This window comes from Thalassotalea marina (assembly GCF_014656435.1).
GTDB lineage: Bacteria > Pseudomonadota > Gammaproteobacteria > Enterobacterales > Alteromonadaceae > Thalassotalea_C > Thalassotalea_C marina.
On sequence record NZ_BNCK01000011.1, the window covers coordinates 1 to 115,343 of the forward strand.

At 39.7% G+C, this 115,343-nt stretch carries 89 protein-coding genes (1 of these 89 running past the window's edge); 35 read left to right on the forward strand and 54 right to left on the reverse strand.

Annotated features, from left to right (window positions below):
* Positions 1 to 447 precede the first annotated feature (447 nt).
* From IE199_RS19340 to IE199_RS19375, 8 genes are all read right to left on the reverse strand, one after another.
* On the reverse strand, positions 448 to 1,047 hold the full coding sequence (locus tag IE199_RS19340) for a dioxygenase family protein (protein WP_229854860.1): 600 nt from the start codon (positions 1,045 to 1,047) through the stop codon (positions 448 to 450).
* Between the two features lie 8 nt (positions 1,048 to 1,055).
* Positions 1,056 to 1,652, reverse strand: coding sequence for a cytochrome b (locus IE199_RS19345; protein ID WP_189773989.1), 597 nt, complete (start codon positions 1,650 to 1,652; stop codon positions 1,056 to 1,058).
* 89 nt (positions 1,653 to 1,741) lie between these two features.
* Complete coding sequence (locus IE199_RS19350) at positions 1,742 to 2,554, reverse strand: LytTR family DNA-binding domain-containing protein (protein ID WP_189773991.1); 813 nt, start codon at positions 2,552 to 2,554, stop codon at positions 1,742 to 1,744.
* Positions 2,555 to 2,588: 34 nt separating this feature from the next.
* Entirely contained in the window at positions 2,589 to 3,077 is a 489-nt protein-coding gene (locus IE199_RS19355; RefSeq protein ID WP_189773993.1) for a DUF7000 family protein, read from the reverse strand.
* Between the two features lie 18 nt (positions 3,078 to 3,095).
* On the reverse strand, positions 3,096 to 3,467 hold the full coding sequence (locus tag IE199_RS19360; RefSeq protein ID WP_189773995.1) for a hypothetical protein: 372 nt from the start codon (positions 3,465 to 3,467) through the stop codon (positions 3,096 to 3,098).
* A gap of 115 nt (positions 3,468 to 3,582) precedes the next feature.
* A complete protein-coding gene (locus IE199_RS19365) occupies positions 3,583 to 4,611 on the reverse strand; it encodes a hypothetical protein (RefSeq protein WP_189773997.1) in 1,029 nt (342 codons plus the stop codon).
* A 92-nt stretch (positions 4,612 to 4,703) separates the two neighbouring features.
* Entirely contained in the window at positions 4,704 to 8,273 is a 3,570-nt protein-coding gene (locus IE199_RS19370; RefSeq protein WP_189773999.1) for a M1 family aminopeptidase, read from the reverse strand.
* The gene (locus tag IE199_RS19375) at positions 8,263 to 9,171 is read right to left on the reverse strand and encodes an ABC transporter ATP-binding protein (protein ID WP_189774001.1); all 909 of its coding nucleotides are present in this window, start codon (positions 9,169 to 9,171) and stop codon (positions 8,263 to 8,265) included. Before IE199_RS19375 ends, IE199_RS19370 begins: the two co-directional genes overlap by 11 nt.
* A gap of 88 nt (positions 9,172 to 9,259) precedes the next feature.
* On the opposite strand from IE199_RS19375, the gene IE199_RS19380 reads away from it, so the two are divergent.
* Both IE199_RS19380 and IE199_RS19385 read left to right on the forward strand, forming a co-directional pair.
* Positions 9,260 to 10,078, forward strand: coding sequence for a sensor histidine kinase (locus IE199_RS19380; RefSeq protein ID WP_189774003.1), 819 nt, complete (start codon positions 9,260 to 9,262; stop codon positions 10,076 to 10,078).
* Between the two features lie 13 nt (positions 10,079 to 10,091).
* Positions 10,092 to 10,796: a LytR/AlgR family response regulator transcription factor gene (locus IE199_RS19385; protein ID WP_189774005.1), complete on the forward strand. Its 705-nt coding sequence runs from the start codon at positions 10,092 to 10,094 to the stop codon at positions 10,794 to 10,796.
* A 14-nt stretch (positions 10,797 to 10,810) separates the two neighbouring features.
* Here IE199_RS19385 and IE199_RS19390 read toward each other — a convergent pair whose 3' ends face one another.
* From IE199_RS19390 to hutH, 3 genes are all read right to left on the reverse strand, one after another.
* Entirely contained in the window at positions 10,811 to 11,398 is a 588-nt protein-coding gene (locus IE199_RS19390; RefSeq protein ID WP_189774007.1) for an acyloxyacyl hydrolase, read from the reverse strand.
* A 249-nt stretch (positions 11,399 to 11,647) separates the two neighbouring features.
* Positions 11,648 to 13,648 (reverse strand): urocanate hydratase, encoded by a 2,001-nt coding sequence (gene hutU, locus IE199_RS19395; RefSeq protein ID WP_189774009.1) that lies wholly within the window; start codon positions 13,646 to 13,648, stop codon positions 11,648 to 11,650.
* A 15-nt stretch (positions 13,649 to 13,663) separates the two neighbouring features.
* Complete coding sequence (hutH, locus tag IE199_RS19400) at positions 13,664 to 15,172, reverse strand: histidine ammonia-lyase (protein WP_189774012.1); 1,509 nt, start codon at positions 15,170 to 15,172, stop codon at positions 13,664 to 13,666.
* 119 nt (positions 15,173 to 15,291) lie between these two features.
* On the opposite strand from hutH, the gene IE199_RS19405 reads away from it, so the two are divergent.
* Positions 15,292 to 16,185: a LysR family transcriptional regulator gene (locus IE199_RS19405; RefSeq protein ID WP_189774219.1), complete on the forward strand. Its 894-nt coding sequence runs from the start codon at positions 15,292 to 15,294 to the stop codon at positions 16,183 to 16,185.
* A 113-nt stretch (positions 16,186 to 16,298) separates the two neighbouring features.
* Here the strand turns inward: IE199_RS19405 and IE199_RS19410 are convergent, their stop codons facing one another.
* The 5 genes from IE199_RS19410 to IE199_RS19430 all read right to left on the reverse strand — a co-directional run bounded on the left by IE199_RS19410 (position 16,299) and on the right by IE199_RS19430 (position 21,155).
* The gene (locus IE199_RS19410) at positions 16,299 to 17,006 is read right to left on the reverse strand and encodes a VC0807 family protein (protein WP_189774013.1); all 708 of its coding nucleotides are present in this window, start codon (positions 17,004 to 17,006) and stop codon (positions 16,299 to 16,301) included.
* A 73-nt stretch (positions 17,007 to 17,079) separates the two neighbouring features.
* Complete coding sequence (locus IE199_RS19415; protein WP_189774016.1) at positions 17,080 to 18,699, reverse strand: diacylglycerol kinase family protein; 1,620 nt, start codon at positions 18,697 to 18,699, stop codon at positions 17,080 to 17,082.
* Positions 18,700 to 18,748: 49 nt separating this feature from the next.
* Positions 18,749 to 19,180: a hemerythrin domain-containing protein gene (locus IE199_RS19420; RefSeq protein WP_189774017.1), complete on the reverse strand. Its 432-nt coding sequence runs from the start codon at positions 19,178 to 19,180 to the stop codon at positions 18,749 to 18,751.
* A 227-nt stretch (positions 19,181 to 19,407) separates the two neighbouring features.
* The gene (locus IE199_RS19425; protein ID WP_189774221.1) at positions 19,408 to 19,593 is read right to left on the reverse strand and encodes a DUF1328 domain-containing protein; all 186 of its coding nucleotides are present in this window, start codon (positions 19,591 to 19,593) and stop codon (positions 19,408 to 19,410) included.
* Positions 19,594 to 19,811: 218 nt separating this feature from the next.
* Positions 19,812 to 21,155: a sigma-54 interaction domain-containing protein gene (locus IE199_RS19430; protein WP_189774019.1), complete on the reverse strand. Its 1,344-nt coding sequence runs from the start codon at positions 21,153 to 21,155 to the stop codon at positions 19,812 to 19,814.
* A gap of 177 nt (positions 21,156 to 21,332) precedes the next feature.
* Between IE199_RS19430 and IE199_RS19435 the strand changes: the two genes are divergently transcribed.
* The 8 genes from IE199_RS19435 to IE199_RS19470 all read left to right on the forward strand — a co-directional run bounded on the left by IE199_RS19435 (position 21,333) and on the right by IE199_RS19470 (position 31,225).
* On the forward strand, positions 21,333 to 21,803 hold the full coding sequence (locus tag IE199_RS19435; RefSeq protein WP_189774021.1) for a hypothetical protein: 471 nt from the start codon (positions 21,333 to 21,335) through the stop codon (positions 21,801 to 21,803).
* Positions 21,800 to 23,119, forward strand: a complete 1,320-nt coding sequence (gdhA, locus tag IE199_RS19440) for an NADP-specific glutamate dehydrogenase (RefSeq protein WP_189774023.1) — start codon at positions 21,800 to 21,802, stop codon at positions 23,117 to 23,119. The genes IE199_RS19435 and gdhA overlap by 4 nt, the downstream gene beginning before the upstream one ends.
* A 45-nt stretch (positions 23,120 to 23,164) precedes the next feature.
* Positions 23,165 to 24,577 (forward strand): Na+/H+ antiporter NhaA, encoded by a 1,413-nt coding sequence (nhaA, locus tag IE199_RS19445; protein ID WP_189774024.1) that lies wholly within the window; start codon positions 23,165 to 23,167, stop codon positions 24,575 to 24,577.
* 306 nt (positions 24,578 to 24,883) lie between these two features.
* Positions 24,884 to 25,048 carry a hypothetical protein gene (locus tag IE199_RS19450; protein ID WP_189774026.1) on the forward strand — a complete coding sequence of 55 codons (165 nt, stop codon included), beginning with the start codon at positions 24,884 to 24,886 and terminating at the stop codon, positions 25,046 to 25,048.
* Between the two features lie 55 nt (positions 25,049 to 25,103).
* Positions 25,104 to 26,603 carry a sodium/proline symporter PutP gene (putP, locus tag IE199_RS19455; RefSeq protein WP_189774028.1) on the forward strand — a complete coding sequence of 500 codons (1,500 nt, stop codon included), beginning with the start codon at positions 25,104 to 25,106 and terminating at the stop codon, positions 26,601 to 26,603.
* A 23-nt stretch (positions 26,604 to 26,626) separates the two neighbouring features.
* A complete protein-coding gene (gene proB, locus IE199_RS19460) occupies positions 26,627 to 27,730 on the forward strand; it encodes a glutamate 5-kinase (RefSeq protein WP_189774030.1) in 1,104 nt (367 codons plus the stop codon).
* Entirely contained in the window at positions 27,727 to 28,974 is a 1,248-nt protein-coding gene (locus IE199_RS19465) for a glutamate-5-semialdehyde dehydrogenase (RefSeq protein ID WP_189774032.1), read from the forward strand. The genes proB and IE199_RS19465 overlap by 4 nt, the downstream gene beginning before the upstream one ends.
* A 295-nt stretch (positions 28,975 to 29,269) precedes the next feature.
* Positions 29,270 to 31,225, forward strand: a complete 1,956-nt coding sequence (locus IE199_RS19470) for a HAMP domain-containing methyl-accepting chemotaxis protein (protein ID WP_189774040.1) — start codon at positions 29,270 to 29,272, stop codon at positions 31,223 to 31,225.
* Positions 31,226 to 31,300: 75 nt separating this feature from the next.
* Here IE199_RS19470 and asnB read toward each other — a convergent pair whose 3' ends face one another.
* From asnB to IE199_RS19490, 4 genes are all read right to left on the reverse strand, one after another.
* Complete coding sequence (gene asnB, locus IE199_RS19475; RefSeq protein ID WP_189774042.1) at positions 31,301 to 33,307, reverse strand: asparagine synthase (glutamine-hydrolyzing); 2,007 nt, start codon at positions 33,305 to 33,307, stop codon at positions 31,301 to 31,303.
* A 16-nt stretch (positions 33,308 to 33,323) separates the two neighbouring features.
* Complete coding sequence (locus tag IE199_RS19480) at positions 33,324 to 34,397, reverse strand: aspartate/ornithine carbamoyltransferase family protein (RefSeq protein WP_189774044.1); 1,074 nt, start codon at positions 34,395 to 34,397, stop codon at positions 33,324 to 33,326.
* Positions 34,398 to 34,517: 120 nt separating this feature from the next.
* Positions 34,518 to 35,930, reverse strand: coding sequence for a sodium:solute symporter family transporter (locus IE199_RS19485; protein ID WP_189774046.1), 1,413 nt, complete (start codon positions 35,928 to 35,930; stop codon positions 34,518 to 34,520).
* Positions 35,911 to 36,315, reverse strand: a complete 405-nt coding sequence (locus IE199_RS19490) for a hypothetical protein (RefSeq protein ID WP_189774048.1) — start codon at positions 36,313 to 36,315, stop codon at positions 35,911 to 35,913. The genes IE199_RS19485 and IE199_RS19490 overlap by 20 nt, the downstream gene beginning before the upstream one ends.
* A gap of 312 nt (positions 36,316 to 36,627) precedes the next feature.
* Between IE199_RS19490 and IE199_RS19495 the strand changes: the two genes are divergently transcribed.
* From IE199_RS19495 to IE199_RS19505, 3 genes are all read left to right on the forward strand, one after another.
* The gene (locus IE199_RS19495) at positions 36,628 to 37,116 is read left to right on the forward strand and encodes a MarR family winged helix-turn-helix transcriptional regulator (protein WP_189774050.1); all 489 of its coding nucleotides are present in this window, start codon (positions 36,628 to 36,630) and stop codon (positions 37,114 to 37,116) included.
* Positions 37,117 to 37,264: 148 nt separating this feature from the next.
* Positions 37,265 to 39,100 carry an ATP-binding protein gene (locus IE199_RS19500; RefSeq protein WP_189774052.1) on the forward strand — a complete coding sequence of 612 codons (1,836 nt, stop codon included), beginning with the start codon at positions 37,265 to 37,267 and terminating at the stop codon, positions 39,098 to 39,100.
* 121 nt (positions 39,101 to 39,221) lie between these two features.
* The gene (locus tag IE199_RS19505; RefSeq protein WP_189774054.1) at positions 39,222 to 40,217 is read left to right on the forward strand and encodes a GGDEF domain-containing protein; all 996 of its coding nucleotides are present in this window, start codon (positions 39,222 to 39,224) and stop codon (positions 40,215 to 40,217) included.
* Between the two features lie 259 nt (positions 40,218 to 40,476).
* Here the strand turns inward: IE199_RS19505 and IE199_RS19510 are convergent, their stop codons facing one another.
* Positions 40,477 to 42,429, reverse strand: coding sequence for a BCCT family transporter (locus tag IE199_RS19510; protein WP_189774056.1), 1,953 nt, complete (start codon positions 42,427 to 42,429; stop codon positions 40,477 to 40,479).
* Between the two features lie 219 nt (positions 42,430 to 42,648).
* On the opposite strand from IE199_RS19510, the gene IE199_RS19515 reads away from it, so the two are divergent.
* Entirely contained in the window at positions 42,649 to 45,048 is a 2,400-nt protein-coding gene (locus IE199_RS19515; RefSeq protein ID WP_189774058.1) for a TonB-dependent receptor, read from the forward strand.
* Positions 45,049 to 45,098: 50 nt separating this feature from the next.
* Positions 45,099 to 47,063, forward strand: a complete 1,965-nt coding sequence (locus tag IE199_RS19520) for a tetratricopeptide repeat-containing sulfotransferase family protein (RefSeq protein ID WP_189774060.1) — start codon at positions 45,099 to 45,101, stop codon at positions 47,061 to 47,063.
* 26 nt (positions 47,064 to 47,089) lie between these two features.
* Here IE199_RS19520 and dld read toward each other — a convergent pair whose 3' ends face one another.
* A complete protein-coding gene (gene dld, locus IE199_RS19525; protein WP_373304828.1) occupies positions 47,090 to 48,808 on the reverse strand; it encodes a D-lactate dehydrogenase in 1,719 nt (572 codons plus the stop codon).
* 309 nt (positions 48,809 to 49,117) lie between these two features.
* On the opposite strand from dld, the gene IE199_RS19530 reads away from it, so the two are divergent.
* Positions 49,118 to 51,451, forward strand: a complete 2,334-nt coding sequence (locus tag IE199_RS19530) for a methyl-accepting chemotaxis protein (protein ID WP_189774062.1) — start codon at positions 49,118 to 49,120, stop codon at positions 51,449 to 51,451.
* A 107-nt stretch (positions 51,452 to 51,558) separates the two neighbouring features.
* On the opposite strand, the gene IE199_RS19535 is transcribed toward IE199_RS19530, so the two are convergent.
* Positions 51,559 to 52,740: a helix-turn-helix domain-containing protein gene (locus tag IE199_RS19535; RefSeq protein ID WP_189774064.1), complete on the reverse strand. Its 1,182-nt coding sequence runs from the start codon at positions 52,738 to 52,740 to the stop codon at positions 51,559 to 51,561.
* 173 nt (positions 52,741 to 52,913) lie between these two features.
* Between IE199_RS19535 and IE199_RS19540 the strand changes: the two genes are divergently transcribed.
* Complete coding sequence (locus IE199_RS19540) at positions 52,914 to 53,630, forward strand: DUF2306 domain-containing protein (RefSeq protein WP_189774066.1); 717 nt, start codon at positions 52,914 to 52,916, stop codon at positions 53,628 to 53,630.
* Here the strand turns inward: IE199_RS19540 and IE199_RS19545 are convergent.
* From IE199_RS19545 to IE199_RS19575, 7 genes are all read right to left on the reverse strand, one after another.
* Positions 53,621 to 54,094: an HPP family protein gene (locus IE199_RS19545; RefSeq protein WP_189774068.1), complete on the reverse strand. Its 474-nt coding sequence runs from the start codon at positions 54,092 to 54,094 to the stop codon at positions 53,621 to 53,623. The genes IE199_RS19540 and IE199_RS19545 overlap by 10 nt on opposite strands.
* Positions 54,095 to 54,450: 356 nt before the next feature.
* Entirely contained in the window at positions 54,451 to 54,987 is a 537-nt protein-coding gene (locus tag IE199_RS19550; protein WP_189774070.1) for a TlpA family protein disulfide reductase, read from the reverse strand.
* A 12-nt stretch (positions 54,988 to 54,999) separates the two neighbouring features.
* Positions 55,000 to 55,767 (reverse strand): HvfC/BufC family peptide modification chaperone, encoded by a 768-nt coding sequence (locus tag IE199_RS19555; RefSeq protein WP_189774072.1) that lies wholly within the window; start codon positions 55,765 to 55,767, stop codon positions 55,000 to 55,002.
* On the reverse strand, positions 55,760 to 56,650 hold the full coding sequence (locus IE199_RS19560; RefSeq protein WP_189774074.1) for an MbnB/TglH/ChrH family RiPP precursor modification enzyme: 891 nt from the start codon (positions 56,648 to 56,650) through the stop codon (positions 55,760 to 55,762). The genes IE199_RS19555 and IE199_RS19560 overlap by 8 nt, the downstream gene beginning before the upstream one ends.
* Positions 56,651 to 56,672: 22 nt before the next feature.
* A complete protein-coding gene (locus tag IE199_RS19565) occupies positions 56,673 to 56,957 on the reverse strand; it encodes a BufA1 family periplasmic bufferin-type metallophore (RefSeq protein ID WP_189774076.1) in 285 nt (94 codons plus the stop codon).
* A gap of 11 nt (positions 56,958 to 56,968) precedes the next feature.
* A complete protein-coding gene (locus IE199_RS19570) occupies positions 56,969 to 57,448 on the reverse strand; it encodes a YHS domain-containing (seleno)protein (RefSeq protein ID WP_189774078.1) in 480 nt (159 codons plus the stop codon).
* Between the two features lie 254 nt (positions 57,449 to 57,702).
* Positions 57,703 to 58,530: a cupin domain-containing protein gene (locus IE199_RS19575; protein ID WP_189774080.1), complete on the reverse strand. Its 828-nt coding sequence runs from the start codon at positions 58,528 to 58,530 to the stop codon at positions 57,703 to 57,705.
* A gap of 131 nt (positions 58,531 to 58,661) precedes the next feature.
* On the opposite strand from IE199_RS19575, the gene IE199_RS19580 reads away from it, so the two are divergent.
* Positions 58,662 to 59,225: a TetR/AcrR family transcriptional regulator gene (locus IE199_RS19580; RefSeq protein ID WP_189774082.1), complete on the forward strand. Its 564-nt coding sequence runs from the start codon at positions 58,662 to 58,664 to the stop codon at positions 59,223 to 59,225.
* A gap of 355 nt (positions 59,226 to 59,580) precedes the next feature.
* Here IE199_RS19580 and IE199_RS19585 read toward each other — a convergent pair whose 3' ends face one another.
* Positions 59,581 to 60,042 carry a DoxX family protein gene (locus IE199_RS19585; RefSeq protein ID WP_189774084.1) on the reverse strand — a complete coding sequence of 154 codons (462 nt, stop codon included), beginning with the start codon at positions 60,040 to 60,042 and terminating at the stop codon, positions 59,581 to 59,583.
* A gap of 194 nt (positions 60,043 to 60,236) precedes the next feature.
* Here IE199_RS19585 and IE199_RS19590 point away from each other — a divergent pair, with 194 nt between their 5' ends.
* Positions 60,237 to 61,604, forward strand: a complete 1,368-nt coding sequence (locus tag IE199_RS19590; RefSeq protein ID WP_189774086.1) for an alkaline phosphatase PhoX — start codon at positions 60,237 to 60,239, stop codon at positions 61,602 to 61,604.
* Positions 61,605 to 61,624: 20 nt separating this feature from the next.
* Here the strand turns inward: IE199_RS19590 and IE199_RS19595 are convergent, their stop codons facing one another.
* From IE199_RS19595 to IE199_RS19610, 4 genes are all read right to left on the reverse strand, one after another.
* Positions 61,625 to 63,418: a putative bifunctional diguanylate cyclase/phosphodiesterase gene (locus IE199_RS19595; RefSeq protein WP_189774088.1), complete on the reverse strand. Its 1,794-nt coding sequence runs from the start codon at positions 63,416 to 63,418 to the stop codon at positions 61,625 to 61,627.
* A gap of 236 nt (positions 63,419 to 63,654) precedes the next feature.
* Positions 63,655 to 63,861: a hypothetical protein gene (locus IE199_RS19600; RefSeq protein ID WP_189774090.1), complete on the reverse strand. Its 207-nt coding sequence runs from the start codon at positions 63,859 to 63,861 to the stop codon at positions 63,655 to 63,657.
* Between the two features lie 174 nt (positions 63,862 to 64,035).
* The gene (locus IE199_RS19605; protein ID WP_189774092.1) at positions 64,036 to 65,523 is read right to left on the reverse strand and encodes a M20/M25/M40 family metallo-hydrolase; all 1,488 of its coding nucleotides are present in this window, start codon (positions 65,521 to 65,523) and stop codon (positions 64,036 to 64,038) included.
* Positions 65,524 to 65,671: 148 nt separating this feature from the next.
* Complete coding sequence (locus IE199_RS19610) at positions 65,672 to 70,054, reverse strand: hybrid sensor histidine kinase/response regulator transcription factor (RefSeq protein ID WP_189774094.1); 4,383 nt, start codon at positions 70,052 to 70,054, stop codon at positions 65,672 to 65,674.
* Between the two features lie 607 nt (positions 70,055 to 70,661).
* On the opposite strand from IE199_RS19610, the gene IE199_RS19615 reads away from it, so the two are divergent.
* A complete protein-coding gene (locus IE199_RS19615; protein ID WP_189774096.1) occupies positions 70,662 to 71,339 on the forward strand; it encodes a PEP-CTERM sorting domain-containing protein in 678 nt (225 codons plus the stop codon).
* Between the two features lie 336 nt (positions 71,340 to 71,675).
* Positions 71,676 to 72,383 (forward strand): hypothetical protein, encoded by a 708-nt coding sequence (locus IE199_RS19620; protein WP_189774098.1) that lies wholly within the window; start codon positions 71,676 to 71,678, stop codon positions 72,381 to 72,383.
* 100 nt (positions 72,384 to 72,483) lie between these two features.
* Here the strand turns inward: IE199_RS19620 and IE199_RS19625 are convergent, their stop codons facing one another.
* Entirely contained in the window at positions 72,484 to 73,434 is a 951-nt protein-coding gene (locus IE199_RS19625; RefSeq protein ID WP_189774100.1) for an NADP-dependent oxidoreductase, read from the reverse strand.
* Positions 73,435 to 73,592: 158 nt separating this feature from the next.
* Here IE199_RS19625 and IE199_RS19630 point away from each other — a divergent pair, with 158 nt between their 5' ends.
* The gene (locus tag IE199_RS19630) at positions 73,593 to 74,522 is read left to right on the forward strand and encodes a LysR family transcriptional regulator (RefSeq protein WP_189774102.1); all 930 of its coding nucleotides are present in this window, start codon (positions 73,593 to 73,595) and stop codon (positions 74,520 to 74,522) included.
* On the opposite strand, the gene IE199_RS19635 is transcribed toward IE199_RS19630, so the two are convergent.
* From IE199_RS19635 to IE199_RS19645, 3 genes are read right to left on the reverse strand one after another with little or no spacing between them, the layout of a single operon-like run.
* On the reverse strand, positions 74,519 to 75,088 hold the full coding sequence (locus IE199_RS19635) for a PepSY-associated TM helix domain-containing protein (protein WP_189774104.1): 570 nt from the start codon (positions 75,086 to 75,088) through the stop codon (positions 74,519 to 74,521). The two genes, IE199_RS19630 and IE199_RS19635, sit on opposite strands and share 4 nt — an antisense overlap.
* 27 nt (positions 75,089 to 75,115) lie before the next feature.
* Positions 75,116 to 75,589 carry a DUF4920 domain-containing protein gene (locus IE199_RS19640; protein WP_229854863.1) on the reverse strand — a complete coding sequence of 158 codons (474 nt, stop codon included), beginning with the start codon at positions 75,587 to 75,589 and terminating at the stop codon, positions 75,116 to 75,118.
* 9 nt (positions 75,590 to 75,598) lie between these two features.
* Complete coding sequence (locus tag IE199_RS19645; protein ID WP_189774105.1) at positions 75,599 to 75,739, reverse strand: hypothetical protein; 141 nt, start codon at positions 75,737 to 75,739, stop codon at positions 75,599 to 75,601.
* A 17-nt stretch (positions 75,740 to 75,756) separates the two neighbouring features.
* Between IE199_RS19645 and IE199_RS19650 the strand changes: the two genes are divergently transcribed.
* Positions 75,757 to 76,470, forward strand: a complete 714-nt coding sequence (locus IE199_RS19650; protein ID WP_189774107.1) for a lipoate--protein ligase family protein — start codon at positions 75,757 to 75,759, stop codon at positions 76,468 to 76,470.
* 69 nt (positions 76,471 to 76,539) lie between these two features.
* On the opposite strand, the gene IE199_RS19655 is transcribed toward IE199_RS19650, so the two are convergent.
* From IE199_RS19655 to IE199_RS19675, 5 genes are all read right to left on the reverse strand, one after another.
* Positions 76,540 to 79,092, reverse strand: coding sequence for a TonB-dependent receptor (locus tag IE199_RS19655; protein WP_189774109.1), 2,553 nt, complete (start codon positions 79,090 to 79,092; stop codon positions 76,540 to 76,542).
* A gap of 136 nt (positions 79,093 to 79,228) precedes the next feature.
* Positions 79,229 to 80,824, reverse strand: a complete 1,596-nt coding sequence (locus IE199_RS19660; RefSeq protein ID WP_189774111.1) for a glycoside hydrolase family 3 protein — start codon at positions 80,822 to 80,824, stop codon at positions 79,229 to 79,231.
* 72 nt (positions 80,825 to 80,896) lie between these two features.
* Positions 80,897 to 81,673, reverse strand: coding sequence for an ATP-binding cassette domain-containing protein (locus IE199_RS19665; RefSeq protein ID WP_189774113.1), 777 nt, complete (start codon positions 81,671 to 81,673; stop codon positions 80,897 to 80,899).
* Positions 81,666 to 82,634, reverse strand: coding sequence for an ABC transporter permease (locus tag IE199_RS19670; RefSeq protein WP_189774115.1), 969 nt, complete (start codon positions 82,632 to 82,634; stop codon positions 81,666 to 81,668). Before IE199_RS19670 ends, IE199_RS19665 begins: the two co-directional genes overlap by 8 nt.
* Before the next feature lie 14 nt (positions 82,635 to 82,648).
* Positions 82,649 to 83,773 (reverse strand): substrate-binding domain-containing protein, encoded by a 1,125-nt coding sequence (locus tag IE199_RS19675; protein WP_229854865.1) that lies wholly within the window; start codon positions 83,771 to 83,773, stop codon positions 82,649 to 82,651.
* A 170-nt stretch (positions 83,774 to 83,943) separates the two neighbouring features.
* On the opposite strand from IE199_RS19675, the gene IE199_RS19680 reads away from it, so the two are divergent.
* Positions 83,944 to 85,128: an ROK family transcriptional regulator gene (locus IE199_RS19680; RefSeq protein WP_189774117.1), complete on the forward strand. Its 1,185-nt coding sequence runs from the start codon at positions 83,944 to 83,946 to the stop codon at positions 85,126 to 85,128.
* Here IE199_RS19680 and IE199_RS19685 read toward each other — a convergent pair.
* Positions 85,125 to 87,566, reverse strand: coding sequence for a winged helix-turn-helix domain-containing protein (locus IE199_RS19685; RefSeq protein WP_189774119.1), 2,442 nt, complete (start codon positions 87,564 to 87,566; stop codon positions 85,125 to 85,127). The two genes, IE199_RS19680 and IE199_RS19685, sit on opposite strands and share 4 nt — an antisense overlap.
* Before the next feature lie 169 nt (positions 87,567 to 87,735).
* Between IE199_RS19685 and IE199_RS19690 the strand changes: the two genes are divergently transcribed.
* From IE199_RS19690 to IE199_RS19705, 4 genes are read left to right on the forward strand one after another with little or no spacing between them, the layout of a single operon-like run.
* Entirely contained in the window at positions 87,736 to 88,449 is a 714-nt protein-coding gene (locus tag IE199_RS19690; RefSeq protein WP_189774121.1) for a cytochrome c biogenesis protein CcdA, read from the forward strand.
* Positions 88,450 to 88,502: 53 nt separating this feature from the next.
* Positions 88,503 to 89,003, forward strand: a complete 501-nt coding sequence (locus tag IE199_RS19695) for a TlpA family protein disulfide reductase (protein WP_189774122.1) — start codon at positions 88,503 to 88,505, stop codon at positions 89,001 to 89,003.
* A complete protein-coding gene (locus IE199_RS19700) occupies positions 89,003 to 89,473 on the forward strand; it encodes a peroxiredoxin family protein (protein ID WP_189774129.1) in 471 nt (156 codons plus the stop codon). Before IE199_RS19695 ends, IE199_RS19700 begins: the two co-directional genes overlap by 1 nt.
* A 14-nt stretch (positions 89,474 to 89,487) precedes the next feature.
* Positions 89,488 to 89,970, forward strand: a complete 483-nt coding sequence (locus IE199_RS19705; RefSeq protein ID WP_189774136.1) for a peroxiredoxin family protein — start codon at positions 89,488 to 89,490, stop codon at positions 89,968 to 89,970.
* 96 nt (positions 89,971 to 90,066) lie between these two features.
* On the opposite strand, the gene IE199_RS19710 is transcribed toward IE199_RS19705, so the two are convergent.
* Both IE199_RS19710 and IE199_RS19715 read right to left on the reverse strand, forming a co-directional pair.
* On the reverse strand, positions 90,067 to 92,289 hold the full coding sequence (locus tag IE199_RS19710) for a two-component system response regulator (RefSeq protein ID WP_189774139.1): 2,223 nt from the start codon (positions 92,287 to 92,289) through the stop codon (positions 90,067 to 90,069).
* Complete coding sequence (locus tag IE199_RS19715; protein WP_189774140.1) at positions 92,282 to 94,126, reverse strand: ATP-binding protein; 1,845 nt, start codon at positions 94,124 to 94,126, stop codon at positions 92,282 to 92,284. Before IE199_RS19715 ends, IE199_RS19710 begins: the two co-directional genes overlap by 8 nt.
* Before the next feature lie 329 nt (positions 94,127 to 94,455).
* On the opposite strand from IE199_RS19715, the gene IE199_RS19720 reads away from it, so the two are divergent.
* From IE199_RS19720 to IE199_RS19740, 5 genes are all read left to right on the forward strand, one after another.
* The gene (locus IE199_RS19720) at positions 94,456 to 95,712 is read left to right on the forward strand and encodes an efflux RND transporter periplasmic adaptor subunit (protein WP_189774142.1); all 1,257 of its coding nucleotides are present in this window, start codon (positions 94,456 to 94,458) and stop codon (positions 95,710 to 95,712) included.
* A 37-nt stretch (positions 95,713 to 95,749) separates the two neighbouring features.
* Positions 95,750 to 96,472 carry an ABC transporter ATP-binding protein gene (locus IE199_RS19725; protein ID WP_189774144.1) on the forward strand — a complete coding sequence of 241 codons (723 nt, stop codon included), beginning with the start codon at positions 95,750 to 95,752 and terminating at the stop codon, positions 96,470 to 96,472.
* A 2-nt stretch (positions 96,473 to 96,474) separates the two neighbouring features.
* Positions 96,475 to 98,898, forward strand: coding sequence for an ABC transporter permease (locus tag IE199_RS19730; RefSeq protein WP_189774145.1), 2,424 nt, complete (start codon positions 96,475 to 96,477; stop codon positions 98,896 to 98,898).
* Between the two features lie 90 nt (positions 98,899 to 98,988).
* Positions 98,989 to 100,371, forward strand: a complete 1,383-nt coding sequence (locus tag IE199_RS19735; RefSeq protein WP_189774147.1) for a sigma-54-dependent transcriptional regulator — start codon at positions 98,989 to 98,991, stop codon at positions 100,369 to 100,371.
* Position 100,372: 1 nt separating this feature from the next.
* Positions 100,373 to 101,713, forward strand: a complete 1,341-nt coding sequence (locus IE199_RS19740; protein WP_189774149.1) for a sensor histidine kinase — start codon at positions 100,373 to 100,375, stop codon at positions 101,711 to 101,713.
* A 227-nt stretch (positions 101,714 to 101,940) separates the two neighbouring features.
* Here IE199_RS19740 and IE199_RS19745 read toward each other — a convergent pair whose 3' ends face one another.
* The 4 genes from IE199_RS19745 to IE199_RS19760 all read right to left on the reverse strand — a co-directional run bounded on the left by IE199_RS19745 (position 101,941) and on the right by IE199_RS19760 (position 111,038).
* On the reverse strand, positions 101,941 to 105,039 hold the full coding sequence (locus tag IE199_RS19745) for an efflux RND transporter permease subunit (RefSeq protein WP_189774151.1): 3,099 nt from the start codon (positions 105,037 to 105,039) through the stop codon (positions 101,941 to 101,943).
* Positions 105,040 to 105,041: 2 nt separating this feature from the next.
* Positions 105,042 to 106,151, reverse strand: coding sequence for an efflux RND transporter periplasmic adaptor subunit (locus tag IE199_RS19750; RefSeq protein WP_189774153.1), 1,110 nt, complete (start codon positions 106,149 to 106,151; stop codon positions 105,042 to 105,044).
* A gap of 42 nt (positions 106,152 to 106,193) precedes the next feature.
* A complete protein-coding gene (locus IE199_RS19755; protein WP_189774155.1) occupies positions 106,194 to 106,925 on the reverse strand; it encodes a TetR/AcrR family transcriptional regulator in 732 nt (243 codons plus the stop codon).
* A gap of 345 nt (positions 106,926 to 107,270) precedes the next feature.
* On the reverse strand, positions 107,271 to 111,038 hold the full coding sequence (locus tag IE199_RS19760) for a S8 family serine peptidase (RefSeq protein WP_189774157.1): 3,768 nt from the start codon (positions 111,036 to 111,038) through the stop codon (positions 107,271 to 107,273).
* A 460-nt stretch (positions 111,039 to 111,498) separates the two neighbouring features.
* Between IE199_RS19760 and IE199_RS19765 the strand changes: the two genes are divergently transcribed.
* Positions 111,499 to 111,834 (forward strand): DUF3718 domain-containing protein, encoded by a 336-nt coding sequence (locus IE199_RS19765; protein WP_189774159.1) that lies wholly within the window; start codon positions 111,499 to 111,501, stop codon positions 111,832 to 111,834.
* A 73-nt stretch (positions 111,835 to 111,907) separates the two neighbouring features.
* On the opposite strand, the gene IE199_RS19770 is transcribed toward IE199_RS19765, so the two are convergent.
* The 3 genes from IE199_RS19770 to astA form a co-directional block, all read right to left on the reverse strand.
* Positions 111,908 to 112,708 (reverse strand): DUF1338 domain-containing protein, encoded by an 801-nt coding sequence (locus IE199_RS19770; RefSeq protein ID WP_189774161.1) that lies wholly within the window; start codon positions 112,706 to 112,708, stop codon positions 111,908 to 111,910.
* 188 nt (positions 112,709 to 112,896) lie between these two features.
* A complete protein-coding gene (gene astD, locus IE199_RS19775; RefSeq protein ID WP_189774163.1) occupies positions 112,897 to 114,366 on the reverse strand; it encodes a succinylglutamate-semialdehyde dehydrogenase in 1,470 nt (489 codons plus the stop codon).
* 39 nt (positions 114,367 to 114,405) lie between these two features.
* Positions 114,406 to 115,343, reverse strand: partial view of an arginine N-succinyltransferase gene (astA, locus tag IE199_RS19780; RefSeq protein ID WP_189774165.1) — the 3' portion only. 79 nt of this gene lie beyond the right edge of the window; the window shows 938 of its 1,017 coding nt (coding positions 80-1,017); its start codon lies off the right edge, out of view; the stop codon is at positions 114,406 to 114,408.

Consider the following 115,343-nt stretch of genomic DNA (forward strand, 5'->3'; position numbering starts at 1 on the left):
GCTTAGCGACAATAGCGTTGTAGAAAGTTCCCATGTGAGAGTAGGACATCGCTAAGCTTCTATTCCAAAGAAAAGGCCGTCTTCACAGACGGCCTTTTTTTATGGACAAAATTTATGGAGTACTCTCACGAGAGTAGGGTTAAAAAGGTTAACAGCCAAGATGAACAATTTCATGTTGGCCCTTTTTAACCGAATGAGCTCTGCGAATTCGCGGGCCTGAGCTAAGCTTTTAATTAAAAAGAAGAGCCACTCATTGAGTGGCTTTTTTTTAACTCAATTTTAGTTGTCCTACTTTCGATTAGGGAGAAGCAGGATAGGATTGAATAAACAGTTTTATTCAATCCCTGATGAGCGCATTGAGCTCTGCGAATTTGCAGGGCTGAAACCTAGAAAAACCCGTAGTTTGCTTTACGGCGTTACGATTTAAAATTTACTCATAAACCTCGTTTAATGATAACCAGGAATATTCTCTCCTAGTATAATATCTCGTGTTACCAGCCAAACACCTGCTTTATTTTTTTTAGGTTCAGACAGCCCGCACCCTCCTCGGCATAGTGTTTTACTTTTTTTATCAGCAGATAACAGTGGATCGTCACTAAAGGTTATATCATCAATGTAATAAGTCCCTCTGTTTGGTTCAATTACATGAAAGTGGATATGTTGTGGCTCTCTACCATTAGGGTACGCAACTGGACGTATACTATTAAAGCTATAAGCACCGCTAAGATCTGTTTTCGCCCAGCCTCTTAACTTGCCATGGAAAGTATCGCTTTTTGGGTATTTGCCTGTAGCATCGGTTTGATAAGCATAAACGATAATATTTGGTGCTGGCTTTCCTTCTTGCGTAAATACGTTTCCGGTTATTTTTAATGGCTCTCCTTGCTCTTCAGTTGGTGAAATTCTGCTATCAGATTTTATTTTCTTTGGCATATTAACAAAAACATTTTCGCAGCCTTGGCAAGGTCCACCAATAACAAGTTCATTAGCATCTGCAATAGCGGTAAACGTTAATAAAGTGGATATTAGTAAACAAGTTGTACGCATCATTGGTTCCTCTATTTGATTGGTTTAAAAGTGGTCATTTTTAATAAGGTGTCATCTTTGACTACAAAATGGTGGTAAAGCGCAGCAGCAATATGCAGAGCAAGTAATGGGATAATTAACCAAGCTCCGGTTATTTGATGAATAATGTCAGCAGGCTGTGACAATGCACTTAACGTAGCGTTTACAATGTCACACAATGCTACTGGATTGTGGCGATGAAGATCATAAAAAAAATACAAGCTAATCTGGCCTTTTCCACAAATAAAATAATCTGCTTTAGACAGATAGCCGCTAAGTGGCATTATTATCATGATCAAATATAGAGTGCCATGAAGAATACGTGAGGCGTTAGCTACTTTTTGGCTTTTGCTATTAACTCGTGGTGGCTTATCAATTAAGCGCCAAAATATTCGTAATACAACTAAAACAGCTAAAGTTAAACCAACAGAAAAGTGTAGTTGAATAGCATACCAATTTTCCTTATCGGAGATAGCAAACCATTCACGAAAATAAATGGTCAAATAGCTAATTATAAAAAGAAACGCAGTTAGCCAATGAAGCCATTTTGTGACAGTGCCATATGTTGTATGTGTGTTTCTGATATTCACAAAGGATTAATTCATCTTGTACTTTTAATGGCAGTACAATTACTCGTGAATACGATGTTTTCAAGCTGGAATGATTTAAGACGATGACTTTATATGTCGACAAGATGACTTGAGTCAAATTGCTGTTTAAAAGCTTTGACGTAATTTCTACTTAACCTGACTTCCGTGCCATTTTCTAAAATCAGATCATAGTCTCCATTTAAACGAGATTTATAAGAAAGTACTTTGTCGATGTTTACGATCATAGAGCGGTGAATTCTAATAAACCTATGATCAAGTTCGCTTATTATTGATTTAAGCGTAGCTGAATATAGGTGTGTTTTCTGTGCTAATTCGACATTCACATATGGGGTAGCTGATTTGATAATAATGATATCTTCAAGCTTTATTATCTCATGGGTCCTGCCTGAATTTATGGTTAAATATTTATGAGAAGGCTCTACAGTCTTGATTGTTAACGGCGCTTGTTTTGCTTTGTTGAGTTGCCAATACTTAATTACCGCTATAAAGGCGCCATAGACCATCAGTATACTGACCAAGTCGTTGCTAAGTGTAAAAGTTAGTACTTTAATAATTCCGTAGGCTTGATCTCGAAATATGCTGGATAATATCCAAATAGATAAAGCGACTAACAACACATGTACAGAGGTGTATAAAGCAAATACCTTTATTAAATTTGGGGTGCTTGTGGAAACCTTATGATTGAATAGTTTTTTGATGCTCAGTAGCAATGGAGGAAAGTAAAACCAAACGGTTTTAAACAGCAATGATTCTTCAAAATAGAAAGATGAACTATTACGCTTGGCATGCAAATAATCTTGAAAGATAGCAATACATGCAATTGAAATAAAGAGTATCAGCAAGATTAAAATTAACCTGTTGTTGAAGTAATCTTTTGACATGTTGTACCTCTACAGATTTCCCATTACATCTGCATTAATCCAAGGACTTTAACGTATCAAAGATCTGAGATGACAAAGCCGTAAAGTTTTGGTGGATTGACGCAGATAGTTTTTCCTCTTGGTCAAAGTCAGGTTGCTCTAGTAAAGGGATTTCAATAACTGAATATTCAGGCATCACCTCACTTATCCATTTATGACCTTGCAGCTTTTGCCAATAGTTAATTTGAATCGGTTTCGTTTGACCAAGTAACCAAAGTTCAAACTGTACTTGTTGATGGTTTAACACTATCGCTAGTTTAAGTTTGCGGTGTTTCAGAAAATCATTTTGCAGGTAGAAATAAGTATAGTCGACGTAACCATGCAGAATGTTAGCAACAGAATATTCATTTTTGTATTGATTGTTAAACTCAGTTCTTAGTTTTTGCACTATACCAACTAAGCGCTGATAGGTTTGCTGAAAGTGCCCGTCTGCTAGCACTTCTTTGTATGCTGGAATTAGTTTATTTAAGCTGGAACCAGACATGTCCTTTCGCCTTTTGACTTATATATTAACCAATAAATTGATGTACATTATGCTCATACTCAGGGTTACGATACTTGCAAGACTCATCATTAATGTACGTTCCGGAATAACATGAAGAACAAGCTCTGGCATTTGTTTTAAGCTTTGGTAAGAAGGAATAAACCAAATGCTATATTGCTCAAATTGTTGAAATTTAGTCATGGCTTTGTTGAGCAATAGTTTAATGCCAGACAAATACATTAAAACAAAGGTAGAAGCGCCTAATACTTCTATTAACGCCATCAATTCCATGCCAAGCAACAGTTCTGGGCCGGCAATAACCATTACTAATAGCATGGCTAGTATTTGCCAAATGCCTTTTGATAGCAGGGCTTTAATTTTAGTGAGCATTTCAGTTCCTTTTATATGCTAGCGTACTGATAAACACAGTTATATCAAATTAGACAATTTTTAGCAGCACTCAAGTGCTGCTAAAAATTCGTGAAGCTTTTATTTTTAATAATGCCTAGCCTTTGGTTAACTTCTTTAAAGCTTTTTGTGCATTGCGTTTCATGCTTTTATCAGTGGTTAGTGTTAATAGTTCCTTATAGGCGCTAATGGCTTTAGTATTTTGTTCTGCTTTAACAAGTAACTGAGCATATTGTTGTAAGCTTTCAAGATAATCTTCATCCTTTACAGCACTTTCACTTAGTAGATGTGTGCTCGCCGCTATTCCTTTTTCGATTGCAAGCCGTTCTTCTTTACTGAACATTGTGCTGTACCAACAGGCGGCATCCCATTTAGTGTACGCTTCATATGAAGGGGCAGGTAACATGCAAGCTTGATAAAACAGCTCACCCGCTTGTGTTACTTTGTCAAAGGTCCATAGTAGTTGTGCTGCACGTTCAACTATTTCAACATTGTTTTTGTATTGTTGCGCAATATCACTGGCATATTTTATCGCTTTGCTTTCCTGTTGCGTATTTTGCAATAAATCCATGTAAGCAATATGTGCATACGGCGTGTTTCCTTTTAATAGCATTGCGACGATAGGCTGTTGTTGCTCGCTGTCGCCGCCCATCATAGAAGGCTGACCATACGCTTTTGCAGCTTCCATTTGATATCTAGCATTTGTTGGCTCTAGTTTAGCCGCTTGTGTCATCGCTTTAACGTAGTGGCTGTAAATCGACATTTTGGAAAACATATTGCTGTTTTTAGCAATGGTTTGCCATAAATTTCCCGCCCAATACTGCACCTTTGCATTGTTTGAATGTGTTTTTGTAAAGGCCTCTAACGCATCGTCTGCATCATCTTCGTCAAGTTGTACTCGTATCGCAAGTAGTAGCAACTGTTCGTCGGTGTTAAGAGGTCTATCTAAAGCATGCAGAGTTGATCTAATAGTTTGATAATCTCTTACATAATAGCGTTTTTCTAATTCTTGTTGTTTGAATGCTGGCTTGCTAATTGTCTCTGCAAATATCGGCTGTGACATCGATAATGTGATTAAACTTGCCGTTAAAAAGGCGGCCTTAACCGCATGATTAATTTTCATCATGTACTCCTAAGTGGTCAGTAATAGAAAAAGTAGGAAAAGTTAGGTGTACGTGAGCAAAACTTATTACAGCGATCCGCTCACGTACTGTCGTGCTAATTAATAGCGATAACGTTGTCTGACAGGTTTCGATCAATTGTGTGTAGTTTAGGATCTACCTGGACATGAGTCGGTTTGTTGTTAGTGAACAAAGTAACTTGAGTGTGCTCTTTGTTAAATTTCACTCTTTCAATTAACATGGCATTGTTATCGTCATAGGCTGGGTAACCGTCATATAATGCAACGTCTATGTCTTCATTGATTTTAACGGCTCTTTCTTCCCCACTTTGTAAATCTAAAGCCAGTTTTAATACGCTAATATCAACAGTCGTTTGATATTTGTTTTGCCCATCAATGGTCACTAATTTCGTTTTAGCTTGTTTCAATTCTAGGCTGTGAAATACCACTCGTTTAAACAAGTCGTCGATTTTTTCGATCTGTTGTTGACTAGCCTGCTGGTAAAAGGCGTCTAAAACATCCAAGGTTGTCGCTTTGTAAGGGTAACCCTTTTCAGTTAATAACTGCTTTAACGCTGCGTTAATTTTCTCTTCACCTAAGATATCAAGCAATGTGTACATACTATGTTGACCTTTACCGTAGAATAGGTGCGAGTCATGACCCATGCTAAACAGTGGCTGTTCTACGTCATTCATGTACGGGCGTACTTTTAAATAAAAGTCTAAAGATTGATTTACTAAGTCAAATGCAGTTGTAGCTCCATAAACATGTTTTAACATGACCAACTCAGTATATTTGGCTAATGTTTCTGTCAACATAGCAGCACCAGCAATATAGTTTGGCTCCAAATAATCGCCCCAATATTGATGAGCAAATTCATGAGAAATTCCACGTAACTGAGGATTAAACTCGTTCAAGTCTACTTGTCTGCTGTCTAGGTTAAACATTCTATTTTCCACCCCTACATACATACCAGGTTGAGAGCTACCAAATGATTGAGCCGCTGAGAAATAAGGAATTTCTACTACTGCATAATGTTCACCTTTGTAAGGGATATAATGCTTGGCAAAATAGTCCATTGATTGTGTTAAAGCGGTCAATATCATCTGGTTATCTTGATTATGCTCAGGTGCATGGTAAACCGTAAGTTCAACACCATTATGCGTTGTCGTTTCTGTATCGAACTCAGCAGAAACTACCGCAAGTTGTGCTTGAATAGGTGCAGCAGACTGGTAGTGGAAAAAATGGCGTTGTGCTTCTATCCACTGTTTTTTAAGTGTACCAACTGTCACAACAGATTGTGGTGTTGTTGTTGAAATGATGGCATCAAACATTAGTTTGTCATTGGCAACAACGTGCATACCTTGCTCTGGTATAGTGCGTGTTAGTTCGGGCAAGTTATGCTCTTTACGATGTTCAGCGTCGGTAAGCACATAACGCTGGTTAAAACCAAACTGAGGGATCACATCTTCAACTTCTATATAACTACCACCTGCAGTTACATAGTGTTCGCCATCTAATTCGGCAAACGCGTTATGTGTTGCGTTAATCGTAAACTCTAGTGAAGTTTTAGCGTTTGGTGCTAAAGGTGAAGCTAAAGTAAACAACATGGTTTGGTGAGCCTGGTCATGTGTCGTTAATACCGCATCAGTAAGCGCTACTTGATAATTCACATGGCTTTGGCGTAATACTGATACCAATACCTCATTGATTGGCTCATCAGTTTGGTTTTCAATGATATAACTACCGCTTAGTTGATAACTACGTTGCTCTGGGAATATATCCATGGCCAGTTTTACGTCAACAATTGTTGGTATCGCTTTACCTTCGAACGACTGATATTGTTTTTCGTAGTCTGCCATTAATGCAATTTGTTGCTCTTCTGTCATAAAGGTATTAAATACATTTGTTTGGTAGAAGATATAACTAGCGCTGGTGATACAAACTACAGCTAGGCTTGCTAATAGTACACGGGCTTTTTGTGTCAAACCTTCAGCCGTTACCGTATTGCCACGCTGCCAATACTTAACGGTAACAACACCTAAAATACCTGTTAATGATAACCAGTAAATGTTGTACCAGTGTGCAGCTTGTGCATGATAAATTGTGTCTGCCATGTCAGAGAACATGAAATAAGGCTGATAAGCAAATACCGTTAATGGGTGGTCAAGTAACAGGCCTTTGGCTATGCCGTTTAACACAAATACACCAACACCTAGCAACAAACCAATTGCTTTAACTTTGGCAAAGCGCTGCAAAAATAAGGTTAATAATGCGGCCAATAACATAGGTACACCGCTGTAATAAAACAATAATAAGTACTGTTGTGGCTGAATGTTGAAATAACCTTGTGATAATTGGAAAACTATCGCAGAGATAATACTCACTAAAATCAACGTGAAACCAATGGCTAGTACTGCAGCTAATTTAGCTAAATAGAAGGTGAAGTTATGAGTTGGTGTGCAATCGACTAGCGGTGCAATTTTTACCAAACGTTCATTCCAATAAAGCTCTACGGTGAAAAAGATCACCACTAACATACCAATTTTGGCTAATGGCTCTTGTAACCAACCTAAAATTAAAGCGGTTTGTGGTAGAAATGATTGGCCACCAGCAATGGGTCCTTCCAAAACACTGCTGATCAAGTTACCTAAAGTAAAAACAACAGTAGTGAACAATAGCACCAAGAATATTTTGCCTCGTGTCGCAGTAACGTATTCAATGTTAAATTTTGACCAAGCAACAGACCAGTTAATTTGGTTAAAGTTGATAAGCGGCTTAATGCTTTTATATGGCTCGACATTATTATTGTTGTCAGCGCTTTCATCAGCCTCTTTTTGAGCAGGTTTTGTTACCTTGATTTTATGTTCAGCGCGAAAGCTAAATGCTTTATACGTGAAGACAAACAAACTTAAACTAATTGCTAACCATAAAATACGGTTAAACAATAGTGAGCCAGTTAGTGATGGCATAAATGTATTGCGTTGCTCAGCACTCCAATAGGCTGATTGTTCAGCAAAAGCAATAAGGCCATAAGGTTCAAGTAACGAGGCAAAGCCATATCCTTCAGACAATACTGAAGAAGAAGCCATCAATGGTGAGTTACCTAATATTGAACCTATGATGTAAACCACGTACAGCACGATGCCTGAAACAAATACCGCAATCATATTCTTGCTTAGCATTGCGGCAGCAAATACAAAAGACGTACACAGAAATACGCTTGGTACAATGAACAGTAAATAGTTGCCTAGGTAGTAACTTAGGTTAAATGGACCAACCAATTCAGCTTCTAAGAACAAAGGTGTGATCATCATGCCAATTAGCGCTAAAAATAATACGGCACAAGTGGCAATGGCGATGCTGAAATAACGACTGGCCAAATACTTAAATTTATCTATAGGTGTAGTAAAAATAAGAGCTTCCATTTTGTATTGGCTATCGCGCAATACCGTAGCAGAAGCCAAAACACAGGTAACAAAAATGATATTTGGCGCAATAAACAGTAATGTTTGGCTGATGGCATGAGCGGAGTTTGCATAAACTAGCGCTGAACCTCGTTGCGTGGTAATTAATACCGCCATCCATACCATAGCGAAGGAAGCAGCCCAAAAACCACCTTGTTTAATTTGTTGTTTTAATTCAAAGGGCAATAACTTAAGCAACATCTTGACCTCCTTGATTAGTAGGGCCAATACCTCTGGCCTTATTCAGTGTAGAAAAATAGACGTCTTCTAAGTCTGGTGAAATAGGTTGAAAACCAATTTCTGGTTGGAATTCACTTTCCACAATCAACTGGGTTTTACCGGTAATTAATCGTTCTGATAACACGTTAAATTTAGTGCGGTAGTCTGCAACTTCTTGCTTACTGACCATTTTTGACCAAATGCGGCCATCTAGCGTATTAATTAACGCCGCTGGTTTACCGTGCAACTGAATTTGGCCGTCGATTAAAATAGCCATGTTAGGACAAAGTTGGCTAACATCTTCAACAATATGTGTTGATAAAATAACAACAATGTTTTCACTAATCTCACATAACAAATTGTGAAAGCGGTTACGCTCTTGTGGATCTAAGCCTGCGGTTGGTTCATCAACAATGATCAGTTTAGGATCGCCCAAAAGTGCTTGAGCGATGCCAAAACGCTGCCTCATTCCACCTGAATAGGTTGCAACTTCGTTATGGCGTTTGTCGTATAAGTTGGTTAAATGCAGCAGACTGTCTATTTGAGTTTTACGTTGCTCTTTGTCAACAATACCTTTTAATAAGGCCAAATGATTAAGTAATTCGTAGCAGCTCGCTTTTGGGTACACACCAAATTCTTGTGGTAGATAACCTAAACATTCACGCAGAATATTGGGGTTTTTGATGATGTCTTTATTGTCAAAGCTAATTTGTCCATGTGACGGTTGCTGTAAGGTAGCAATAGTGCGCATCAATGACGACTTTCCTGCGCCATTAGGGCCGAGTAAGCCAAACAAGCCAGGCTCTATGTCAAGTGATACTGATTTAAGGGCTTGAACTCCATTGTCGTAAGTCTTTGATAAATTTCTTATTGTTAACATGCGTCTTTCCAAGGTGCTATCTATTTATGCGTATAGTACAATCGCCAAGAATTAAATAAATAACGAAATGACGAACGACGACTAAACCATGTCGAACGACGCATTTTGCATTAAAAAGAAGAATATTTTGAACGTTTGGCTAAAAAGTATTGCGCTAATTTGTGGCTATGGCGCTAGCTTATATCTTATTTATCTGGCGACCAACCCTGAGGTGTTGATCGTATTTTTAACCGTTAGCATGATGCTGCCTCTTATCTATTTGATACAAGATAGAGCAAAACAAAAACAATATATCGACCATTTGCATCAAGAAACACTCAAAGCTGAACTGAGCTTGTTAAAAAGCCAAATTAATCCTCATTTTTTCTTTAATACCTTAAATAATTTATACGGTTTAGCGGTTGAGAAATCCGATCAAACCGAAGAAGTTATATATCGATTATCACAAATGATGCGTTTTACTATTTATGATGGCCGAAAACATACCGTTTCTGTACAAGACGAAATTGCCTATCTTGAAAACTTTATTGAATTAAATCAGTTGCGCCATCAGCATCGTTTAGATATTCAATTTACGCAAAACATTACTGATGCACAGCAACGTATCCCTCCACTGTTATTTATCAATTTGCTAGAAAATGCCTTTAAACACGGTGTTGATACGTTAACAGAAGGGCAATACATTCACTTTTGTTTTACTACTAAGCCTGAATTGATTGAATTTGTGATTGAAAATAATTTTGATAAATCGGTATTAGAAAAAAATAAAAAACAACGTACAAGCGGTGGTATAGGACTAGATAATTTAAAACGTCGACTAGTGTTACTGTTTCCTGACAAACATAAAATAACGACTGATGTTTCAAGTAATACTTATAAAACAACTGTTTCGATTGACTTAACTTAGGCGTATTAACCCGATGAAATACCTGATTATCGATGATGAGCCAGCGGCACATAAGCTTATCTCTCGATTTGCACAAAACTATCCTGAACTAAGATTAATTGGTCAGTGTTTTAATGCCATGCAGGCGCAAACTATGATGCAAGAGCATCAAATTGATTTGATATTTCTTGATATCAACATGCCGCAAATGACTGGCTTTGAATTTTTAACGGCATTAAAACAGCCGCCACAAATTGTTGTTATTTCTGCGCACCAAGAGTATGCGTTGGAAAGTTACGAATATGAGATAACTGATTATTTACTTAAACCATTTAATGCTGAACGCTTTGCCAAAGCGCTACAAAAAATAACAGATAAACATGCTTTGATAACAAGTCGGCTGCAAAGTGAGGCTAGCCCCCACGCCTTGCAAGAAAGTATCTTTATTAAAGATGATAAAAAACATCACCAAGTGGCATTAAGTGAACTACTTTATGTCAAAGCAAATGGCAATTACACCTCAGTTTACTTAAAAGATACTCAGCTACTGAGCCAAATGAAAATCTCTGACTTTGAGCAGTTATTACCAGAAGAATACTTCTCACGAGTGCATCGTTCCTACATGGTTGCCCATAATGCGTTAACGTTAATAAAAGCCAGTGAAGTTCATCTTGGCGATGTAATTGTGCCAGTAGGTCGAGTCTATAAAGAGAAAGTTGCACAATTAATTAAAAAATAAAGCTTTTCTAATGTTTAAAATGAAACTGAATATGAGGCATTAAAAAAATCCAATCCTGGATTATTGGAGTTAAGTCCGCCATTACTGTAATGCATATATCGAATTGCAAAACGTTGATTATTGTTGGCACCAAATGCGAATGATAATCCGAGCCTATCTTCAAATTGGTAATGGGAGCCAATGTTTTTGCCTGCAAATTGGGTATCCTCGACCAAGGATATGCCAATACCAAATTCCCATCTCAATGGATACTTGCCTTGAACATAATAAAAAGTTTTACTTATGACGGGGGATAGGGCAATAGCATAGTTTGCCTGATGCTGGTTGTTTTCACCGTATTCCCAAAAATTAACACTTATCTCCCAGTATATATCGAGATATTCGAAATAAGGCGCACTATCAATACGTCTTGTGAGTGGTCGATAAGCGAGGCGTAGACCTGAAATTTGATCTGAGCCAATTAATAGATCAACCGCCACAGATTGTGTTTTTAAGCTAGTTGACGCTTGAGCAGGTGAGCTAGTTAACAAGATAATTAGCGAGATTATGGTAAATCTCACTACATTTATTGCCGTTTCCACAGGTTCATTAACCTCTAACATTTGTTAATGCAGCCTCAATTTCGCTATCGGCTGACAAGTAATATTTGGCAGGTAATGTAATGGATGTCAGCTGTTGAAAAGCCACTGTTAGTATTTAAAACAAAACCAATAGTCTTAAAGCGATTATTAGTGTCTAAATTTGAAAAATCGTAAAATTATATGAGGGCTGGCAGATAGAATTTCTGTGGGTAGATATGTGGTTATGGAAAGAGATAAAGCTTCAGGAATGAAGCTTTATCTTTATATCAATTAAAACGATAATTTATTTAAAACATCGTCTTCTACCAAGTTAGCTAACGTCACTTTTAACTTAGGTGTACGTTGCATTTCACGTTTAATGGCAAAGTTGGCTTCTTCGTTACGTGCCCAGCTGCGACGAGCAATACCATTGTTAACATCAAACAATAACATGGATTTTAAACGACGCTCAGCCGCTTCGCTACCGTCAAGCAACATACCAAAGCCGCCGTTAATCACTTCACCCCAGCCTACGCCACCGCCGTTGTGGATAGAAACCCAAGTGGCGCCGCGGAAGCTGTCACCAATCACATTGTGAATAGCCATATCTGCAGTAAAGCGACTACCGTCATAAATGTTAGACGTTTCTCTAAATGGTGAATCGGTACCTGACACATCGTGGTGGTCACGACCTAGTACTACTGGGCCAATCTCGCCGGCGTTAATGGCATCGTTAAATGCTTTGGCAATTTCCATGCGACCTTGAGCATCGGCATACAGAATACGCGCTTGTGAGCCTACAACTAACTTGTTTTGCTTGGCGTCTTTGATCCAGGTAATGTTATCTTGCATCTGCTGCTGAATTTCTTCAGGTGATTCAGCCATGATCTTCTGTAACACGTCGGCAGCAATGGCATCGGTTTTATCTAAATCTTCTGGTTTACCTGAGGTACAAACCCAACGGAACGGGCCAAAACCGTAGTCAAAACACATAGGACCAAGAATGTCTTGCACGTATGACGGGTATTTAAAGTCAATACCATTTTCTGCCATTACATCTCCACCAGCGCGTGAAGCTTCTAACAAGAAGGCATTACCGTAATCGAAGAAATAGGTACCACGTGCTGTGTGTTTGTTTACCGCATTGGCGTGACGCTTTAATGTCGCTTGTACCTTTTCTTTGAAGACTTCTGGTTCTTCACGAATTAAGCGATTTGATTCTTCATAGCTGATATCAACAGGGTAGTAGCCACCAGACCAAGGGTTGTGTAATGACGTTTGATCTGAGCCTAAATGAACAAAGATTTCTTGTTCATAGAAAGTTTCCCAAACATCAACAATGTTACCAATATAGGCAATTGATACCACTTCTTCATTCGCTTGTGCACTTTTAACACGGCTAACTAACTCATCCATGTTATCAATTAATTCATCCACCCAACCTTGCGCATGGCGTTTAGTTGCCGCTTTTGGGTTAACTTCAGCACATACGGTAATACAGTTGGCAATGTTACCTGCTTTAGGTTGAGCACCACTCATGCCACCTAAACCTGCGGTAAGGAAAATTTTACCTTGTGGGCTTTCACCTTTGGCGAGGACTTTACGAAACGCGTTCATCACTGTAATGGTTGTACCGTGCACGATACCTTGTGGGCCAATGTACATAAATGAGCCAGCAGTCATTTGGCCATATTGCGTAACACCTAAGGCGTTAAACTTCTCCCAATCATCTGGTTGAGAGTAGTTAGGGATCATCATACCGTTGGTCACTACAACACGAGGTGCGTCTTCCGAAGAAGGGAATAAGCCCATAGGGTGACCTGAGTACAAGTGTAATGTTTGATCGCTTTCCATTTCACTTAAGTATTTCATCGCCAACAGGTATTGTGCCCAGTTTTGGAAAACCGCGCCATTGCCACCGTAAGTGATCAACTCTTCTGGATGTTGAGCAACCGCAGGATCTAAGTTGTTGTCAATCATCAGCATAATCGCTGCTGCTTGTTGACACTTAGCAGGGTAATCTGCAATTGAGCGCGCTTTTAATTGGTAATTAGGCTTAAAGCGGTACATGTAAATACGGCCAAAATCTTTAAGCTCCTGGGCAAATTCAGCGGCTAGCTCTTGATGCCATTCAGCTGGGAAATAACGCAGCGCATTTCGCACGGCTAGTTGCTTTTCTTCAACCGATAAAATGTCTTTGCGCTTTGGCGCGCGGTTAACGTCTTCAGGGTATGGCTGTGCTGGCGGTAACTCTGTAGGGATACCTTGTTTGATGATGTCTTGAAAAGTCATGATAAATCTCCCTGATTAAGCGTTAAGTGTTGCCGATACATTAAAAGCTTGTGATTTAACCATGTTAATAATGGCATCAATATCAGGCTTTAATAGACGATCTTCTTCAAGTTTGGCGACTTTTTCACGAATAATAGCAAAGTTCTCTTCAATAACGTCAGAGCACTTATTAGGGCGTCTAAAGTCAATCGCTTGTGCTGCGTACATTAATTCAATGGCAAAAATCTTTTCTAAGTTACCTAAGATTTGATTAAATTTACGGCTTGAAATACTGCCCATTGATACGTGATCTTCTTGACCCATCGAGGTTGGCACGCTGTCAGCTGATGGTGGGAAACACAGTGATTTATTTTCAGTAACTAACGCAGCGGTAGCATATTGTGGGATCATCATGCCAGAGTTTAAACCACCAGAAGTCGTTAATAAACGTGGTAATCCGTGCAAACCTTCTAATAATAAATAACAACGACGATCAGAAATATTACCAAGCTCAGCGGCTGCAATAGATGCGTAATCTAATACCATGGCAAGTGGTTGACCGTGGAAGCTACCACCAGAAATAGCTTCTTCTTCACTGATCACAATCGGGTTGTCAGTCACTGAATTCATTTCTGTTTCAGCAAGCTCTTTTAAGTGGTTATAGGCGTTACGTGAAGCACCATGCACTTGTGGAATACAACGCAGTGAATAAGGATCTTGTACACGATCACAGTTAGTGTGTGATGCCATGTTTTCCGAATCTTTAAAGAAACTTCTCATGCGAGCGGCTACTTCAATATTGCCTTCAAACGGGCGCGTTGCGTGTAATTCTGCTCTAAATGGAGATTGGCTACCTTGCATGCCTTCAATGCTCATCGCCCCTGCAACGTCAGCTAAATCAAGCAAATAGCGCATTTTGGTCAAGCCAGTAATAGCGTGCGATAAAATAAACTGTGTACCATTAATTAACGCTAAACCTTCTTTAGCGTGCAACTCCATTGGTGCTAGGCCGTGTTCTTTTAATGCTTGAGCCGCTGGAATTATTGTATCGCCTTGCCAGAACTCACCTTCGCCCAATAAAGGTAAAAAAAGGTGAGACAATGGTGCTAAGTCACCCGAAGCGCCCACTGAACCTTGCTCAGGTACTACTGGGATCAAATCAAGTTCGATAAACGCCAACATACGTTCAACCGTTTCTAAACGAATGCCTGAAAAGCCTTGGCTTAACGCGTGTACCTTAGTGATCAGCATTAATTTAGAAATGTCTTTTTTAATTGGCTCACCAACACCGACGGCATGTGTGATCAGTAGGTTTTTTTGTAATAAGTGTGTTTCTGCTGGCGTGATTTGTGTATCACATAAAGGACCAAAGCCCGTATTGATGCCATAGACGGCTTTGTCTGAAGCTGCCATTTTTTCCACACGTTGGCGGCTTGTATTTATTTTATTGATGGCTTCTTGGCTAAGCACTGCGTTGATGCTGCCATTAGCGATACCGTTAACAGTATCTAAATCTAGACGGTCAATACCATAATGAAACGTCATGTGAATGCTCCTAAGCAAAATGCTATTTATGACAAGCATTTTACCTTGTTCATTAAGTTTTATAGATGCATAATTATCGTAACTTATTCCGATATTATCAAACTAATGGTGGTTTACCGATGCAAGTACAAGACGTTGACTTAAAGTTATTAAGAATTTTTGTCGCTATTGTTGAATGCGGCGGTTTGTCAGCTGCCGAATCAAGGTTAAATATTGGTCGTTCAACCATTAGTTCTCACCTGTCGGATCTTGAAGTGCGTTTGGGCATTAAATTGTGTAAGCGCGGTAGAAGTGGCTTTGAATTAACTGAGCCTGGTCGTGTAACTTATCAAGCGTCTTTAGAATTATTGCAACAGTGTGAGGCATTTGCTTCAACGGTTGCTAGCTCCAAAGATGAGCTATCGGGCCGGGTAACTATTGCAGCAATTGATACTATGGTGAGCGATCCTCGATGTGGTTTAGCTGACGCAATCGCTGCATTAAAAGCCAAAGGCACCAATATTCAATTTGATATTAATGTTTGTGAAGCGCGAGAAGTTGAAACATCGGTGGTTAATGGCCGTTCGTTAGTAGGGTTAGGGGTCAGTCGTCATCAACTTAGAGGGCTTGAATATTTCCCACTGCACAACGAAACCAACTTTCTTTATTGTGGTGACAAACACCCTTTGTTTAATTGTAAAGCATCAGATGTTGCCAAGTATTTGAAACAAGCTGAAATGATCACCAGTAACTATACCCGAGATAAAGAAGTCAGAAATGATGGCTTAAACTACCAACATAGCGCCACAGCCTATCATGATGAAGGTATTGCTCATTTAATCTTATCGGGGGAGTTTATCGGGTATTTACCTGAACATTATGCCAATTACTGGGTTGAAAAAGGCCAAATGAAAGCGATTCGCCCTGACAAGTACCATTATCAAATACCCGTGATGTTAATCTCATCAAAAAACAATGCGATATCACCATTAGCTAATGCTTTAATTGAAGAAATTAAACGCTGTCACCGGTAGCATAGCCTTATGTTGTTGCCGCTTGTTTATTCATTTTAAGTTCTTGATTTGCTGATATGGAGTTTGGTGGAGATGGTTTCCATCATGAGGAAAATTCATGATGGAAGCACTATTTAACCCTCTACTAACTCAGAAAAGCTGCGACCAGTCAATTTGCCTATTTGTTTGAAGATATAAAACAAAATAGCAAACATCGCGATCATGGTAGGAATGGCTATAGCGGGATAACTAATGCCCATCATGTAACCGAGTTGCTCATTAAATTCTTCAGTTCCAGCTGGCGCGACTACTATCCATTTAGCTAATAAATAATTCATCACTGAAGAAAATACAAAGGTATAAACTAAAAATAAATTAGCACGTAAAATTACCATTTTATAGGCGTTTAATTGGCGTTTTTCTTCTAGTAATTTGTACAAACTGTCCTGCTCTAAAATACCACTCATAAACAGGAATTTCTCTAATATGGGTTTACCTAAACGGCCAGTGACAAAAACAAATGTGGCGATAAGACCTGGTATTAGGGCTTCCTTAACTGCTAGCCATTGATTGTCTAGCTCTAGTAAAGCGATGCCACCAGTTAATAGGGTGCTGATCACGCCTAAAACTGACAAATAGTTCAAAGTACGTTGTTTACTATACTCATAAATAGCATAGCCAATTGGGAAAGCTAACGCGGTGTAAAGTCCTAACTCGACGCCTAAATTTTCTGGATCTGAAAACTTTGTCAAAATGACAACAGGGATAATGACGTTAAACAATAATTCAATCAGTGAATTACTGTTCTTTTTCTTCTCTACCAAGTGAACTCCAATACTCATTCATAGGAAAAACCAGCCCTAGTATTACTCGGTTGCCTGTTAAAGACAAGCTTGCGCAGCCTGGTTGGCTGCGTTAGCTCTTTGGAACAAATGTGTTTAGTGTTTTTGGGTGGATTTCAATGACGAGTTTATCATCACTGTATAGCTCGCCATCTATAACATAATCAATAGCTTGCTTAGCACTCACTTCAATGCGTTTAGCGGCTATATATTTAAAAGCGGCTGATTTATCTTTAAGACCTAAACTCGATAACGTTAGATCTGATATCGCAAAAATTCTATCGGCTAATGACGTGTCACTGTCTAAATGACTAATGTGTAGTTTACCATCGTCTGCTTGAGGTTGAGCGCCACCTTGCGCCAGCATAGTACTAAAGGGAGCCGTATTGGCGATAACTAAGCTGTGAGTCTCAATAGTTTGTGGTTCTTCATCATCTAAAGTTAATGTTATTTGCTGCTGCGAGCCAGACACTACGGCATTAAAAAAGCCGGTTAAGTAAGCAAACTGCCCCATGGCATTTTTCTGTTCACGATGAGCGTACTCGATCATCTCTTGTTCAAAACCAATACCTAAAACCAGTAGCATTAAATGATCGTTACAGGTCGCGGTATCAATTTTTTTCACTTCGCCGTATAGCAGTGTATTACACGCAGTTTCAACAGGTGAAATTTTTGACGAAACGCCATATAGAATATGACAGAGTGCATTAGCAGTGCCTAACGGAATAATGCCCAAGGCAATATCTGTTTTAACTAACTGGGTTGCAACTTCTGTTACTGTTCCGTCTCCACCAGCGGCTAATATCGTTGTTGCACCTTGCGCTATCGCCTGTTGAGTCAAGGTTTTAGCCGACACATCTTCGCGTGTTTCTAATATCGCTAGGCGGTGTTTTTTGGTCAACTCACGAATTAAATGCTCTTTACTTTCTAACCATTTACCGCCGCCAGATACAGGGTTAGCAACTAGCCATGTAGGCTCAGCCAATTTTAACGCTTCTTTACGACGAATCGCGTGTAATACTTTGATCTGAGCTTTATTCAGCCTTGCTGTTTGTCGAATATCGTTTAACTGTTTTAACACTTGTTCAACGGTTAAATCGTTATCTTTGCTGAGTAAATAGGCCGCAACAACAAACACCGAACGGCCACGGCCAAGTGCACAATGCACAACCACAGATCTTGATTGTTGGATTTGGCAGTCAATCCAGTTAAGCGCATGACGCAGTTTACGTAATGAAGGTACTTTATGGTCAAGTGTTGGAATAGCCAAATAGTCAAACGTTTTGTCCGTCATCGCACTTTCTAAGCCTGAAAATTCTGCAGTAACGTCAACAATACAAGTGATATTTTCGCGCTCTAACTGTTCAAGATCCGAGGGGAATAAACGGCGAGAAAGAAACAAGTTATCTTGTACTTTTTGAATAGGTGGCACAGGATCATTTCTTCTAGCGATGGCGTTATAAGCTCTTGCCGATAATAAAAAAGGAATAAATGCCCAGCGAATCCAAGAGGCAATTTTACCATCGTCGTTTTTTCTAAAAATCGACGGAATATCCGCAAAATAGGCAATAGTCACTAGTAAAAATGATAAGCCAATCCAGCCAAAAAAAGCTGTTAATACAACAGTTGGTAATAGTAAGGCTAAGCCAAATGCAATAATAGCAACTAATAAATAGTATTTAGCGATAAACATAAAACGTCCTATTCAAAAAATTAAAAGCTTGGGTGGTGTTTAAACTGTATTAGTTCGCTACCTCATCTTTATATTGGTCAGCCAATTGATGTTTTTGTTTTTCTGATAGCACTTTGCCTGCCATTTTAAAGAAGCTTTGTTCCTCTTCTTCTAAGTGATGTAGCACTTTGTCTTTGAGCTTTTTGACTAAGGTTAACCAAGCGGGTGAATCAAAAGCTGTTTGGTCAATTTCGGCAATAACCTTGTCAATGGTATGGTGCTCAGCAATGCCGTGACGTGTCATATCAATTGTTTTGTCACTTTCTATCAATGGGGCATAAAAATAACGTTCTTCTGCAATAGCATGCACTGTTAACTCTTCTTTAAGTTGACGATAAAATGCCTTACGTGTATCACTGCCTGGTGACGTTTCTAATAGTGCATTAAGTAATAAACGTTGCTTTTCGTGACTGTCATTTAACACATCAAATATAGTATTCATGTAAACCTCTGTTTAGTAGATCGTTTGGTGTTACGACTTGATAATATTAGAAAATAGTAGCGTAACTACTTACCCTCAGGTTGGTATAAGAAAGAGTGCTAAATCAAAGAAAACAATAAGTTAGCAGTCTCTTATATTTCTAGGTCGATATTTTCGTCTGAATTCAAAATAACGCAGAAATCAGTAAAAATAGCACCTAGAAACGCATTGCTTATGCGAAGCTGAGGTTACTTAGGCTTTTTGACCGTTCTTGCGGCTTGTATAAAACTCAATGCGATAGCAAAAACAACCAGGGCAGCAAATACATAAAACAGAAATACTGCAATGTTAGTTGCTGTGCCTGCAATACCAGTAAAGCCCAATAGTGCTGCGATAATTGCGATCACAAGAAAAGATAAAATCCAGCGTATCATCATGACTCCTTCGCGTTTAACATTGAATAAAGGTTTAAAAGCAAAGAGTATTCCAAATAGCTTAACTAATTGATTAATAATGTATAAGTTGGTTTTTTGGTGGTATGGGGCTGAGGAACTACAGCAATATTGTGAAAATATTACATAGCCTTTGAGGAAAATATTTCAACAAGGAGGAAGTGGTTGAGGGCGCACTTAATCGCGCGCCCACGAGATGCTTACGATATTTCGTCTACATCGCTATATTTTTCAAGTTTGTTGTATAAGGTTTTAACACTAATATCTAACACTTTAGCTGTGTCACTTTTATTACCTTGTTGCTGCTCTAGGGTGTTTAATATGGCTTGTTTTTCTAGTTCAGCCAGAGGTACACCCGCAGGCACATCAACAGTATTTTGTTGTTCGTCGCCTGATGCGCCAAGTACGATGTGTTCGTTATTGATCACATCGCCAGCCAAAATATAAGCGCGTTCAATGGTGTACTTTAATTCCCTAACATTGCCAGGCCACTGGTGGTTTTGTAAGGTTGTCAGCGCATCTTCACTGATTTGCTTGCCAAGTTCTGCCTCAGCATTTTTATAGGCAAGAAAATGTTTAGCCAAACCTTGAATATCGTCACCACGGCTGCGAAGTGGTGGCACATGTAATAAAAATTGCGCCAACCTAAAGTATAGATCTTCACGAAATATACCGTCACTTACCGCTTCGGCTAAATCTCGGTTAGTTGCCGCAATAATGCGCACATCAGCATGTAATACCGTGTTGCTGCCGACAGGTGAATAGTCACCTGTTTCCAAAACGCGAAGCAGTTGAACTTGCAAGTCTTCAGGCATTTCAGTCACTTCATCTAAAAACAAAGTGCCGTTTTTCGCTTGAGTAAAGTAGCCATCTCTTGCTGAATGAGCGCCAGTAAAAGCCCCTTTTGTGTGACCAAATAAGTCACTTGAAGCCAACTCTTTGCTCAATGCGCCGCAGTTAACTGCGATAAAAGGCTGTTCTGAACGCTCGCTGGCATTGTGGATCGTATGAGCTACTAGTTCTTTACCGACACCACTTTCGCCAACAATTAATACGCTGGTATCAAACATCGCTACCTTACGCAGGTTGCGATACAGCTTTTTCATCACTTTTGATGAGCCAAACAATAAACCAAATTGGTCAAGTTCGCTGGCTTTAACCGTATGTTTTTTGCCTGAATCGCTTTGATATTCTTCCAGTAAATCTTCGATGAGCTCAGCGATATGTTCGGCATCTATGGGGGTTCTGTAGTGGAAAGCAGCACATTTTAAAACCGCTTTGTCGAGTATCGGGTTAGGTAACCCTTCACTGAGAAAAATGATATCGGTATTGGGACAGAACCTTAACGCTTCAAGTTGTTGGTAATCCATTTGGTTAAAATTATTGCCATCAATAATGGCAACTTCAGGAGAGTTACCAATATCCTCTAACCAAGTGGCAGATTGACTGTACAGTACGGAAAAGTCAGCCTCTAACGATAACTTCGCAATAATTTCTTTATAGCGAGGATCGGGTAAATGCAGTAACGCTAATGGGGTTGACATATTTAAATCGTCCTAATGATAAAGCTTGTCATATTTACAAAGGCTTCTGTAAAAAGTTCTCATGTTTACTTGGGCTAGCCAGATTAACGTCGTTGCAGAAGGCGTAGGAAGTAAGTTGCTAGATTGGCACATTATTTGGTTAAAGTCATTAGCTAGAGTAAAAAATAAGGACCAGATATGAATTATTTTGATTCAAGAAACCACACATCTGGCGATTTAGCATTATTGCAAGATGTGATTCAAATCTGCCTAGAAGAAATTGAACAGTTATTGGCATTACAGCAAGCAGCTAATACCAGTAGGGTTGTCTTTGACTTCAGTGAGGCAATTGATGTTCGTTTAGGGGTGATATCGTCATTGAATCGCTTAACGTTAAATAGCACAAATAACATCTTGGCTAAGTTTTTCGACAAAACGTCACCAGAGCCTGTTCAGGCTAGCAAGCATCAGCTGGCTGAGCTTAATCGTTTGGTGTTGGAAACAAGTCAAAACATTGAGCTTGTTGAAAACATTCAACACTTTATTAAGGACAAAAAGGTAAAGCAGCAAATAGACAATGTTTTACGTTCTTTAAAGCACTCCCAGCAAGAGATGAATAAACATGAGCAACAGCTTTGCCGTGATAAATACCAGGAGCTAACCTCATGAATTCACCTTATGTCAAAAACACAGTAAACAAGATTAAAGGCTTGTACCAACATCAATCGGAATATCTTCAAGTTGTTGATGAGTTGATTGATTACAGCGATATTGACGAAGAACTAACTCAAGCACTTGAACAAAACAATGGCTTAGAAAGGTTGTTGCAACCCGATCGCATTATTAGCTTTCAAGTAGCTTGGCTCGATGATAATAACCAAGTGCAAGTGAATCAAGGTTGGCGGGTGCAACACGCCAACCTTATTGGCCCATACAAAGGAGGCTTGAGATTTCACCCTTCGGTAAATGAATCTGTGTTGAAGTTTTTAGCATTAGAGCAAACGTTTAAAAATGCGCTTACAGGTTTACCTATTGGTGGGGCTAAGGGCGGTGCTAATTTTGATCCTAAAGGCAAATCTTCACGAGAGATTATGCGATTTTGCCAAGCATTTATGACTGAATTATATCGCCATATTGGCCCCAATACTGACGTTCCTGCCGGTGATATTAATGTTGGCACCCGGGAAATCGGTTATCTATTTGGCCAATATCGTAGGCTACAAAATCAATTTTCCGGCGCATTAACCGGTAAAGAGCTCGATTTTGGTGGTAGCCAAGTACGCGTCGAGTCAACAGGTTATGGCGTGGTCTATTTTATTGAAAATGTCTTGGAAAGATTCCAACAAAAATTATCCAACATGAGCTTGGCGATATCAGGTTGCGGTAACGTTGCACTTCATGTGGCAGAAAAGGCTATTGAGCAAGGAGCTAAAGTTGTTACTTTATCGAACAGCGACGGCTGCTTGTCTCGGGAACAAGGGCTTAGTGCAAAATTAGTTGCTCAGTTATTGCAGAGCAAAGAGCGGCCAAATCTCAAAGAAGTAGCAAAACAATTTGGGGCAAAATGGCACCAAGGAGCCAAACCGTGGCAGCAAAACGTCGATATTGCCGTACCGTGCGCAACACAAAATGAACTAAATGGCGATGATGCGAAGGTGTTACTAACCAACAAAGTTCAATATATTTTTGAAGGGGCCAATATGCCCTGTACTTCTGATGCTGTAGCGCTTTTTGAACAAAGCAATAGCATTTTTTCTCCTGCAAAAGTTGTCAATTGTGGTGGCGTCATTGCTTCTGCATTTGAGATGGGACAAAACGCCATGTTTTACCCTGAGTCATATCAAACCGTTGATGAAAAACTTAAAAAGACAATGCGGCAGATCCACACCCATTGTATGGAAAACAATGAATCAAGTTATTTAATTGGCGCAAATAGCTTTGCGCTGAAAAAGCTTATTCATGTAATGAATTTACAAGGAGTGTGAAAAGGCAATTGAGAATCATGTATTAACATTGCCTAGGAGAAAACGATGAAAATTGAAATTAAAGATAAACACCGAGAACATATGCCGCTTGAAAAGAACTTCGAGCGGGTTTTAACACCACTTCAAGATTTTATTAGCAATCAATCAACCGCGGGTTTATTGCTAATATTTGCTACGCTACTCGCTATGATCATGGCAAATACTCAGTGGGTGGAAGTATATAAAGCAATAACAAATTTTGAACTGGGGTTTATATGGGGTGATGGGCAACTTGTTCACAGTGCGGTTGAATGGGTTAACGAAGGTTTAATTGTATTGTTTTTCTTTTTATTAGGCTTAGAAATCAAATACGAAATTTTAGCAGGCGAGTTGAAAGAGCTTAAAAGTGCCATGTTAGCGATAGTCATGGCACTCGGTGGCATGGTAGTTCCAGCATTAACCTACTTGTTTGTTATGAAATTACTTGGCGGTGATGGTTGGCAAGGGTGGGGCATTGCCATGGCAACTGACACGGCCTTTGCCCTAGGTTTGCTGGTGTTGCTCGGTGCACGTGTGCCTAAATCTGTACTTATTCTTATCACTGCTTTGGCGATTGTTGACGATATGGGAGCTGTCTTAGTGATCAGCTTGTTTTATACCGACAATGTTGCTTTAGCGTATTTAGGATATGGTGCAGCCGCTTTTTCTATCATGCTGTTGGCCAACTTTTTAGGTATTCGAGTGGTTTGGTTTTATCTATTTGCAGGGCTTGTATTGTGGTGGTTTGTTTCTCATTCTGGCGTACATGCAACAACCGCGGGTATTTTGGCAGCGCTTACGGTCCCGACAAAACCTATTGCTGATACCAATTGGTTTACCACATCAATGGAAAAAGTGCTTAGCCGCTTTAAAAAATTAGATTCTGAACAAAGCACCATTTTAGAGCAGCAAAAGCAACACGAATTAGCACAAGCGGCAGAAAAAATATCGAAAACAGCAACTACGCCAGTGCAAAGGTGGCAAAGCAAATTAAACAAACCAATTAGTTTGTTAGTGTTACCCATATTTGCCTTTTTAAACGCTGGTGTAGTGTTACCGGATAACACGGCTTCAGTGAGTAATATGCCTATCTTTTGGGCTTGTCTTTTGGGCTTATTTATTGGTAAACCTGTTGGTATCTTCTTGTTTTCGTTCGTTAGTGTACGTATGGGCTGGGTTGAAAAACCTAGTGATATGCGTTGGCGAGACTTTCTGGCGCTAGGCTGCTTTGCAGGTATTGGTTTTACTATGTCGTTGTTTATTGCGAATTTGGCCTTTATCGGCGACTTTGTGCAAATAGATCAGGCGAAGCTGGGGATTATATCCGGATCTATTTTGTCGGCTGTCTTAGGGTTCACCATCTTCTTAACTAAATCAAGGCATGACAGGCATAAAGCTGAGCTGGTAAATGATGGTGCAAAACAAGAAAAGCTTAACTAGGGGGTGTTTATAGGTAGTTAGGTATAACTCTATCGTTGTGCCTAACTATTTTAAGTAACGCTAGCTAGGAATTACATATAAATAATTAGAATACTGTCTAATTATTTATGGTGTTGTAATTAAATTTACAGATATTTAAATTTTAAAAATGTGAATAAAGATTAATAAAAACAAGGTGGTAGGTGTAGCTTGTTGGCGTAATGATCATTCTTTGCGGTAGTTCTTTGGTGATAGATGTATGGTTTTTCAACTTGATAATTAGAGTAATAACAATTATAGTACGAACTAATTTGATCGGGAGGAACTATGAAAAGTCAAGAAGAAAGTGCTAGTAGCACGATGGAAAATGTAACTGATGGTGTGTGTTTTTATGCCATTATCGGTGTTTATTATATCCCTGCCTTTATCTACAATAGCTTCAAAAAAGGCGTCAACTTTCTCGACCAACAAACACTTCACTTCTCCGACTAGCACTATTCAAAAACTCTTCATCATAACCATGAATTAAGATGGGTATAGTCAATATATGTTTACTTTTAGTTATGCAACATTAGCCGTTGTATTGTATTTTTTTATGCTGGTGTTTATTGGTGTTTATGCCATGAAAACATCTACTTCAGATAATAGTGAATACTTACTTGGTGGTCGCAAGGTTAGTGCAAAAGTGACAGCGTTATCTGCTGGCGCCTCAGATATGAGTGGCTGGATGTTAATGGGGTTACCAGGCGCGGCTTTTGTTAGTGGTTTGGATAGTATCTGGCTGGCCATCGGCTTAGTATTTGGTGCCTACGTCAACTATAAGTTGGTGGCACCTAAATTAAGGGTGTTTACTGAATTAGCTGACAACGCGCTGACCATTCCCGAGTTCTTTTCAAAACGTTTTGCTAAAGAAAATGCCAAAATTAGATTAGTTTCATCTCTAATTATTATTTTGTTTTTTACGCTGTATACCGCTTCAGGTTTAGTAGCTGGTGGTAAGCTTTTCGAAAGTGCCTTTCAACTTAGCTATTACTGGGGAGTGGTTGCAACGGTAAGTATAGTGACAATCTATACGGTAATGGGCGGCTTTTTAGCGGTGAGTGTCAGCGATTTTGTTCAAGGCATTATAATGTTGATCGCACTCGTTGCTGTTCCTGTCGTGGCTTACCTTGGATTACCGACAGATATAGTGTTTGATTTTTCAGGTACAGTCGAGCAGTTTGATTGGTCAGCAGTGCAATGGATCAGCGTGGTCAGTTTATTAAGTTGGGGGTTGGGTTACTTTGGCCAACCACACATTATCGTGCGTTTTATGGCAATTAATTCCCATAAAAATTTACCAACGGCTAAAAATATTGGATTGTCTTGGATGACTATCTCAATCATCGGTGCTGTCTTTACGGGGATTGTCGGTGCTAAGTTTATGCAATCGACACATCATGCCCTCGATGATCCTGAAACCATCTTTATTTTCTTATCACAAGTATTGTTTCACCCTTTTATAGCTGGTTGGTTTTTAGCAGCAATATTAGCTGCCATTATGAGTACTATTTCTTCACAGTTGTTGGTGTCTTCGAGCTCCTTGGTAGAGGATGTTTACAAACATTATGCAAGTAAACGCCCTAGTGAAGAGCAGCTATTGAAAGTTAGTCGTGGCTGTGTACTAGTGGTTGCTATAGTCGCTTCAATTATCGCATTTGATGCAAACAGTAGTGTGTTAAGCCTGGTCTCAAATGCTTGGGCTGGCTTCGGTGCTGCATTTGGACCACTAGTGTTATTAAGTTTGTGGTGGAAGAAACTCACTCACTCGGGCGCATTAGCTGGTGTGATTGCCGGCGCGCTAACCGTACTGTTTTGGATAAGCGTTCCTGTATTTGCTGATGGCAGTGCGCTGAGTTCACAATTTTACGCGTTAATGCCTGGCTTTATTGTAAGTACATTAACAACAATATTAGTGAGCAGAGCAACGACAGCACCTGCACATCCAGCAATTAATCATTTTGAAGAAACTCATGATCTTGTATACGCAAGCTCAAACTCAAAATAGTCAATAAGTTACGGAGCATTCAAATGAATCAAGTCAATTGGCAAAGAATTGTCATCAAAGTTGGCAGTGCGCTGATCTCTCCTGAACGCAATGGTTGTAGCAGTCATTACTTATTGCCGATTGCTAGCTTTATTGTTCGATGTCGACAACGTGGCATCCAAGTGGTGTTAGTGTCATCAGGATCAGTTGCCGCAGGAGCACATTTATTTAACGACAAAACAACATCTATCTCGGTTAAAAAGGCGATGGCAGCTGCAGGTCAAACGGAAATGGTGGCAACGTGGGATAGGTTATTTGACTTTAGCTCGGCGCAAATTTTGTTAACGCATGCAGATCTAAGCGAAAGAGAGCGCTTTATAAGTGTAAGTGAAACGTTAGAAACCTTACTTAATCAGGGCATTTTACCTATCGTAAACGAAAATGACACGGTAACTACCGACAGCGTAAAAGTGGGGGATAACGACAATTTATCAGCGATGGTAGCAACAGCCAGTCATGCAGATGCGTTAATTATTTGCTCAGACATTGAGGGGTTGTACAACGCTAATCCCCATGAAAATAGTGATGCAAAATTAATTACTGAGGTTGACGCAATTACCGCTGAAATTTACCAAATGGCCGGGGGAGCAACAAGTAACGTTGGTACTGGTGGGATGAAAACAAAGATACAAGCGGCGGAAAAAGCAGTATCACATGGCGTTACCACATATATTGTTAACGGTTTTAATCAGTCTAGCTTTGATCAGTTATTACGTGGTGAAAACCCGGGCACAAAATTTTTACCCTATCAGACGCCGCTACATGAAGATACTCACTGGGTTAGGCATACTACCAAAATACTTGGTGAAATTGTGGTTAACAATGAGTTTTCATTGGCGAGTGAACAAAGCGTTAATGTCGTATCAACCGGGGACGTTATCGACGTCGTCGGAGATTTTTCGCCTGGCGATATTGTGCTATTACGCACAAGTAGCGGTAATAAGATCGCTAAAGCACGCACCAACTATAGTAGCTGTTTGTTAAGTGTTGTTGCCAAGCAAAACGACAATGTGAACTCTCAACCATTGGTGCAATCATCTAAATCAATTTTATCTGACAAGTTTTCGGCAAAAATGGAGGTATCATGATCAATACAACTGAACTTGCAAGGGCCACAGCTGAAGCTGCAAGAGTGCTAATGACATTGAGTGCTGAGCAAAAAGAACAAATTTTAATAGAAATGGCCAGTCAGTTACGTAAACAACATCCGGTGATTTTAAAGGCAAACCAACGTGACGTTCAGCAAGCAAAAGTTAGTGGTTTATCTGATGCAATGCTCGATAGACTTACGTTAACACCTGAGCGCATCAACCAGATGGCGCTAGGTATCGAAAAAATAGCAGGTTTACCTGAAGTCGTTGGTACTGAAACCTTGTTTGGCCACCGCCCTAACGGCTTAGAAATTAAGAAAAAACGTATCCCATTGGGGGTTGTATGTATGATCTATGAAGCTAGACCCAATGTAACTTCCGATGCCGCTGCTTTGTGCTTTAAATCGGGCAATGGTGTGATATTGCGTGGAGGTAAAGAGTGCCTACAATCGAGTTTGGCGATAGCTGCAGTTTTACAATCGGTATTAACCGAACATCAGCTCCCTGAAGCGTTGATTTCTGTAATACCTGATGCCGATCGAAAAATCGTCGCAGAATTGTTAACGCTAAAGCAGTATATAGACGTAGTCATCCCACGCGGTGGTGAAGGACTAGTAAACTACGTATCCGAAAATAGCCAAATTCCTGTCATCCAGCATTACAAAGGGGTATGCCACTTGTATGTAGATAAGGATGCTGATTTGCAAAAAGCGATTAACATCTTACTTAATGGCAAAACACAACGTCCAGGTGTATGTAATGCTTTAGAGGGGTTGTTAGTACACCAGGCAATAGCAGAGGAATTTTTAGCTGAATTAGAACCTCAATTGCTGAATTTAGGTGTTAAGATTCATGCTTGTGTCAAGGCTCAGCGCTATTTGTCCGATGCCAACCTATTATCTGAAGCTGAGTTTGGCCAAGAATATTTGGCCTTAGAATTAGCTATTCGTGTTGTTGAAGATGTTCATCAAGCAATTGACCATATTGATAAATTTGGTAGCAACCACACAGAAGTTATTTGTACAGAAAACCAAAGAACTGCCGAAATATTTCAACATATGGTTGACGCTTCTGTCGTTATGCTTAATGCCTCTTCACGCTTTTCTGATGGTGGCGAGTTAGGCCTAGGTGCTGAAATTGGTATTGCGACGACAAAATTACATGCCTATGGCCCCATGGGTATTGAGTCACTGACTACCGAAAAGTTTCTTGTTACTGGTGATGGCCAAGTGAGAAGTTAACTTTAAAAACAGCGTAAGCCCAAGTGCTGGAGTTTTTGTTAACTCCAGTTTTACCAAACAAATCTTATGTTGCCTCTGTTATTGGCTTTTACAGTTCGTTATCACTCATCATTCTTTTCAATAAAAAACAATTGTTTACTTTTAATAAGCCTGACGTAGATCAAGGCAGTAAAAACACATAAAAAGGTAAAATGTTAATTGTTTGCTAAATAATTAAATAAATCAGGCGGTTAAAGTTTTATCTGCTAGGCTTAATAAAGTAGCAAGCGGTATGAAATTTTATTGAGGAAAGGTTATGTTTGATAATTTAAAATTGAATGCGCAGTTAAAACTGTCATTTGGTTTAATTTTAAGTTTACTCATTATCACCTCGGTTATCGCCGTGACAGGGTTGTCCAATGTTTATAATGGATTTGTCGATTACCGAGGGTTAGCGGTAAATACAAATTTAAGCAGTCGTTTACAGGCCAATATGCTGATGATGCGTTTGGCGGTTTTAAAATACATCAATACTCAGGATGAAAAAGCGCTAGCGGATTTTGAAGATAGAGAAGCTAAAATGTCTGGTTTTTTACGAGAAGCGCAAAAAGGTATCTCTAAACCTGAACGAGCTAGGTTAGTAGATAACATTGTTGCAGAAGTTGATGATTATAAGGCGGCTTTCAAAAATGTTGTAAATCTTTATCAACAACGTAACGATGTAGTGTCAGGGCAGCTAGATCCTAACGGATTAGCGATGCGACAAGCCACCACTGATATCATTAACTCTGCTTACCAAGATGGTGACCCTGATGCGGCGTATCATGCGGCACAAGTCCAAGAACATTTATTACTCGGTCGCTTGTATGTAACAAAATTCCTAGTGACCAATAAACAAAGTGATGCCACACGAGCAATTGAAGAGCTTGACGTAAAAATGCGCCAAGGCTTAACCGATCTTGACGCTCAGGTGCAAAACCCAAATCGCCGTGCTTTATTAACCAAGATTAATCAATACCATCAAGATTATTTAACGGCGTTTAGCCGGGTACAAGGGATTATCAAACAGCGCAATGATTTAATTGAAAACACCTTAAACCGTATTGGTCCAATAGTCGCAAATCATGCCGAGGACGTTAAGTTATCAGTTGCGGCTGAACAAGACGCTCTAGGACCAAAAGTCCAAAGCTCAGCAGAAAGCACTAATACCTTGGTATTGGCAATTTCAATCATTGCTGTTGTACTGGGTGTTTTATGTTCAATCATTATGGCGAAACTGATTCGTCGGCCTATCGGTGGCGAACCACTGGAAATTGCCCACATCACAGACCAAATTGCTGCGGGAGACTTTAGCCAAAATGTCGAACTTAAGCAGGACGATAGTGGCATTTACCGCTCTGTTGTAGAGATGTCTAAAAAGTTGCAGGAGCTGATTGCAGCTCTTAGAAACAGTAGTGACATGTTAATCGATTCGGCAAATGTTAGCTCAAGTGTCGCAGCCAACAATGCTGAACGAGTGTTAAAGCAAAAACAAATGACCGACTTAGTGGTGGTCGCTGTGGAAGAAATGTCTGCCAGCATTAAAGAGATTGTTAATAATGCTGAGGAATCTGCTACTCGTGCCGAGCAAGGACTACAAGAAGCCGATAGTGGCCGCACCACAGTGCAAAGTACATTGGATTCAATTAATACTTTGGCAGCGAATTTATCAGATGCGATGACGGTAATTAATGACTTAGAAAAACAAAGTACCGAAATTGGCTCTGTGGTAGAAGTGATTCAAAGCATTTCTGAACAAACCAATTTGTTGGCGCTCAATGCCGCAATTGAAGCTGCTCGAGCAGGTGAACAAGGCAGAGGATTTGCTGTTGTTGCTGATGAAGTAAGAACGTTAGCACAGCGTACTCAACAATCAACCAGCGAAATTCAAACCATTATTCAAAACTTGCAACAAGGCACGGCTAAAACGGTAGAAGTGATGGAGTTAAGCACCAAGCAAGCTTCTGAAACGGTTGAGCGATCGTCGGTAATTGATTCTGCGTTAGCGTCTATTCAGGAAATTATTAGCGATATATCATCCATGAATAGTCATGTGGCCACTGCGGTTGATCAACAATCAAAAGTGACAGCAGAAATCAGCGAGAATATTACCTCAATTAGTGACCAGCTTGATGAAACGACCATTGCCGCCGCCGAAGCACAAGATACTAGTGCAAAAGTAAAAGCGCTGGCGCAAGAGCTAAATGACATGTCTTCACAATATAAGATTTAACGGCAAAACACGTACCACAATACGCTGACAAGCAATAAAGGCCTCTACAACATTAAGTTGTAGGGGCCTTTATCATTAAACTCGCCACCCTAAGTGATTTGCTTTGTCTCTTGCCAATTGACTGACGTCTTGAGCAACAAATAAGTGATGCAAAATCATGATACCAAGGACATGGTTTAACAAAGCGTCGTTTTGTACTTTTTCTGCGTCACTTGTTACATCACTCTCTTGTCGTTGTATCAATATTTCCAAAAAGCCAGGGTCAATTAATTGCGCAGCTTCCAAACTTACTGGTGATGCAAACTTTTCTAAGAGTGATTTAAGTTTAAGCCATTTTTTTTCATCAGTGTGGGCTGGTGGCGCCATAAAGGCGAATTTTTCACGATTGTATAGCGTTTCAGGAATAACACCTTTAACCGCTTCTCTTAATACATGTTTTTCGCGTGCACCTTTGATACGCATTTCTGGAGGAATTAACGTGGCAAATTCCGCTAGTTTGTGATCTAAAAAGGCTGGGCGTGCCTCCATTGAGTTCGCCATATCTACACGGTCACCGCCCCAAGTTAAAATTTGTCCTTCTAACATGGTTTTTATCCAAACGTATTGGGCTTTATCTAGTGGGTGTCGCCCTGCTAGATAATTATGATCAAGCTTTTCCGCTATTGCTTGGCCTGGCTCGTATTGGGCAACTTCGTCGCGTCTGGTTTGATGAATAAGCTGTTTGGCAACACCCGCACAACCAAGCCAAGGCTGCAGACAACTTGGTGTAAAACCAACTTTGTCATTGATATCTGATGATGAATATTCATCCTTTGGTAACATTGCACCCTGAAATAGCTTGTTATTCGCTTCCAGTGCTTGTTGCCAAGACTTGGCTTGTTCTGCGTCCATGCCATCCATACCATGCAAAAACATGTCTTTTCTAAAAGCAGGATAGCCAGCAAACAGCTCATCAGAGCCTTCACCTGTTAACACGACTTTATAGTTAACGTGTCTAACTTGCTGAGACATCATGAGTTTGGCGACCGCCAGCGTATTGTATATGGTGCGCTCTGTGTGCCAAATGGTGCGTTCAAAGTTGTCGTATAACAGTTCAGCGTTGAGTTCTAGTATTTCCTGCTCTGCACCAACAGACTCAGCCATTTCGGTGGCAATGGGGGTTTCGTCATAGTCTGCATTATCAAATGCGATAGTAAATGCTTTTATCGGCTCTTGTGAGGCCGCTGAGGCTAATCCAAGAATTGAACATGAATCTATCCCACCTGAAAGGTAGCAACCAACAGGTACATCAGCATTTAGCCTTAACTGTACCGCTTCCAATAAGTGTTTTCTAACGCCTGAAATATAAAAGTCATCGGAGTGTTGCACTCGCATATCAAGCTCAGGAAAGTCCATGTCCCAATATTTACGGGTTTCTATCTTAAACTGGCCGTTTGAGCGGGTGATTTTTAACAAGTGACCAGGTTCTACTTGTGAAATTCCGGTAAACGCTGTGGTACCAGGTACCATCACCTGAATCAACTGATGAAATAAGCCTTGTGTATCGATTTCTGCTTTGACCTTAGGATGAGCTAGCACCACTTTAACCTCTGAGCCAAAAACTATTTCGTCACCAGTATTGCTCCAGTAAAGAGGCTTTACGCCAAATCGATCTCTGACTAAATACAAAGCGTCTTCTTGTTCATCATATAGCGAAAAGGCAAATTCTCCTCGGAGCTGCTCAAGAGTTTTATCGATGCCATATTTTTTATATAACAAGGGAACGATCTCAGAGTCACTTTTACTACTAAAGCTACAACCTTGTGCTGTTAACTCGGCGCGAATACGTTGGAAATCATAAAATTCACCATTGTGAGCATAAATAATGGTGCCTTCTAACCAAAATGGCTGACGTCCTCTCTCTTCGTTTAAATCGATAATCGACAAGCGAGAGTGGCTCATGCCGACACCTAGGCCCGTTGGGTTACAATAACCATAATTATCGGGACCACGGTGATGTTGGATGGCCGCCATGTTAACTAAAATTTGTGAATCTATCTGAGTGCTTTGGCGTGATGTAAACACCCCTGCAATGCCACACATAATTTCCCCTGAAAAATTAAATAATATCGAGTACGCGTTGAGTTCGTCTTACTAAACAGGTAAGCAACGCTTGTCTAAGAAATACCGCCCCACGAGCTTGAGCAAAATACCAATTATGTGGTGTGTGATCTAAGCTTGCACAAAGCTCTTCCCCGCGGGCTAGCGGGTGTAAAATGATTGCGTCAGTTTTAAGTTTGGTTTTGGCATCTAACTTAAATTGGCTGCCATATTCTTGAAAGGTATCACCTTCCCATGTGATTGCATTAATGTAGATCACATCAGCATTGGCGACACTGTCAGAAAACGACTGGCTAACATTGACCGTTAAACCACTGGCAAGTAGTTGCTCTTTTTGACCCGCTGAAAAAATATTTTCTTCAGTATCATTGGCCAAAATAGTGACCGAATTAAAGGCCGTAGAAAATTTAGCAATTAGCTTTAATAAACTTCTAACCGTGCGCATTTTTGCCGGCAAGCCAATAATACAGATGTCAATCGGGTGTTCGGGAGATGCTTGGGCTAGTTCAGGACGCCATTTAAAAATGGTGTAAAGATCTGATAATGCTTGAGTTGGGTGTTCATCTAACCCATTACCTGCATTAATTATAGGAATACGTAAAGAGTCCATCATTTCCTTTACCGATGACTCATTTGACTCTCTAAGGACAACGCAATCACCATAGTTATTGAACATCTCTGCAACATCTGCAAGTGACTCGCCTTTAGCAATGCCTGTAGTTGAGCGATCTGTGATAGACATTATGTCTCCACCTAAGCGATGCCAAGCACTTTCAAAGGAAAGCCGTGTTCTGGTACTAGGCTCGTAAAAGGCGGAAATAAGTATTTGGCCGCGTAAAGAGGCGGAAAACCTATCTGGATTTGCTTCGTACTTTGCCGCTAGTCGAAATAACTGTAGCAATGTTTGTTGGTCAAATTGATCTGCAGAGTAAATATGCTGATTTGCAATTGTTTCTAAACATTCACCATCCTCCATAATAGAACGCAACAAGTTTTTGGGATGGGCATTACCATATACATCAGGCTTTTTTCGCTCAAAGCTAACGATATCGTCTAAATTAGGGTCTACCATAATGATTTCTTCATAACATCTTTAAAAAATAGAAACAGCAACACTAAAGGGGTAACACTTGATACACATAGCGCCGTGTATACGATTGTCGAAAGAAATAACTCACTGACGAACATTGTTTTACTCCTTTAGTTGTAGCCACTGAAAATGGATTGCTCTAAGGCGGATGAAATATTGGCAGATAACAAATGACACAAAACAAGAAGCTAGTGCCGCGGTATAAAAGCCAACTTGAAAGTAAAAAATGAGTCCTACTATCGTGCCCAACATCATCGCGAGGCCGGCTCCTTTATTTGAAAGCTTATTACCATATAGGCCATAAAGAATTGGCCAAATTGTTGAAGCGACAAATGCACCAGTAAAATTTAGCAAAGCGCCTAAGGTGGTTATTTGGGGCAAACTCATTAACCAAGTAAATAGGCCCAGCAAAACAATCATTAATTTGTTTACCGTTAATATTTGCTGAGTTGACGCATTTTTCATCAATAACTTTTTGTAAATGTCGTTTGATAACAAATCAGATGTTGCCGCTAACAGTGAATCCATGCTTGAGGCTAAGGCAGAAAAGATAATAATAAAAATTAATACGGCACCGGCACCGCCAAGCAGTTCACCTGCGACCAGTGGCCCTATCATATCGGGTGAAGCCGGAAAAATACCCAAAGAGTTAGATGAAAGGGCGATAAAGCCCGTCACAATAGGGATTGGAAACCAAAGCATCGCAGCCAAAATAAAAGACTTTTTTCCAACTCCTTTTTTAAAGGCAAGCGCTCTTGACCACCAAACATTGGAGTGAAAAATTTCACCAATGCCAAAAATGACATTATTAAAAAAGAACATTAATGCGGCGGGAAACAATAGATTTAATAGTTGTGGCTGTTGCTGTTCTACGTTGGCATGAACTTGTTCTAAACTAATTTGGCCCAGCGCGCTGTAAGCGATGTAACATACGCCACAGATGATAATCAGGGTTTGAACAAAGTCAGTGGCAATCACCGCGCGTAATCCACCAAGTAAGGTGTACAGCACACAAACGGTAATAATTACTGTCATGCCCGTGTGATAGCTTATTGGGCTTAAGGTCGATAATAAAATACCACCAGCCATGCCTAGGCTAACTAACCACCCAAGTGCGTAACATAACGAGATGATTAAAAAAACAGACCATGCAAACCGTCCAAAACGCATGTAGATAAAATCACCACTTGTTACCCCATGAGGTAAAATAGTTTTGATGCGCTGAGCAAGTGGAGCAAAGAGCAATAATCCTAATGCTGCCATGCTGTAACCTAACATTCCCCAAACACCAAATTGATAGGTGAGCTGCGGTGCAACTAAAGTTGTGTTGCTGGTGACCCAAGTCGCCATCGCCGTTGCTGTCGCTAAAGCAAAGCCAACATTTCGCCCTGCAAGAGCAAAATCATCTTGAGACTTAGCTTTTCTTCCAAGGTACCAACCCCAACAAACCCAGAGTACTGAAAAACCAATTAAAATAGCTAGAGTCAGTTCAAAACTAATTAGATGTGTAATCATGTTTATTGGTTTTTTTATGAAGCTTATATAGGGGTATTGTTAGTGTGCTAAATAATATGCCGCCAAGGATAAATAGTGTGAGAGCAAAACGCATAGCATGATGCTTAACGGTAAAAGTAATCGCTGTTTTTTTAATTTCTGAATTTTTCTGAAAAAAGTTTGCTTGGTAATTTCCATTCTCTAATCCTGATATCGTGACTGATTTAAGCTCTTTTACCTCTATGGTCTTTATCTGTTTGTTTGCCGTGCTTAGTGACATGTGGGTACACAGGTCTACACATTGTTCGTGTGGAACGTTTAAGGTGATAAAACCTTCTTTGACCACTTGTTCTGCAACGGCAAATTGACTCAATAATAAAAAGAGTATGCTTAAGACTTTAATCAAATTAATGTTTCATATTGTTAGAGTACGAAGGATGTTAACAATGCTTAGAGTACAAATCAAATTGTGAGGCTAAAAAGTTAATGCAATTATTTAGGAATAGTTGAGTCTTAAGTGGAAATTTTTAAAGCTTTAGCATTGTGATGTAGCGTTTGTGATATGCGCAGATATTCTACGTGGACATTAACCGCTGCAATACAATGTCAAAAAAATTAAAATGCCTAGCTAGATATCTATAAAGTAAATCCGATCAAACATGACGTTATGGCTTATTTGATGGTATTCTTGCGAAAAACTAAAGATCAGAGACGAGAAATGGAAAAATACGAAGAGCTTTTAATTTCTATTCGTAAAGTCATAAGAGCCATTGATTTACACTCAAAACAACTAAATAAATCGTCGGGATTAACAGGTCCTCAGCTACTCATCATGCAAGAAGTTGCACGAGTGAAAGGGGTAACGGCCAGTCAGGTTGCTAAACAAATTAACCTTAGTGCGGCAACGGTAACTAATATATTGGATCGCTTGGAAAACAGGGGATTGATCGAGCGCGTCAGAAGTTCAGAAGATAAGCGTCGTGTTAGTTTATTCCTATCAGATGCTGGTCGAGCTTCATTGATTGACGCACCCCAGCCGTTGCAAGAGCATTTCATTAAGAACTTTTGTGCTCTTCAAGAGTGGGAACAATCTTTACTACTATCTTCAATGCAGCGCATTGCGAGTATGATGGATGCAACAGATATTGATGCAGCGCCAGTATTAGAAATTGATCCTATGCATATGAGCACGGAAAAAACTCGTTAATTTTTATTCTTACTAAAAGTACCATCAATAAGAATGTGATGTTTTTTGACTAGAACATCACATTACTGCCATTTGTAGCTCAACCAAGCAAAATCTTAAGCCTGTGATAGACTTTAAGTAATACAAAGTTTTCGCAATTGAGGTTTTGGTGGAGCACATTCTCAAGCGAGTAAAGCAAGTTAGAACCAAGCTACTGTCTGTTGTAGTTTTGTTGGGGTTGGCTATCGTATTAACTGTGCCTTTTATCATTTCGACGTTAGAAGAAAAAAAAGCGGTAGTAGAACAACTACAAAAAATTCAACAGATTACTAGTGATATCGTCTATTATGACGAGGTCTTAACTATGTCTGCGCGTATGTATGCATACAGCCAAAAAGCATCTTGGATCGCCCGCTATAACGAATATGCAAAGAAGCTAGATGAAAAGTTATCGCTTGCACAGGCGTTTGATCCAGACATTAAAAATGCCATTCAATTAACGTCAGCAGCCAATGATAAACTAATTGGTATCGAAACCCGTTCGTTTGAACTGGCTGATAAAGGTGACATATTCACTGCGGTAGATAGTTTAACCAATCAAGAATACCAAACACTAAAAGCTGAATATGAAAAGCATGTTTTACAGTCCTTAACCGATGTAAAAACAAAAACACAAAATCGTTTAGATGAATTAGATAGTTCTAGGGTATATGTTTTAGACGCTATTTTAGTTTTTTTAGCTGTCGCATTTTTTTCTGTTTGGGTATTTCTGTTACGGTATTTTAAATATTCAGATCATACGATCGATGAACTCATGGTGTCGTTGAACAAAAAAATTGACATGTTAGATAAGTCTAAAAAACAACTAACCATAGCAAACCAAGCAAAAGATCGATTTCTCGCCAATGTTTCCCATGAAATTAGAACCCCGTTAAATAGTGTTTACGGTACGTTGCAACTGATAAAAGCCAACCCAAGCCAAGATAACATCGCCCTTGTTGATAATGCGTTGACTTCTTCTAAAGCACTGTTAGCAATTGTTAGTGATATTTTAGATGTGTCAAAAATTGAAGCTAACATGATCACGCTAGAGCATCAGTATTTTAGCGCAAAAAGAATAGCTCAAAGTGTGATCAATGAATTAAAGCTGACGATAAAAGGTCAAACAATCAACATCGAGTTGATTATTGATAACTCTTTTAACGATGGTTGGATGGGAGATCCAATTAGGATAAGGCAAATTTTAACCAACTTAACCAGTAATGCACTTAAATTTACTGATGAAGGAAAAATTTCAATTGAGTTAACTAATCAACATACGGACAAGAGAGAGTGTTTAGTCATCGTGGTAACAGATACAGGAATTGGCATGTCAGCACAGACACTTAATGTGTTATTTGAATGCTTTTCGCAAGCTGATGAATCGATGACTAGAAAACAAGAAGGTTTGGGCTTGGGAATGACCATTACCTCTCGTTTAGTTGATTTAATGAAAGGCAGTATAGACGTTCAAAGTGAACTGGCAAAGGGTACAATTTTTACGGTGACTTTACCGTTAGAAAGTGTTGAACTTCAAATGGAAGAAAATGAGCCAATTGAGGTCAACATTCCCGATTTAACAGGTAAAAAAATATTGGTGGTAGAAGATAATAGAATCAATCAAACCATCATTAAAAAAATGTTAAAAAGAACACATGCCAATGTAGATGTTGCAGAGAATGGTGTATTAGCGATTGAAAAATATACCTCTTTTGAACCAGATGTTATTTTAATGGATATTCAAATGCCTGAAATGGATGGTGTTGAAGCTTGTAAAAAAATCAGAAAACTAAACAAGGACATTCCGATACTTGCTGTGACAGCAAATGTAATACTCGAAGATGTGAAGTTTTATTTATCTAGTGGCTTTTCTGGTCATTTAGGTAAACCGATAGAAGCCGATCTTTTATACAGAGCGATAAAAAAATTGCTGTCTCATATCGATGAGCCAACAAGTATCAGCTAGTAAGAACTTTTCTTCACAACTCGTTACTATAATTTATTAGTATTATCGATAATATTTATTATACTTCGGTGCACCTTGGACTTTAAACATAGATGATATAGCTCGCATGTTAAGGATGATAATGTTCAAGCTAGTTGAAGCTTGGAACCGCTTACTTGATGGATTGATGATAAAGGATAGTCGCAAAGCTCGCCTTAAAACATCAATTGAGCCAAGTTATGAAGAAATATCCTCCACATTAAGATCCATTCCTGATTTGATGTTTGAACTGGATGAAGATGGCAGGTATTGGGACGTCAGAGTTAATCGACCTGAGCTGTTAATCGCCCCCAGTGAAAACTTAATTGGTACCACCATTAAACAATATATGCCAGCAGAGTCTGCCAATATTGTTATGCAGGCGTTGGAAGATGCAAAGAGTAATGGTTATTCACACGGCATTCACCTTTATTTGCCCACACCTCTTGGTGAACGCTGGTTTGAGGTTTCAATAGCGCGTAAAGAAATCAAGGATGCAATAAAAGCCAAACCGCGCTTTATTGTGTTATCTCGCGACATTCATGAGAGAAAGCTAGCATATCTGGCCGCTGAGCGGCTGGCGTACCGCGATCAACTTACCGATCTTCCTAACCGTTATATTTTGCAAATTGAACTTATCGATAAGTTGAGACTGCAATTTGCGAAAGGATTCCATTGTGCGCTCTTATTCATTGATTTAGACGATTTTAAATTGGTTAATGACCGACATGGTCACCATATTGGCGATCAACTTTTAAAAGCTGTAGCTAAGCGCTTGTCGAGCATAGTGCGAAAAGAAGATGTATTAATCCGTTGGGGGGGAGATGAGTTTGTTATTGTTATTCAGCAATTACCAAGCAAGCAAGAAGAGGCCGAGCAGCATGTAGCGTCCATTTGTCACCATATCGCAGAGAAAACAAGTAAACCTTATATGCTCAAGCAAAATGAGATAACTTGCCATCTAAGTATAGGGGCTAGTGTGTTTAATCATATTGGAGACGATATGGAAAGCATGATTGAGCTTGCAGACAAAGCAATGTACAAAACCAAACAAACAGATAAACAAGGCTTTTCTATATACTGCGCTGAAAATATTTAACAGCGTTGGTGTAAGTAACCTCAGCTTCACATAAGCAATGTGTTTCTAGGTGCTATTTTTACTGACTTCTGCGTTATTTTGAAGCGAAATAGCTGGCTATTCCAGCTCCAAAAAGCCTTGAATTCAGACAAAAATATCGAGCTAGAAATATAAAAGACTGCTGAGTTATTGTTTTTTTTGATTTAGCACTATTTCTTATACTAACCTGAGGTTAAGTACTTAAAAACAAGACTTCCCTAAGTATTTCACCGAATAAACACTAATCCCTGAGCAAATGCAGAAAGTGCATATGTCGTTGATATTGTTCGATAATATCATTTATTACCGCATTTTCAGTCCATCCCATGATGCAGTAATCTTGCCCACCTTCAGTTAAGTGAACCTCAGCGCGATAATAGGTATCTTCCTGATGATCTCCTTCTGCGTTAAAGTCAGGTTGCAGGTGTTGTCGTTTGTAAACAGCATAGATAAAGTCATGTTCATCACCATGAAAAACTCGAAGGGCTAAACCTGACTTTTCTTTTATTATTTCTACTTCTATGTCGTTAGCTTGGAATTGCGCTTTAACTTTTTCAAATGCCTTTTTTACTCGGTTGTTAATAAACACATCGGCATTTTGTTTATTAGGCGTTGATAATATGTTATCGAGTTTTTCTTGCCAATCATCGTTAGCTTGCACATGGGAAAGAGTGTGCTGAATTTGCAGACTTTCACGTTTTGCTGATTCAATGCCAAGTGCCTTTAACAAGCCAAACATGGCAAAAAGTAATACGATGGAAAAAGGTAGGGCGCTCGCTATGGTCATAGTTTGCAAAGCTTCTAGCCCGCCAATAAAACTGAGTACAGCCGCCACTAAACCAACACATACAGCCCAGAAAAGTCGTTGCCATACAGGTGTTTCATTTTGACCATTTGAACACAGCATGTCGATGACCATAGCACCAGAGTCACATGAAGTAACAAAGAAAATCACGATCATCAGTATGGATAAGCTAGTCAATACTTGTGACCAAGGTAAAGACTCTAGAAAAACAAATAACCCAACGGCTGAATTTTCATTAATCATATCAGCCAAACGAATAAAGCCTTGATCAACTATCTGGAAAATAGCTGAGTTGCCAAAAATAGTCATCCAAAGCAAAGTAAAGGCTGTTGGTACTATCATTACTCCTAATACGAATTCTCGAATAGTCCGTCCTTTCGAAATGCGGGCGATAAACATACCAACAAATGGTGCCCAGGCTAACCACCAGCCCCAATAAAAAATGGTCCACCCGCCAATCCAGCTTTTCTTTTCATAGGCAAATAAATTAAAAGTATTTGATACTATGTCTGATAAATAGGCACCAATATTTTGCACATAGGCTTGTAGTAAAAATACCGTTGGTCCTAATACAAAAATTAAAAGTAAGAGTAATATCGCCAATCCCATATTGATTTCAGATAATATTTTAATACCTTTATCTAGTCCTGTTGCGACAGAGATCGATGCTAGTAGCGTAATGGCAGCCATGATAAAAATCTGATTAGTTTGGCTCACGTCAATTTCAAACAGGTAGTTTAAACCTGCATTTACTTGATTTGCGCCAAGACCTAGCGATGTGGCAACGCCAAACACTGTTCCAACCACAGCAAAGATATCTACGATATGTCCTGGCCATCCATAGATTCGGTCGCCTATCACAGGGTGAAGCGCTGATCTTAAGGTGAGAGGAAGGCCTTGACGATAACAAAAGTAGGCGAGAATTAAAGCCACTATGGCGTAAATTGCCCAAGCATGAAAGCCCCAATGAAAGAAGGTGATCTTCATCGCCTCTTTAATCGCTTCAAGGGAGTTTTGCTCAGCAGTAGGCGGAGCGAGGTAATGCATTACCGGTTCGGCAACACCAAAAAACATTAAACCAATACCCATACCTGCGGCAAATAACATGGATATCCAAGTCGATAGTTTGTAATCAGGAGTGGAATGATCTGGCCCTAATTTTATCGAGCCAAAACGTGACAAACTCAAATAAATTACAAACCCTAAAATCGCTCCAACGGTTAATACATAGAACCAGCCACCGTTGGTAGTGATCGTTGATTGCAGGTTATTAAACGCAGAAGATGCTTGTGTTGGCCAAAATAGCGTAATGCTTAATAGTGCGACAATAATAATAGTTGCTGGAAAAAATACTGAAGGGTTAATTTTTGACGATTTTGTATTAATCATATCTTTATATCTCTAATGGTTAGAGTACGTCTGTTGTGTTTTTGCGTTATTTTGTATTTTATAATCATTAATATCTTATATAGTGGGTAATAGCTGCTATCTTTTATGTTAAGATCGTTTCAATTCAAACTAATTGTGGCTTTGGATATTGGTTATTGCCAATAGTCATTTTATTTAGTGTTGATAATATTAACAAATAAAAACATAAATGGGAGATCTATGTTTCAACGTAAATTAGTTGCTTGTGCTGTTTTAGCAGCATTAAGTGGCGCAATGCCTGCGGTTGCACAAACTGAAGATAGTGGATTAGAAGTTATTGAAGTGACGGCAACTAAAAGAACGCAAAATATTCAATCAACCCCTGTCGCTGTTCAAGCAATGAGTGAAAAGGATCTCAAAGATAATAACATTGGAAATTTTGACGACTTTGTTCGTTATATGCCTAATGTTACCGTTGGTGGTAGAGGCCCAGGTCAAGCGGATGTATTTATTCGCGGCATGGCGATTCAACCTATCACCGTCATGTTGTCTGGTGCTCAAGGAACTAGCCCTAATGTTGCTCTTTATTTGGATGAGCAACCTGTTACAGCACCAGGAAGAAATCTAGATGTTTATGCCACAGATTTAGAACGCATAGAGGTGTTACCTGGGCCTCAAGGTACATTGTTTGGGGCCAGTTCTCAGGCCGGAACTGTAAGGTATATTACAAAAAAACCTGATACATCTGGCTTTGAAGCAGGTTTTACTTCTGGCATTGCTTCAACCAAATCAGGTGAAATGAGCAATAATGTGGAAGCTTATGTCAATTTACCCCTCACTGACTCTTTAGCTTTTCGTGCTGCTTTATACAGTGTGAACAAAGGCGGTTACATTGATAATGTCGCTGGCGAATTTACCTTAGATCCTGCTATTAATAGTCAGGTCGCCGATAGTGTAAAGGGTTTACCCAGTGATACAACTTATACGGCAGCAAACAATACCGATCTTATTGAAAAAGACTTTAATGACAGCTTTTATAAAGGTGGTCGTTTTGGTGTCAAATATGACATCAACGCTGATTGGGAGTTATTAGTTCAACATACGCAACAAGAGTTGGGCGCAGATGGTGTATTTGATTACGACCCTGAAGTTGGCGATTTACAAGTACAACGTTATTTTCCTGATAAGCTTCGAGATGAATTTTCGCAAACCTCTTGGACAACTAAAGGCTTTATCAATGAGTTAGAAATTGTCTACACAGGGGCATTTTTAGACCGTGAAGTTGAGCAATCTATTGATTACACGGGGTACAACAATGGTGGCGGTTACATTCCTTGGTACACCTGTAGCTACGCTTCAGACGAAGTATCTCATCGTGAATGTTTAGATCCAACAAAGGGCTTTAAAGGACAGCAAGAGCAAACACGGTTAACTCAAGAGCTTCGAATTGCAACAGACGCTGATAAGGCGCTTCGTTTTATTGGTGGTGTTTTCTATGATGACTTTGATATAGAAACTCAGGATGATTATGTCTATGTAGCAACCACAGAATTAGGATTTGTGCCTAATGCACCTATATCAGGCGCAAAAAATATCAATCCGAATGCAAGACCTGCAGGTGTAGCCTTTTTTAACGATATCACTCGTACCGAAGAACAAATCGCTGTATTTGGTGAGTTATCTTATGATCTTAGTGATCAACTAACTGTTACTGCGGGTTTACGCTGGTATGAGATAGAGTCCGACTTTGCTGGTTCATCGAACTTTGCCGAAAAAGGAGTTGATGGCGACAGCGGCCGTGATTATGACGCCTCCGGTGGTCATACGGATGAACCTTTGAAGATCAATGATACTATTGCGAAATTTAATATTAGTTATCAAATGAATGATGACGTAATGTTATATGCTACGTATTCAGAAGGCTTTAGACCTGGAGGGTTTAACCGAGGTGGCGGTATTCCTTCTGCAAATCCTGACTTTCCTGATGTTCAAGTGTCATATGATACAGATGATGTCACCAACTATGAGTTTGGTTGGAAAGCGATGTTGCTAGATAACACATTAAGATTTAATGGTAACGTGTATTTTATCGAGTGGGACAATATGCAGGTGTCTCGATTTGATCCTGTAAATGTATCTATTTTAACTTTCATTGAAAATGCAGCCGACTCAGAAATTAGAGGGTTTGAAGGTGATTTTGCTTGGCAAGCAACAGATAACTTGACTTTATTTGGTGCATTTTCTTATAACGATACTGAGTTAACTTCTGTTAATGCGCAAGTGATTGAAATGGCGCCGATTGGTAGCTCATTACCATTAACACCTGAGTTCCAAGGTAACATGAGAGCGCGTTATGATTGGGAAATTGGAGACTATTATGCAAATTGGCAGTTAGCTGCTCAGTATGCTGGGAGTTCTTATAGCTCAATTGTCGCCAGTGAACGTCAGAAACAAGATAGTTACCACTTGTTAAACGCCTCTGTAGGTGTTGAAAAAGATAACTGGTCGGTGAAACTATATGTGGATAATTTAACCGATGAGCGTGCCGAGTTATTCATAAACAACCAAGATGATATTTTACGTGTGTCAACTAATAGGCCACGTACAATGGGTTTATCATTTAGTTATAGTTATTACTAGCCGTTATTTTAAACAGATAAAGTCCCGCTAAGCGGGACTTATTTTTTAATATGAGTTTACCTACCATAGAACATATACAGAAATTGGTGCAATCAGGCCAATTTCAACAAAGTGCTGATTTATGTTTGCAGCGTTTGTCAGTAAATGAAAACGAAGATCAAACCTTGTATCTTTTGGCTGTTTGTTATCGCTACGAGAAACAATTTGCTAAGGCGAAACAATATTTAGTTCGGCTGATTGAGCTGTGCCCTGATTATGGACGTGCTTTTCAAGAACTTGCACATATCTATTTCAGTGAGCAAGTGAATGAAAAGGCAGTTCAAAACTACCGGCAAGCGGTAAAATATAACCCCGCGCTGATTTCAAGTTGGCAGAGGCTCTCTCAGCTTTCGACAAATATTGAAGAAAAGCGAATTGCCAACAACAATATTGAATACTTACATTCTTTACCTAAAGCGCTATTAAGCGTGTATAGCTTCATCTATGAAGGAAAACTGGAGAAAGCTGAAAAGCTATGTCGCCACTTTTTAACGCTAGAGCCTAAACATACGGAAGCCATGCGGTTTTTAGCTAAAATTGCTGAAAAACATCAGGTGCTAGATGACGCTGAATTTTTATTGCAAACTGCTCTTAAATTGACGCCACAAAATTATTGGGTGAAGTTTGATTACATTAATGTTTTGCATCGTCGACAAAAATTTGAGTTGGCGTATTCACTTGCTCAAGAACTACATCAAGCATTACCAAATGATCATACGTCATTGCTGACTTTAGCCAATCAACAAGCCGCTATTGGCAAATATAACGAGGCAATCCTCAACTACCAACAACTAATAACCATAGACGAAAACAGTCCAACTGCTGCCTTAATGTTAGGTCATGCATATAAGACGATTGGACATCATGCTCTAGCGATTGAAAATTATTTATTAGCAATACAACGTGAACCAAGACTTTGTGATGCTTATTGGAGTCTAGCTAACTTAAAAACTTATCGTTTTAGTGATGAGTTATTAGCTCAAATGCAAAGTTTAAAATCTGATTCACAAATACCACAGAACGAGCAAGTTCAGTTGCATTTTGCTTTAGCAAAAGCGTTAGAAGATAAACAAGAATTTGAACAGTCATTTGTGCATTACCAACAAGGAAATAACTTAAAACGAGAGCAAATTAACTATCGTTCAGAAGTGATGACAAACAACTTTGCTTTGCAAAAATCGTTCTTCAGTTCAGAAGTTGCAAAACAACTCGCTAAACTTGGTTATCAAACATTGGAGCCAATTTTTATTTTGGGCCTACCTCGTACTGGCTCTACCTTGGTTGAACAAATTTTATCCTCTCATTCTCTTATCGACGGAACACTTGAGTTGCCAAATATATTGGCCTACGTGCAAGAGCTTAATGGTCGACAATATAAAGAACACAAAGCAAGGTACCCTAATATATTGTCATCAATCCCCGCAGAGAACTTTGCTCAGCTGGGGCGTCGCTACATAGATGAAACTCGTGTTTACCGAGGAAGTGGCGAGTTTTTTATAGATAAAATGCCTAACAATTTTAGGCATATTGGTTTAATAAAATCGATTTTACCTCAGGCTAAAATTATCGATACTCGTCGAGAGATCCATTCTTGTTGTTTTGCAATATACAAACAGCTATTTGCCGAGGGGCAGGAATTTAGCTATTCGTTTGACGATATTGTCTCTTACTATCGAGATTATGTTGAGTTGATGGAACATTGGAGCTCACTATATCCAGAGGATATCTATACCGTAAACTACGAAACATTAGTTAATGAACCGACACAAACAATTGATGCGTTGTTTAAGTTTTTAAACATTGACGTTGAGCAAAATTGTTATCAATTTTTTAATACTGAAAGAGCGGTGCGAACAGCAAGTGCTGAACAGGTTCGACAACCCATCAACCGCAAAGGGATGGAACAGTGGAAAAACTTTGAACCGTATTTAGATGAATTAAAAACGCTTGTAAATACAAGCAGTGAAACGATTTAGTTTCACTGCTTGGTAACTGCTTTAACTTAACAGCATGGTTTATTGGAGTCGTGCTCAGCCCAATGTTTTAATTTACTGGTTTTGCCAATGCCGGGGTTGAAACTGTTGGTTGGATCAAGTTCTTGATAAAAACTTCTTAATGCGTCTTTAGCTAAGTATTCATGGCCAACATTATGTTCGGCTGGGTATTCGGCACCACGTTGATCAAAGGTTGCTAAAATTTGGTTTTTTACTTTTTTAGCATCCACGCCTTTTTTCAAAATATAGTTTTGGTGCATCACATGACAGAACAAATGGCCATAGTAGAGTTTGACGGCAATCTGTTCGTCTAATTCTGGTGATAGCGTTTCAAACCAGTCTTTTTCATTGCGTGGAAAAGCAACATCTATGGTCATTACTGAACCAAGTTCTTTTGCCTTCATGGCATGCATGCGACCAATAGCACCACCAGCAACAAAACGATGTAAAATTGCTTTATCACCTTCTTCTTTTGTACATTCAAAAAAGTCGCCTTCGTTGGTTTTGAAAAACTCGGCCAGATATTGTTGTGCTTCATCTACACCATCGTTACTCATTTCTAATATCCAGTGATGATCAAAACGAGCCCGAAATGCTTCCATCCGCTTAGGTAAGTGGTTAGGAAATAAATAACTCATATACTGCATTATACGATCTGACATTTTGGCAGGTAAAAAGCCTAAGTTATCTGCAATGCGATCAACAGTACGCTTCATGGAAAACATTTTTGGAATGTACTTTGAGCCAAGTTTATCAATCACTAAAAATGTATCTTTACCGTATTTTTTCGATGCGTCGTAGCAATCTTTATGTAAATACTCACCAGATACCGGTAAGTTCTTGAACGTTGACAGAATATCGCGACGAATTTTGCCAAGCACCGCAGGGTCGTTGGTACCAATGTAAAAAACTTGTTGTTTTTCTGGAATAGGAAAAGTGTCAACTCTGACGGCAAACACTGCTAATTTACCAGCACAACCAGATGATTCGTATAATCTACGACCGTCATTGTTAAAACGTGAAGGCGTATTTGCGTCTACGTCGCGCACACGTTCGTGATACTCGTTGTCAGATGCACGTTTGTTTGGAAACTCTACATCATCGGCACGGTAATTTTTATTCTCTAAATTAATTAAGATTTCTTCAGGGGAATCGCCAAGTTTAATACCAAGATTGTTAACCAGAACTAATTGTCCATCAGCATCTATTTGCGCAAATAGTGAAAGCTCAGTATATGCTGGCCCACGTTGAACAAGTGCGCCACCTGAATTATTGCAAATGCCGCCAACAATTGATGCACCAATACATGAAGAACCGATAACTGAGTGGGGCTCTCTACCATAGGGGGCGAGTGTGTCTTCTAAACCAAATAATGTGCTACCCGCTAAACCGATAAATTGCTCTGCATTGTTGATCAGCTGAATATCATCAATTCGCATCGTACTTATGACGACTACTGGACGATCGTAGTTATTACCATCAGGCGTTGAACCTCCAGTTAAGCCAGTATTTGCCGCTTGCATAATGACAATAATATCGGCTTCAACACAGGTTTTAAGTGCACGCCAAATTTCCACTAATGAGCCTGGACGTATTACTGCCAAAGCGTCACCTGCTCCAAAACGAAAGCCCTTGGTATACGGCTGTTTTTTTGCTGGTTCCGTTAAAATATACTGTTTTCCTACTATGGATTCCAAAGCAGAAATAATTGAGGTAGTTGCGCTCATAGTTATCTCTAGTGGGTGTTGCTAAGCTATCTGGCTAAAAATGGAGCTAAAGTATACAGCAAGGATTAACTCAATAAAACGAGGCGTTTGATTAGAATTTATAATCAAAAGCTATATTTGGAATCTTTTTGGGATTTTAAAGCTGCAACTTCAGATCTTAACTCGTTAAATTGCTGAACCTAGTTTCAGAACAATATTTTTTATACAAAAATTCTAACAAAATGTTGAAATTGTTCTAGTATAAATAACATGGGTACTAAGCGTTGCAAGGAAAGCTTTATTATCAGTTGTTATTAAAGAGAACCTTGTATGCGATTGAAAAGCAAGATCATACTAAACGTAGGGGTCGTTGTAAGTATTGCTCTTATACTGACTTCCTCTATTCTCACCTATATTGCGTCGGTAGACGTGACACAAGCACTTCATTCACAGGTTAAGCAACGCCTCGTTGGCTTACGTGATGCTAAGCGTGAACAAATTGTCGATTATTTCGAAACGATTAATCAGCAGGCTATAGCCTTAGCGAACTCAACAATGACGGAAAATGCCACGCTTGCATTTATTGATAGTTACAATAGTTACTCGTCTCAGTCGAATTTACCTGATAAGCAAACTCAGTCGAGTGTATTGTCGAGTTATTATTTGAATGAATTCCTTGCTAAATATAAAGAAGAAAATCAAGGGACGAGTTTAAATGCTAGTAGCATCATGAATGCTTTGTCTGAAACGGGTACTGCGCTTCAGTATCGCTATATAGGCGTTAGTGAATTTGGTTTAGGTGAAAAAGATAAGCTTGTTTCGCTTAACGATGGCTCGGATTACGATAAAGTGCATCAGCTGTATCATGAAAAATATCGTAACTTTTTACAGCAGTTTGGTTTTTACGATATTTTTATTGTCAGTGATAAAGGAGACGTCGTCTATTCGGTGTTTAAAGAGCTCGATTATGCTACCTCTTTAACTTCAGGTGCTTTTGCATCTTCAGGCTTGGCAGAAGCATTTAACAAAGCGCGCTCTGGCTCAAAAGGGCAAGTGTTTATGACAGACTTTGCGCCTTATACGCCATCCTATGAAAGTGCTGCGGCATTTATTTCTGCACCTATTATTGCCAACAACCAGCGCTTGGGCGTGCTTATTTTTCAAGCGCCGGTAGATAAAATTAATGCCCTGATGACCTACCAAGGGGAGTGGGAGTCTCGCGGACTAGGTAAGTCTGGTGAAACCTATTTGGTTGGTAGCGACTTTTTAATGCGCAGCCAAAGCCGCTTTTTAATTGAAGATAAAGCAAATTACCTCAATGACTTGCGAGCGTCAGGATTATCTGAAAAAACCATTGCGGCGATTAGCGCAAAAGACTCATCTCTAGGTTTAGCTAAAGTTGATACTCCCACTGTACGCGCGGGGTTGAACGGGCAAAACGGCTTCGAACTCATAAAGGACTACCGTAACATTGAGGTTGCATCTGCGTTTGGTTCACTTGAGGTTGCTGGCAATAAATGGGCAATTATAAGTGAAATAGACGCTGAAGAAGCGTTTCAAGCGTCTGAACAATTAACGTCTTCTTTAACTGTCACTTCTGTTATATGTACATTAATTTTAGTGTCACTTGGTATCGTAACTGCTCTTTGGTTGGGTAACTTTTTATCAGGGCCTATTATCGTTTTAAATAAATCCGTAAATGAAGTAGCAGAAACCCTAGACTTAACAAAACGTATTAAAGATCGTTTAGGAAAAAGTGCTAAAGATGAGATTGGCCAAGTTTCTCGTTCTTTTAATGGCATGATGGAAATTATGCATGACACACTGACAGGGATGGATAAAGCGTCTAGCATCCTTGATAGCCAAGTTCACAAACTTAGAGAAAACTTTAATCTTGTTGAACAAAAGTCATTAGAACAAACTGATCAAACAACTCAGCTATCTGCAGCTATTGAAGAAATGTCTGCAACTTCAGATGCCGTGGCTGAATCTGCTACTTTGTCAAGTGAGGCGAGTGCAGCGGCGGTTGAACAAGTGCAGTTAGGCACAAACAACTTATCAAACAGTTTGCAGGTAACAAGGGCACTTGGTGATACTGTGCTTGAATCAACGCAAACAGTGCGAACTGTTGCTGAACATGCTGCCAATATTGTTACTGTACTCGATGTAATTCGGGGTATTGCAGATCAAACTAATTTATTAGCACTTAATGCGGCAATTGAAGCAGCGCGAGCGGGTGAACAAGGTCGGGGTTTTGCTGTTGTTGCTGATGAAGTTAGAACCTTGGCACAACGCACTCAAAATTCTACTTTAGAAATTCAAACGATTATTGAAAATCTGCAATCTGGTTCAGATGAGTCTGTTGCTGTTATGACCAGAGCAGCTGAAATGGTTGAACAAACTTTGCAAAGTGCTGAAAAAGTTAATGAAACTTTCAAGATTATTAGTGAACAAGTGGGCAGTATTGAAACACAAAATAGTCAGGTCGCATCAGCTACAATGCAGCAATCTATGGTAGGTAAACAAATGGCTGAACAAGTTGAACAGATCACCATGCTAGCGCAAGATAACAACGAGCTAGTTAATTGTGCTTCTCAATGCTGTAACGCAGTTGAAGAGGAATCATCCATGATGAACAAACTTGTCGCGCAATTTAAGCTGTGAAATTAGTGCGATAAATTGCGTAACTTTTGTTCACTGAGCCTTATCATGGCAGTTACCGATTAAACAAATTGGTAACTGTCATATGCGATGTATCTATAAGAATTAAACTAGCTGTTGAGGTGGGTTTTTCTATACTGACTTGGTGTCATTTGCGTTTCTTTTTTAAATGCGGTGTAAAATGATGACTTAGCATTAAAACCTACCTGCATCGCAATATCTAATACGGTTTCCTCTGTGTTAGTTAATAGTCGTTTTGCTGCTTCTATACGGTGATGGTTAACATAATCAAAGAAGCTTGTTGATAAGTTTTGGTTAAGTGTTTGTGATATGTAGTTTGCCGAAGTTGAAATGTGTTTGGCCAACTTGGGCAGTGATAAAGCTGCATCTAAATAGAGCTTATCTTCTTTCATGGCCTTTTCAATTTGAGATGCAATATGTTGGGCGCGAGTTTGGTCTAGTGCCGAGTGTTGGTATTTATTAGCCGTTTGAAGGTGTTGTTTGCCTTGAGTGGTTTGGTAAAGCTCTTCGAAACCGGGTTTTTGTCGCAACCCCCATTGGGCTAATATCCAAGTCATAATAAGGCCAATAATGCTAAACACGGCATCATTAACCGGTGCAGCATTGCCTAAATTACTTAAGGTAATATTTATGGTAGCTAGCAACCACAAGATTCCGATCGACAGCAATATAAAGCTCAGCCAATACAACTCTTTGGTATCTTTACTGGAAAATATCTCTTTTAAATAAAAGCGATACTGCCTTAACCGTTTGATAATTTTTACGTAGTAATAAGCGGTTTGAACTGCCCAGAACAGCACTAACATAAAAGTAGACAATACTAAGCAATATACTAGGTATTGCATTGGCGTGCTGTAGGTAGGTATGTATTGGTCAGTCCCCTGTATTAGTAAGTGATGTTTGATTTCATCGGGTAAAAACAATGTTGTCGTAGCAATACACCATCCTAACAGGGCTAAACTAAAATGCTTTAGGTGATGGCGTCTAAAAAGCCAATTTGACTTACTGGTCATACTAAGGACATAGCACCAAAAACTTGGACCAATTAAGAACATTGTTGGCAAAGTAAAAATTAAAAGGTTAACGGCAAAATAAGGAGAAACGTCAGATAAAGTTGAGCGGCTTAAAACAAAGGCGATAGATACCAAACAAGTGACAAGAGCAATGTCGCCATGGTGTTTCTCTGTTCGGCTGAGCAACAGATTGGCACTAAATAGCGCAATACTGAGGGTGACGGTATTGATAAACATTAAAAAAAATGAATTCGACATTTTGCGCTCGTCTAGGTGTAAATCGCTTCAAAAACAATGCTATATATTAAAAGTTACAAGTCCGAAAGTGTAGGGTTGTACTGTTAAAGGTATTGTTAAACACAGCCGGACGACACAGCAGTTAGTCAAAGTAACATGATGGTAAAAAATGATACCAACGAGAAACTTTGACTATGACACAAGATATTAGGCTATCAAATAAAGCACAAAAAGTAACAAGTTCATTTAACTGGCCAACCGTTTCGATATTGCTCATTATATTTGCCATTCCGGCAATACCAGCAGTCTTTATTTTAATTTTTGTTGCATTGGGTCTGGGAGAGACACCAATACAAAGTGAATTTATCAACCCTGTGTATTATCAAAAGCCAGTGGTTATTTTTACCCATGGTATATTTGGCATTCTGTTTTTTGTAAGCGCACCTTTTCAATTTTCGACTTACCTTCGCCAACGCTACAAACAATGGCATCGTATGGCAGGTTGTATCACTATTATTTCGGGAATTGGTATTGCGCTATCTGGTATCGCCATGCACCACATGTTGACACCTGACGTGAAGGGCGCGCGATATCTCTCTTTGTTAGCATTCAGTGCAATAATGTCGCTTAGCTTTATCGTCGGGTTTTATTATGCTTGGCGTAAGAGTTTTACCAATCATCAATGTTGGATGTATCGAGCCATTGCGATCTCAGCAACGCCAATATCACTGTTAGTTATTGAGATCTCATTGAATTTGTTATTTGGTCAGCTAATGGCTTATGAGTTAATACATCAATTCTTATTTGATTATGGCAGAGTATTTGTCGTGGTATTAAACCTTGTATTTATAGAGTGTTTTATAAGTAAAACTCTGTTGTCATCGCAGAACTTTGCTGCACGTTATGGGTAAGCACTTTTATTATTTAATAATTTATTGTGCAGCTTTTTGGCCGCTAAACCTGTAATCACAATGACCACAGCTCCTGTCAATACAGGGGTTAACAAATAAGACCAGGTTTGTTCTGTCATCATGATTAATAGCGGGTTTGCTCCGGCCGGTGGATGGGTTGTGTTAGTTAATAACATGGCGCTTACGGCTAGCCCTGTGGCTAAAGCGAGTGTGAAAGGGGAAACGCCAAAGGCAGAGATGATGGCTAACCCAATAAACGCAGTTAATAGATGGCCAAAAATCACGTTTTTGGGTTGTGCCAATGGGCTGTCTGGCACCCCAAATACTAATACGGCAGAGGCGCCAAGTGGCGCCATAATTAATGCAGTGCAAGAGAAAATAAATTCTCCAATCGATAGTAAACCAATAGCAAACATCGCAGCAATGCCAGCATAAATTGCCGAGTGTGCTTTTTCTAGATTCATTTTTAATCCTTAATTGTGAAACGGTGGGCGTGAACGAGTTTGCCAAAACCTTAATGTTTATTTTGGTTGGGGCAGGTTTACTCTGCAGGCCAAACTTTAATAACCAATGTGCGGCTATTTTAGTTTTTTTGTTAAAAATGTGGGCACCAGAGAGTCTACGTATTGAAACGTTTCGTCTTTTTATTGCATTGGTGTTATTAAATCCGTGTGGTTTTTAATGAAGTTAAGTAGCGAAAGTAAAAAAAGATTAGGGGCAGGCTTCGGCTAAATGAAAACACTAGGACAAAACACCTTACCGACAGGCCTTTATTACCAGCGTAACACGCCCCTAATCTAAAAAGAAAAACCAACAATACTTAACGTTTAGCGGTGGCAAGTGTGGCTAACATTTTTTCCAATCCATGTGGGAACTGGTGGCCTTGATATCGAATATGACCGTCAATGTCGATGATCACTTGCGTCGGTGTGCCAAAAACACCATAAAGTTCACTGATACGGGAGTTATCATCAAATGCTAAAGCATATGGTAAGTTATATTTTTGTTGGTACTGTTCAACATTGTTGATGTTGTCATTAATACCTACGTTGATGGCTAATATTTCAATCTGCTCAGAAAATTCTTGGTGAAAAGCTTTTAAGCGAGGGATTTCTCGTTGACAAATAGGGCACCAAGTTGCCCAGAAAAATAAATACACTGGCTTGTTTCCTCGAAAATTGGCTAAGGTAAATGTATCTCCAGATAAGGTGACCGTGGAAAAGTCAGGTGCGCTTATGTTGGTATCTACACTTTGTGTTAAGGCCTTGGAAGGTAAAGCAATGACAACAAGGGTTATGATAAATAACCTTGATAATTGCTTGATTATTTTTAACGTTAAATGGGCTTTATGGAGCATTGTTATTCCCTTTTAATTTAGTGAGATAAACGCTTTAATTAAATTTCTACTTAAGGCTTGTGTTAACCACTGGGTGAAATCAAAATCACTGACAAGCTCTAGCGCTTTTCCTATTGAAATTTGTTTTACTAACAGTGTTAACCAAGTTAATTCGCTATCTGAAATTTCAACGACCTGGGCTTTATATTGCGGTCGATAAACTAATATATTGTAGTGAGTTTGCCCTTGATCTAATTTATTGAGTAACGCCAGAGAAGATTGTTTATTGTCATGATCTGCCACTTCTTTTATCTGAATAATCGGGTAGCTGGTGGAAAACGTATGAACGCTGTCATTGATTAATATCCCGACATTATCTAGCCCCTTTTCTTGCATTAAAAAAGCCGACTCTTGTAAAAACATTTGCTGTGTTGCACGTTCTGATTGATGTATAGCCAAATCCATACGAGCTACCTCAGCAATAAAGGGATATTCTTCAATGACTTCTAATGAAGTTAAGAAGTTTGGTAAGCCAACCCCCCACTCAGCCCAATCTCCTATATGTGGAGGCTGTTTAAGTAAAAGTGAATGAGCAATTTTACCCATTAAGTCGTTGCCAACTAAAACCGCCAATGTAGGGTAAGTGATAGATAATGCTTGAGTTGCGGTTGCTTGTAAGTTTTTTCTATAGATGTATAACCCTTTGTCAAAGCGGCTGTTTGTTAATGGCTGTTCACTCAAAATTTTGGCAACAAAAGTTTCTTGGTGTTGCAACACGTTATTTGACATTAACTTATCCATAGCTAGCCTCTGTGGCTGAGTTTGTTAGTGTTGCTTTAGCTATTAGTTTCGCTTTTGTCACTTGTGCTATTAATTCTGGCCAACTAGGCAAGTTATTATCCCATTCGATGAGCGTAGGTACTGCGCCAAAACGTTTCAATGCTAGCCGATAAAGTTGCCAGCAATCCTCGCTAATCGGTTGGCTATGGTCATCAATAATAATTTCACCAGCGGCTACTGGTGTGTGTCCTGCAAGGTGAATTTCTTTTATTGCAGATGAAGGGATGTTGTTGAGCCATTGATAGGCAAACTGCCACTTGTCGCGACTATTAATATTAGCAGCCGACACTAAAATATTGTTGAGATCAACTAACAAGCCACAACCTGTTTGAAGATGTAATTGCGTAAGAAACTCAGCTTCACTCATCTCATCCTCTTTAAACACAAGGTAAGACGACAGATTTTCTACCAGTATTTGGCGCTGAAGTTCGTTTTGCACCATCTCAACATTGTTCACTAATACTTGTAGTGATTTTTCATTAAAACTTAGTGGTAATAAATCACCCATATGTATTGGTTTTGACATCCAAGTACTCCAAGCGTAACTGGCGTGATCTGAAACCAATATTGGATCTATTAATGAAATAAGATTTTTTAATTTATTAATAAAGTACCCAGGAACACCTTTTGCCGAACCTAGCCCTAGCGCCGTTGAATGCAGACTCACCTGGTAAGTGTCCCGAACGGCTTTTAGGTAGTTGATGGTTGCTCCACCTGAGGCAAAGAAGTTTTCTGAGTGAACTTCGACAAAATCGATAGGGGCAGGTGAAGCCAAAGCGTCTTGATAATGTTTATGTCTTAACCCAACACCTATGAGTGGTTCTACGTTACATTTTAGCGTCATTTTGGCTTCTACCCTTGTTTTGCTAGTGAGTTTTTTTACTAGCGTTGTACTTTGCTTTTGCTTCTTTCTTTAACATGCCACCAATCTTTTCACAGGTGCCTTTATCAACCAGCTTCCACTCTCCCGGATCGTTATCAACGGTTGATTGTCCTGCGCAAGAATGAGTACCTGCTAAATTGCCGCAATCGTTTTGGCCCGCTTTAGCGACGCCATAACATTTCTCTTTTCCAGCTGCCTCTACAGGAGTGACAACGGTTGAAGACAAAACGGCCGCTAATGCTACACTTGCTAGTAGTTGTTTATTCATTAATCACCTCGTTATTGATCTGCCAATACTTGAGCCGGAACATACTCGATACCATTCCAAGTACGATCCGCTGTTTGAATGTTGCCTGAAACATCTTCCATCCATTTTTTCTGCACGGTTTTATTTAGGTTTAGGTACAACTTACCTTGGTCGATATACCAAGCTGATGGATCGGTATCTAACTTCTGGTTTAATACAATTCCCATTGCACAATAGCCACCAAACTGTGGGGCGAACTTGGTCGGATTTGCTTTAAACTTGTCGCGATTTTCTGTAGATGAAAAGTAGTAAATCGCACCTTCATGTGTCGCGCTATACTTAGCTGAGCCTTTAGTAGGGGCTCCTTTTGTAAAGTAAGCAACAGGGTCGTAACCATGTATTGCTAAGTCGTTAGCGTTAACATTGATATTGTTGTCGACAGCAAATGCCAAGCTACTAACGGCTAACGCGCCAGCGACGCTAATTGATTTGAACAAAGTGGATAATTTCATATATTTTCTCCTTAATTAAAATTCAGTAACCACGTATCTAACAGCGGGTTACTCGACAGGAGTAAGCATAAAAGAATAGAAATTGACTCAGGTATCCAATGGTCTTGAAGTTGAAACCAAAAATCTTTAATCGATATTTAATAGAATTGATGTTAATTATTTGTGGTGAGAACAGTAAGCAATCGAGAAGGCTAAAATATAGAAGAGTAAAGGCTAAACAAAAAAAGTACACATAGGTGTTTAGCCTCTAGAATTTAAGATTTTGAACGTTGCGAATTCACCCATTCTGTTGGTGATAAACCTAACGTTTTCCTAAATACGCGCGCTAAAGCTGATCCATGTTCGTAACCCACTTCATTTGCAATTAGGTTAATTGATTTACCTTTTTGCAAAAGATCTTTGGCCATCGCAACCCTGAGATCGGTAATATAATTATTGGGCGGTTGTCCTACGGTTTCCTTAAAAAGAGCGGCAAATTTTGATCGTGAAAGCGCGGCAATTTCTGCTAAAGACTCAACGGTCCATGGCCTTTCAGGCTCTTTGTGAATAGCTTCAATCACACTTGATAACCTTGGGTGTGTCATTGCCGACAAAACCCCTTGCAAGACAACACCATTTTCAACGACATCTCGCAGCACTTGCAGTAAAAATATATCGGCGAGTTTATCTATCATCGCTTGTCGGCCTGTTTTTTTATCAAATGCTTCCCTAAACAGCCAAGCCGCAGTATTTCCAATATCATTTTTGCCAGATATCTCATAATAGATAAATTGAGGTAAAGACTTTATTAACGAGTGACTATTGGCAGAGTTAAATTTCACCACTGCACAGATAAGATTGGCCTGATCTGACTCACTGGCGATAACTCTATGCTCACTGCCGTCGGGTATAAAAATCACTGATGGCGTGTCTAAGCATACTTTATGGCCTTCGTTAGTAATGATGGTTAATTTGCCTGATTCTAGAATATGTAAATGACCACCATCACTACTGCCAATAGTTTGGATACCACACAAGTTACCTGAGTAAAATACTTCAGCACTCAGTGTTACGTGGTTAATAATTTTACTTAAATCATCCATACATTCAGTCCTCTTGAGTATCTGTACAGATCTGTACAGTAATTCAAAATTACGTTATTATCAACAAAAAACTTTCCAGTCGCCTGAGTGAACCGCTATGTTACACTCGAACAAAAATTGAAAAGGGGGTAATGTTGAGACCGTCTAAAAAGGAAGAAATACTTCAAAAGTCGCTAGATATTTTTTATCGCAACGGCTTTCATGCAACAGGTGTTGACCTCATTGTTAAAGAAACCGGTATTTCAAAAACAACCATCTATGCAAATTTCAAAAATAAAGAAGCGTTAATTGCCGCGGTATTAGAGCGAAGAGATGAAAACTTTAGCTGCTGGCTTGAGCAGCGGGTTAATCACTTAGCTCAGTCAGAACAAGATAAGATTTATTGTGTTTTTGATGCACTTGAAGAATGGTTCAATGAACCAGCTTTTAGTAGCTGTATGTTTATTAAAGCTTCGTCTGAATTTCAAGAACGAGACAATACCTTTTACATGCAATCGGTACAGCATAAGCTGAAATTAAAAGATTATTTTTTAAACTTAGTAAAACTTGCGCAATTACCAAACCCCGAACTTGTAGCAAACACTGTGGTAATGCTAAAAGAGGGGGCGATTATTTCAGCCCACCTAAGCCTTATGCCCCATCCAGCAGCTCACGCTAAAACCATGTTAAAAGAGCTTGTTTCAAATCTAAAATAAAAAGGCTGAGGCAGTGTTATGGTTCTTGTCATTACAATTCACCCACTGCACTCAGCAACACGACGAGCTAGAAATTCTATAATTAATCTTTAAGCAGTATGCTGTAATACCAATCCGGATAAAGAATTATCCACTTAGAATGGCATGAGCGGCATTAGAACAAATGAAATAAGTGAAGATATAGATGTTCTACATTAAGTTTATTTTGTGCAGTTATCATGTTGCCCATCCATTCCCAAAGGGCGAGTTTTAAAGGCTTATATGCTGTGTTATTGATTTTAACAATGGAATAACCATTCTTTGCAATCAATGCCTTGCCTCTAAGCCATTAAACTATCGCTAAGTGAGCAATCTCTTATACGGATTGGTATAATTTAATTTTAATCCAGTGATCCGCTGATAACTTTTGACCACCAAGCAGTATGATATGCAGTAAAATAACGCCCCAAATAACATGCCCGTATAACGCTGCCGGCGCTATTTCTTCTAAACTGATCACCGCAACTATGTTAATAATGCTCAGGCCTACAGCATTAACCCGTGTCGCCAACCCGATAATAAGTAATAGAGGCAGCACCAGTTCGCCAAATGTCGCCAACCAAGCAGCAAGCTCAAAATTAATTAGTGGCACGCTATATTCGTATTCAAAAAGCATTAATGTTGACTGCCAATCTCTAATTTTTGTTAGGCCAGAGGCAAAAAATACCCAAGCGACATAGGTACGACCAAAAAGATTAACGACTGGTTGAATGTAATGATCAAGTATTGCTATTAGCAATCGATACAAGTGATATTGTCTGAGTATTAATGAACGCATAAATTTGTCTCTACTGGGGTAATACCAATTGGTATAAGTTTGTGATGTGGCAATAGTAGAGTTAATGATTTAAGTGCGGGTATCAAAGCGTCTTTAGTTTTAAACCAATAGTCCAAATCCTTATTTAATCAATTTGACATCTTGATATGATAATCTTTGAAAGATTTATTATTTATATTGATAAAGGGATAAAAATGGTCAGTAGACGAAAGTTTATGGTGGGGGCAGGGACAATAGCATTTAGTGGATTGGCCGTAAGCTATCTTGGTACTAAGTTTGTTGATAAACCAATGAAAACTCACAAGGGATTTGGACCATTAGTTAGCGACAAAAATAAGCTGTTAGATTTACCAAGAGGTTTTTCATATCAAATTATTTCGTCGTTAGGCGATAAGATGTCAGACGGCTTAGATGTACCTGATAGAGCTGATGGCATGGGCTGTTTACCGCTTGGCGACAACAAGGTTGCGCTTGTACGTAATCACGAGTTGCACCCCAAACACCTTGAAGATTTATCCCCATTGCTGAAACAACACAAATCTGCACATGCGTATGATACCTATAAGAGCGGCGTCGCACTGCCTGGTGGCACATCTACGATTGTTTATGATGTTGCCAAAAACCAGGTAGAAAACCAATTTATGAGTTTAGTAGGTACCATACGAAATTGTGCTGGTGGTACCACGCCTTGGGGGACCTGGCTTACGTGTGAAGAGTCAGTTGATACGCCAGATGGCAATATAAGTAAGGAACATGGCTACATATTTGAAGTACCCGCTACAGCTCAAGGTATTGTGTCAGCAGAGCCTCTAAAAGCCATGGGGCGCTTTAATCATGAAGCTGCTGTGGTTGATCCAAGAACAGGTATTGTGTATTTAACCGAAGATCGTGGCGATAGTTTGTTTTACCGATTTATTCCCAAGGTATTTGGTAAATTGATTCACGGTGGTAGGCTTCAAGCGCTAGTGATAAAGCACAAGCCTAAATTTGATACACGCAATTGGTTGCAGACCAATATGCCATTAAACTTTTGGATGGAAACTGAATGGGTTGATATTGAAAACCCAGAGAGCCCAGAAGATGACTTGAGAATACAAGGTCATGAAAAAGGAGCTGCGTTATTCGCCCGCGGAGAGGGCATTCATTGGGGAGATAACGAACTTTATTTCTGTTGTACCAATGGTGGTTTTGAGCATTTAGGACAGATTATGCGTTATCAACCATCAACATATGAAGGACAACTGCAAGAAGCACAGCAACCGGGAAAATTACAGCTGTTTTTGGAAAGCCAAAACGCGACGCTTTTTAACTTTGGTGATAACTTAACCGTAACGCCATTTGGTCATTTGCTGGTGTGTGAAGATCAATATACTGATAAAGTGGACAATCATTTACGCGGCGTAACACCAGAAGGTGAATTGTATGCTTTTGCTAAGCTACATAGTCAAACAGAGTTGGCCGGTGCTTGTTTTTCACCAGATGGCTCAACGCTGTTTGTTAATATTTATTCGCCTACTAAAACATTAGCGATTAAAGGGCCGTGGCATATGATAGCGAGTTAGCGCTGGTAATCGGTTCGCTGCTATTTCTCTGCAAACTGAGCACTTTCAGCGCTAAGTAACTTCTCGAAATCTTCTGCTGGTAGCGGTTTAGAGAAGTAATATCCCTGATAGGCAACACAACCTTCTGAGCGCAACAAATCAAGCTGTTCACTGGTTTCCACACCTTCAGCAATCGTTTGTAAACCTAAATTGTCTGCCAACTGAATAATCGTACGAACGATCATGTGAGCTTTTTTATTATCAGTACAGTGATCGATAAAGCTTTTATCGATTTTTAACGTATGCAAGGGTAGGTTGGTCAGTTGTGATAGTGATGAATAATGAGTACCAAAATCATCTAGCGCCAATTTGTAGCCACATTGTCTAAGCTGCGACATCACATTGACATGCATTCGTTGTGAATCCATTAAAGCACTTTCTGTTTGTTCTAACTCTATCCACTGCGGCATACAATTAGCTTCCGTTATGATGTTGTTGAGCTTTTTAATAAAGCCGCTATCAGTAAGTTGCTTGGTTGATACATTAATGGCAATACTCGACATCTCTGACTGCGCTTTAAATTTGATAAAATCGGTGCAAGCTTGCTTTGCAATCCAATAACCAATTTCACAAATATCACCAGATGCCTCGGCGATAGGAATAAATTCTAATGGACTAATAAAGCCGTATTTAGGGTGTTGCCAACGAATTAATGCCTCGGCCGAAAATACTTTATTGCTATTGATACATACTTTAGGTTGATAATGTAAAACCAACTGGTTTTTTTGCACTGCAAGTTTTAAATCGGCTTCCAGCTCATGATAACGAATGGTTTTTTCTGTTAAATGCTGTTGGTAAAAGGCATAGGTATTTTTACCTTCAGCTTTTGCTTTATACATAGCCAAGTCAGATTTGATCGCCAAAGATTCACTGTCTTGTGCGTCAGTTGGAAAGATGGCAATACCAATGCTAGAGGAAATAAAATAGTGCTTATTTTCTAACTCGTATGGCTGTTCAGCCAATGAAACAATCTCTTCTGCCAAATGTTCAGCTGTACGTTTAATCTTCGTAGTAGGCGCTAACAAATAAGCAAATTCATCACCGCTTAATCTAAATAACTCAACACTTGCGTCACATAATGACTCTAATCTTCTGGCAACTTGTTTTAAGGCTTGATCGCCCATGATGTGCCCTAACTGATCGTTTATCTTTTTAAAGCCATCAAGATCGATAGAAAGTAAGGCAAATTGTTGCTCTGGTTTATCAACTAGTTGCAATTGTAAATATTCGATTGCTTCACGGTAACTTTTGCGATTTTTTAATCCAGTAAGATAATCGGTATAACTTTCTTGCCTAAACAGTAACATTTGACGTTTAGCTTGTTGATGGAAGTACGACATGGTGCAGGCAAACGCTGTCACTAGGACCATTTCGAAACTATCTTCAAATACATCAAAAAAAGGTGTTTGGCCTAAAGAGTATCCGTATGCTGTGGTAAGTCCTAGCGCAATTAATAGCGGGATAAAGGAGCCTGGAAATATCATTAAGAATAACAGCGGAATGAAGTGATATATTTCCTCTATGTCTTCTATATCCTGAATATAAAGGTGCCCAACAGAAAAAATTGCAACAAAGCCAATGAAGCTAAAACCAACGGCTAAATGTTTATTGTTTTTTAAAAAGTAAGCTAATGCTAATGATATGGAAAAAATGCAATAGAGGACTTGCGCGCCCAGTGGTTGATCGCGTATCAATAAAGCCAAGCTGCAGGCAGCCAATAAAAGTAGAAATGCAGTATGCGCTAAATTTGTTAGCCAGCGCTCTTGTTGGTACAAACTCACCATCCCCTATATTTTTTCGGTGTTACGTGTCGTTTTAAATATCAATGGTTTTGGCGCAAGCCTATTATGTTACTTGTCGCAAAAATAAAAAACTTGAGCTAGATCAATAAAAGGTATTTTAGTCGCTTTTTATCGTCGGTGAAATTGATGAAATGTGTTTTATGTGCGTTAACTCATGTTTAAGACGGTTTAAACAATTGAAGCCGTCTTAAAATAATACGAGTTTCAATTTACAAGGTTTTTTTAGGAGGGATAAACATTAACTTATACAATTTAAAACCAGTTACTGTGATCAAGATAAAGGCTACATCAAAAATAATGTAATACATGATCTCAGTTGTCCAAATGCTGTTTGTTTCGCTAGCGTAGGCACCACTCATAGCCGACGGTAAAAATGTTATTGCCAAGACACTCATTAAAAATTTGAAAATTTGCATAACAGAGCCAAGTGTTTGTTAACAGATAAAGCAAAATAGTGCTGGCAGTATATCGTCATTTTATTTAAATGCAAATAATTATCATTAACTTTGTTTTGAGGCGATAAAAAGCGCTTGTTATAAAACAAGCGCCATTTTCAAATCGACGTGTTATCAAGCGTGATTCACACTTGCCTATTTTCCTGACAACTTAGTTTTTGCATCAGCCGCCATTAGAGCAAATACCGCATAGGCTGCTGTATTTTGCTTAAGTTTGGCAGGATCAACTTTGTCTAATGTATCATCAGCCGTGTGGTGATAATCAAAATAATCTGTACCATCTTGATGAAGTGCAAAAATTGGTGCTGAAGTGGCATTTTTAAGTGGAATTAAATCAGGACCGCCATTAGCGCTATTTTTTCCTATATAAGTGACATTAAGCGGCGCTAATTGCGGTGCTGAAGTGGCATTTTTAAGTGGAATTAAATCAGGACCGCCATTAGCGCTATTTTTTCCTATATAAGTGACATTAAGCGGCGCTAATTGCTTTGCAATTTCACGAACTGCTGGCAGAGATGCGGCATTAACTCGTGATTCAAAACCATAAACAACATCGGCACCAAAGTCAGATTCTGCAGCAGCAACAATGTTACCTAAATCATTTTTATGTTTTTCAAAGTAAGCCTTAGCTCCCCAAAGGCCAAGCTCTTCGGCGGCAAATAACACCACTCGTATGCTACGCTTGGGGCGTTTTACATCAGCAATGTGTTTTGCTGCCGCCATAGTTAAGGCAACACCTGCACCGTCATCCAATGCGCCTGTGCCTAAATCCCATGAATCTAAATGGCCGCCAATTAACACATATTGCTCAGGGAACTGAGTACCAGTAAATTCGCCAATGACGTTGTAGCTAGTTCCTTGACCTAAATCTTCTGTTTGAATATTTAATGCAACTTTAACCTTATGACCAGCATCGACCAAACGAGCTAGTTGATCTGCATCTGGATTGGCTACTGCAGTTGATGGGATTTTAGTCACCCCTTCTTTATAGTGGCTGCCACCAGTATGAGCAAAACGATGATGGCTAGTACTGACCGAACGCATCATGTAAGCAATTGCACCTTTTTTAGCTGCTTCAACCGCGCCACTATTACGCGCTCGAACTGCAGGACCGTAACCATTACCATCAACGTGACGATTCATACGATAGTTAATAAAAGCAATTTTGCCTTTTAAGCTGTTTGCTGGTGCTGCAATTAATTCGTCTAAGGTTTCAAATAGAACAATTTCGCCAGTTAAGCCATCTTTAGGCGTACTAACACTATTGCCAAGCGCTGTTAAATGTAAAGGCTGTTCACTAGGTAAGATAATTTTGGCTGACTCATGGTAACGTCGCCATTCTGGAAAAGTTGCTTCTTCGATCCAAACTTTGTCAAAGCCAAGTTTTTTAAATTTATCTTGCGCCCATGCAACTGCTTTTTTGTCATTTTCAGTGCCCGGAAGTCTTGGGCCTACTTCTGTGGTCAGAGAAGATAAAAGCTGCCAACTTAAGTCACTCTCAAGTGCGGCTTCTCGCACTTGCTTCACTTGTTCAATTTGTTTTGTCGTGAACTCGTCGGCAGCCACTAAGCTACTAAATCCAAACGACAATATGCTAAAAGCCAATAAAGAACGAAACTTCATATTAATCCCTAGTTATTGTTTTGTTTGTACGTTATTAAAGCATTAATGTACATGATGTTCGATTTAATCACTATAGTTTCGAAGAATATTCGTTAAACAAGTATGTGGTTAGCCACTTTTCATTTTGCTAGTGACGAACACATCCGCGCTATTCGGCTGATTTTGTTGCTAAATCCATATTGAAAAAATCGAGTATCATATACAACTCGCTAGAATACCTTGCCTCGTTAGGTACTTTTCTGAACTGGCTGGGAGTCACTTTAAGATGTGTGGCAAACCATCGACTCATTTGACGCTCATTGTTAAAACCAACGTCTATGCAAATACGTTTGATCTGATGTTCAGTCTGGATTAGCTCAATCATTGCGTTTACGCCTCTATAGCCGTTAAGTAATGCTTTTACACTTAACTCTTGTGGCAGATATAAACGGCAATTATGCTGTACAGTGCGAATACTGCATTTTAAATAACGACCAGCAAGTTGCTCAACAGTGATATCGTAATTAGTAAAATGTTCGCATATCAACGCCTTAATCGTTTCTATGAATTGCGTTTTACGTTCTGATTCTTGGCTAACTTCTGTAGACGTATTTTTTATTTTTCGCTCTGTAGTCATTGAAGCTTTTAACGATTGTTTTACTTTTTCTTCAACGCGTCGCATTTGACTGGAAAGATTGTGTAGGTGTCGCTCTAGCATGGTTATATCACTGTTTTTATCCAAAAATATATCAGCCATAGAGTCCAATGCTGCGAGCCGCGTAGTTGTATCGCCAAAAGCGCTGCAAACGATCACAGGAATGTGTGACAGAGAATCGTCAGATTTTAACTGTCTGACTAAATCGATACCTGCTGTTTTAGTTTCCATGCTGATATCAGTAACAATAATATCTGGCTGATGTTTGTTTGCCAGTTTAAAACCTTGTACGGCGTTTTCAGCTAGAATTATCTGATATGTTTCACTCAACAAATAGTTAAGTGACTGTCTTAAATCGGCATTATCTTCCACTAACAACACTGTATACATGTCTTTGTTTTTCTCATCGCTTTTGATATGGTCGATGTTGATAGGTTCTGGCAGTTTATTAAAATACAATAACTCTGGTTGAGCTTTCGCAACTGGCAGAGCGAAAGTAAAACGGCAACCGCCCAATTTGCTCTCGGTTAAGGTGACGTTGCTTTGACAGGTATCAAGAATTGCTTTCACCAGATAAAGCCCCATGCCTCGACCTTCACAATGATTAGCATTGAAGTTTGCAGAGTTTATTCGATAACCACAGGTAAAAACTTGAGAGCGCGCACTAATTGGAATCCCTGGGCCGCTGTCATCAATTGAAAACTGCCACACATTTTCTTTTTGTATCGCACTTAAAGTAATTGTCCCGTTTTTTGGGGTATGTTCAATAGCATTGTCGAGTAAATTATCAAGTACTAAGTCGAGCGTTCCCGGTTGGCAGTGTATAGCGGCTTGTTCGGGGATGGATAAGTGAATGGTTAGTTCTCGCTCTGCTAATCGGTTTGTTCTAGTGGAGAGCACTTGATTGACTATGTCACTAACAAGTAAATCGATTGTTTTATAGTCGCACTTAATTCTAAGCTCAGCTAAATTGAGTTCTTGTCTGACACCAGCTCGTATATCTTCAAGTGAACTTATCGCCGCTTGAATACTCGTTAATATCATTTGTTGCTGAGCATCATTTCCTAGTTGCTGCGCTTTTGACACTTCCCTTAATGCAATATTGCAATGATTATTTACTGACATCAATGGGGTTTTTACTTCGTGCGCAAAGCTTTGAAATTGAAGACGAATGTGTTCATTTGTTCTGGCAAGATCTAAGGTTGCCTGGCTTACTTTTTGTTTTAGTTTCTGCTCTGTTCGATCACGCCACATATGATAAAAATAGATCATAAGAAACACTAAAAAACCGTAAAATAGATAGGCCTCTTGGCTAAGCCATGGGGCTGGGTGCACGGTAAAACTTGCTAAAGTGGTCGGCTCGCTCCAAATACCGTCTTTATTTGCCGCCTTAACTTCGAATATATATTGCCCTGGTGGTAATGCGTTGTATCTTGCTTTTCGCTCTTTTCCCGCGTTGATCCACTCATCGTCTAGACCCGTTAATTTAAATTGATAACGAATGTCTTGTTGTTCAGCGTAAAAAATACCAACAAATTCAAACGTTAAGTAATTCTCTTTATAAGAAAAATCTAGGTCGTCAATTTGTGATAGAGGTTGTTCGTGTAAAAATGCCTGCTTCAAGCTAACGATAGGTGGTATCAGATTTTTCTTTACATTTTGCGGCTGAAATATGTTGATGCCATTGATACCACCAAAATAATAGGTTCCACTGGCGCCTATATGGCCTACACCGTAATTAAATTCCCAACCCTGTACTCCATCGCTGGGAGTGTAATGACTAAATTGTGTGGTTTGAGTATCAAATTTTGCAATACCTTTGTTGCTGGTTAACCAGAGATTCTTGTCATTGTCAGCTAACAAGGAATAGAGCATGGTATCTTTTAAACCGTCTGCAAGGCCAAAATGTTTCCACTCAATGGCCTGACTAGGATTGGTATTAGCGTTAGGTGGTATTAAGCTCATCTGAAGTAAACCACCCCCACGAGTTGCTAACCAAAACGTGCGCTCGCTTGCTTGCCAAATACCATGTACCCATATATCAGTGCTTTTAACACCTGCTTTCGCTAGGTCAATAGACTGAAAATGCTGAAGCTCGGTTGTAAAACGAATTAGGCCTGTTGTGCCTGCGAGCCATAAATTTCCTTGCTGATCTTTATACAGTTTATGAATGGCGTTGTCTTTTAACGCTGGAGCATTTTCTTCTGTCCAAATAATCACAGGTTTACTTTGGTCATGATAATCTTGGTAGCCAAAAAAGCCATCACCAGCAAACCAAAAAATATTGCGTTCTTCGTCATTTAGTAAGGTGTAAGTTTTTGAATTAACCAATAGATTTTTGGGATGTGAGCTGTCTGTAATAATGTTAGCTTCAACAAAGTTGTTCTGCTTTTCATTAAATACACGTAATCCAAAATTAGTGGCTGCCCAAAGGGTGTTGTCAGGAGCTCTTGTTATGGCATGGATGTATTCTCCAATTTGACCACTGTCTTTAGGCGCGTGATGATGACGAAAGCGTTCACTTTCTTCGATGAAGTGTAAACCAAAGTCTCGTTCTTTAATGGTAAGTTTTTTTATGCCTGCGCCATCAAGCCCTATCCATAAAGTAGAAGGCGTTAGTGGATCTTCATAAATGGCTCTAATAATATTGTTATCAAAATTAGATGTATGTGTTTGCTTGGGAAGCACATGACTAAAACGCCTGTTATTGGGCGTAAGCCAGTAAAGTCCGTCGAGATCAATTTTTATTAGAATTGCACCGCTACGGGTCAGCAATAGTTTAGGTACATTGCCACCATTTAAATTTGAATGAACATCTTGGTAACTTTCTACCCGTTTTAATTTACCGCTCTTAGCGTCTTGGTTATAAATCCCACTTATAGCACTCACCCACAAAGTACCATCGGTAGACGATAAAATAGTGCCAATACGGTTATTACTTATTTGGTTGTCACTGGATAATTGCTCAGCAGATAACAGCGAATTAAAGTTTCCTTTATTGTTATCAAATTTCTGTAGCCCATTAAAGGTACCAACCCATAAGTTGTTCTGACTATCGATGTGAAGCTGAGTAACAAAATTATTTTCTTTGAACTGATCATCGTTTTTAAAAAACGTGTAATAGCTGCTAATGTGAGTATTTGGATCAAAACTAAATACTCCTTGTTTACCTGCTAGCCAAAGCTTTTGCTCAAATTCGACAATATGAAGAAAGTGATGAGTTCTCTTTGTAGTTTCATTTAGTGTGGGGGAAAATATTGAATCAAACTGTTGAGAGCTTTCATTAAAAAGGCTGAGGCCATTGTAGCCCACTAACCAAACTCTTCCTTGGCTATCTTCGAATATTTGAGAGTAGGCGGATTGAACTTCAACGCCGGTGGCAACGATATCTAAGCTATTTTCGTAAGATATATCAGCTTCGGCAATTAGTCGAAAAGACTGCTTATCGGCTGACGACAACAAAATCACATTGCCTGTCGCCCATATTCTTCCTTGGCTATCTTCAAGCAAATGACTAATACGTTGATTACTTTGTACACTAGTCGGCCATTTAAAACAATTGTGGTTATTTTGTTTAACCGCCATGCCATTTGATGTGCCAACCCAAAGGGCATTGTTGTTGTCAACTAACATCGACAAAACTTGTCGACTTGGCAATTGGCAGGATTTTTCAAGCTGATTATAAGTTGATAGTTGGTAGCCATCAAAACGGTCAACACCATTTGCTGTTCCCAACCATAAAACGCCACTGTGATCTTGAACTGCTACTCCTACAGTGTTTTGCGAAAGGGCAATATCTAATTTTTTAAGGTGAGCATGTGCCATCGCTCGGTTGTTGATTAATAGTAAAATCACCATAACAACAACTGAAAGTAAGTGAATAAATTGTTCTTTCAATATGCATTCTTTTTTGTTTTTTAACATTGAATGTCTAAGTTTTTTGATGGAGTGAAAGTTAAGTTAAGTTACAATAGTTTAACATTTTTGCTTGTTGTTGTTTTGTTTTTTTATATTGTTGTTAAATATGGTTAATTTTCGTTTGTTTGATGAAAGTTGATCAATTAATTCTGCGGTATGAATATGGCATGTTAACAAATTTGTAACCGTCAAAAAGCGCAAAACTTACTGTCAAAAAGCGCAATTAACTATAAATGATGTAAAGGTCAGATGTGTTAGTTTGTGCTTACAAATTAGGCGGGCTTAATTCTTGAACTTTGTACTGCTTGGTTAGCTGAAAAGATTTGGCTAAAACAAATATGAGCAAGGTTTTATCTAGCTATATCACATTTGGCGTTATTGCTTTTATTACTTATCAAAATACGGCATTTATCAATGCATTTCTATTGTTGCGTTTAATGACACTAAGTTGTGCGCATTTTGACGGTTGTCCAATTTTCTTTTTGATAATCTTGTTGGCGTAAACGAAGTAAAAATAAACAAGTTAAAACACTAATTAAGTATTTTAGTTAAGTTTTGTTCATAAGAAATTTTTAAGGATATGTATATGAAAAAGATCGCCCTATTAGCTGGTTGTTTAGCTTTTGGTTCTGCTAATGCTAATTTGATCACAAACGGAAACTTTGAAAACGGTTATAACGGGTTTCTATCTGAATTAACATTAGCTCAAACAGGCTCGACAGGCTTTTATCCTGAAGGCGTGTATGCGGTTACATCAGATCCAAAAAAACACCACCCAGATGCTACTAGCTATGGTGATCATACATATTTTAATGATGCTACAACAACAGGCCATATGTTAGCTGTTAATGGTTCAAGTCGAGCAAATACCATTATTTGGACGACCGGTAGCATTGCTGTTCAACAGAATTCACAATATGATTTTGGTGCTTTTTTATCTTCTTGGCATCCAGCATCTCCGGCTGAATTATTATTCAGTATCAATGGGGAAACGATTGGCAACCTAACTGCTTCAACTACAACAGGGAAGTGGGAACATTTCTTTAGTACTTGGAACTCAGGTACTAATGATTTTGCAACTATCTCTATTGTTAATAACAACACAGCACCAGCAGGTAATGATTTTGCATTAGATGACCTGTATTTTGGTGAAGCTATTTTCTCTAGAGCAACTCAAGTACCAGAACCAACAGGTTTTGCATTACTTGCTTTAGGTTTGGCTGGTGCCATGACAATGCGTCGCAGAAAAAGTGCTGTAAAATAATGTAATACCATAACTGAATGTAACAGTTCTCTTTATAGCTTACTATTTATAGTAGCTAGCCGCTTACACCTTGGTGTAAGCGGCATTTTTATTTGTATTATTTAAACTTATACCACACTAGAAAATTAACCCTGTTGCGTGTTTTGACGGTAAGTTTTGCGCGTTTTGTCGGTTGTTTAGTGAACAGCTGAAGTAAACTTTTGGCGTTAGTAAAAGCAAGCAGGCCTTTAGTGCATTGTATTAAGGGTCAAGCACATTAGCGGTTAGTAATAACCGTTAATGTGTGCCTTTACCTCATATAACAAACAAGCATTGTCAAAACACAAGGATAGGTATATGAACAAACTGCTTGGTAAGCAGGTATTAAAATATCTCATTATAGTAATTGTATGGTTACTTTCCCCAATGGTGTCGTATGCTAAAGTTGTCCATAGTGGACAGGCTATTTCGCTTCATATTCCACTAGCATCTATGTCGGGGGAAGAACAATCAATCATTTTGCCCGTTGATATTGACCAAGACGGCCAGGTCGACTTAACGCTGGCACACTATGCCACTTTTGATATTTCAAACTGTGCAAATGAAGCTACATGTTCATTAACAACTACTGGGGGAAAAAGTCGCTGGCAACTTCATGGTTTACCCAGCGGGAAAACACGCTTTTTAACAAGTAATGAAGGTGAGCTACGTCTGTTAAATCAAGGCGAAGTGATAAACGAAACTAAAGCTTTATGGAATGCCAAAAGGCACTTTTTTGATGGTCAGCAAAGAGAAGCACTCATTGGAGTGCAATTTGAGCGTAATAACAACTCGCATTATGCATGGCTATTAATTAATAAAACTGCGGTTGATTCCAATGGCACCAGGTTGGAGATAGCTGCTTATGCCTACCAGTCAGAGGCAAATAAGAGCATAGCTGCCGGTTCAATAACTGAGCCTTATTTAGTCTCTGAGCCTAGTAGTTTATTCCTGATCTTCTTATCGCTTATCGTAATATTTGTTATAAGAAAGTTGTCGGCTTTTATCGCTAATCATCAAGTGTAGATGCCTAGTTCACTTAATTGAAGAATATAGAGCACCTAATGAGGCCGGTAGAGTAAAGCTACTGGCCTTTACAATATGTAAACCGATAAAAGGTTTATCACTAATCACCATTGTTATGATGAGATACGCGCAGTAAAATCTTGCCTTTTGCACGTTTACTTTGGCTACGTTGATGTGCTTGTTTTATCTCTTCAAGTGGATAAGTAGAATCAATGACTACTTTTATTTTGCCATTATCAATTAAGTTGGCAATCGTTGTTAGGTCATTAGCGTCCGGTGTGACCCACAAACGTTGGTAAATAACTTGATGGCTAGAAGCTAATTCATCGGGTATTTCATCCAACAATGAAATAAGGTAACCACCTTTTTTCACTACATTTAGAGAGCGCTCAACTACCTGATTGCCTCCTACGGCGGCTAATACAAAATCAAGTTCTGATAGTTTCTCTGTAAAATCTTCCGTTTGATAGTCAATAAACTCATCGACACCCAGTGACTCAACAAAAGCTTGGCTGGCTTTTGATGCTGTGCCAATAACATAAGCACCTAATGCCTTAGCCATTTGCACAGCAAACATACCCACGCCGCCGCTTGCATTATGAATTAAGATACGGTCGCCTTGTTTTAACTGACCTGCCTTGGTTAATGCTTGCCAAGCGGTGGTTGCTGCAAGTGGTACCGCAGCTGATGTTATCAAGTCCAAAGATTGTGGTTTATTGGCAACCAACTCAGCATCAACTGCAATGTATTGTGCGTAGCCGCCTTGTTTTAAAATAGGCGTGTAAGCAAATACTGCTTGTCCTATTTTTAAATGTTTCACCTCTTGGCCTAATTGGGCAATCTCTCCAGCTACATCCCAGCCTAAAATCAACGGCAAGGTGTGTACATTGTGCTGCTTAAAAAAGCCTTCACGAACCATCCAATCCACTGGGTTTACTGCGCTGGCGTGAACTTTAATTAATACTTGATTGTCGGCTATCTCAGGTAACGGACGTTGGCCAATGATTAAATTGTCTTCATTACCGTATTGCTCAATATATGCTGCTTGCATGATTTAATTCCTTATTTTCGTTCTGTTTTTTAAGTTTATGTGTGTATTTTTCTATAAATAATTGATATGGTCTAATTGATGGTTGGTATGAAATATATTGTTAAAATCAATGTGTTTGTTAGGTGTTATTGAGCAAGGAACTAAGATAAAGACAAATTATGGCGTTAAGTGATTTAAATCTAATGGTCATTTTTGATGTGATTATGCAAGAACGCTCTGTCACTAAAGCGTCTCATCGATTGGCCATGACACAACCTTCAGTCTCAAATGCTATTTCTCGAATGCGACATGTATGGCAAGACCCTATTTTTGTCAAAGAAGGCAGGGGAATAAAGCCAACGCCCTTTGCTGAAAACATGTGGTTAAAAGTGCGCCAACCATTAATTGATATTCGCCACGCTGCTCAAATAACGAAGTCTGATATTCGTCAGCTTGCTCGAACGTTTCGAATTGCCAGTACCGATTGGATGACTGACTTATTCTGGTTGCCACTGCGACAACGCATTGAGCAACACGCACCCCTGGTTAATTTGCATGCGGTGCCGTATCAAGTAAACGGTGAAAAATTATTATTAAATGCAGATGTTGATATGGTGCTTGATTATTTCGAAGGGGCTAATGAACATATACATAGCAAGCTATTGTTCAATAACCATTTTGTTTGTGCGATGCGGCCTCAACACGCATTAGCGCAAAAGGCATTAACCTTAGACTATTTTTGCCAAGCACAACATTTATTAATGTCTTTATCAGGAGATGCAAAAGGTAGTGTAGATCGGTATTTGGCACAAATTGGTACAAGCCGTCGTATTGCTATGACAGTAAATCATTGCGCCAATATGGCAAAAATCCTAACCCAAACCGACCTTATTACCACCATACCCTTACCGTTAATCATGAAACAGCTTGAGCAAGGACAGCTTATTGCAAAACCTTTGCCTTTTGATTTATCACCTGCGCCGATTTCTATGACTTGGCATGTACGTCAGCAACGAGATGATGCACACAGTTGGTTGAGACAGCAAGTGCTCGATGTGGTGCAACAAGAAGTTGCACCGTTAATTGATGCTACCAGTCATTTGATTTAGCTAGCGTAATAGAAAATAAAAGCAAGGGGAGCGGCGAAACCAGCGACAACAATAATCGCTCTAGGTCCCCATACCCCTTTTTTCCCCTTGATCATAAATAGCGCTGATAACGCAAGGAAGATCAGCATAACGGCATACAGATCTGAAAAGTAGGTCCAGGCTTTTCTCGCTTCGTTTAAGTGCAAGAAGTTTAAACTGCGTAGAATGGGCCTAGGTTTGATTTGCTCTATAATCACTTGATTACTGTCAAGGTTGAGCATCAAGGTTTGCTCGTTGGTGGTAAACAGTTTTAATTGGCTCGGGGATTGCCAAAAACGCGCTTTAATTTTGCTATTAAGCTGCAAACTAATCAGTAAATCGGTTTCAAAGCTGTCTCGTTCAACCATTTGTTTCAGTGCTGGTATTGTTTGAGTGTTGTGTATCACTTGATAGTTTGGGTTCCAGTCCTCAACATGATTTAACGCAATACCCGATATGGCAAAAATTAATGTCACACCAACACAAAAATAACCAATATCTCGGTGTAAACTGCGGTTTAACTTAAACCAATTAACGTTTTTAAACATAACGACAAATAATCTAACACCTAGATATTAGTCAGCGATGGTTACGCCAACAGGGTTAAGTTGATAAACCGTGATGGCTTGGGTAACGCTATTTTCATCAAAGGTTTCATTTTGCTCTTCAGCTTGATAAGCCAAATAACGCTTGGTTTGCTCTAAATCCAATGGAATAGCCGTCAGAGGGCCTGTTGCATAGGCGGTTTTGCCCATAGTTGTCATGGGGAATACCATGTCACCGTCACGCACTTTAATGCGCAATGTTTTGTACTGTTTATCTGAGGCCAACTCCATCCAACAGCCACGCTTTTTGCAAACTTTGACTATAGTGCCCTGAACGGTAACCGATTGATCCAAATAGTTTTCTGGTGTAGATAAAATAGTAGATATTGCGGTTAGTTTTGATTTATCGGCGCCACTTCCAAAAACAGAATCAGCAAAACTAAGGTTTGAAAACATAAAAGCCGAGGTACTAATTAATGTTAACAGTAATTTTTTTTGAAACATCAGATATCCTTATTGTGAGCGCTTGGGCTGTTGGTTATCTTGTGAAATATTGTCGTCAAGTGCAAGGTATTTTATCTTTGACTTTAAGCCATTAGCCGATAAATTGCGTTGGGCGTTTTCCTCATTTCTGCTACATTGAGCGCCAAACATTTGCCATTACCTCTGCTATGAATAAACAACGCAATCGCATCGTTCGGCTAAAACAGACGTCTGTCGAACATGTCTTTGAAAAAGAAACCTTACTACTAAAACAGTTGCAGTCAGGCCAATTAGATCAATGTTTAATGTTGTGGCAAACCGATACGCCTACCTTAGTATTGCCAGCGAGCAGTAAGTGGCCAGACACAGATGAGTTGCGTAGCGAGTTAGTAAACAACGGTTGGAAGGTGATTTCTCGCCGAACAGGTGGCGCCCCTGTGCCACAAACAAAGGGCGTGATCAACCTGTCTCATATGTATGTTTGGCCCAAGGAAACGCCATATTCTATCCCTGTCGCCTATGAAAATTTATGTCAGGTGTTGTGTGGTTTTTTTGCATCATACGGTTTATCAACACAGGTGCATGCTACGCCGTATTCTTATTGTGACGGGGATTACAACATCAATATTAATCAGCAAAAAATTGTCGGCACGGCGCAACGGGTATTGTTAAAGTCAGGAGGTGATAAAGTGGTACTGGCTCAAGCCTGTATATTGATTGATGACGATTTAAATGAACTGGTTAAACCGGTGAATACGTGTTATGCGCTCAGTGGTAACGAAGAAAGAGTAAAAGCCAAGGTGCATACTTGTTTGTTTGATCATATCGATGAAAAACCTAGTATCGATAATTTATTTCAAGGGATCACTCAAGCCTTTATTGATAGTGAGTTGTATAAATAGTGAGTTGTATAAATAGCGTGATGGAAAAAGAGGCTAGGGTAAGGGAGTCTAGCCTCTTTGGTTTACCTACTAAAACTTAACACTAGCGCCTACAAAGTAGCGAGCGCCGTATTCGTCAATACTGTGATATACATCGAACTCAGGCAAAGTGGTAATTCTCGCTTCATTTAAGATATTAACCCCTTCAACACTAACATCTAAATAGTCTGTTACATGCCAAACAAACGAGGCATCTAATTGATGGTATGGTTTATTAGTGGCTAGGGCGCTGCTTTCAAAGCTTAACCACTCATCACGTGCGTTATAGGCTAATCGCGCGCTAAAGGTGTCATCTTCATAATAGGCGGCAATATTAAAGGAGTTGCGTGAAACTCTATCTAGTCGCTGCTTTTCACCCGCAGGATTCACCACGGAACTATCTGTGTAGGTGTAGTTAAACTGCGCGCCAAAGCCATTACCAAAGTCTTGTTGATATTGAAATTCAACACCAGAAACATCTGCTGTACCAACGTTTCTAAAACGAGTAACCAAACAAGATTGTGAACAGCCATCAAGCGATTCTCGTGCAGCTGTTGTATAAATGTAGTCGCTTATGTTCTTTTGAAATAGCGTCACACCAAGTAATGACGACGGATCAAAATACCACTCTAGCCCTAAATCGTATTGATCCGATTTATAAGGTTCGATATCTGGATTACCTATGGTTGCGGTTTCCATCGTAGGCACTAAACTTGCCGACATTTTCATTTGATCGTAGTCTGGACGCGCGACACTTGAACCGGCAGCAAAGCGCAATAACACGTCTTGGCTAAGGTCGGCGACAATATTTAAGCTAGGTAAAATATTGCTATAAGACTTTTTACCTGTAGCAGGTTGACCGTCAATTTCACCGGTTGATGCAACATCTGTGTCGACAAATCTAACCCCTAAATTACCTCGAAAGCCTTCGCCGCTAAAGTTAGCTTTCACATAAGCAGAGGTAATATCTTCCTCAATACTAAAGGCTTCAGTTGCCCGTGTTGCTGATTTGTTAGCATGGGCATAATCCCATATATCATTATTCATCAAGGCAAAAGCACTTAAGGTGCCTGCACGTCCTTCTTTGCCATGTAAACCAGATACATGCCCACCGTTGTAATCCGAAAGGCGTAATCCATCAGCCATTGCCTTTTGGATCAAGCCATCATCGTAGCGATCAATACGTGCTGAAAACTCTTGATCTTGAATTTTTACACCTACTTGAAGTGAGGTAAAAATGCCGTAATCTAGGTTATGTTGAAAGTCTAACTGAGCATAGTTAATTTCGTTATCACGAATGTTGTTCACAAAGCTAAACTCGTTATGGATCATCATTTGATCATGGTCCATGGCATAGTCTGGATGTGTTAAATCAAGCTCATGAGGTCCTGAAATATCAAAAGTAAAACCAGTTTTTTCACTGTTTTCTAAGTTCCCCCACCAAGTACTTGATTGCAGACCTCTAGATTTTGCCGTCGACTGGCCTATAACTGCACTAAGTGTCCAATCATCTTGTTCGTATTCTGCGGTAAGGTTAAGCACATCCATTTGCATGTGAGGTGCACGAACAATACTGTTGTTAAACAATGGCACCAAAGGTTGTTCACCACCAAAAGGTACGGTTGTGACTCGTGTGGTTACGCCTTTATCGTTGACTACTGCAGTTGATGCGTCATATTCAGAAAATAGTTGAGGAACGGCGAACATTGCAGTGTTTAAATGCTCGTTTTTCAGACTGAAATCATTGTAGTCCAATACCAAGTTCAAGCGATCAGAGGCCTGATATTGCAAGGTGACTTGGGTACTTTCACGCTTTCTTTCTTCGTCAAATAAAATTGATGCCATAGCACCCGGCGCTGTTGGTATATTGCCGGCAGAATCAGGATTGTTAAGAGGGCCTGGGGCACCAAACGAACGTAAAGTCTCACGGTAAACATTTATATTTTCAACTGAATAGGCAGCTAGAATACCAAAATTGTCATTGTCGTTTTTCCAGCTGTATAAACCCGAACCATTTGCTGACCAGTCACCGTCTGACTTACTGTATGCGCCTTCAGTTGACGCAAATACGGTGTTGGCATCTAAGTCTAGTGGACGACGAGTTTTTAGGTTAATGGTACCACCGATGGCACCTTCATTAACGTTTGATTCGACAGACTTGTATACGTCCATACCAGCCACTTGTTCAGCCGATAGCATTTCAAAGTTAAAGCTTCGGTTAAACGGTGCTAAGTCAAACCAGCCAACAGAAGCAACATTTTGGCCATTGAGTAACACCAAACTGTGTTGAGGAGCCGTACCTCGAATGGTAACGCCGTCAACCTCAGAAAAGTCGCGTGATACGGTAATGCCTGGGATACGCTGTAGAGCATCACCGATATTTTTGTCAGGGAATTTACCAATATCTTCAGCTGAAATTGAATCAACAACGGCGTCACTAAAACGCTTATTGTTTAACGCTTGTTTTAAACTGCCGCGAATACCGGTGACTTCAATGACTTCTACTTTATTCGAAGCATTTTGTTGATCGTTAGCTTGTGCTACTGGGCCAAATAGTGCCGCAGATATAGCAAGAGCAAGATAACTGGCGATTGGCTTTTTCATCTTGTTATGTTCCTTGTCGTTACCTGTTGTATTGTTATTTTTTTACTGTTTTTATTAGTAAAACAATTATACTAATTATTAATCAATCAATTTGACTAAATGTCAATCATTAATTTGTTTATTTATTAATCTTTTTTTAAATTAACTGGTTTATAAGGCTTTTTGCGCTGATTGTGCGGCTGGAATAACTGCAAATATAAGTGCTAAGTTGTGAATAATGGGCTAATTCATAGTCTGAACGACACGCCGCGACGATTAGTCTATTGCCAAGCAGATTTAATAGCTCAAGCACTCGTTGCTGTTGCTCGATTAGATCAAAACTTTCCCCCGGCAGCGGGTAATCTTCAGTAACGATAACAATCGGCTTGTCATCGCTTAGTGCACTGTGTTGACGATTAAATTGTTCAAATGGCACATGTGTATAGTTTGCCTGTTTTACGTTTAGAGCTTTGAGTATCGCATCACGCGCAGGAACTGGGTCGTTAGGTCCTATGCCTCTGTCGTTTACTAAGGATTCATAGCCTTTAGGATTTGCTGCAAAGGTAAGGTAAAACGCTTGCTCTTGAAGCGGTAACCAGTTGTTGGCATTTCTCAATATTTTTATACTCTGTTCACTCGCTTGTTGGGCGATTTGCTGACAAGTGTTTTTACTAAGCTGTGTTGGTTTGAATGGCGCAGCAAGTTTTAAGTACCGTGTACATAATACTTTGTTTAAAGCTTCGTCTATGATGGCTTCATCCAAGTCGCCTGTTTCTACTGCCAATATAACCCCGGCTAAGGTGTCTTGCTGTATTTGCTTGTATGGCGTTTGGCTATTTTCGTAATGCTCTTCGCTTAACATAATTAAATGAGCGCCTGCCTTCAAGGCTTGCACTGCCGCAGCTACTGGGTGATAGTTTTTGCGCATTGCCCACATGTTCATGCTGTCGGTAATAATTAAGCCATCAAAGCCCATTTGTTGTTTAAGCAAGCTGGTTAATATTTTTCGAGATAGCGTCGCTGGATATTGTTCATCAAGCTGCGGGTAACAGATATGACTGGTCATAATCAAGTTAACACCTGCATCGATAGCCGATTGAAAAGGTGCTAAATCTTGCTGCTTTAGTTGAGCAAGTGATTTATCAACAATAGGTAACGCCTGATGGCTGTCGGTTGCCGTATCTCCATGACCAGGGAAGTGTTTTGCACAACTCATGTTTGATGTTGTTAGAACTCCTCTTACCGCGGCGGCGACGTGATTTCCTACTTGCTCAGGCTGTTCACCAAAAGAGCGTTGACCGATAATTGGGTTATCGGGGTTGGCATTTACATCCGCACATGGCGAAAGCAAGGTATTGTAGCCAAGACGTTGCATTTGCTCAGCAAACACTTGGTACATGGATTGAGTCAGCGAAGTATCATTTGCAATGCCTAATGCCAAATTACCCGGGCCGAGGTCGGTTTCATGGGTCAAAATACCCCATGCTCCTTCTTGGTCAACCGCCAGAATCAGCGGTGCATCACATGCCCGAAGGCTTGCTTGTTGTTGCAATAATTGCGACAAGGCTAAGGCATCATTACTTGAGCTAGCGTTATCATCGGTAATGTAAAAGCCACCAATGTGATGATCACGTACCAAGGACACAGCATAGTCTTTGTCTTCTCCAGCAAACGCCAAAATAAACAACTGGCCAACTTTCTCTTTGAGCGAAAGACTATCAATTAATGCGCTTACTTTAGTGTTTATATCCATGTTTCACCTTTTTTTGGGCACGACTTCGCCACCTTGGCCAGTCGCAAGTTTTCAATTTATGGTAAATTGCTGTTAGGCGGCGCTTTGATTTACGCCAGTAATTAAACCAACGAGCTGCTCTTTTGAGACATCTTTTACCGCGACATCGGCTGCAGAAGTACCTTGGTAGAGCACAACAGCGCGATCACAAGTTTCAACCACATGTTGCATGTTGTGACTAATCAATAACACAGCAACACCTTGGCCACTAATGACATTGATAAGTTCATTTACTTGAGCACTTTGTTCTACACCCAGTGCTGCTGTTGGCTCGTCCATAATAACGATATCTGCTCCCCAGTTAACGGCTCTGGCAATAGCAACGGCTTGCCTTTGACCACCAGAAAGGTTGTGAATTTTTTCTTTGTAGCTAGGAATACGGCTATTTAGACGATTGATCGCCTTACGGCCTCTGTGCTCCATGGCTTTGGTGTCTAACCAGCCAAACCACGCCAAAATTGGGTTTTTATGACGAATTTCTCGGTTTAAAAATAGATTTTCAGTGATATTAAATTCCGGCACCATGGCCAAATCTTGAAACACGGTTTCAATACCACTAGCACGGGCATCTAAAGGTGAGTTAATGTTCACCTCTTGACCATTAACTAATATTTGCCCCGAGTCAGGCGCATGAATACCAGAAATACAACGCACTAACGTCGATTTACCGGCACCGTTATCGCCCAACAAACCAACTACTTCGCCTTTATTAATGGTAAAGGAAACATCGCGCAGCGCTTGCACGCCACCAAAAGATTTACTGATATGTTTAACTTCCAGTGCAACTTGGTCTAAAGCAGTTCTAACCATTTTTAAGCTCCTTAACACCAATGGTGACGGCGATAATTAAAATTACGCCACGGGCAATCATTTGTTCGTTGGTGGAAAAGCCAGATAAAATTAAGCCATTGTTGATCATACCCATAAGCCAAGAGCCTAAAATTGCGCCAACAATACTGGCACGGCCACCAAATAAGCTAGTACCACCAATGGCAACTGCTGCAATGACGGTGAGCAGATCAGCTTCACCTAAGGTATAGCGTGCGCCATGTAAGCGACCGGCATATAAAAGCCCAGCTAAAGCCGCAGCAACTGAAGAAATCACCAGTGCATTTAACCTTACTCTCACTACGTTAATCCCCATAGCCAGTGCCGCTTTTGGGCTACCACCAACCGCAAGTAAGTGGCGGCCAAATACCAGCTTATTCAAGGCTAAGTATGCAATGCCCGCAATAACAATGGTCCACAAGAACAACACAGGTATGCCAAAAACTTCTCCAGCACCAAAGTAAAAGGTAAAGTCGGGGTTGATAATAGGCACAGATTCCAAGTTAGAAATTTGGCGGGCTACACCTGTAATCACGCCCATGGTGCCCAAAGTGATCAGAAGTGACGACACTTGCAGACGCTCAATCAACAAACCGTTAATTAATCCAACACATACGCCCACCAAAAGTGCCCCAGCAACCGCTACTGGAATACCAAATTGCTCTAATAGGAGTGCGCCAACCAATGCTGAAAGCGCAACCACTGCACCTATAGATAAATCAATGTGTCCTACGGCAAGGGCAAAGGTTAAACCAACAGCCATAATAGTAATCGGCGCTGTTTGCCTAATAATGTTCATGAAATTATTGACACTAAGAAAGGCCGTATCATGTAAAACAATGGCAAATAAGGCCAGTACCACAAAAAATATGTAGTAGATAAAAGCTTCGCGTTTTAACGCTAAGCGTTTGAAATTAAAACGTTCTGAATGGGCAGTTAACACAACAGACTCCTTGATTAATGTGCTAAAGCGCGTGATAACGAATTAGGCAATGGCTGGTTAAAAGCTTGCTGCCAAATCGTTTTAATATTTGGTTGTGTGACTTTGTCATATGGCACTAAGGTGTAGGGGGCCGCTTGATGACCTAGAATTGACAGTGCAGCCAATTTTGCCATGGTTTCACCTATGGTAAATGGGCGGTCAGAAACTACGCCATACATGTTGCCATTGAGTGCCATATCAACCAAGTTACTGACACCTAGATCATGGCTGATCACCTTAATATCGCGTCTACCTTGTGCTCTTAGTGCTTCAATAACACCTTCGGCTGGCGTATCCCAAGAGACATAGATAGCTTTTAAATTCGGGTGTTGTAGTAATATAGCTGCCGCAATGTTCGACGTTTCGTGTTCATTCACAAAGCCTTTTTCAGCAGCAATGCGAATATTCGGGTAATTGGATAAATGCTGACGAAAGGCACGGTCACGGTTGTTGGTGATAAAATAGCTAGCATCGTGATAAATAACGGCAATATCACCTTGCTCTTTTGTCGCTTGTGCCATTAAGTCTGCCGCAGCTTTTCCCATACCAAACATGTCGTCAGTGACTATGCCGACGTAATCTTTACCCTGAACAAAGTCGGGAATCGGGTTGCTAAGCAATACTAGCTTGCTGCCCTGATCAACGAGTTTTTGATAGCTAGATTTTGCACTGACACCATCGATGGCAAGCGACAGGATAAAGTCTGGCTTAAGCGCACTGACATTTTCAATGTCGGCTACTTGTTTAGCAGGATCTAATTGTGCATCTGTAACTGCAACAACCTCTACACCTAACTTGTTAAATGCTTCTTTTGCCCCTGAAGATACAGCATTTACCCATGGACTAGAGCCATGCCACACCAGTGCTGCGGTGAGTTTTTTACCTTTAATTTTTTCAACCTGCTCGGCGCTCAGCGCGACGGTTGATGAAGGCACAGCGCCGTCTAGCGCTTGAACTGAGCTCGCAACACTTGCAAATGACATGGTTGAAATGAACAAGATCAATAAGTTAACAAAACAAAACTTTGATAACCTATTACCATGTTGTGGCAATAGCCCCATAGGATAATCTCCTTGAATACCAATTCTAATGCTGGTCATTTTTTATTAATTGAGTAACATATTAGAGTTGAAAAATAATATGTCAATCATTTTGACTTAATGTTTTTGCACTTTTTTTGAACAGGCTTTTGTTAGGGAAAAGTGGTGAAAATGTAATGAAAATACTTAAAGTGCAAGTTAAATGACGCTAAATCGAGGAAAGCTGTATAGTGAAAGGCTCTAATTCAAAGCAAAATAAAGCAATAAACTTACGACTCGTTTTGTCAGAAATTGTCACTTGTGCCCCAATTTCCCGAGTAGAAATTTCTCGTCGCACGTTATTAACCAAACAAACCATTACCAATTTAGTTGAAGAATTATTAGCGGTTGAGTTAATTGAAGAAGTAGGCATTAAAAAAGAAGGCTCAGTAGGTAAGCCGTCAAAAATGCTAAGTTTAAAAGCTGACACGGCCTTTAGCGTTGCATTTCGTGTTATGCCAAACGAATTGAATGCGGGTATTTATACATTAACGGGTGAGCAAATCTTCTCGCTAAAAAAATTACTAGGGCATGAAGATGTTATCGTTGTTGCCAAGCGCTGCTTGGATGAATTGCTTGTGCAGGCAGGTATTGGTCACGAGCAGATATTATCTGCAGCACTAAGTGTTAGCCAAGCAGACGCTCAAAATTTGCAAGATCACCAGTCTGCCAAGGCGTTACAACAAGCGTTAAGTGAACAACTACAATTGCCCGTTGCACTTGAAACCACTGCCGCAGCTTGTGCCGCGTTTCATATGTTGTATGGCGAAGCAAAACAATTGCACAGCTTTATTTATGTTCATATTGGTGATGTTGTTGAATCTGCAGTGGTGTTTGATAGAAAAATTATGTTGGGGCAAAACGGCTTAACCGGCGCGATTGGCGACTGTTTTGTCACGCCTGAAACGGATCAAGCAACTGGTGAACTAGGCCGACTCAATGATTTTGCCTCCTTAAACAGTTTAAAACAATATTTAGCTCAAACTGATATTAGCAATTGGCAATTACGAGAGTTATGTCAGGAAGAACTGCCCACAGCAGAGCGCTGGGTCGAGCGAGCCGCAGAGCCGTTACGTATTGCTATTCACACGCTAGAGTCACTGCTTAATTGCCAAACCATTATTTTAGGGGGCGATTTAGACGATTGGTTATTGGACAAGTTAATTACTCAATTGCGTCCTTACATACCGTCGATAGCTCAATATGGGCAACGTGATGTTATGCGTTTAATCAAAACCCCTAATGTTGGAGTGGTATCGCTTAAAGGTGTTGCCACATTACCTATTCATGCTGCGCTTAGTGATGAAAACATGAAAACGATTTTGTTTAATCCATTGCAGCTGAAAAGCCCCGTGCAGCAGCTTTTATATGGTTAGTTACTTGAGTGACTTTTAATCAATTGCTCTAACACCTCTATACTTTCAATGTTCCACATATCCTCACAATAGGTTAAGTGTGAACTTTTGATCTTAAAAGGCATTGGGGTAAATCCTTTATCTTGACTAACCAAGGCGTGATTTAATTTCGCCTCGTCTTCAGGTGTCCATTGTTGGCCAAAACGGATTTTAGTTTGCTGATACGTAGCAATGGCTAAATCTAACTGCTTCGTTTCAAATAAAGCTCTAGCTTGATACAGGCCATGTAAATAACTTTTTAGCTCACTATTTGAAAGTGCTAACACTTGTTGCCATTGAGCCAATCGGCTGTTCTCCTCCATGAGAGAATATTGTGCAAACACCACCGACATTTCTCGCCCTAAAGTGTTATAGATGCTCATTGAGGCTTCTAATTGCTCAATCGCTTCTTGATGTTTTCCCTGTTCAGACAGAGCCCAGCCCAACATAAAAAGCGTATCGGCATTGGTTATCGGGTTGTAGAAGTTGTCGTTATTTAGCAGGTGTTTAAAGGTTAACTCTGCTTGCTGCAAGGCAATTAAACGTTTTTGCAAACCTCGATTGATTCCATGATCTAATTGAGCAAAACCTAAAAGAAACTGTCCTCGTTCTCTGCCAACCTTATCGTTCAGTTGTTGGGCTAATTGTAATGAAGTTTCTATCGGCGCTATCGCTAATTGACCATAGTGATATTGAATAAAGAAAAACCCCAAATATTGCAAAGCGTCAATTTGGGGTTTAACAACGCCCATCTCTTGATACATAGCAATAGCTTTTGTTAAAGCGTCATAGCGCTTTTCAACATCATAAAGGTAGTTTTGACCGATAGCATGCAGCGTGTTGGCGATACCGAGTTTGTTATCTAACACGTAGTAATAGTCTAACGCTTTTGACAACGTATTCTGGTTTTCAGCTAGATCTGCAAAAGGATCTGTTTCTGGTCCCACATTGGTGGGGCTGCCTAAATAATACAAAGCTTCGGCTTCGTTTGATAAGCTTTTGTATGGCCGTGAGATGGCATCAGCTTTATTAAGTAACATATGACGCTGTGCAAATTGGTCATTAGTATAGTGACTTTGCGCTTTTAGGCGGTAAGCATCAGCCAACAAGTAGTTTCGATGATATTTTTTGGCAATAGTGATTGCTTGTTCTATGTGTTGTTTGGCTTTGATTAAGTCAATTTGGTGCAAATAAATTTTTGCCAACCCTAGATGAGCGCCTAATCGCACATCAGTTTTAGCATGGGGCGGTTGTAGAAGTTGACTAAAACTTGTGGTTGCTGCCTGCCAATGTCCTAATAAATAGTCGACTTCTGCCATTTTTAAGTGGATAAACGCGTTATCAGGCTCGTTGATAAGGGCAGCGTTTAAGTAGTTTTTAGCCAGCAGTGGCCCTTTACCCGTTAAGGCTTGCAGTGCCTGAGCATAATCACGCTGAGCGATATCACTGTGAAAAACGATGTTGGTCTCGTCATTACCGACTTTTGACTGATTAAAGTTAGTCGCTACTTTTGACACTAAATCACTAATGGAAGAGGGGAGTTCAGGAAAAGGTACACTTCCTGTGGCAATAATCTCTTTTTTGTCATAAATGCGATAATTAAATCGCAACAGTTTCTGGTCTTTACTCACTGATGCTACTAGAGCGTATTGGGCATTTAAACTGTCGAGCAATGCAATGATTTGTTGGCTATCATTGTGTATCTGCTGCATGTTTTGTTGAGCTAACACGCCCTGCACGACATAAGGTGGGATAACTTGGCTATTAATTTTAGCCGCAAGGCCATTAGTAAACATGTCGGAATAACCTAGCTCTAGCCAATCGAGCGAATCATCTCCTGTATTATTGTCAAAAGGGAGTACCAACACACTTGATTGAGTTGTTTGTTTAATCGCTAATTCATTGTTTGCTGACTGGTTTGGCTGTAGAAAAAACGCGGCCAATACAGCGATAAACAGCATCAGTACGACACTAAGTCGCTGCATCGTTGAGAATACATTTTTTCTTTTTTCGTCTAATACTGGCTCTATTTCTTGCTGTTGCTCTTGGTATTCATCTATTGCTGAAGTAGAAGAGATGTTTGGTTTTTCAATCTCTGGCTTGGCAATTATTTCAACATCTTGAAAAATCCATTCATAGCCTTTCATGTGCACTGTGCGAATAAAGCGAGGAGATTGTGCTGATTCTCCAAGTAACTTTCTTATTTCTCGAATACTCTGGATCAGCGAGTTTTCTCGGTACTCTGCTTGTGCCCAATTAGCTTCTAATAATTGTTCCTTGCTGATCACTTGTAATCGATTTTCCAATAAATACTGCAACACATCGGCGACTTTTTTACGCAGATATTGCTGACTATCGGGACTGATAAATTCGCGTGTCTCGGTGTTAAATTGAAAGTGACTAAATTTATAAAGTGTCATTAATGGAAGCTAAGGTTTCTTAAATGTATAAACATGAAAATATTATCGTTATTTGAGCTTAATTTCATGCGCTCAGTGAAAATTTTATCTAAATTTTAGCTAAATTTCATAACTTATATCTTTGCATTTATTAAAGTTTTCCCTGTATTTACAACAAGGGTAAAACTTAATGTTTGAGTTGCTTGATAACAATATAGCTACATATTTGGCCCATGACACTTGGTCGATTTGGACCATCATTATGGTTTTTCTTGCTGGAGTAATGACTAGCTTTACACCTTGTGTGTATCCAATGATACCTATTACGGTAGGTGTGTTTGGACACCAAAGAAATAATCAAAGTAAACAAACATCCTTTGGACCATTTTTTTACGTCGCAGGCCTTGCCATTGTTTATGCAGGTTTGGGCGTTTTTGCCGCTCTTAGTGGCAAAATGTTTGGCCAAGTATCAACACATCCTTTTGGTTACATCTTCATGGCTAACCTGTGTTTTATCTTTGCTTTTTGGATGCTTGGTTGGCTGAAAATGCCTCATTTTAGTGTCGGGCAGCGTTGGCCAGACAAGGTTAAACACCCTTATATTCGCTTATTTGTCATGGGAGCAGCATCTGGTTTAGTCGCGGCGCCATGCACCGCTCCTGTATTAGCTATGTTGTTAATGCATGTTGCAACATCAGGTAGCCCTGTTTACGGCAGTCTATTAATGACGGCGTTTGCTTATGGCATGGGCTTTTTGCTGCTACTACTAGCGTATTCATCTCAATGGCTTTCTCGATTACCACGTTCAGGTTGGTGGTTAAATGTTTCTCAATGGGGCTTTGGTCTGCTGATGTTTTTCACCGGACAATATTTCTTGGTTGAAGCGGGTAAGTTGTTGTTTTAAAGCTCTATCTACTCAGTATTTTATGTTTTTAAACTTTATTAATAGGAAAATGTATGAAGAAAAAATATCGATTGTTACACGCGTTGTGTATATATGCAGCCTTGACCAGTGTGCCAGTTTTAGCTGCCGATGTTGGTAAAAATGTCAGTGACTTTTCTGTCACAACGGTAAAGGGTCAAACGTTAAACTTTAAAACTCAACAATTGAAAAAACCAATTTATCTAAAATTTTGGGCAACTTGGTGCTCCTACTGCACAGAAGAAATGCCGCATTTTGAACAGAGTTTTCAAACATACCAAGACAAGATGGACTTTGTCGCGGTCAATGTCGGTATGAATGATTCAGTCGCCAGAGCAAACAAGTACTTTTCTCGCCATGGCTTTCAAGTACCTTTAGTGTTTGACGAATTTGGCGACACTGTTGGGCATTTCAATGTAAAAGGCACGCCGTTACACGTGCTAATTGATAAAAACGGACAGGTAATTCATCGCTCGGCATTAATCACTGATGCGCTCAAACGTAAACTTGCCGAATTGGTTAAGGGGAGCAACTAATGAAAACAATTTCTCTAATCGCTACGTTGGTATTGCTCTGTTTGCAATTTAATGTGTTGGCAAACGATAAAATATTTGAACGTATAGAATTTAAACAAGATGTGTTTGGCGCAACACATCATATTGCGGCATCAGCAGGGACTAAACCTGTGATATTGGTATTTTTTGAACCATACACTGGCTATGGTTTAGCGCAAGCCAACACGCTATATGCAGATTTTAACGACGACTTTACCTTTTATGGTATTGCACCAGCGATGAATAGCACGGCTGACATTGTTGCTAACGCGGCGCAACAACATCAAGTCACCTTCGGGGTATTTTTTGATGAAAACAATGTGATTTCTCGTCAACTTAAAGCTTGGCAACATCCAAGTTTTATTGTGTTTGATAGTGAGGGTAAACAGCTATCTGGCGCGCTGATGTCAGTTAATGAAATAACACAGTTTATAAAAACACTTCGTAAATAAGGAGAATATGAAAAATGAAGAAGATGATTATTGCGTTATGCTGTGTTTTTTGGGGCGCTAATGTCGCCGCTCTAGAAAAGAATATTGCAGCCAATATTCACGCAAATACCTTATCACACGGAGAGTTGAAGCTAAGTGTAAAAAATTTAACAAAGCCTACCGTGATTTTATTTTCAGATAGTTTGTGCCCGTTTAGGCATTTACCACAATGTGAACAAAAAATTGCTGTCTTTAATGATTTAGTGAGTCGCTATCAGGATAAAGCGCAGTGGTTGCAAATTGTTAAAGGGTATTATGTAGACGAACAACATGTACGTGGCTACGTAGAACGATTTAAATTTAATGTACCTACTATTTGGGATACCGATAATAAAATTTTTACTGATTATCAGGTGTTTGGTAACCCTTATCTAATTATTGTTGATCAGCAAGGACAAATTTATTATCGCACTGAAGAGTTTGGCCAAGATTTAAACAAGGCGGTAAAGTCACTTTAAAATCTTTTAAAATTTAAAGGGAGCAACCAACTGGTGCTCCCAAAATAAAAAACCAATACCAAGTTATTGATGGGTAACTTGATACTGGTAGAAACTTTATCGTTTTAACAAGGTGATAGCGTCGCTCACGTCCATGGGTTTATAAAAGTAAAACCCTTGAATCGTTTCAATATTTAAGCTGGTTAACATATTGAGTTGCTCTTGCGTTTCTACACCTTCTACAACAATCGACTTGTTCAAGTTTTTCATGATCGACACTATGCCTTCAATCAGCGTATAAGAGCTAGGATTAGTGGTTATGTCGGCGACAAAAGCCCTGTCAATTTTGATGATATTAATTGGCAGCCTTAACAAATAACTTAGTGATGAAAAGCCCGCGCCAAAGTCATCGAGGCAGATACTAAAACCAAATTTCTTCAATTCAGCCAATCTCGCCAATGCGTTGTCTGAATTTATTAACGCATTTTCAGTGACTTCAATTTCAACTCGTGAAAAATCAATCTGATGTGAAGAGAATATTTGCTTTAAATCATAGATGAAGGTTTCGTGATTGAGCGAATTGGCTGAAATATTAAATGACACTGGTACTGTAATACTGGGGTTGTTGATTAACACTTGGCAAAGCTGTTCGGCAACATATAAATCAAAACCGTAGTTCATGCCTGACTTTTCAACAACCGGAATAAATGCACCCGGTGGGATCAGCTTACCTTCTTTAGTGCGCCAGCGTATTAATCCTTCAAAGCCAACCACTTCACTGGTGTCGGTTGCAACTTTAGGTTGCAGCTGCAAAAACAACTCTTTGTTATCTAAACCAACCCGCAGTTCATTGAGTAAGGTCATACTCTTTTTCGATTCAAGTTCGTATGATGCATCAAAGGTTTCCCCTGCACCTCGCTTTTTCTCCTTGGCAACATTTAACGCTAGTTCCGCCTTTCTTAAGGCGGATTCTGCATTTACTGCTGTATTGCCTTCATAGGGAAGGTTGCAATGTCCTACAGTCATTCCCATGCGAATTGATTGACTCTCAACTAATATTGGCCGAGAGCAGCGCAGCGCAACATCATTGGCACTGAGGTGGTTTTTGTAGGTTAACACGGCAAATACGTCAGAATGTAATCTGGCAACAACCGATTTTTCACCAAAGATCTGTTTAATATTCTCTGCTGTTTTTTTCAAGATGGCATCACCAAACTCATATCCCATTGAGGTGACAACATGGTGGAAATAATCAATATCTAAAATAAACAAGCTACATTCTTGGGCATGTTCGTACAAATAACGTTGTGCAACATCTAATAAACCTGCGCGATTATAAAGGCCTGTTAATTCATCATGAAAAGCGGCCTTGTTTAAGTGAGCAAAGTATTTAGCACTTTCTAAACCTAAGGCGACATTCATGCAGAAAATTTGCAGAATTTCTTGATCGGCTTGGCGCAAGGTTGCGGCATTTTCAGCAACGATCACACCCTGCCATCCCGCTGGAGTAGATAAATAAAGAAAGCTAAAATTATCAAGGTAAACGTGTTTTTGTTGTTCAATTGCTTGCATTATTTGTGTTGCCATGGGCAATTCGTCAGCAACGGCTGCGATATTTTTACCAAAAAAAGGCTGAAATTTTTCATTGGCAGCAACAATATAATAACCATTGTCCTCAGACTTGATGGCAAATGGCCCATGGTGTGGTCGTTGAGAAACACAAAACATGCTTTGTGTGGTAAGGTCGAATAGGGCGTCAATTTGTTCTAATACACCACTTGAAAACTCGTAAACAGAACGTTCTTGCATCAGTGATGCCGATGCCTGAATCACTTTTCTTAAACCCGTTCTACTTTTTTCTAATGCGGTCAAGTGTTGATAGCTTCGAATGCTAGTGGCGACAGAGGTAAACAATCGGCTACGTGTTAATTCCCCTTTTGTTTTATAAGCATTAATGTCATAACGAATAATAATGTCTTCTTCTGGGGCGTATCCAGGCTGCCCGGTACGTAAAATAATTTGCAAACTTGAGTTATTTAACTGTTGACGAATTTTTTCTACCAGTTGCAACCCTGCATCATCCGTTTCCATGACAACATCTAACAGTACCACGGCCATTTCAGGGTATTGTTTAATTAATTCAAACCCTTCTTTTTCCGAATATGCACTAACAAACTTAAGTTCTCGACCATAAATAGTGACGTTTTTTAATGCCAAAATCGTGACTTCATGAACTGAAGGTTCATCATCAATAATGCCAATGATCCATGGTGGGTTATTATTGTTCTTTGGGCTTTTTTCTGTCTCTTCTTCGGCAAATGTTATTAATTCATCACTCATTATTCTTAGAATCCTTTGGCAGTGAAAGCGGGAGGGTTAAAGTGAAAGTGGTACCCTCATTCAGTTTGCTGGCAACTTGTATTTTTCCAGCCAATGCGCCTACAACAGTATTATAGACAATATTAAGCCCTAGACCTGAGCCTCCTTGACCTAGCTTTGTAGTGTAGAAAGGGTCAAAGATCTTCGACAGGTTTTCAGGTGCAATGCCTTGTCCATTATCAGAAACAGTAATGCTGACTGTAGCTTCATCTTGGCAAGCCCTAATGGTAATTTTACCTGCATCAACCACATCAAAAGCGTGGTTTACCGCATTATTAAACAAATTAGTAATAACTTGACCAAGTGGGCCAGGATAACTGTCCAGTTCTATATCATTGGCGATATTGACTTCAATATCAATAGCTCGATTTTTAACTTTATGTTTGAGCGTGATAATAACTTCATCAACGACCTCGTGTAATAAAAATAGGCGACGTGCTTCACTGGTTTGGTCTACTGCCACTTGTTTAAAGCTGTTAATCAAAGTAGAAGCTTTTTCTAATGCTGGTACCAATACATGTAAACATTCTTGGCAGTTATCTTCAAAATCTCCCAAAGCAGAGCGTTTAAGTTTCCCTGACTTGATATCTTCGATAAAACGAGAAATATGGGATTCAATGGTTGTCGCAACCGTAACGGCCACACCGATAGGTGTGTTCACTTCATGTGCAACACCCGCAACAACATTGCCCAAGGAGGCAAGCTTTTCCTTTTCTACCAGTTGTTGCTGAGCGGCTTGTAACTCCTGCATATTTTTGGAAATAAGCTCATTATCTTGACGTTTTTGTTTGATAAATCGTTTAACCGTGTTCTCTGCCACAGATAAGATGAAAGCAAATATGGCGATGCCGATAACCAGCGTTGTGGCGTAAATGGCAGATATAATTTTGATTTGTTTATTATGTTCACTGATAAGGTTTTCGATGTTCATCAGAACCACTTGGTAGCCGATATGATCGCCATTAAAATTAGCAATTATGGTGGTTGAGGCTGCTAAGCCCTTTTCTAAATCAACCTCACCTTCAATGGCTCTGTGAATTTGCTCCACTTTATGCTGATCTAAGGTGATACTCGCATCATAATTAATTGAATAATTGGGCAGCAAGTTCAATTCATTTTTTCGACCTGTCATTTGATACACTTGGTTGCTGTTCTCTTCAGGTACCAGTGACTGCTCAAATAGTTCAAAGATATTAACTTGAAATTGATTCTCTATTTGCCTCAATACATGACCAATTTCCATACCCACTTCAATATATCCAAGTAATGTTCCGCGGTCGAAAATTGGACTAACAGTACGTAAAGTAAAGGTGCCTAATACACCAAATTCTAATCCTGATACCGTTTGCATGCTTTGTTCACTGGCAAGCATAGTATGGCGGTTGACGATATCACCAAAACGCTCTGGCTGATGTGCGCGGTAAAGGACTTTTCGTTGCGCAGATACAAGATAAAAATGTGTTACGTTTTGATGGTCATTGAGGTATCGATAGATCGAATGAACTTCTTCAAAGGTTTTACGCTCGCCAGCTAATAACGCCTTGATACGCTCGTTTTCACTTAAGGAAAAATTAATTAAAGCTTGTACCGCCTTTTGTGAAGCTATTTCTTTTTGGTAAAAGCTGGTTACTTCTTGAAATTGTCGTTCAATATTGTCTTTTAATACGACGTTTGCAAAATGAGTAGTGGAGTATATGGTGACAAAAAACGTGATGGCGAGAATTAAAATAAAGGTGAATAAAATAGGCAGCTTGATGCGCTCAGCGTTTAATAGCCTGTCGTAAACTCCTTTTAACATCTTGGGAAGGAATCCTTTTACCGCAAAACTCAATGTACTACATATGTTTTTTATAGTGTAACTTCTTCAATAAATCAAAAGTTCTTATCTATTTGATGACTTTATTTGGCAAAAGTAGTTAAAAATACCTTAATACCCATGAAGAGCACCTGTGTGCCGAATTTGATACGAAATGGAAAATAAAGTGTCGCGAAATCGACACACATTTTCTAAGTTGTTCACGTTGTGATTTTGCAAAAGTTGTTTTAAAACAGTTGTCTAGGTTTTATTTTCTTGTTGGCATTAATCTTGGACTATGACCTTGTAGTGTTGTAAACATTGAGGTCAATATGGACATAAAAAGAGAGGTAGTACACAAGCCCATTTTGCTAAATTACTGGTATCTGTTTCCCATCATTGCTGTGTTGTGGTTAGTTTGGAGCTATCGTGACGTATTTAGTGATGCATCATACTTTGTAGAACGAGAAAAACTGGTTACAGCAAAAGTTGAACAGGGAACATTTCAAGTTAATGTACGAGCTTCTGGCTTACTTAAACCAGCGGAAATTCGCTGGGTTGCATCACAAGTTGCTGGTCGTGTTGAGCAAGTACTAGTCAAACCAGGCGCGCAAGTTGAACAGGGACAATTGTTGGTTCAGCTATCAAACCCTGAGTTATTGCGAGAGCGCGAAAAAGTGCAATGGGAGCTTGCCGCTAACAAAGCAGATAACCATGCGGCTTTGGTCAGTATGGAATCACAATTACTCGATCTGGAAAATGTTGTGATCGCTGCAGAATATGACTATCAGGCAGCGAAACTAAAATTGGATGCTGAAACCCAGCTGATCGCACAAGGCAATGCCACAGTATCGCAGTTAGATTACAAAAGAAGTCAGCTGGCGGTTGATCAGCAGTTGCAGTTTTGGCAGGCACAACAACAAAAAACCAAAAAAATGAAAGCTAAATTGGCGGCGACACAAACGGCACAACAAGCAAGAATTAACCTTATTGAAAACAACTTACAGCGCATGCAAGAGCAAGTTGATGCCTTGGCCATTCGAGCACAACAAACAGGCGTAGTTCAACAAGTGTCATTGGAATTAGGGGAACGTGCACAAGTAGGCGATAGCGTTGCATTAATTGCAGATCAACAAAAACTATTTGCTGAGCTTCAAGTACCAGAGGTCAGAATTCAAGATATTGTCTTAGGGCAATTGGTGGTTATCGATACACGAAATAGTGAAATTATTGGCAAAGTTTCAAGGATTGATCCAGCGGTAACCGGCGGTATGGTGCAGGTAGATGTGCAATTAACCGATGAACTACCCGTGGATGCTCGCCCTGAATTGACCGTTGATGCATTAATTGAAATTAGTAATATCGAACAAACTCTTTATGTAAAAAGGCCAATGTTTGCGCCACGTAATACAACAACGGGTCTTTATAAGTTGGTTGAACAGGGCGGCTTTGCACGTAAAACACTGGTTAAATTAGGGCAGAGCTCTGTGAACAAAATACAAATTGAATCGGGTTTGCAAGTCGGGGATGAAATTATCATTTCTGATACCAGTGATTGGCAAGATCACCAAACCATCATGATTAACTAAAGCCTAGCCCCAAATTAATAAAACAAGGAATTTCTACATGAGCGCACTAATTACACTAGAAAATATCAGCAAGAGCTTTCTAACTGAAGACATTGAAACTCGGGCTCTGCAGCAGGTCAGCTTAACCATTAGCCAAGGGGAATATTTGTCATTAACCGGCCAATCAGGCTGCGGAAAATCAACCCTTTTGTCGCTATTGGGTTTGCTTGACTCTCCAACCAAAGGTCAATATTGGTTAGCTGGACAAGATGTTTCAACCTTATCAAGAAATGAACGAGCAGCAATTCGTTGTAAAAAAATTGGCTTTGTATTTCAGTCGTTTAATTTGATATCTGACCTGACCGTTTCAGAAAATGTTATGTTACCGTTAACCTATCAATCTGGTGTGACATCAAGTTACATCAAAGACAAGGTTGCCGAAGTGTTAGCAAAAGTTGAAATGAGTCACCGAGCTAATCACTACCCGTCTCAACTCTCTGGTGGCCAACAACAACGTGTTGCGGTCGCTAGGGCGCTAGTTAATACACCTGACATTATTCTTGCTGACGAACCTACTGGTAACTTAGATTCAAAAAATGCCGAGGCAGTGATGAGCTTGTTTGATCAATTACACCAAGACGGTGCAACAATATGCATGGTGACGCATGATCCCAAGTCAGCAAAAAGGGCGCAGCGCAGCTTAGAAATGTTTGATGGGCAATTAGTTGGTGATGTTAAAAATACAGAATCTAACTTCACACCAAAAGCTGTGGGAGTATAGTGATGTTGATGTTCTTAGATATTAAATATGCGATTCGGCAACTATTTAAATCGCCTCGTTTCACCGCTATGACCTTATTTGTACTAATTGGCGGCCTATCTATCAGCTTATTTACCTTTTCGTTTTTATATTCAACGGTATACAAACCATTGTCTCTGCCTAATGGCGACAGCATTAAAGCCGTTACCATACTCAAAAATGGCAACTTCGATATGTTAACGGCGAATGATTTTACTCAAATGAAAGATGAGTTAAATACCTTAGCTGAGTTTGGCATATATCAAGAATCAACAACACGAGTGAGTATTGAAGACTCAGGCAAAAGTTATAGCAGTGCTCGTGTTCGTGAAGGTTTTTTTAAGTTTGCGGGCGTTGAGCCAATCTTAGGTAGAACAATTAATGCTGAAGATACTGTTGTTGGAGCCAATCCTGTTGCATTGATCAGCGAAGAGATATGGCAAAGCGACTACCGAGGCAATAATGAAATTATCGGCTCAACCATAATTTTAGATGGTGTTGTAACGGAGATTGTTGGTGTAATGCCAGCAGAATATAGATTTCCAAATACCGCCAGACTTTGGACTACGCTGTCAGATGATGTTTTAAAACCAGAGGGTAACAACAGTGCTTGGCATCGTTCATATGCGCGTGTCAAAAGCGGCGTAACAATAACACAAGCAGAGCAAGAAATGACGCAAGTCCTGCGTCAAATTCATCAAGAGAACGTTAAGTTGTATCAAATAGAGCCCTCTGATCTGCAGGTTAAGTTAATGACCTTTCAAATGGCACAAACAGGCGGCGAAGGCTCAATTGTTTTTAGTTTTTTAAATGCTGTGGCTTTAATGATTTTACTTCTTGCCTGTATCAATGTCGGAAATTTGTTGCTGGCAAGAACCTTAGATAAACAAAAAGAAACGGCCATTCGTTCTGCGTTGGGTGCCAATTCAGTGCGATTAGTGAGCCAACTTATGTGGGAAGGTGTTTTAATTGCACTACTGGGCGGTTTTTTGTCAGTGTTATTGGTCGCAGCAGCGCTTGATTACACCAATATGGCTTTGCAATCATGGATCCCAAGTGGTGGTTCATTCTGGTGGCGTTATGGAATGGACGGTGCCACATTAGGCATGGCGGTGGTGTTCACCTTAGTCACCATTTTGTTGTCCTCTTTTTTACCTGCCTGGCGTAGTGCTAACCAAGATATTAATACCACGTTACGTGATGGTACTCGCGGAGCGCAAAGTAAAAAAGCAGGTCGTTTATCGAGATTACTAGTTACCACACAAGTGTTTTTGGTGGCCATTTTAATGTTAATTGGTTCAATCTCTGCCTATATTGCTCACAGCTTTATTAATATCGAGTTAGGCGACGATTATTCTCATGTTATGTCGGCGCGTTTTCAAATACCAACCGATAAATACCCTAGCGAAAAGCAACAATTGAACCTAACACAAGAGTTGATTCAGCAAGTTAAACAACACCCTAGTGTTGTTGATGTGGTGACAAATAACTGGGCGGGTACTAGAAAACTTTATTTGGATAATAAAGAGTACTTGCGTGACACAGAAGTTCCAACCGCAGATGTTATTCAAACCATTGGGCCTTTAGCCACGGTAGGCGTTAATTTGACTATCGGTCGAAATTTTAATGTCAGAGATACTCAGCAAACTCGAAAAGTTGCCTTGATCAGTGAATCTATGGCGAAGCGTTATTGGCCTAATGAATCAGCTATTGATAAGTCATTTACCTTAGAGTTAGGGGAAGAAAAACATAAGATGTCAGTGGTTGGGGTAGTCTCTAACCGCATGAACCCAAGCACCATGTTTGGCAAAATTGACGCGGCTGACGAAATCTATATTTCTGGCCAACAGTTTATCGCCAGTTATCAAGTCTTCTTCTATCGTGTATTACCAGGTACGGAAAATGCCGATGAAGTTTTTTATCGTGCCATGTTTAACACCGACCGAAGTATTGAACTTACTTATCAAGTGCAACCTGCGGAGCAAAATCGCAACAAGATGCGTGAGTCTATGGCTCTGCTGTCAAATATAACATTTATTACCGGTTTCTTTGCCTTGTTACTCGCATTGGTTGGTATATATGGGTTAACCGCAAATGCGGTAGCGCAACGTACACATGAAGTTGGCATTCGTCGAGCTATTGGCGCCACCGACTTAAGCATTACGTTGATGTTTTTAAAGCAAGGTGGAAAACAGTTAGTGATTGGCTTAGGATTAGCTTTGCTTTGTTTTGCCCTTATGGCCATGGGCTTTCACCAGTTTACCGAACAACTCTTTCCGGTGATGTCATATTATGTTTTGGCCATCAGTGTCGCACTTGGTTTAAGTATCATAGTGATGATTGCTATTTTTATGCCAACTAAAAGAGCAATACAAATGGAGCCAAGTGTTGCGCTTCGTTATGAGTAATATTTATTTTAATTGGTATATCATAAAATTTTTTGATTGCTGCCCAGCATAATGCTGGGCAAAGTCGGGGCTAAGAAGTTATAGAAATAAATGACGACTAAAAAACACCTACTCGTTGTCGATGACGATATCAACATTGTGGCAAGTTTACAGTTTATCTTGGCTGATGAAGGCTTCGAGGTGACCAGTGTAACAACGCCAGAGGCGGCGTTGGCTAAAATAGGGAATACCAACTTTGATTGTGTATTGATGGATATGAACTTTCAACAAGATACTACCTCGGGCGCAGAAGGTATCAAACTGGTAGAGCATATTAAACACCTTGAAGAGCAATTACCTATCATTGTGATGACAGGCTGGGCAACTATCGATATTGCTGTCGAAGCTATGCAGGCTGGCGCAAAAGACTTTATTCAGAAACCTTGGTCAAATGAGCGATTAATTGCCGCGGTTAACACACAGCTAGCCCTTTCTTATTCTAATAAGCAGGTGGGTCGATTAAGCCAACAAAATAAACTACTTGTAGCTGCCGAACACCCTGCATCACGGCAGGGCATTATTGCAAAATCGGCAAAAATGTTAGAGCTATTGGCTACGCTGGAACAATTAGCAAAAAGTGATATGAGTATTTTGCTAACGGGAGACAATGGCACGGGTAAAAGCATGTTGGCAGCTTACGTGCATCAAGTATCAGCCAGAGCAAAGCACTCCTTTGTACCTGTGAATATGGGGGCTGTGCCTGAATCGCTGTTTGAAAGTGAAATGTTTGGTCATGTTAAAGGCGCTTTTACTGACGCAAAAGATACACGGATTGGCCGATTTGAAATGGCGGAAAATGGTACCTTGTTTTTAGATGAACTGGCTAATATTCCACTTGCTCAGCAGGCTAAACTACTGCGAGTGTTAGAAGAAAAGCGTTATGAAGCGGTCGGCAGTAGCAAGCCTAAAACGGCTAACGTTAGAATAATTTCTGCCACTAACAGTAATTTGTTAACCGACATCGAAGAAAATCGCTTTCGCCAAGATCTTTATTACCGATTAAATACCGTTGAGTTGAGAGTGCCGTCTTTGTCTGAGCGGGTTGAAGATATTCCGTTATTGGCGCAACACTTTTTGGAGAAATTTAGTCAGAAATACCACAGACCAGCGCCACAACTAGCAAATGATGCAATAGAACAACTATGTTGTTATGGCTGGCCTGGTAATATTCGTGAGCTTAGCCATATGATGGAACGGCTAATGTTTACATGTAAAGACGGTAAAATTTCTGCTGCAACCTTATCTCTACAGCCTTCAAACGAAATAGTAAATTTTATTGATGATCCTTCATTAACGATGGAGGAAGTTGAGCAGCTTGTTATGGTTAATCGACTAAAACACTTTTCAGGTAATGCTAGTGAAACGGCCAAGTCTCTTGGGCTAAGTCGCAGTGGTTATTATCGCCGGTTAACTAAATATGGTATGGAGACCTAATTTGCCTTCGCCAAAGCGATTCAGTTATCTAGGTACAATGTTTGATAAGCAGCAACGGCTGGTATTAAGTTTTAGCATTCCGCTTTTATTATTATTGTTAACAGTGTTGATGCTTGTCGGGGTTTCTGGCTACTTAGTTGCTTTTATCGCCGCTATTTTTTCTTTGTGGTTATGTTATTTAGTGGTGGCGATACGAGCAGAAACACAATATCAAATTAACACCTTATCTAATCTGATTGAAGCCATGATACAAGGTGACTACAACATGCGTAGTCGCTTGAATGATAGCCAGGGGCTAAACGATATTTCAATGTTACTCAATCAATTAGCTGACACATTGCTCAATCAAAAGATGGCGGCCAAAGAGTCTCGTTTGTTACTTGAGCGTATGTTAGAGCAAATGGACGCAATGGTGCTGATTACTAATGAACAGGGTTATGTGGTCATGAGTAATCAATATGCCAGACAAGTGTTTAACTTTGATGCCGTTAAACAAACTCAAGTTCACTTACCATCTGATGTTAAAGGTAAACAAGTGACTGAGTGTTCTGATGAGATTTTAAATTTTGGCAAAGCGGGACAAGCTGGGCAGTATTTTCTCTTTAAGGATAGTTTTTTAAATCAAGGTAAGCAGCATCAGCTTTATATCATTCGCGATGCAAATCGTTTATTAATGGAAAAAGAGCGTAAAGCTTGGCAAGGATTATTGCGGGTGTTGAGTCATGAATTGAATAACTCTTTGACGCCCATCATTGGCATTTCACAGCAACTGCAAAAAAAGTTAGCACACGAAGATAAGATAACGGATAGTAGCCAGTGGCAAGCTGGTATAGGTATTATTTCAGAGCGCGCCTCGTCACTAAGTAGCTTTATTAACTCCTATGGTGAATTGACCCACCTACCACCGCCACAAAAAAGTATGCATTGCCTTAAAGCCATGATTGAGGATACCGCAGTTTTATACCCAAACTTGCGAGTAAGTTTGGCTATTGATGAAAGCTTGGCAATCCATGTCGACAAAAAGCAATTTGAACAAGTTTTAGTTAACATTTTTAAAAACGCACAAGAAGCAATGCTCAATCAGCCAGTTCCTTCGTTACAGATAGCTGCCAAGGTAGAGCAGCAAAATATCGTGCTACAAATTCAAGATACAGGCATTGGCATCAGTAACCCAGATAACTTGTTTGTACCGTTTTATAGCACTAAACCTCAGGGAAGTGGCATTGGCTTAGCACTATGTCGGCAAATACTCTTTAATCACAATGCCAGTATTACCTTATCTAACAACCCTCAAGGAATAGGGGCTTGTACCACCATTATTTTTAATGGCCAAGGCAATTAGCATCGTCTAATTGGTTTGTGTTCAGGTATTAGATAAAAAACAGCAACAGCGAGATAAATCTAAAAGTTTCTGGGATAAAGTTTTCGAAGGAGTAGCGTTATTTGTAATTGATATTGTTTTTTAGGTTGTCAGAACAAGCAACATACTAAAAAAATACACCGATAGGGTATGGGATAATTAGCAGAAAATTGGGTGAATTTACTGCTAACTCCTATCGGTGCAATAACCTAGGCCGCTATCGGCATTTCTTGTTTTTGCTCAGACTCATCAGGTATTTGTTCAGCACGATGATCTGTCGCTAACCACTTATAAAGTACAGGTAATACAATTAAGGTAAAGAAAGTACCTATAATCATACCGGCAACCAAAATAATACCTATGCTGTTTCTTGATTCAGCACCTGCACCTGTCACTAATACCAGTGGGAAGTGACCCAGAACAGTTGCCGCCGTCGTCATCAAAATAGGGCGTAATCGGGTAGAGGCTGCAGATTTTACCGCATCAACTTTGTTCATTCCCTGCAATTGCATATGGTTAGCAAATTCAACAATCAAAATACCATTTTTAGCAATCAAACCTATTAGCGTGATCAAGCCAATTTGCGAATAAATGTTGATTGAGGTAAAGCCAACAAAAGCAAGTGCAAGTGCGCCACTGAGCGCTAGTGGAGCACAGCCAAGTACCACAACGAGCGGATCTCTAAAGCTGTTAAATTGAATCGTTAATACAAAGTACACCACCACTAATGAGATCAATAACACACTGACCATGGTATTGCCTTCTTTACGCAACTGGCGTGATTCACCTGCGTAATCAACCGAATAACCAGCAGGTAAAATCTCAGCTGCTATGTTTTCAATTGTACTTAGCCCTTGTTCTTTGGTGATATGTGGTAAAACACCGCCAAAAATACGGAAAGACTGCTGCTGATTAAACGAGCCTAGGACACGTGGACCTGTAATCGCTTTGAGCTCAGCAAATGCCGATACCTTAATTAAGTCACCAGTTGGTGTGGTAATTTGCATGCTTAATACATCTTCTGGATTGTATTTTTCGCTTTTACCAGCAACAGGAATGACTCGATACGCCTTGCCGTTATCGTTGTAACGATTGACGTAGTTATTTGACATCAAAACACTAAGTTGATTGTTAACATCAGCCAAGGTTAAACCTAAATCTGCGATAACTTCACGGTCAATTATTAATTCAGTTTGTGGTAAATCGATTTTTAAATCGGTATCAACAAACATAAATTGTTCTGATTGATAGACTTTGGCAATGATCTGCTCAGCGTATTCGCGCATCTTTCCAATATCATCATTGGCACGTAACACAACTTCTACGTCAAACTGCCCAGCTGTTGGTAATGCCGCAGGTAATATCGGTAATAACGTTAGTTCGCTAACTGTGCCTAATTTGCCATAAAGCTCAGGTAAACTTTCATGTACGCTTTTTTCACGTTGATCATGTGGCACAAGCTCTACACCGCCAAAACCTGCAGACGCTGTTAAAATTTGCCATACGTATTGGCCGCCATCGGTAGTTTTTAATACGTCAACTGCCTCATTCATGTGAGTTGATATATATTCAAGTGACGACTCTGGTGGCGCTTCAACAACCACTTGTATTGAGCTTTGATCTTCTACTGGAGCCAGCTCTTTTTGCGACAACATGTAAAACGGTACAACCAATAAACTAAATACAATGGCGATAAAGGCAACTTGAGCACGCCAGGCGAATATTTTGTCCAAAGCACGTAAATAGAAGCCTTTGATACGGTCAAATAAGCCATTAATACGTTGAGTATGTTTACCTTCTTTGCCACCTTCTGGCGATACAAACGAACTCATAATAGGTGAAAGTGTAATGGCAACTAAACCAGAAATTAATACTGCGACCGCTAAGGTAAAGGCAAATTCACGGAATAAAAAGCCAGTTAACCCTGATAAGAAACCAATAGGTGCATAAACTGCAGCTAACGTTAAGGTCATTGCAATAACAGGGACCAATAACTGCCTAGAGCTGATCAACGCTGATTCAAATCGACCCTTGCCTTCGCGCATATGGCGGGCGACGTTTTCCACCACAACAATGGCATCGTCAACCACTAATCCCACTGACAATACAATAGCCAAAATGGTTAATAGGTTGAGTGAAAAGCCCATTAATGACATTACTGCAATGGCGCCTAATATAGAAATTGGGATAGTAATAAGGGGGACCATGGCAGTACGAAATGATCCCATCATGGCGACGACCACAATACCGACAAGCAATACGGTTTCAATTAATGTAGTGAATATCTCTTTAATTGCATCGCGCATGTACAGGGTGCCATCATAACCAATCTCAATGTGCATGTTATCAGGCAGTGTTTTATTGATATCGTCTAACTTTTTATAAAGCTGATCACCAATATCAATCTCGTTAGAGCCGGGTAACGGCCAAACCGCCAAAAAGGTCGTGATGTTATGATCAAAACGTGCGTTGACCATACCTTCTTCTTCACCTATTTCAACACTGGCAATGTCGGCAAGGCGAATTTGTGCCCCTTCATATTCAGCAACAACTAACTGCTTAAAATCTTCAACCGTTTTTAAGGTAGTATTGGCCATAACATCAACACGCTGGCGATTGTTTTCGCTGTAACCGAGTGTCGCAATCGTGTTGTTAGTATTTATCGCCTGAAACACTTGCATGGCACTTAAGTTAAACACTGCCATTTTGTCAGTATCAATCCAAATACGCATAGCAGGGTTGCGACCACCCTCTAAGGTTACTTTTTGTACGCCAGGAATATCACTTAACAAAGGGGTGACATTACGCGTTAAATAGTCAGTTACCTCACTACGTGCTCGACCTGGACTTTTTACATCTAAGTAGAATAGCGCGTATGGGCTGTCAGTTCGACGCACACTAACACTTGGATCTTCTGCACCGGCAGGCAATTCAAATTTGATTTGCCCAAGGCGCGTGGTCATTTCTGTTAATGCATCATTGGTATTATGGTTTAAGTTTAACCATGCAGTGACTTTACTGTTGCCTGAGGTTGTAATTGAGTCGACATAGTCAACTCCTGGTACTGTCGAAGCAACACGTTCAATTGGTTCGGTTACAAACCCTTTTACAACATCAGCAGCAGCACCAGTATAAGTGGTGGTGATTTCTAATGAAGCACTCTCTATTTTTGGATATTGTTGAACGGAAATTTTACTCGCGGAATACAAGCCTGCTAACACAATCAATAAAGACAATACGATGGCAAGTACGGGGCGCTTAACAAAGATGTCCATGACTGAGGATTTGTTTTCGTGTAACGCACTCATGCTTATTCTCCTTTAAGTAAACGTGCGCTTAAGGTATTTTCTAATTTTGGAAAAACTAACAGACCAGGACGTAATTTAAATGCACCATCTGTTGCAATAAGTTCTCCTTCTTCTATACCAGAAAGTACAATGTGGTTGTCATGTTCACGTTTAGCTAAGGTAACTTCGACACGATGTGCGCGATAGTCATTTTCCTTATCTTGTTTTAGCGTATACAGATAATTACCATTTCTATCTCGGTTGATTGCAGAAGCTGGTACAAGTACAACGTTTTGTTTTGCTTCTAAAACTTTAACCTTAACCATCTCATTGTGTTGTAGCCAATCTCGACCATCGGTTAACACTGCACGGTAGCTCAAGTGGCGTGACTGCGCTTTAATTTGGCTATTTTTAGCAATGACTTTAGCGGCTTTGTAGTCGGTAGCACCTTGCTTAATGGCTTTTACAAAAACTACTTCACCAACAGCTAGATGTTGCTGTGTTTGTGGTAATTGAAAATCGATCCAAATTTGTGGCTCTTGACCAATCAAAGTAGTGATAGCAGAATTTGCTGATAAAAATTGGCCTACCTGATAGGTATCAAGCCCAGCTGTGCCGTCAAAAGGTGCAACAATGCGCTTTTTGGCAATGATAGATTGCAAATTCTTAATATTTGCTTTGGTAACTGCAAGCTCAGCTGAGGCGCTGTCATATTCCTGCTGACTGATTTTCTCTTGTTTAAACAGTTGTTCCATTCGAGCAAAGGTATTTTTAGCCAAGGTAAAATTTGCTTTTGCGGCTAATAGTTGAGCTTCTTCTTCTGCACTATTTAACGCAATGAGCAGCTGACCTTTTTTAACAGTATCACCCGCTTTAAAATTCACTTGGGTAATTTGGCCTGACAATTCATTTTGCAAGTTAACCACTTGTGTTGCCACTGCCTGACCCATTATGGTGTTATGGGCTTGGTATTCAGTGACCTTGGTGGTTGTAGTGTTAACCGTAGCTGAAGGTTCGGGAAAAGATTCAGCCATAGCAATAAATGCCTGAACTTGCTGAAATTTTACAAATCCTAATCCTGATATGGTCAATGCAATGATGAGAATGGCGACCAACCAGCGATGAATGTTCATTAATACTCTCCTTATAAAACAAAAAAATAGGTGGAAAACGCGCTAACGAAGTCCAAACTTGATCAAAATGGCAGCCGCTTTTTCAATACCTTGGTCATCAAGTTGTTGACGCCAAGTGTAAGAATTCAAAAGTCGTTTCATATTTCTAACGACAGGAGCATCAAGCGACGCAGCTTCTTTTAGCGAGTCCGTTCCTTCGGAAATATTTCTAATTTGTATGATGCGATCAACGTACTGGAAACCTTCATTTAGTGCCCAACAGCCTAAATTGATTTCATCAATGGTTTGCTGAGTGTTACCGTTAAGTTTTAATTCACCGTCATATGCAGCTTGATGCATGTACTTATTAAAAATATTTTCACATTCCTCATATGATTTGATCATTCGGTCAGTCCACAAAGCTGATGCGCGAGAAATAACAATTTCATTAGCAGAGAAGGACTCTAAATCACTGTCAAACGGATAAAGTTGGATTTTCTTAGGACTCAATAAAGTTAACGCGATAATTTTTTCCGGTGTCGTTAAACCTTCGTCCATCAGCAAAATTTTCTGGAAAATTTTTCTTCGAGCTTGGAATACACGAGTCGCCAAAGCAAAAATAATATCTTCTTTGCACTGCACATGTTTGTAAATCGAGCCCATGGATAACCCCGCCGCCTTTGAAATGGACGACATGGTAAAGTCAATAACCGTTGTTTCGAGTATGCACTCTGCAGCGGCATTCAGTATTAACTCTTCTTGCTCTTCATGGCTAAATTTAGGGGCTGGCGCCATAATTTTCTCCAACTCATTTTATAAATAACGTCATTCGTACGGTATTCGTACCGCATTCAAATGTCGTTCGAATGCGGTTATTTTTGATCTGACTGGCGATATTGTCAAGTTGTTATTTCAGGTTTTGTCAGCAATGAGAGGGAAAGGCCGTGGGTGACATCAAAATGCCATCGTTATTAGTCCACTAGAATTTGCTCTAACAAGAACATGGAGCTTTGACGTTAAATGAACAACACGTTAATCGGATGATTTTCTTGAAGTAGGTTGGCTTTTAAAAACAGGTGATAAAAATAAGGCCACACATATTGGTGGCCTTATGGTGTTATTTTATCTACAAATCAAGCGCTAATGTTTCTTGTTACGTCTAATGCTTAATAATGGTAATAGTAATAAGGTCAACCAAGCAAACGCACCGCCACTACTTTTTTTACTAATAGCAACAGATTTTGTCGTTGTAGCGACATTACCGTTAGTGTCAGTGACTTGTAATTGAAAACTAATATTACCTTTAAAATCAGGAGCAACAAAACTTATGCTTGGCGCGGTAGCGTTAAATGAAACGCTAGGGCCAGCTGTTTTAGTCCAAAGATAAGTAATTTCGTCATTGTTATCATCAAACGACGCATCACCATTTAAGGTAACTGTGGTACCTTCTTTGGCGACCGCAGGCGCTTTGATAACAGCTACCGGTGCAACGTCTTTCACCGCAAATTCAAAGTCTGTTGAGACTTCATTGCCTGCTAGTGTATTCGTTAATTGTAAGTTTTGATTTTCGCCACTTTTACGTGGGATGAAATCAAAGCTTATTGGCAAGGTTTCTGCTGATTCACCAACTTTACGTTCAATGGTCCAACTGATGTTGTTACCTGAAACAACACCATCATGGCTTACATTAGTAATTTCATGTCCTTCAGATAATGCCGCTGATAGCTTATACACCTTTTCTGAATCGCTAAAGTTAGGTGCAACATTCATGGTAACTTTTTGGTTTTCACCCGGTTTAAGTTCACCAGAAAAGCCAACTTGATTAACTACGTCATTTTGGACACGATTAATCTCAAATGGAACCTGATACATAGCTTCACTATCTGACGATGCAAGCTCAACAAGACCCATAACCGAGGTTGCAGTGTCCCACGCAAAGGCCACAGTAAAATCGTTTTGATTTTCTTCAACGTTGGCCGTTACATTAGTACTAAGAGACGCTTCATCAGCCTGTATATAACTAATATTCATGGTGATGTCATCTTTGAACGTTTCATCGTCTGGTTGAGAACCTTCATAGTTGAAAACCCACACAATATATTCGCCAGCCGGTACGTTGTATAGGGTCACCGACTCATCAGAAGTGGCGGTTCCACTTGCACCTAATAAATTTTGCTGAGCGTCGGTTACTTCAAGATCAAAGTCAGGAGCGGTAGCATCTGACGTTTTAAAGTTAAGTACTGCTACGTCGGTATTTAAAGTTAGGGTAATACCCGCCCATTTTTTGTGGGCGGCGCTCATGACAATTGGATCAAGCAATGGGCTGACTTTGTCATAAACCTTCACTTCGATATTTGACAGATCTTTTGCTTTTAATCCTTTAAATAGGATTGAACCTTGATCTCGTTGTGCATTCATTGCAAACATACGAGGAAGGTTGTTCCCATTAGCTTTTACTGCCACAGGCAATTTAGCATCAGGTAAGCCTGCTGAGGTTAAAACAACATTAGCAAAGTTCCAGTTTGCATCTGCAGCTGTAACATCTGCCGTAATGGTAATTTCTTGGCTTTGACCCGCTTCAAGTGAAAAGCTGCTTGGAGAAACAGTTAACGATAAACCATCTGCCGCAGTATTTGACACTGACCACGCAGCATCTTGTGTGGCGGTTACTGTACGCGTCCAAGTACAAGTGTCAACACAGTTGGCATTGGCCATAGTCGCTAAGTTGATATTTTCTGGTGAACCGCCAACCAAGGGGTTAGCCTGCATATAACCAGAGTAACTTTCATTCATCACCAAACCAGTTTTTGCCGCGGCTTCTAAATTGGCGTAACCTGAACCCATATCAAAAAAGTCTGATGGTACTAGGGTATTATTTTGGACTTTCTTGGTTGATTGATCTGCAGTTAACATTAACGCTGACTCGAGCTGTGCTGGTGTCCAAGTCGGTTGAATATCAGACAAGATAGCCAATGCTCCTGCAATATGCGGGCTTGCCATTGACGTGCCAGATAAGAAGCCATAATCAGACGGATCAGGAAACTGTTTAAAAGCATCTGATTGATTGTCAGCATATGCTGCATAGATATCAACACCTGGTGCTGCTATTGAAGGTTTTATAACGTTTGGTACTGCACCATTTGGTCCTCGAGAGGTAAAACCTGCTGCAACTTTTGCTTCGGATTCATCATACTCAAAATGTCTGCCGTTTATCGTTACAAGGAGGTTGTCGCCACTGTTTAACCAGCTTTTAACTAGATCACCATTATCAGCGTTAATATGTACTGCTGGTAAAACATGGGCATCATTGGCTAGGTTGTCAGCTCCTCCTTGAATATTGGCTAATATCAAACCTGATGCGCCGCCAGCCTTGACGTTTTTACCTTTGTCTACTCGCGCAATGCTACCTCGGTCACACAGTACGATAGTGTCTTGCGCAAAAGTATTTTCAGGGTAAGGTTGCAAACATTGCGCAGGGTCGCCATCAGGATCATTTGCATTAGGAAAATTGCCCGCATAAACAACTTCTCCAGTAAAGCTACCTGTCAAGCCTTCACCACTGATCATTTCAGGCATAGGTACACTACCACCAACAAAAGTTGATAAACCATTTTCAGTCATAACTCGACTATGCGTGTATGCGGCAACAGTTGTTATCCAAGGTGCATCGCCTGGTGAGCCGACAGTTTGTGGATCTGGGCCATCGTTACCTGCCGATGTGGCAACATGAATGCCCGCTTTTCGAGCGGCCAAGAAAGAAAGTGCGTCAGGATCTTGCCAAGGATCACTAGTACCACCACCGATAGAGTAGTTAAGTGCATCTACACCATTTTCAATTGCATGTTCAACCGCTAGAACGGCTAATGAAGGATAACAACCGCCAAAGTCGATACTATCTCTTTCTCCTGGTTTACACACTTGATAAGAAACGATATTGGCATGTGGGGCGACACCTGACATTCGCTCAAATACAACGCCAGAGTCTTCACCCTCCACGTTAGGTAAATGACGATTAAGCAATACGTTACCAGCAGCTGTACCTGCAACATGGGAGCCGTGTCCATTATGGTCTTCGCCATTGGCTGGAACAGTATCATCTTTGTCAGCATATTGGTCAGTAACCAACGGATAGCTGTGTACGCCAATTAATTTATCATTACATAAGTGCTTCCATTCGGCTGTGGCACAATCACCAGAATATATGTTGGCACCCCAAGGGTTGGTATGGTCGAAGCCATCTGCGCCAACGTCGGCAAATGATGGATGATCTGTATTAATACCGGTATCGATAATACCTATTATCTTTCCTGCACCTTGGCTTGCTGTACCCGTTGCTGAGCCTTCCCAAATAGCAGGTGCTTTTATCATTGTTGGGCCTGCATCTGTAGTTGGGAAGCGCAAAATTTCGCGTTTAATATGAGCAATACCAGGTAACTTGGCAAAACGTTTAGCTTGCTCTTGGGTCATTTCAACAACTAAGCCATTAAAGGCTAGCGTTGTCTGTTGTTTTACCGCATCAGTATCAATAATGCTTGAAGCTTTAGCTAATACGCTTTCTTGTTGCTGTTTTAGGTAGTGACGGTAATCAACAACTGATTTTGCGTTAATGTTTAACTTACCGTTAATCTTTTGGTTAATTGTTGGGGCATATTTAGGGTTGGAACCCTGATACAAGGCTACCGGGCTTTCCTGTAATCGAACAAAATAGCGATGTTTTCCCGGCGCTAAATTTTTCTCAGGAGTAAATACGGGCTGAATTTCACCTACCGTTTGTTGTTTGTTTTTTTGGTAGTTTGTATTAGCTCTAGCAGTGTTATCGAGTGAGCTAAAGCTTGCCTGTGAAGCGACGCTGTTTGTAGATAATGAAACGAGCGCTGCGGATATCGCAAGTGCGACCTTATTCTTCATGGTATCTCCCTAAGGTTTTTGACATGTTTCTTTATAGTAGTTTTTTTATGTGAATACAGAAAATACAACCGTAAGTGTTGTTAGAGGGGGCGAACTAGTACTCACTGTGCTCCATAGTATATGTAAAAAAATTGTAAAGAAAGTGAAAAAATGAACAAACTAAGAGTTTTTTGTACTAAAAAAATGCTTCCGTGGGGCAAAAATACTGTTTCATCAGATGAGCGAATGTAATTAAGTATGTTTCTTTTACCCACAACTACAAAGGCAAAAAATTTAGATTTATCATCAATGTGATTAAATAATACACACTTTTTTGCTACGAAATTGTCGGTAGTTTCGACATTTTTGTTTACATTCTCTGGAACTTTTCATACAACTTTTTTTTGTTTTCCGACCACTCTTATTAGTGAGCAGTGCATGTTGTGCTGATGACAAAAGTTTAAATCGTTGGAGAATGAAAATGACTAGTAAAAAATTAGCTTTAGTAACTTTATTAACTTCTGGAATGATTATGTCTGTTAGTGCAACAGAATTTAACGCCGTTGACGAATCAGTTGAAACTAATTTATGTATTAAAGCTGCTGAAGGAAATCGCGTGGCTATGTTCAATGAAATGCGTAACTCAGGTTATTCTGACAAGTTTATTGCGACAAAAGTAACTTGCAACGGAGAAAATATTTTAGCGTTTGTTGAAAAACACGGTAAAAATCCAGAAAAAATGCTCAATATGTTAGATAGAAGAACACGCCTTACCAGCATTACCGATATTGCAAAAAATACGTTGGAAGAAAAATAACTGGGTATGAATAATGACACAAGTAAAACTCTAGATAGCAGAAGGGTGACTGCTATCTAGATGCTTTTTTAAATTAAGCTGCTACGTTGGTGCTTTCAAAAATCTTATCAGCAGATGCGGCAACAAAACCTGTGTATAGTTCACCGTTTTCTAGCGGGTAACGTTTAGCAAACTCGTAAAAACACGATGGAATTTCAATAGTTTGATCAGAAAAAGCAACACTTGCTTTGTCTGCCATAGTAGATGATTGTTCAAGTTTAACTTCTTCATTACCTTTGATTTCACCACCTGTAGCGTTTAGCGCAAAACCTGCATCTTTTAACGCCTGATTGACAGATTCAATATCATTATAGTTCGCTAAATGATTAATACTTACCGTGAAGTGGTTCGCACGGTAACCCCATGCAGATAACCAAGCTGCATATTCGCTTTCTGCCAATAGGGTTTGATATTCTTGGTAAGAAATATCCCATTGTTTACCTGAGTATAAAAACTCGTCAGACGCGATAACTGCTTCGTCAATGCTATCCACTATGCGATGAATAATTGCCTGCGCTTGCTCTGAAAACTCTTCTACAAGTAATTCGCTAATGAATACTTTTGGTAAAGTAGTATCAGCATGTTCGAAGTGTTTTGCGTATAGCTTTTTAGCTTCAAAGTGGTACTCGCCACACTCTGTATAGCCAAGTGCAATTAAATGCTGGGCTAATTTTTCAATGCCTACTTTTTTGATATTAAAAGTACGGTAAGCAACATGATCGTTGATCACATCATTTCCCGATCCTAAAAGTTGATGAATTTTTTGTGCAGACGGAGTTACGTCTAAATAATTTTGCCAAATATTGTTAAATAAGCTTTTAACTTCAATGCTCATAATAAAGTTCTCACTACAACTAATTACAGTAAAAAATAAAGGGGTGGGTGTGAACAATGATTAACGTACGCGCTTAATTTCGGCAACAAAGAGGCTAACCATTGTTAAAAATGGTTCTAAATTTGATCAATGGACTTGTAAAAGCCGGGACGTTTCCCGGCTAATTTTTCAGGGTATATCTTTAACACTTATTTAATGCTCAAGCCTGGAGATAAACTCTCAGGTAAGGTCATTTTGTCTGCTTCAACTGATGCTACAGGGAATGCACAGTAATCAGCTGCGTAATATGCGCTTGCTCTGTGATTGCCACTGTCTCCAATGCCGCCAAATGGTGCTGCACTACTAGCGCCAGTAATTGGTTTATTCCAGTTGACAATACCGGCACGAATGCGCTTAAAGAAGTGCTCGTAATCATCGGCATTATCAGCCAATAAACCAGCGGATAAACCAAATGAAGTGTTATTTCCTTCGTCGATAGCCGCGTCAAAGTCACTGTAACGGTATATTTTTAGTAAAGGACCAAAATGTTCTTCATCAGGCATATCAATGTTTGTTACGTCGATAATACCTGGAGTAACAAATCCGGTACCCGCTTCTTTGTGCGTTAGCTCCAGCAATGGAGTAGCACCAAGCGCAATTAAATCGGCTTGTGCTTTTACTAAACCTAGCGCGGCACGTTCTGAGATCATAGAGCCAATAAACGGCTGTTCTTCATCATCATAATAACCAATTTTAATCGCTTTGGTCGATGCAACTAACTTGGCAATTAACGCATCACCTTGCTCACCCGTTTGGATGAATAGACGTCTTGCACAAGTACAGCGTTGGCCGGTACTAATAAATGCAGATTGGATGATGTCGTGGACTGCTGCGTCTAGATCGGTAATGTCTTTTACGATAAGTGGGTTATTTCCGCCCATCTCTAACGCTAAAATTTTACCTGGTTGGCCGCCAAACTGTTCATGCAATAATTTGCCTGTTGTTGAACTACCAGTAAAAAATAAACCGTCGATAAGTTTATGGCTTGCAAGTGCTTTACCTGTTGTCACTTGTCCTTGAACTAAGTTAATAACACCATCAGGTAAGCCAGCCTCTTGCCACAATTTTAATGTAACTTGGGCAGTTAATGGCGTTAATTCACTTGGTTTAAATACAATGGTATTACCGGCAATTAGCGCTGGAACAATATGACCGTTTGGTAAATGGCCTGGGAAGTTATAAGGACCAAATACAGCAACTACACCGTGTGGCTTGTGGCGAATAAATGCTTTAGCACCAGGCATAGGGTTTTCAACAGTACCTGTACGCTCGTTGTAAGCTTTAATAGAAATAGCAATTTTGCCTATCATCGCACCTACTTCAGTACGAGTTTCCCAAAGCGGCTTTCCTGTTTCCATTGCAATCGTAGTTGCAAGTGCTTCTTTATTTTCGCCCAATATTTCAGCGAAACGCTCGGTGAGTGCGATTCTTTCTTCTAATGTTTTTTGTGACCAAGACTCAAATGCTTGTCGCGCAGCTGAAACAGCGGTATCAACTTGTTCTGCTGAAGCAGCATTACCTTGCCAAATAACTTCATTTTTTGCCGGGTTAAGTGAAGTTAATTCTTCACCTTGGCCTTCAAGCCACTGACCATTTATAAATTGAATAGGGTGCGTCATCTTTCAATTCCTCTGTTTGCAAACGGTAGTTAGTTATTACTAGTTTGCGATTACTCGGATCCAGTCACCTTCATTAACCATTAAAGCTTCAGCAACATCGGCTGGAATGACTGCTTGTTTTGCAGTTTCTCTCAATGAAATAGGTGATTGAACCGCTCTAAAATTTTCAACCTGCGTGTTGCAGATGATATACCTGTCTTTGCTCGATACTTCACCAATAATGACTTGGCAACGTAGGTTCTCGTGTACTGAGCGAATATCACGTGTTTGCGCTTCAACTGTTGGGCCTGCGTCAAAAATATCAACATAGCCACGTTTACTAAATCCTTCAGCTTCAAGTAAACGCAAAGCCGGTTTAGTATTCTTGTGTACTTGGTTAATCACTTTTTGAGCATCTTTGCTTAACAAATTGACATAAATAGGGTACTTAGGCATTAATTCAGCGATAAATACTTTTTTGCCAATGCCAGTTAAGTAATCAGCTGTGGGAAAGTCCATTGAAAAAAAGTGTTCTTCTAACCAATCCCAAAAAGGTGAACGTCCGTTTTCATCAGAAACACCGCGCATTTCGGCAATGACAGTATCTGAAAATCGTTCTAAATGTTCGGCAATAAACAAAAATCTCATACGTGATAAAAAGCGACCGTTTTTATTTTTGCGATACTTTTCAGATAAAAATAACGTACAAATTTCTGTTGACCCTGTGTAGTCATTACACAAAGACAAAGTTTCAACTGTATTATAAATGTTTAGCTTACGTGAGCTGTGAACCACTTTACCTAAATGATAGTGGTAAAAGGCATCATCTAAACCTACTGCAGCTTCAATACCGCTGGTACCAACAACTTGACCTGTTTTGGTATCTTCCATGACAAAAAGGTAGCCTTCATTACCAGGCTCTGTTACCGACTTAGCAAATGAAGCTTCAGAGTGAGAGATGCGATTTTGCAATAGTTCTTCATTAATAGGTAATGAAG

What these genes read in the sequence shown, in the direction of transcription:
- IE199_RS19340 (WP_229854860.1), bottom strand. Translation starts at nt 1,047, where the DNA reads ATGATGCGTACAACTTGTTTACTAATATCCACTTTATTAACGTTTACC.
- IE199_RS19350 (WP_189773991.1), bottom strand. Translation starts at nt 2,554, where the DNA reads ATGTCAAAAGATTACTTCAACAACAGGTTAATTTTAATCTTGCTGATA.
- IE199_RS19355 (WP_189773993.1), bottom strand. Translation starts at nt 3,077, where the DNA reads ATGTCTGGTTCCAGCTTAAATAAACTAATTCCAGCATACAAAGAAGTG.
- IE199_RS19360 (WP_189773995.1), bottom strand. Translation starts at nt 3,467, where the DNA reads ATGCTCACTAAAATTAAAGCCCTGCTATCAAAAGGCATTTGGCAAATA.
- IE199_RS19365 (WP_189773997.1), bottom strand. Translation starts at nt 4,611, where the DNA reads ATGATGAAAATTAATCATGCGGTTAAGGCCGCCTTTTTAACGGCAAGT.
- IE199_RS19370 (WP_189773999.1), bottom strand. Translation starts at nt 8,273, where the DNA reads ATGTTGCTTAAGTTATTGCCCTTTGAATTAAAACAACAAATTAAACAA.
- IE199_RS19375 (WP_189774001.1), bottom strand. Translation starts at nt 9,171, where the DNA reads ATGTTAACAATAAGAAATTTATCAAAGACTTACGACAATGGAGTTCAA.
- IE199_RS19380 (WP_189774003.1), top strand. Translation starts at nt 9,260, where the DNA reads ATGTCGAACGACGCATTTTGCATTAAAAAGAAGAATATTTTGAACGTT.
- IE199_RS19385 (WP_189774005.1), top strand. Translation starts at nt 10,092, where the DNA reads ATGAAATACCTGATTATCGATGATGAGCCAGCGGCACATAAGCTTATC.
- IE199_RS19390 (WP_189774007.1), bottom strand. Translation starts at nt 11,398, where the DNA reads ATGTTAGAGGTTAATGAACCTGTGGAAACGGCAATAAATGTAGTGAGA.
- hutU (WP_189774009.1), bottom strand. Translation starts at nt 13,648, where the DNA reads ATGACTTTTCAAGACATCATCAAACAAGGTATCCCTACAGAGTTACCG.
- hutH (WP_189774012.1), bottom strand. Translation starts at nt 15,172, where the DNA reads ATGACGTTTCATTATGGTATTGACCGTCTAGATTTAGATACTGTTAAC.
- IE199_RS19405 (WP_189774219.1), top strand. Translation starts at nt 15,292, where the DNA reads ATGCAAGTACAAGACGTTGACTTAAAGTTATTAAGAATTTTTGTCGCT.
- IE199_RS19410 (WP_189774013.1), bottom strand. Translation starts at nt 17,006, where the DNA reads ATGAGTATTGGAGTTCACTTGGTAGAGAAGAAAAAGAACAGTAATTCA.
- IE199_RS19415 (WP_189774016.1), bottom strand. Translation starts at nt 18,699, where the DNA reads ATGTTTATCGCTAAATACTATTTATTAGTTGCTATTATTGCATTTGGC.
- IE199_RS19420 (WP_189774017.1), bottom strand. Translation starts at nt 19,180, where the DNA reads ATGAATACTATATTTGATGTGTTAAATGACAGTCACGAAAAGCAACGT.
- IE199_RS19425 (WP_189774221.1), bottom strand. Translation starts at nt 19,593, where the DNA reads ATGATACGCTGGATTTTATCTTTTCTTGTGATCGCAATTATCGCAGCA.
- IE199_RS19430 (WP_189774019.1), bottom strand. Translation starts at nt 21,155, where the DNA reads ATGTCAACCCCATTAGCGTTACTGCATTTACCCGATCCTCGCTATAAA.
- IE199_RS19435 (WP_189774021.1), top strand. Translation starts at nt 21,333, where the DNA reads ATGAATTATTTTGATTCAAGAAACCACACATCTGGCGATTTAGCATTA.
- gdhA (WP_189774023.1), top strand. Translation starts at nt 21,800, where the DNA reads ATGAATTCACCTTATGTCAAAAACACAGTAAACAAGATTAAAGGCTTG.
- nhaA (WP_189774024.1), top strand. Translation starts at nt 23,165, where the DNA reads ATGAAAATTGAAATTAAAGATAAACACCGAGAACATATGCCGCTTGAA.
- IE199_RS19450 (WP_189774026.1), top strand. Translation starts at nt 24,884, where the DNA reads ATGAAAAGTCAAGAAGAAAGTGCTAGTAGCACGATGGAAAATGTAACT.
- putP (WP_189774028.1), top strand. Translation starts at nt 25,104, where the DNA reads ATGTTTACTTTTAGTTATGCAACATTAGCCGTTGTATTGTATTTTTTT.
- proB (WP_189774030.1), top strand. Translation starts at nt 26,627, where the DNA reads ATGAATCAAGTCAATTGGCAAAGAATTGTCATCAAAGTTGGCAGTGCG.
- IE199_RS19465 (WP_189774032.1), top strand. Translation starts at nt 27,727, where the DNA reads ATGATCAATACAACTGAACTTGCAAGGGCCACAGCTGAAGCTGCAAGA.
- IE199_RS19470 (WP_189774040.1), top strand. Translation starts at nt 29,270, where the DNA reads ATGTTTGATAATTTAAAATTGAATGCGCAGTTAAAACTGTCATTTGGT.
- asnB (WP_189774042.1), bottom strand. Translation starts at nt 33,307, where the DNA reads ATGTGTGGCATTGCAGGGGTGTTTACATCACGCCAAAGCACTCAGATA.
- IE199_RS19480 (WP_189774044.1), bottom strand. Translation starts at nt 34,397, where the DNA reads ATGGTAGACCCTAATTTAGACGATATCGTTAGCTTTGAGCGAAAAAAG.
- IE199_RS19485 (WP_189774046.1), bottom strand. Translation starts at nt 35,930, where the DNA reads ATGATTACACATCTAATTAGTTTTGAACTGACTCTAGCTATTTTAATT.
- IE199_RS19495 (WP_189774050.1), top strand. Translation starts at nt 36,628, where the DNA reads ATGGAAAAATACGAAGAGCTTTTAATTTCTATTCGTAAAGTCATAAGA.
- IE199_RS19505 (WP_189774054.1), top strand. Translation starts at nt 39,222, where the DNA reads ATGTTCAAGCTAGTTGAAGCTTGGAACCGCTTACTTGATGGATTGATG.
- IE199_RS19510 (WP_189774056.1), bottom strand. Translation starts at nt 42,429, where the DNA reads ATGATTAATACAAAATCGTCAAAAATTAACCCTTCAGTATTTTTTCCA.
- IE199_RS19515 (WP_189774058.1), top strand. Translation starts at nt 42,649, where the DNA reads ATGTTTCAACGTAAATTAGTTGCTTGTGCTGTTTTAGCAGCATTAAGT.
- IE199_RS19520 (WP_189774060.1), top strand. Translation starts at nt 45,099, where the DNA reads ATGAGTTTACCTACCATAGAACATATACAGAAATTGGTGCAATCAGGC.
- dld (WP_373304828.1), bottom strand. Translation starts at nt 48,808, where the DNA reads ATGAGCGCAACTACCTCAATTATTTCTGCTTTGGAATCCATAGTAGGA.
- IE199_RS19530 (WP_189774062.1), top strand. Translation starts at nt 49,118, where the DNA reads ATGCGATTGAAAAGCAAGATCATACTAAACGTAGGGGTCGTTGTAAGT.
- IE199_RS19535 (WP_189774064.1), bottom strand. Translation starts at nt 52,740, where the DNA reads ATGTCGAATTCATTTTTTTTAATGTTTATCAATACCGTCACCCTCAGT.
- IE199_RS19540 (WP_189774066.1), top strand. Translation starts at nt 52,914, where the DNA reads ATGACACAAGATATTAGGCTATCAAATAAAGCACAAAAAGTAACAAGT.
- IE199_RS19545 (WP_189774068.1), bottom strand. Translation starts at nt 54,094, where the DNA reads ATGAATCTAGAAAAAGCACACTCGGCAATTTATGCTGGCATTGCTGCG.
- IE199_RS19550 (WP_189774070.1), bottom strand. Translation starts at nt 54,987, where the DNA reads ATGCTCCATAAAGCCCATTTAACGTTAAAAATAATCAAGCAATTATCA.
- IE199_RS19555 (WP_189774072.1), bottom strand. Translation starts at nt 55,767, where the DNA reads ATGGATAAGTTAATGTCAAATAACGTGTTGCAACACCAAGAAACTTTT.
- IE199_RS19560 (WP_189774074.1), bottom strand. Translation starts at nt 56,650, where the DNA reads ATGACGCTAAAATGTAACGTAGAACCACTCATAGGTGTTGGGTTAAGA.
- IE199_RS19565 (WP_189774076.1), bottom strand. Translation starts at nt 56,957, where the DNA reads ATGAATAAACAACTACTAGCAAGTGTAGCATTAGCGGCCGTTTTGTCT.
- IE199_RS19570 (WP_189774078.1), bottom strand. Translation starts at nt 57,448, where the DNA reads ATGAAATTATCCACTTTGTTCAAATCAATTAGCGTCGCTGGCGCGTTA.
- IE199_RS19575 (WP_189774080.1), bottom strand. Translation starts at nt 58,530, where the DNA reads ATGGATGATTTAAGTAAAATTATTAACCACGTAACACTGAGTGCTGAA.
- IE199_RS19580 (WP_189774082.1), top strand. Translation starts at nt 58,662, where the DNA reads ATGTTGAGACCGTCTAAAAAGGAAGAAATACTTCAAAAGTCGCTAGAT.
- IE199_RS19585 (WP_189774084.1), bottom strand. Translation starts at nt 60,042, where the DNA reads ATGCGTTCATTAATACTCAGACAATATCACTTGTATCGATTGCTAATA.
- IE199_RS19590 (WP_189774086.1), top strand. Translation starts at nt 60,237, where the DNA reads ATGGTCAGTAGACGAAAGTTTATGGTGGGGGCAGGGACAATAGCATTT.
- IE199_RS19600 (WP_189774090.1), bottom strand. Translation starts at nt 63,861, where the DNA reads ATGCAAATTTTCAAATTTTTAATGAGTGTCTTGGCAATAACATTTTTA.
- IE199_RS19605 (WP_189774092.1), bottom strand. Translation starts at nt 65,523, where the DNA reads ATGAAGTTTCGTTCTTTATTGGCTTTTAGCATATTGTCGTTTGGATTT.
- IE199_RS19615 (WP_189774096.1), top strand. Translation starts at nt 70,662, where the DNA reads ATGAAAAAGATCGCCCTATTAGCTGGTTGTTTAGCTTTTGGTTCTGCT.
- IE199_RS19620 (WP_189774098.1), top strand. Translation starts at nt 71,676, where the DNA reads ATGAACAAACTGCTTGGTAAGCAGGTATTAAAATATCTCATTATAGTA.
- IE199_RS19625 (WP_189774100.1), bottom strand. Translation starts at nt 73,434, where the DNA reads ATGCAAGCAGCATATATTGAGCAATACGGTAATGAAGACAATTTAATC.
- IE199_RS19630 (WP_189774102.1), top strand. Translation starts at nt 73,593, where the DNA reads ATGGCGTTAAGTGATTTAAATCTAATGGTCATTTTTGATGTGATTATG.
- IE199_RS19635 (WP_189774104.1), bottom strand. Translation starts at nt 75,088, where the DNA reads ATGTTTAAAAACGTTAATTGGTTTAAGTTAAACCGCAGTTTACACCGA.
- IE199_RS19640 (WP_229854863.1), bottom strand. Translation starts at nt 75,589, where the DNA reads ATGTTTCAAAAAAAATTACTGTTAACATTAATTAGTACCTCGGCTTTT.
- IE199_RS19645 (WP_189774105.1), bottom strand. Translation starts at nt 75,739, where the DNA reads ATGTTTGGCGCTCAATGTAGCAGAAATGAGGAAAACGCCCAACGCAAT.
- IE199_RS19650 (WP_189774107.1), top strand. Translation starts at nt 75,757, where the DNA reads ATGAATAAACAACGCAATCGCATCGTTCGGCTAAAACAGACGTCTGTC.
- IE199_RS19655 (WP_189774109.1), bottom strand. Translation starts at nt 79,092, where the DNA reads ATGAAAAAGCCAATCGCCAGTTATCTTGCTCTTGCTATATCTGCGGCA.
- IE199_RS19660 (WP_189774111.1), bottom strand. Translation starts at nt 80,824, where the DNA reads ATGGATATAAACACTAAAGTAAGCGCATTAATTGATAGTCTTTCGCTC.
- IE199_RS19665 (WP_189774113.1), bottom strand. Translation starts at nt 81,673, where the DNA reads ATGGTTAGAACTGCTTTAGACCAAGTTGCACTGGAAGTTAAACATATC.
- IE199_RS19675 (WP_229854865.1), bottom strand. Translation starts at nt 83,773, where the DNA reads ATGACCAGCATTAGAATTGGTATTCAAGGAGATTATCCTATGGGGCTA.
- IE199_RS19685 (WP_189774119.1), bottom strand. Translation starts at nt 87,566, where the DNA reads ATGACACTTTATAAATTTAGTCACTTTCAATTTAACACCGAGACACGC.
- IE199_RS19690 (WP_189774121.1), top strand. Translation starts at nt 87,736, where the DNA reads ATGTTTGAGTTGCTTGATAACAATATAGCTACATATTTGGCCCATGAC.
- IE199_RS19695 (WP_189774122.1), top strand. Translation starts at nt 88,503, where the DNA reads ATGAAGAAAAAATATCGATTGTTACACGCGTTGTGTATATATGCAGCC.
- IE199_RS19700 (WP_189774129.1), top strand. Translation starts at nt 89,003, where the DNA reads ATGAAAACAATTTCTCTAATCGCTACGTTGGTATTGCTCTGTTTGCAA.
- IE199_RS19705 (WP_189774136.1), top strand. Translation starts at nt 89,488, where the DNA reads ATGAAGAAGATGATTATTGCGTTATGCTGTGTTTTTTGGGGCGCTAAT.
- IE199_RS19710 (WP_189774139.1), bottom strand. Translation starts at nt 92,289, where the DNA reads ATGAGTGATGAATTAATAACATTTGCCGAAGAAGAGACAGAAAAAAGC.
- IE199_RS19715 (WP_189774140.1), bottom strand. Translation starts at nt 94,126, where the DNA reads ATGTTAAAAGGAGTTTACGACAGGCTATTAAACGCTGAGCGCATCAAG.
- IE199_RS19720 (WP_189774142.1), top strand. Translation starts at nt 94,456, where the DNA reads ATGGACATAAAAAGAGAGGTAGTACACAAGCCCATTTTGCTAAATTAC.
- IE199_RS19725 (WP_189774144.1), top strand. Translation starts at nt 95,750, where the DNA reads ATGAGCGCACTAATTACACTAGAAAATATCAGCAAGAGCTTTCTAACT.
- IE199_RS19730 (WP_189774145.1), top strand. Translation starts at nt 96,475, where the DNA reads ATGTTGATGTTCTTAGATATTAAATATGCGATTCGGCAACTATTTAAA.
- IE199_RS19735 (WP_189774147.1), top strand. Translation starts at nt 98,989, where the DNA reads ATGACGACTAAAAAACACCTACTCGTTGTCGATGACGATATCAACATT.
- IE199_RS19745 (WP_189774151.1), bottom strand. Translation starts at nt 105,039, where the DNA reads ATGAGTGCGTTACACGAAAACAAATCCTCAGTCATGGACATCTTTGTT.
- IE199_RS19750 (WP_189774153.1), bottom strand. Translation starts at nt 106,151, where the DNA reads ATGAACATTCATCGCTGGTTGGTCGCCATTCTCATCATTGCATTGACC.
- IE199_RS19755 (WP_189774155.1), bottom strand. Translation starts at nt 106,925, where the DNA reads ATGGCGCCAGCCCCTAAATTTAGCCATGAAGAGCAAGAAGAGTTAATA.
- IE199_RS19760 (WP_189774157.1), bottom strand. Translation starts at nt 111,038, where the DNA reads ATGAAGAATAAGGTCGCACTTGCGATATCCGCAGCGCTCGTTTCATTA.
- IE199_RS19765 (WP_189774159.1), top strand. Translation starts at nt 111,499, where the DNA reads ATGACTAGTAAAAAATTAGCTTTAGTAACTTTATTAACTTCTGGAATG.
- IE199_RS19770 (WP_189774161.1), bottom strand. Translation starts at nt 112,708, where the DNA reads ATGAGCATTGAAGTTAAAAGCTTATTTAACAATATTTGGCAAAATTAT.
- astD (WP_189774163.1), bottom strand. Translation starts at nt 114,366, where the DNA reads ATGACGCACCCTATTCAATTTATAAATGGTCAGTGGCTTGAAGGCCAA.